We start from the raw sequence: 115,343 nt of genomic DNA on the forward strand, positions 1-115,343 counted from the left end.
GAAGCGCATCCGTCACCCCGAAAAGGCGCATCGGCCTGATACCGAGGTGATGCGCAAGCCCGAGTGGATCCGCGTCAAGGCGCCGGTCTCCAAGGGCTATCAGGAAACGCGTTCGATCGTGAAGGAGCACAAGCTCGTCACGGTCTGCGAAGAGGCGGGCTGTCCCAATATCGGCGAGTGCTGGGACAAGAAGCACGCCACCTTCATGATCATGGGCGAGATCTGCACCCGCGCCTGCGCCTTCTGCAACGTTGCGACGGGCAAGCCTAACGCGCTCGACCTGGCCGAGCCCGAGAACGTCGCCCGCGCGGTGAAGGAAATGGGCTTGCAGCACGTCGTCATCACGTCGGTGGACCGTGACGATCTGGCCGATGGCGGGGCCGAACATTTCGAGAAGGTGATCTGGGCGATCCGTGCCGCTTCGCCGCTGACGACGATCGAGATCCTGACGCCGGACTTTTTGAAGAAGCCTGGCGCGCTGGAGCGCGTCGTTGCTGCCAAGCCGGATGTGTTCAACCACAATATGGAAACCGTGCCGGGCAATTACCTCACGGTGCGCCCCGGTGCGCGCTATTTCCACTCGATCCGTCTCTTGCAGCGGGTCAAGGAACTCGATCCGACCATGTTCACCAAGTCCGGCATCATGGTCGGTCTTGGCGAGGAACGGAATGAAGTGTTGCAGCTGATGGACGATCTGAGAACCGCTGACGTGGATTTCCTCACCATCGGCCAGTATCTGCAGCCGACGCGCAAGCATCACAAGGTGGAGAAATTCGTAACGCCCGAGGAGTTCAAGTCCTACGAGACCGTTGCCTATACCAAGGGGTTCCTGATGGTAGCATCAAGCCCGCTGACGCGTTCTTCGCATCATGCCGGCGATGATTTTGCCCGTCTGAAAGCCGCTCGTGAGCGCAGGGTCCTGGTGGCCGCCGAATAGTCGCTTAGCCGACGGCGCTCTTGCCGGCCATCAGCACGCCACGCTTCTTGTCGCGCAGTTCGAAACGGTTGGCCCGCGCTTCGGCCTTGGCGACCTCGATGAGGTAGACAAGAAGGGGTAACTGGTTCATGTCGGCCAGCTGCCGGGCGGATTCCAGCATTTTCATCATCTGCGTAAAGTCGTCCATCGTCTTCTTCTTCCGGATTCATTCCGGCACTTGTGTTTTCGATGCTCTTTTTACGCGAGATTGCCGCGCTGGATCAGTCCCGGGGCGTGTTCGCTCCGTATATTTACGGCGCGATGGTTAATATCTGAGCATTTGTTGAAATACGCTATCGATGGACTGGCCGGCCTGCGAGGCGTGCGTCGTTCAAAAAACGCGCGCTTTCCAGGGGGCTGCGCTTGATCTTGTCAAAGGCGGCGATTAACTCCTGCTCATGCCCAAGTTCGAAAATCACCGCCCCGTTCGCCATACGCCCGAAAAAATGTACGCGCTCGTGGCGGATATTGAGAAATATCCCGAATTTTTGCCGCTGTGTGAAGCGTTGACCGTCCGCACCCGTAAGGAGCGCGACGGCAAGGAACTGCTCGTTGCCGACATGACCGTTGGCTACAAGGCGATCAAGGAAACCTTTACGACACAGGTTCTTCTCAATCCGGCTGAGCAGGCGATCGACGTGAAATATGTCGAGGGGCCGTTCAAATATCTGGATAATCGATGGCGGTTCGAAGCGGATGGTTCGGGCGGATGCATCGTGCACTTCTTCATTGATTATGAATTCAAGAGCATGATCCTCGGGGCCGTGATGGGGTCGATGTTCGACCGCGCCTTCCGCATGTTTGCTGAAGCCTTCGAGGCAAGAGCCGACAAGATCTATGCCTGAGGCTTACCTTCGGCGATTTCAAGCAGCATTTCAAAGGCCGTGCGCAGGGTAGCAAGGCGCACATCGCTGCGTCCGATATCGCCATAGCGCATTTCGCGATGCATGGTCTTGCCGCCCCGCGCGCTGGCCGCCAGATGCACGAGACCGACCGGCTTTGGTGCCGAGCCGCCGCCTGGGCCAGCGATGCCGGTGACGGCGATCGAGACCGATGCGGGGGAGCACGCGAGTGCCCCGGTCGCCATTTCCAGCGCCGTCTCGCGCGAGACGGCGCCAAACGCGTCCAGCGTCTGTTGGGCGACGCCGAGAATCTCGACCTTGGCCCTGTTGGTATATGTGACGAGGCCGCGCTCGACGACTGTCGACGATCCTGCGATTTCCGTCAGGGCGCCGGCAATCAGGCCGCCTGTGCAGGACTCCGCCGTAACCAGCATAAGGCTTTTGACCCTGAACTCTGCCACGATGCGGGCAGCAGCACTTTCGATGTCCGGCGGGAAGAGTGCCACGATCAGTCCTCCCGGTAGACAACCGTGGCAGTTGCGATAGCGGCAATGCCTTCGCGACGGCCGACGAAGCCAATGGTTTCGTTCGTGGTGGCCTTCACCGAACAGCGTTCCATGTCGATCCCCAGAAAATCCGAAAGATTGCGGCGCATCATTTCTCGATGCGGGCCGACCTTCGGGGCTTCCGCGATCAGCGACACATCGGCATTCATGATCGTGCCGCCGTGTTCCCTCACGATCCTTGCCGCGTGTTCGAGAAAGATCCGCGAGGGGGCGCCCTTCCACTGCATGTCGGATGGGGGAAAATGATCGCCGATATCGCCCGCACCGCAGGTCGCGAGCAAGGCGTCGGTCAGCGCGTGCAGGGCGACATCCGCGTCCGAATGACCGCTGAGTTTCTGATCGTGCGGGATGAATACGCCGCACAGTGTGACGCCGTCGCCTGCCACCAGCTGGTGGACATCGTAGCCATTGCCGGTCCGCACGTCGGGCAGCAGGTCGCGCTGTTGCCGTTTGGAGAGCCGCTCGTTCGCCATATCGATATCCCGTCCCACTGTCAGCTTGATATTGTCGGTCGACCCTTCCACCAGCATCACCGGCAGGCCTGCCCATTCCGCGATCGAGGCATCGTCGGTGAAGTCGTCACGGCGAAGCGCCGCTGCCTTGTCGTGCGCGGCGCGGATTTCGTTAAACGTGAAGCTCTGCGGTGTCTGGGCGGCATAAAGCGCGGTGCGAGACACGGTTTCGTGCACCAGGCCATCGGCGCCGCCGCGTTTCAGCGTGTCGACGACCGGTATCGCCGGCAAGACGCCATCATGCCCAGTATCCAACATCGCCGCTATGCGGTCGAGCAGGGCGAGGTCGATGAAGGGCCGGGCGGCATCATGGATCATCACATGGGTCGCACCGCTGCCGGCAAGGGCTCGAAGCCCCTCGTGTACGGACCGCTGACGCGTATCGCCGCCGAATGTCACCATCACGTCCCCGGCGCGCGGCAGGCCCGCGATTGCCGAGGCGTAAAGGTCCTCGTCGTCGGGGTGAATGACGACCACGATCGGCCCGCTGCGGTGCCAGGCGAGAAACGTCTCCAGCGTATGCGCAATAACCGGACGGCCGCCGATGGGTCGGTACTGCTTCGGCCCGTCCTGCGGCGATCCCGCGCGCTCGCCGCGTCCAGCAGCTACGATAACAATGCCGATATTCATGGATCTGTCGTCCCCGGACGGTCGCGCGAATTGGAATTGACAGGGGAGCACTATAGACTCAAAACACGCATTTCCAGCAGGCCGCTTAAAAATACCGCACACCTGTAATTGCTCTTGGCAAACGCGCAAAGCCTGAGTAAAAATAATGCAGATCACCTATTTGCCCGAAAGATCACCATTTGAATTGTCGCGATCTTGCAGAGCCCTTTCATATCGGGCCTGTGACCATACGCAACCGCGTTGTTCTTGCGCCCATGTCGGGCGTGACCGACCTGCCGTTTCGGCGGCTCGCCTGGGCGCATGGAGCCGGACTGGTGGTCACCGAGATGATCGCAAGCCGGGAGCTTGTTCATAATCGCGGCGAATCGTGGGAGCGCCTGAAAAGTACCGGCATCGAACCGCATATGGTCCAGCTCGCCGGACGCGAGGCGCAGTTCATGGCGGAGGCCGCGCGGATCGTCGAAGGCGAGGGAGCCGATATCGTCGATATCAACATGGGCTGTCCCGCGAAAAAGGTGATCGGCGGCTATTCCGGTTCGGCTCTGATGCGCGATCCCGACCATGCTCTTTCGCTTATCGAAGCAACGGTCAGGGCGGTTAAGGTGCCCGTGACGCTGAAGATGCGTCTCGGCTGGGACGAAAACTCCATCAATGCACCGGAAATCGCCCGCCGCGCGCAGGAGGCAGGCGTACAACTGATTACCATTCACGGCCGCACCCGCATGCAGTTTTATGAAGGTAAGGCCGATTGGGATGCCATCCGCGCCGTGCGGGACGTCCTGACCATTCCGCTTATCGCCAATGGTGATGTTAAGAGTGTTGAGGATGCGCAGGAAATCTTGCGTCGTTCCGGCGCCGACGCCGTCATGGTTGGCCGCGGCGCGCAGGGACGCCCATGGCACGTCGGTGTACTTGCCGGCGCGAATGTTCCCGAGCGTGCCGCGATTGTCGATATCGCATGCCGGCACTACGAAATGATGCTCGATTTTCATGGGCGCGAAGCCGGTCTTCGGCATGCGCGCAAACATCTCGGCTGGTATCTCGACTGCAATGCGCCGCAGACGGCTGCGGCCGACAGGTCAGCGCTGATGATCGAGCGTGATCCTGCCGTCGTGGTTTCCCGGCTGCGGGAATTGCTGTCGCACCCGCCCTCAGATGAACGGAAGGCTGCCGCATGACGTCGAAACCGACGCCGCAGGAGATCGCGAGCGGCAATGCGCTTGCCATGGCCGTGCTGAATTCGGTCCAGAATCCCGTCATTCTGGTCGACGAAGAAGGCAAGGTGGCCTTCGCCAACTGGGAGGCAGAATCGTTCTTCGGCTCAAGCGCCGCCTATCTGGCCAAGAACAGGATCTCCACCTTCATACCGTTCGGCAGTCCGCTTCTGGCGCTGATCGATCAGGTGCGCGAACGCAAGGCCCCGGTCAACGAATATCGCGTCGATCTGTCCTCGCCACGGCTGGGACAGGAAAAGCTGGTCGACCTCTATGTCGCGCCGGTGACCAGCGAACCGGGTTCGGTGGTCGTTGTTTTTCAGGAACGATCGATGGCGGACAAGATCGATCGCCAGTTGACCCATCGCGCGGCCGCGCGTTCCGTGACCGGGCTTGCCTCCATGCTCGCTCACGAAATCAAGAACCCGCTCTCAGGCATTCGCGGCGCAGCCCAGCTGCTGGAAACATCGGTCCCCGACGAGGATAGGGCGCTGACGCGGCTGATCTGCGATGAGACCGACCGCATCGTGTCCCTGGTTGATCGCATGGAAGTGTTTTCCGACGAGCGTCCCGTCGATCGCAGCGCCCTCAACATTCACTCTGTTCTCGACCACGTGAAGGCCGTGGCCAAAGCCGGCTTCGCACGCGATATCCGCTTCGTGGAAATGTACGATCCGTCCTTGCCGGCGGTTTTTGCCAATCGCGATCAACTGGTCCAGGTTTTCCTCAATCTCATCAAGAATGCGTCGGAGGCCATTGGCGGCCAGCCGGACGGCGAGATTACGCTGACGACGGCCTATCGCCCTGGGATCCGGCTGTCGGTGGCCGGCACACGCGAGAAGATTTCGTTGCCGCTGGAATTCTGCGTCTTCGACAACGGTCCTGGCGTGCCGGCGGACATACTACCACATCTCTTCGATCCTTTCATCACCACCAAGACCAACGGTTCCGGGCTCGGTCTCGCGCTGGTTGCCAAAATCATCGGCGCGCATGGCGGCATCATCGAATGCGACAGCCAGCCGCGCCGCACCGTATTCCGTGTCTTGATGCCCATGCACAAGGATGACGGCGCCTTTGAGGATGCCGGTAGCTTGAACTCCACAGGAAGCGTAAAATGACCGCCACGATCCTTGTCGCCGACGATGATGCGGCCATCCGTACCGTCTTGAACCAGGCGCTGACCCGCGCCGGTTACGATGTTCGCATCACGTCGAATGCCGCGACCCTGTGGCGCTGGATCTCCGCGGGCGAGGGGGATCTGGTGGTGACCGACGTGGTCATGCCGGACGAAAACGCCTTCGATCTGCTGCCGCGCATCAAGAAGGCGCGACCGGATCTGCCGGTGCTGGTGATGAGTGCGCAAAACACGTTCATGACCGCGATCAAAGCCTCGGAAAAGGGCGCTTACGACTATCTGCCGAAGCCGTTCGACCTGACCGAACTGATCGCCATCATCGGCCGGGCTCTGGCTGAACCGAAGAAAAAGCCGGCCAAGCTGGACGACGATGCCCAGGATGGCATGCCGCTGGTTGGGCGTTCGGCGGCCATGCAGGAAATCTACCGGGTTCTCGCCCGCTTGATGCAGACCGACCTGACGCTGATGATCACCGGCGAATCGGGTACCGGCAAGGAACTCGTGGCGCGCGCGCTGCATGACTACGGCAAGCGCCGCAACGGGCCGTTCGTCGCCATCAACATGGCGGCCATCCCGCGCGACCTGATCGAATCGGAATTGTTCGGCCACGAGAAGGGCGCCTTTACCGGTGCCCAGAACCGCTCGACGGGACGTTTCGAACAGGCCGAGGGCGGCACGCTCTTCCTTGATGAAATCGGCGACATGCCGATGGACGCACAGACGCGTCTTCTGCGCGTGCTGCAGCAGGGCGAATACACGACCGTCGGCGGCCGCACGCCGATCCGCACCGATGTGCGCATCGTCGCGGCCACCAACAAGGACCTGAAGCAACTGATCAATCAGGGCTTGTTCCGCGAGGATCTCTATTACCGGCTGAACGTGGTGCCGCTGCGCCTACCGCCGCTACGTGATCGCGCCGAGGACATCCCGGATCTCGTTCGCCACTTCATGCAGACGGGTGAGAAAGAAGGCCTCGACACCAAGCGCTTCGATACCGAAGCGCTGGAGGTGATGAAGGCATATGCGTGGCCCGGCAATGTGCGTGAGCTCGAAAACCTCATCCGTCGTCTGATGGCACTTTATCCACAGGATGTTATCACCCGCGAAATCGTCGATACCGAACTGCGATCCGACGTGCCGGACAGCCCGATCGACAAGATGGGTGCACGTAGCGGTTCGCTGACCATTTCCCAAGCCGTCGAGGAAAACATGCGCAGTTATTTCGCAAGTTTCGGCGACAATCTGCCGCCGCCCGGCCTCTATGACCGCGTTTTGACCGAGATGGAATATCCTCTCATCCTGGCAGCGCTGACCGCCACCCGCGGTAACCAGATCAAGGCGGCCGACCTGCTGGGCCTCAACCGCAATACGTTGCGCAAGAAAATTCGCGAATTGGGCGTTTCGGTCTATCGAAGCTCGCGGGCGAACTGAGCCCGTAAACGGTTGACACACGCGACCCGTTCGTTGCATTTTCGCCACAATGCGTTGCTTAAAGGTCACGCATGCTCAGGTTTTACGAGGTCGGGCGATTCTTGCAACACTGCTGCGGGATGAGACCATTCTCCTGAGCTTTCTCATCGTCTCAAGGGCTCCCGGCTAACGGAGCCGGGAGTGGCTTATGACAGATGGCGTGGTGACGCCTTCGACCGGTGCGGATACGCTCGCCGTCGTGCAGGACCGGCGCGCGTCCTTTGCATTGCCGGGCCTGCTTCTGGCCGGCGGCGCGCTGGTCTGCGCCATTGTCAGCCTGCTTGTCCTGCTCGGCGCGACGCCGATTGCACCCACGACCAATGTGGTCATCGCGTCGGCGATCATCAACTCCGTCTTCGTGCTGGGCCTAATTTCGCTGATCGTCCGCGAGGTTTTCCGGCTCGTCAAGGCGCGCAACCGTGGTCGCGCGGCCGCCCGGCTGCATGTACGCATCGTCGCGCTATTTTCCATCGTGGCGATAACCCCGGCCATCCTCGTGGCGATTTTTGCCAGTCTGACGCTCAATGTCGGTCTTGATCGCTGGTTCTCCCTGCGCACGCAGTCCATCGTCCAGTCCTCTCTCGATGTCGCCAAGGCCTATATGCTGGAAAATGCCAGCTATCTGCAGGGCCAGACGGTCTCGATGGCAAACGATCTCGAGCGCAACCGCGCGATGTTCTACCTTGACCGGACCGGTTTCGTGGACCTGATGAGCCGGCAGGCCAAGGGCCGCGGCCTGCTCGGAGCCTTTCTCGTGCGCGATGACGGCGATGCGATTGCGCAGGCCGAGATCAAGACCGAACGTCCCTTGCCGGCCATTCCATCCGATGCGCTTACGACCGCGGCCGCAGGCCAGCCGACGCTCATACCGCCGGGCGTTACCAATCTGGTCGGCGCCGTCATCAAGTTCGACGCCATCCCGGGTTCCTTCCTTTACACGGTGCGCGCTGTCGATCCCAAGGTGATGATGGCGATGCGGCTGATGGAGGAAAACCGCGACGAGTACAAGTCGATGGAAGCCGGGCGCACCTCGCTGCAACTGGCTTTCGCGGTGCTTTACATCGGCTTTGCGCTGATTGTTCTTTTGGCGGCCATATGGACGGCAATTGCCGTCGCCGACAGGATCGTGCGCCCGATCCGCCTGCTGATCAGCGCGGCGGACAGCGTCGGCGCCGGCGATCTCAATGTCGTCGTGCCGGTGCGCGCGGCCGATGGAGACGTCGGCAGCCTGTCACGCACCTTCAACAAGATGATTTCCGAAATCCGCAGCCAGCGCGACGAAATCCTCGAAGCCAAGGACGAGGTCGATGATCGGCGGCGGTTCATCGAAGCAGTTCTGTCGGGTGTGTCTGCGGCCGTCATCGGCGTAGAGGACGATCATCAGGTCACCATCGTCAATCCCACCGCCGAACATTTTCTCGGCGTCAGCGCCGAGCAACTGATCGGTCAGCGGCTCTTCGATGTTGCGCCCGAGATCGACCAGGTGTTGAAGGAGGCGGCGTTTCGCGCCCGTAGCGATTTCCGCAAGCAGATCAATCTGATGCGCGGTGGCAAGGAGCGTACGCTGTCGGTGCAGGTTACACGCGAGGAGCAGCGCTCCAGTCGCGAATCCTACGTCATCACGCTCGACGACATTACCGATCTCGTCATCGCCCAGCGCTCGACCGCCTGGGCCGACGTGGCCCGACGCATTGCACATGAGATCAAGAACCCGTTGACGCCGATCCAGCTGTCGGCCGAACGCCTGAAGCGGCGCTACGGGAAGCAGATCAATGAGGACGATCGGGCGGTTTTCGATCAGTGCACCGACACGATCGTCCGCCAGGTCGGCGATATCGGCCGGATGGTCGACGAATTCTCTTCCTTCGCCCGTATGCCGAAACCCGCCAAGGAGCCCGCCGATCTGCGCGACATCCTGCGCGATGCGGTGTTCCTGCGGGAGATGGGGGCAAGTCACGTCGATTTCGTGCGCGAACTGGGCGATCAGCCTCTGATCGGCATGTTCGATGCCCGCATGCTGGGTCAGGCCTTCGGCAATCTCGTCAAGAACGCCGTCGAGGCGATCGAAGCCGTGCCGGGCGATCAGGAACGCGACGGTCGCAAGGTCTGGGTCAGGGCGTCCCAGGACACCGGACGTGGCCTGTTCCGCGTCGACATCATCGACAATGGCAGCGGCCTGCCGACGGAGAACCGTCACCGGATATTGGAACCTTACATGACGATGCGCGAGAAGGGCACAGGCCTCGGACTCGCCATCGTCAAGAAGATCATCGAAGAACACGGGGGTCAGCTCGAACTGCACGACGCACCAAGCGAATTCGATCACGGCCGGGGCGCCATGATCAGGGTGCTGCTGCCGCATCAGGATGCGGCTGTGTTGCAGGGCGCTGACGCCGAGGTGGATAAGAGCAAGGAAACAGCTTATGGCGTCTGATATTCTGGTCGTGGATGATGAAGCGGATATCCGCGATATCGTGTCCGGCATCCTGTCCGACGAAGGCCACGAAACCCGCACGGCCCACGATGCCGACAGCGCGCTCGCGGCGATTTCCGATCGCGTGCCCCGGCTGGTTTTCCTCGATATCTGGATGCAAGGCTCGCGTCTTGACGGTCTGGCCCTGCTGGACGAGATCAAGACCCGTCATCCGGACCTGCCGGTAGTGATGATCTCCGGCCACGGCAATGTCGAAACCGCAGTCTCGGCCATCAAGCGGGGCGCCTTCGATTTCATCGAAAAGCCGTTCAAGGCCGACCGCCTGATCCTGATCGCCGAACGCGCGCTGGAAAACTCGAAACTCAAGCGCGAGGTGACCGAACTCAAGAAGCGCACCGGCGATGCGCTGGAACTGGTCGGAACGTCGGTCGCTGTCTCGCAGCTTCGCCAGACGATAGACAAGGTCGCGCCCACCAATAGCCGCATCATGATCCTTGGCCCGTCCGGTTCCGGCAAGGAACTGGTGGCGCGCATGATCCATAAGAAGTCGGCACGCGCCGCGGGGCCCTTCGTGGCGCTGAATGCGGCGACCATCACCCCCGACCGCATGGAAATCGCGCTTTTCGGTACCGAGGGAACGCCGGGACAACCGCGCAAGATCGGCGCTCTGGAAGAGGCGCATCGCGGTATCCTCTATCTCGACGAGGTCGGGGAAATGCCGCGCGAAACGCAGAACAAGATCCTGCGCGTGCTCGTCGACCAGCAGTTCGAACGCGTCGGCGGATCAAAGCGCGTCAAGGTCGATGTCCGCATCATTTCCTCGACCGCGTATAATCTCGAGAACCTGATTGCCGAAGGGATTTTCCGGGAAGATCTCTATCACCGTTTGGCCGTCGTGCCGGTCAAGGTTCCCGCACTCGCCGAGCGCCGTGAGGACATTCCCTTTCTGGTCGACAATTTCATGCGGCAGGTTTCCGAACAGGCGGGTATCCGCAACCGCCGCATTGGCGATGACGCCATGGCGGTGCTTCAGGCCAATGACTGGCCCGGCAACAACCGCCAACTGCGCAACAATATCGAGCGGCTGATGATTCTGGCGCGTGGTGACAGTCCCGACGCGCCGATCACCGCCGACATGCTGCCGCAGGATCTGGGCGATATGCTGCCGAAGGTGACGGGTAGCGGTGACCACCACATTATGACGCTGCCGTTGCGCGAAGCGCGCGAAATGTTCGAGCGTGATTATCTGATTGCACAGATCAACCGGTTCGGAGGCAATATTTCGCGCACGGCGGAATTTGTCGGCATGGAGCGTTCGGCGCTGCACCGGAAGTTGAAATCGCTCGGCGTGTAAGGGGCAATCTGTCCTGGGGGGGTGAAAGGTGAAGCCCGAATGCGGCGGCCTGCCCCGCTTGTTTTGCCGATTGCGGAGTGCATCCCGATTTGCTAACCAATAACGGGGGATAGGGAGTTGCAGACATGCAGCTCCCGCTCGCTTTGTGTATTCCCAGGCAGCGTCTATGCTCGCTTGCGGTGGAAAATGCGCAATCGTGTGGTGGCGGCCGATTCCGGGTTGGGCGGCGCATATCTCAGGGTATAAACAATAATTCCGGCGACAGTCCGGCAAGAATGAAAGAAGCGACGCCATGGCGGAACGTTCTCAAAATCTTCAGGATCTTTTCCTCAATACCGTTCGCAAGCAAAAGATTTCGCTCACCATCTTTTTGATCAACGGCGTGAAGCTGACAGGCGTCGTCACCTCGTTCGACAATTTCTGCGTGCTGCTGCGGCGCGACGGACATTCGCAGTTGGTGTATAAGCACGCGATCTCGACCATCATGCCGGGCCAGCCGATGCAGATGTTCGAGACCGAAGAAAACGCCGCCTGACAGGACCTATAACATCACAATACGCGATACCTCGAACGAATCCCTCGTCCCGGAAGCCGAAAGGCACCGGGATGACATGCGCGCTCTCGTGCTCGTGCCCGTCCTCAAGCCGACGCGGCCACGCGGCGCACAGGCGGACGCGCCCATCGTCGCGCAGCCGACACGCTCAAACGAGGCGCGCCTCGAAGAAGCGACGGGCCTTGCGCGCGCCATCGATCTGACGATCGCCAAGGGCCTGATCGTCGCTGTCAACCAGCCCCGGCCCGCCACCCTGATCGGCACCGGCAAGATCGAGGAAATCAAGGCGCTTCTCGACGAGAACGACGCCGGTCTCGTCATCGTCGATCACCCATTGACCCCAGTGCAGCAGCGCAATCTTGAAAAGGCCTGGGGCGCCAAGGTCATCGATCGCACCGGCCTCATCCTTGAAATCTTCGGTCGCCGCGCTTCCACGAAGGAAGGCACGCTGCAGGTCGATCTGGCCCACCTGAATTATCAGAAGGGCCGTCTGGTAAGGTCATGGACCCACCTTGAACGCCAGCGCGGCGGCGCGGGCTTCATGGGCGGTCCCGGCGAAACCCAGATCGAAGCCGACCGGCGCATGCTGCAGGACCGTATCGTTAAACTCGAGCGCGAGCTTGAGCAGGTCGTGCGTACCCGCCAGCTCCACCGCGCCAAGCGCCGCAAGGTGCCGCATCCGATCGTCGCTCTGGTCGGCTATACCAATGCCGGCAAGTCGACGCTTTTCAACCGCATCACCGGTGCCGGCGTTCTGGCCGAAGACATGCTTTTTGCGACGCTCGACCCGACGCTGCGTCGCACGAAGCTGCCGCACGGTCGAACCGTCATCCTGTCCGATACGGTCGGCTTCATTTCCGACCTGCCGACACATCTGGTCGCAGCCTTCCGCGCCACGCTCGAAGAGGTGCTGGAAGCTGATCTGATCCTGCATGTGCGCGACATGTCCGACCCGGACAATGCAGCGCAGTCCGCGGACGTTCTGCGTATCCTTGCCGATCTCGGGATTGGCGAAAAGGAGGGCGAGGAACGCATTATCGAGGTCTGGAACAAGATCGATCGTCTCGATCCCGAAAGCCATGCCGCACTGGCGGCACGCGCGGAGGGCCGCAACAACATCATGGCGCTTTCCGCCGTGACCGGCGAGGGTGTCGATCCGCTGATGGACGAGATTTCCCGTCGTCTTTCGGGCGTCCTGATGGAGGCGTCTGTCAGCATCCCGCCTGAAAAGCTGGCAATCGTCTCCTGGGTTTACGCAAACGCCATCGTTGACGAACGCAAGGACAACGAGGATGGGTCCGTCACGCTCGATATACGCATGCCCGAGGCGCAGGCAGCCGAACTGGAACGCAAACTCGGCAATAGCCCGAAGGCGGAAAAGGAAGACTGGGAACGCTGAGCCAGCGTCATGACGCAAGGGCAGCCTTCGCGCTCAAAGGCCGATCCTTTTTATCGGGTCGAGAAACTCTCCCGTCACAAGCCGGCTGACCAGCAGACGCACCAGGGACAGTTGCGTCGCTGGCGCAATCGCCAGGTCGCGCACGACCGGCAGCAGGCCGCTATCGGACTGATAGAACGGCGTCATCACCCGACTGAGCGTCTGGTAGAGGCGGATATGCCATTGCCGCTGGCGAAGATGCAGCTTCAGCGCCTGATCGATCCCGTCGGAGCGTTCTAGCGCCAGAACCAGGGAGGCGGCGTCGAGCAACGCCATGTTCGCGCCCTGTCCAAGCTGCGGGCTCGTCGCGTGCCAGGCGTCGCCGATGCGAAGCACCCGCCGCCCGGCAATCGGCCTGCGGGTGTGATGCCGGTAGCGGGCATGCACCGGTTCGGCGATGGCCGCAAAGGGCACCGTTTCGGGCCACATCGCGGCAACCTCGGTCAGCCAGGCTTCGCGGCCTGCGGATCGCCAGGTGTCGATGTCGCGGTTTCGCAGGCTCCAGAAGAAGGTCGCCATGGCTGGCGCACCGTCGGCGGCGGTGCCGACCGGCAGAACGCCAGCCATGCGGCTGGCACGATGGTATCGCTGCTCCAGTTCATGCGGATGAAACGGACCGTCTTGCGGCCAGGGAACCGTGGCCCAGAGCGCACCGTAGCCCAATTCCTTTGCAGCGATATGCCCAAGCGGCGAGCCCGCACCCATGGCGTCGACAACGAGGTCTGCGGATGGTGCCGTGCGCGACCCGCCCAGAACGATCGTTGGCCGCTCGCCGCCGTTCATGTCGATGACCCGGGAAGACGTTTCGAAGGTGACGCCGGCGGCGATCGCCGCATCGAGGAGGATGTCGAACAGGGCGACCCGCTGGATGGCGATGCCATGGCGGGAAGCCCCGTAGCCGATTTCCAAAACCGTCTTGTTGGTGCCCGCAAGCTTGCCATGCATGCGATGGATGACGGCGCCGCGTGCTGCCGCCCTGTCGAGGAGACCCAGATGCGAAAGGACGGCGGCCCCGGTCGGCTGCAGCACGAAGCCCGATCCGACCGGTCGCGGCGCGACCATCTGGTCGTAGACGACAACCCGCGCGCCGCGCATCGCGAGCATCAGAGCAAGCGACAGGCCGCCGATCCCGGCACCCGCCACAGCAATGTCCAGCTTTTCAAATCTCATCAATGCGGCCCGTCAGCTCCGATCCGCTGACGTTCGTTGTCGCTCGAGAGCCTTTGCCGCCTGCCAGAGCGCCTCCATTTCATCCAGCGAGGCCGCTTCCAGCGTCTGATTCCGCATCTCAAGAGACGTCTCGATATGACTGAATCGACGGCGGAATTTCGTGTTGGTGCCGCGCAACGCATTTTCCGGATCGGCGCCAACATGCCGGCCGATATTGACCAGCGCGAACAGAAGGTCGCCCAGCTCGTCGGCCACGGCATGCGGCTCGCCGGCCTTCATTGCTTGTCGCAATTCACCGATTTCCTCCTCGATCTTGTCGAGGATGGGCTCGGCCTGCGACCAATCGAAGCCGACCCTGGCCGCCTGTTCCTGCAGTTTCAACGCCTCGGTCAGGGCCGGCTGGCTGCGTTGTACCGCGCCGAGGTGACCGGCCTTGAAATCCTCGGTGACGCCGGCCGCAAGCCGCCGTGCGGCGCGCTCGCGCTTTTCTTCCGCCTTGATTGCATCCCACTGACGCTTGACCGTTTCTGGCGTGTCGGCGGCAGACCGTGCAAAGACGTGCGGATGGCGGCGGATCATCTTGCGCGTCACGGCCTCAACCACGTCGCCGAACGTGAATTCGCCGGCCTCTTCAGCGATACGGGCGTGGAACACGACCTGCAGAAGGAGGTCTCCCAGCTCCTCGCAAAGGTCGTCCATATCCCGGCGCTCGATCGCATCCGCCACTTCATAGGCTTCCTCGATCGTGTAGGGCTTGATCGTCTCATAGGTTTGGACGATGTCCCACGGGCAGCCGGTTTGAGGATCGCGCAACGCCGCCATGATCTCGATCAGCCGCGAAATGTCCTGGGATGGTTGCATGCGAAAAAGTCCTTGAGGCAAGTGGAATGCTGTTGCCGGCCTTTGCCGGATTGGTACAGGGCGAGGGGGCGTTATTGGTCGATTTGGGTAGAGCCGAAGGTGCCGTCAATCGCAGCCACGACTTTTGCGGATGGCGACAAAATGTTATTCCCGATCGTATCGAGCAGACGCAGCGCGGATGTTGCTGTTGCCATGGTGCGGGCTCCGGTTTCCAGCGTATCCTAGATCATCTCGCCCGCGCATGTGCAGGAGAAACGTCGCTTCGACCGCCATAACAACAGGAAATGGCGCGACAGCATGAATTCGCAGGTCACGCCTGTCGAATCTGGACCTGTGGCATTGCCCGGGATGCTTCGGCACTTTAATCGACACGATCGCGACCGAACCTCCGAGAGCCTTCGTGCAGAAGATAATGCGGTTGCTTTTGCTCATCCCGCATGGATGTGGAGTAGGAAAATGCAGGCATTCAGGTTTCTTCGCACCACCTTTTCTTCTCGGCGTGGGCGCGACCGCGCTAGTCTGCATGACGGAATAGATGAGTTGGCAATGAGCAGCGAAAACACACGTCTGAACGTTTTTCCCGCCTTCTTCCGGGTGTCGGGCAAGGTCGTCGCCGTTTTCGGCAGCGGCGAGGAGGCATTTGCCAAGGTTCGGCTGCTGGCGAACACCGACGCGACCATTGTAGCCTATGCAGACACGCCCGAGCATGATTATGCCGCGTATCTGCGCGAACACCGGATTGCTACCCACGCGCTGACCTTTGCGCCCGATCTACTGGACGACGCTACTCTGGTATTTGCAGCCACCGGCGACGCGGCGCTTGATCGCTGCATTGTAGCAGCCGCACGCGAGCGCCGTGTTCCTGCCAATGCCGTGGACCAGCCCGACTACTGCGATTTCTACACGCCGGCTTTGGTCAGCCGCGCACCGGTCGCCGTGGCAATCGGCACCGAAGGGGCGGGGCCGGTTCTGGCGCAGATGATCCGCGCTCGTATCGACCAGATGCTGTCGCCTTCGCTTGGACGGCTCGCCTCTTTAGCCTTCGATTATCGCGATGCTGCCGAAAAGCTCGTACCACGCGGTGTCGCCAGAAGGATTTTCTGGCGGCGTTTCTTCTCGCAGACAGTTGCCGAAGCGGTGGAGGCTGGCGACATCGCAAAGGCGCGGCGCACCGCCAATGCGCTTCTTTCCGCCGATAATGGCGTGTCCGGCCATGTCTGGCTGGTGGGGGCCGGGCCCGGCGCCGAAGATCTTTTAACGTTGCGCGCACAGCGCGTGCTGATGGAAGCCGATGTGATCGTGCATGACGCACTGGTGCCGCAGGCGATCGTCGACATGGGCCGGCGCGACGCCGAGCGCATCTCGGTCGGCAAGCGCAAGAATGCCCATTCGAAAACGCAGGGCGAGATCAACGCGCTGCTGGTCGAACTTGGAAAGGCCGGGCAGCGCGTCGCACGGCTGAAATCGGGCGATCCGCTGGTTTACGGGCGTGCGGCAGAAGAGATGGATGCCCTTCGCACGGCCGGCGTTTCCTACGAGATCGTGCCCGGCATCACCTCCGCCTTTGCCGCTGCCGCCGATTTCGATCTGCCCCTGACCCTGCGCGGCGTCGCGTCCTCGCTGATCTTCACCACCGGCCATGACCTTGCCGGCGACACTCTGCCGGACTGGTCAAGCCTTGCCGTTTCGGGCGCGACGGTCGCCGTCTACATGGGGCGTACGGTTGCCGCTTCGGTGACGGACCGTCTGATTGCGGCCGGCCTGCCCGCCGACACGCATGTCGCGGCCATCGAAAATGCCAGTCGCCGGGATCGTCGCCTGTTTCATGGCCGCCTTGCCGATCTGCCCGATCTGGAGCTGCGTGACGAACTGACCGGACCTGTCATGGTGATTATCGGAAACGCCGTTGCCGGCGCGAATCTTGAGAAATCCGAACCGCTGGCGATGACGGTCGTCACGGTGCGGGAAGGAACGGGATCAACACAATGAGTGACAAGGTTCTGACTGCCAATCGCCTGTCCGATGGTATTGCCGTTTGGCTGGATGCCACCGGCCAGTGGAACGAGCGCCTTCAGGACGCGCTGGTGGCGCGCCATGCCGAAGCCGTTTCCTCGCTCGAAGCGATCGGCAAACGCGATTTTGCCGATAACCGCGTGGTCGATGTGGCGGTGATCGAGGTGCAGGAGATCAATGGCCAACTCTGGCCGCTGCGCCTACGCGAGCGCATTCGCGCCCAGGGGCCGACCATGCCCTATGCCGCCGGTTACGGCACGGCCGATCCGGCCTTCATCGCAGTTTGATTTTGATCCGAGATCCTCATGTATCGTTACGATGAATTCGACCACGCCTTCGTTGCCGACCGTGTGGAACAGTTTCGCGATCAGGTATCGCGCCGTCTTTCCGGTGAACTGGCCGAGGACGCCTTTAAACCACTGCGCCTGATGAACGGCGTCTATCTGCAGCTGCACGCCTATATGCTGCGCGTCGCCATTCCCTATGGCACCCTGAATGCGAAGCAGATGCGGATGCTGGCGCATATTGCCCGCAAATATGACCGCGGTTACGGGCATTTTACCACGCGCCAGAACATCCAGTACAACTGGCCCAGGCTCTCGGATACGCCGGATATTCTCTCTGAACTGGCCAGCGTGGAAATGCATGCCCTGCAGACCTCTGGCAATTGCATCCGCAATGTCACCGCCGACCATTTTGCCGGCGCTGCCGCCGATGAGGTGGCGGATCCGCGGCCTTATGCGGAAATCCTTCGCCAATGGTCGTCCGTGCACCCGGAATTCTCGTTCCTGCCGCGCAAGTTCAAGATCGCCGTGACCGGCGCAGAGCGCGACCGCGCGGCCATTCAGGTGCATGATATCGGCCTGCATCTGAAAAAGAACGAGGCTGGCGAGATCGGTTTTGCCGTTTATGTCGGTGGCGGGCAGGGCCGCACGCCGATGATCGCCAAGAAGATCAGGGATTTTCTCCCAGAGGCCGATCTTCTGACCTACATCACCGCCATCATGCGCGTGTACAATCTGCATGGCCGCCGCGACAACAAGTATAAGGCGCGGATCAAGATACTGGTGCATGAAACCGGCACGGAAGAACTGACCCGACAGGTGGACGCGGAGTTCGCCCAGCTTGCCGGCACGGAACTCACGCTGCCGGCGGCCGATATCGATGCGATCAGCGCCTATTTTGCGCCGCCGCCGCTGCCGGACCGGGCCGATGGCTGGGCGCAGCTGGCAGCCTGGAAAAAGACCGATGCGGGTTTTGCCCGCTGGGTCGATCAGAATGTCTGTCCGCACAAGCACCCTGATTACGGCATGGTGACGATTTCGCTCAAGCCGATCGGCGGCATTCCGGGCGATGCCTCCGACGTCCAGATGGATGCGATCGCGGATCTTGCCGAGGAGTTTGCGCAGGACGAGATCCGCATCAGCCACGAGCAGAACGTGATTCTGCCGCATGTGGCGCTGGCCGATCTGGAACCGCTCTATCGCGGCCTGCTGGCGCACGGGCTGGAAACGGCAAATGCCGGGCTGATTACCGATATCATTGCCTGCCCGGGGCTGGATTACTGCGCGCTCGCCAACGCCCGCTCGATCCCGGTGGCACAGGAGATCTCCGCCCGCTTTGGCGCGCCGGAGCGGCAGGCGGAGATCGGTGAGCTGAAGATCAAGATTTCCGGCTGCATCAATGCCTGCGGCCATCACCATGTCGGCCATATCGGCCTGCTCGGCGTGGAAAAGAAGGGTGCTGAACTCTACCAGATCACGCTCGGTGGTTCGGGGGACGAGCACACATCCATCGGCGAAATCATCGGCCGCGGTTTCGAACCGTCCAAGGTGACCGATGCGATCGAAACGATCGTCAATACCTATCTGGGACTCCGGCTCTCGAAAGACGAGATCTTTCTGGATGCCTATCGCCGCGTCGGGCCGCAGCCGTTCAAGGACGCGCTCTATGGCGATGCCAACGCAGAGGCGGCATGACCATGGCGGATGACGCAAAGATCTGGCGCGAAAGCGGTTTCGTCGAAAACGATCCATGGGTGATCGAAACCGATGAGGCGAAGGCGGGCGAGGGGCAGAAGGCTCTGCTGCCGCTCGACGCGCTCATCGCGCGGGCCGACGAAAGCAACGATATCGGTCTCGGCGTGGTCCTGCATCCTGCCGATGATGTAGCAAGGCTCGAGCCCTATCTTTACCGGCTCGAAATCGTGGCCGTAAGCTTTCCGGCGTTCAACGACGGGCGTGCGTTTTCGCAGGCGACGCTGCTGCGCCAGCGGTTCGCCTACAGCAACGAACTGCGCGCCGTCGGTGACGTGCTGATCGACCAGGTGCCGTTGATGCTTCGCGTGGGGATCGACAGTTTTTTGGTCACCAATGCAACGGCGATCCGGCGGCTGTCGGAAGGCCGTCTGCCCGGCATTTCCGAGCATTACCAGCCGGCCGCGAAGGCGGCTGCCGGCGGGCAGGGCTATAGCTGGCGGCGCCGTGCGCTCACTGCGGATCAGGCTTGATCGCGAACGGCTTTGAAACCTGACGGTTTTGGTATAATTCCAGCAGGCATGAACGGGCCTCGCGGATGTGCGGGGTTTTGATGCGGCATCAGCCGCGAAACGATGACGAACGAGACCGGCAAAATGAACGCTCCCACCAAGCCCGAAGAATTCGCGCCCAAAATCCCGGACGGTGTTTTTGCCGAGACCGTCCTGTCGGTCGAGCACTACACCGACCACCTTTTCCGTTTTCGCATGACGCGCCCGGCCGGCTACCGTTTTCGCTCCGGCGAGTTCGCGATGATCGGCCTTATGGTTGGCGACAAGCCGGTCTACCGCGCCTATTCGATCGCCAGCCCCGCCTGGGACGAGGAGCTGGAATTCTTCTCGATCAAGGTGCCGGACGGTCCGCTCACCTCGCATCTGCAGAAGATCAAGCCGGGCGACACGGTGCTGATGCGCAAGAAGCCGACCGGCACGCTGGTTCTCGACGCGCTGACGCCGGGCAAGCGGCTCTATATGTTCTCGACCGGCACCGGCATTGCGCCTTTCGCCTCGCTGATCCGCGATCCCGAAACGTTCGAGAAATTCGAGGAAGTCATCCTCACCCATACCTGCCGCGAAGTGGCGGAGCTGAAATACGGCTTCGATCTCGTCGAGGAAATCCGCAACCACGAATTCTTGTCCGAGCTGGTCGGCGACAAGCTGAAACTCTATTCGACCGTGACCCGCGAGGATTACCCCTTCCAGGGCCGCATCACCGACCTGATCGACAATGGCAAGCTGTTTGCCGATCTCGGCGTGCCGGCTCTCGATCCGGCCGTCGACCGGGGCATGATCTGCGGCTCGGCGGCGATGCTGAAGGACACCAAGGAACGGCTGGAGCGCGCCGGGCTGACCGAGGGTGCAAACAACAAGCCGAGCGAATTCGTCATCGAAAGGGCTTTTGTGGGGTGACGAGCGGTCGGGCCTTTGGCCCGAGCAATCGATCCAGTGAATCGATTGCAGCGAGAAACGCCGCGAGCGAAACCGAGCGACCGGGCAGACCGCGACGGGCCTACGGCCCGGCAAAACGCTCCAGTGAAGCGTTTTGCGCGGCGGACGCCTTGAGCCCTAGCGAAGGTCAGACCGCGACGGGCGCAGCCCGGCAAAATGTGTCGGTGGAGCGTTTTGAGTGGCGAACGCCCTGAGCCTTAACGAAGGGCCGGGCGCGGCGGCAGGCTCTGAGCCTAAGGCAGAGCTACCCACCCCCGCTAAATCACCCTATCGCGACACGCACACAAAAGGCCGCCGGACAGATCCCGCGGCCTTTCGCATCTCTATGCCATCGTCCCTCAGCGCGACGGCGCGGATACCGGCATTCCGGACAGCTTGGAAGAGACAAGCTCGACGCTGCCGCGCACATGGATCGTCAAAGGCTTGCCGCCGGTTCCGGCTACGGCGAGCGCGATGACCGAGACGTCTTCCTCGAAGGGCATGACGTAGAGGACCTGGGCGCGGTTCACGTAGACGGGCTGGTTATGGGTGTTCTTGAAGCCGATCATCGTGGCGGGGTACTCCTTCCTTGTTCGTGGAAGGCGATATGACATGTGTTGGGTTTATGGGAGGTTAGCGGCTTTCGCCCAAAGCCGAGAGAAGGGCGCAGGAAACTGCCCGCGCCTTCCCGACCGGCATGACGTTTCGGCCAAAGGTCAGCTATAGCCGCCGCCCGCCCGCTGTTCGGCGGCATCGCGCTGCGCCTGCACCAGATCGTCGCGTTCCCCCTCATTGGCCTGCGCTGACTCCTGTCCGGAAATCTGCACGCGTCCGGTCTGCTCGCCGCCCTTGCTGTGTACCGCCGGCAGCTTGCGGGTGTCGAAATAGGTGCGGAAGGCGGTGATCCTGTCGCCATCGCTTTCCAGCACGCTGACGCCGCCATATTCGAACGGTTTTCCGTCCATCGCGCCCTTGCTGGTCCATTCCAGGAAGGCCATGCCCTCGACCTCCTTCACGGCGCGGAATTCTGAACGGATCTCGCCGAAGGCGGCGCGATACTGCGACCAGAAGGTTTTGGCCGCTTGGCGGCCACCGTCGCGGTGCTGCACCAGCGGGTTGGAGATCTCGGCGTCGTCGGCAAAGAGGTTGGCGATCGCGTCGACGTCGCGCTCGGCTTCGAGGCGGGCGAGGGCGTCGATGAAGGTTTGGGCGATGGTGGGCATGGGGTTCTCCTCGTAGGTGGGGGTATGAGGAGAACTGTGGGGGTGGGGGAGTGTTCCTGGGGCCGACGAGGAAATCATGGCCCACTTGCTAACCGCTTACAATACGTCTTAAAATTGTGAAATACGATTCCTCTGGCTATTCGAGATTTATATGAACCCGGTTATTCAGGCCCAACTGCGAGAGTTTTCAAAGGCGAGCGTCCTGCTGGCTGAAAGACAGGAAACCCAGTTTGAGATATACTCGATTTTTTGCATATTGATGGGTCTTTTAGGTGAAAATCTAGAGCCTTACGACGTTCACCTTGCCGGAGACGAATTCGGGCTGGACGGTATTGCTATCGTAGTTCAGGGTGAGTTGGTTAGGGATCGGCAAGATGCACTAGATAAGCTTGAGAAGATCAACAATCCCAGCATTGAGTTTATTTTTTTTCAATCTAAGACGAGCACTTCATACGACTACGGCGACATCTCGAAGTTCTTTGATGCAGTCAGCGGATTTTTCAACGGAGACTTGAAAGGAGAGAGTCCGGTAATCGACGATCTGATCGCTGCAATGGAGGCGATTTACGAGAATGGGGTCGGAAAGCGCAATCCTCGGCTTAGTTGCTATTATGTAGCCACAGGAAACTACGAAAAGCCAGCAAGGATTGAGAAGCTTAGGACTAGCTTTAAGTTGCAGCTGCAGGAGACGAATATCTTCGATAATGGCTCGTTGACCGTCGATTTTGTCGGAGCCAGTGATCTGCAACAGTATTATCGAGCAGCGACAAGCGCTGTTGAAGTAGACATTGATTTTGCGCGTAACGTAGTGATGCCGAGCAACAACCATGTCGAAGAAGCGTACGTCGGGTACATCGATGCTGGTAATTTGCTCAAGCTCTACACTCTGAGGGATGCCTTAGGTAGTGTAATAGGAGTAAATCGCTCTGTATTTTTCGACAATATTAGAGATTATGACGCACGATCAAAGATAAACGCGTCCATTAAAGATGGAGTTCGCTCAAGCGGCGGCATGGAATTTGTCTTTCGAAACAATGGTATTACCGTAGTGTCGAAAAACATCGACCGAACAGGAGATAAATTCAAGTTAGAAGACTTCCAGATTGTGAATGGCTGCCAGACAAGTAACATCATTTTCGACCTGGTCTACGGGGAAGAGGACAAGCCAGGAGCGGCAGAACTCGCTAGTCAGATTCAAGTGCCATTTCGTTTGATCGGTTCGCGAGACGACGATTTCGTCTCATCGATCATCGTAGGCACCAACAGACAGAATCCTGTTCGCGACGAGCAGTTCTGGGCTCTTCGCCCGTTCATGAAAAGCTTTGAGGAATACTGCCGGAACTTGGAAACTGAAGAAGTTATCTATTTCGAAAGGCGCGACAACCAGTATCGCAAGATGGACGTGGAGAGAACCCGTGTGATGCAACCTGCCTTAGTTATGAAGGCAGTTGCGGCGGCGCTGCTTTATCAGCCTCACCGAGCAGCCCGAGATTATCGCGGGATCATTTCAGAGTACGAAGATTCCATTTTTCTAGATGATCATGATGTCAGGATATATCATGCGGTCGCCTACCTATACTATAGGATCGAATTCCTCTGGCGAAATCAGCGCATCCCCAACGATTATAAGACCTTCAGGTACTACATACTGGCTGCGATAGGCTTGTCAGCTTTAGATGGGGCGCCTGTGTTTTCGCAGAAGAAGAATAAAATTGCGTCAGCTGCTCAAAAGATCATTGACGTGAGTAAAGATGAAGACGCTTTAAAGGTCTTGGTCGAAAAAGCTGTCGGGGTTGTTCAGGCCAGGTTGAGCGAGATGGGGGTATCCACGCAGGAACGTGTTCGTGATACAATAAGGTCAGAGAATTTTGCGAGCGCTTTCAGGGAGAGGTTTCTGGCATCCACGTGAGGTCATTTGACGGATTTATAGTCATCTAACTACGATCTGGGCCCACAACCGTCAAACGCGTCCGCCTCGTCCAGTTAGTTGACCAGGTGGCGCCCAGAGCAAAGCCTAAGCTAGTTTAAGGTTAGCTATGACGGTAGTCATTCAACGGTAGGCGAGCATGTATTTCGTACCATTGTAGGTCCCTGCGTTTGGGTTTGGCCATTCGCTTTCAGAGAAAGGCACAACCGTCAGGGACCCAGCTGCCGCCAGCTTTGCCTCGGATGTAGGTAGAATGGACCAGTAATCATCGCCCGGACGCCGCCTACCGCCCCGGACGCCCCGTCTTGCCCTTCGTCCGCCCCTTGCGCTTTGCCTCCCCCGGATCCTCATAGCTCCCCACGCCCACCTTGCCGCGCGCGATCGGGCGCACGTCGTCCTTGTCGGCGCGTTCCGGCTGGCCTTCGAGAAGCGGCGAGAAGCGGCGGTTCGGGTCGCGGGAGGGTTTAGGTGGCAGGGCGCCGGGAACCGGCTTTTCGGTGCGGCCCACCGTCATCTCGTCCAGCGTGTTGCGGCGGAACAGGGGCGTTGCCGTGTCGGTGCCCGGACCCATGTCGTCGAGCGAGGGCTTTTGGAACAGCGAGGTGGCAGCGGGTTCGGATGCGGCGGCGCCCTTGCGGCCGGGCTTGTTGCCGCCCTCCACCGCCTTTGCCTCGTCGCGGGCGATCGGATCGTCCATGACCTGCAGCTCGGCGGCCTTGAGGCGCTTGATCTCGTCGCGCAGGCGGGCGGCCTTTTCGAAGTCGAGATCGGCGGCGGCGTTGCGCATGTCTTTTTCCAGCGCGTTAAGATGGGCCTGCAGGTTGTTGCCGACCAGATGACCGCCATCCGCAAAACCCTTGCCCGAGGCGCCGGAAATGTCGGCGCGGACGTGGTCGCGCTCGTAGACCGAGTCGAGAATGTCGGAAATGCGCGCCTTCACCGATTCCGGCGTAATGCCGTGTTCGGCATTGTAGGCCATCTGCTTTTCGCGGCGGCGGGCGGTCTCGTCCATGGCGCGCTGCATCGAGCCGGTAATGTTGTCGGCATAGAGGATGACTTTTCCGTCGACATTACGGGCGGCGCGGCCAATGGTCTGGATCAATGAGGTTTCGGAACGCAGAAAACCTTCCTTATCGGCATCGAGAATGGCGACGAAGCCGCATTCGGGAATGTCGAGGCCCTCGCGCAGAAGGTTGATGCCGACCAACACGTCGAAGGCACCCAGACGAAGATCGCGGATGATCTCGATGCGTTCCAGCGTATCGATGTCCGAGTGCATGTAGCGGACGCGGACACCCTGTTCGTGCAGGTATTCGGTAAGGTCCTCGGCCATGCGTTTGGTGAGCACGGTGCAGAGCGTGCGGTAGCCCCTGGCGCTGGTCTCGCGGATTTCGCCAAGCACGTCGTCGACCTGCGAGCGGGCCGAGCGCACTTCCACCGGCGGATCGATCAGGCCGGTTGGGCGGATGACCTGTTCGGCAAACACGCCACCGGACTGTTCCATTTCCCAATTGCCGGGCGTGGCCGACACGGCGACGGTCAGCGGGCGCATCGCGTCCCATTCCTCGAAGCGCAGCGGACGGTTGTCCATGCAGGAGGGCAGGCGAAAACCGTATTCGGCGAGCGTCGCCTTGCGGCGGAAGTCGCCCCGGTACATGCCGCCGATCTGGCTGACGGAGACGTGGCTTTCGTCGATAAACAGAAGGGCGTTGTCGGGAATGTATTCGAACAGGGTCGGCGGCGGCTCACCGGGATTACGGCCGGTGAGATAGCGCGAATAGTTTTCGATACCGGCGCAGGAACCGGTGGCCTCGAGCATTTCTATATCGTAGCGCGTGCGCTGTTCCAGCCGCTGCGCTTCCAGAAGGCGGCCGCCCTTTTCCAGCTCGGCAAGGCGGATCTTCAGCTCTTCCTTGATGGATTTGATGGCGCCATTGAGGGTGGGGCGCGGCGTGACATAGTGAGAATTGGCGTAGATCTTGACGCTTTTCAGGTCGCCGGTCTTCTGGCCGGTGAGCGGGTCGAACTCGGTGATACTGTCGATCTCGTCGCCGAACATCGAGATGCGCCAGGCGGCATCCTCAAGGTGGGCCGGGAAAATCTCGATCGTATCACCGCGGACGCGAAAAGAACCGCGGGTAAAATCGATATCCTTGCGCTTGTATTGCTGGGCAACAAGGTCGGCGAGCAACTGGCGCTGGTCGAGGCGGTCGCCGACCTGCATCTGGAAGGTCATCGCCGTATAGGTCTCGACCGAGCCGATACCGTAGATGCAGGACACCGAGGCGACGATGATGCAGTCATCGCGCTCCAGCAGCGAACGGGTGGCGGAGTGGCGCATGCGGTCGATCTGTTCGTTGATCGACGATTCCTTCTCGATGAACGTGTCGGAGCGCGGCACATAGGCTTCCGGCTGGTAGTAGTCGTAATAGGAGACGAAATATTCCACCGCGTTGTCGGGAAAGAAATTCTTGAACTCGGAATAGAGCTGCGCCGCCAGCGTCTTGTTGGGCGCGAGGATGACGGCGGGGCGCTGGGTCTCCTCGATCACCTTGGCCATGGTGAAGGTTTTCCCCGAACCGGTGACGCCGAGCAGGACCTGGGAGCGTTCGTTGTTGTTGATGCCCTCGACCAGATCGGCGATCGCGGTTGGCTGGTCGCCAGCGGGCTTGTAGTCCGACGCCATGCGGATGGTCACGCCGCCTTCGGATTTCTCCGGCCGATGCGGCCGGTGCGGGGTCCACAACTTGCCGTCCTTGAACAGCGGATTGCCGCTTTCGATCAGTTTCGACAGGGCCTCGACCGTGGCGGTGACGGCGCCCGGCGCCAGGTTTTCGGCCTCTTCCAGCGACACGTCCATGCCGGCGACCGGATTGAGGCCGGCGGCGGCGCGGGTCTTCGGATCGGACGAGGCGCCGATGGAGACGCCACGCGCCGTTTTCGAGGCGGTGGTGTTCTTTGCCGTCTTCTGGGCGGCTTTCTGCTTGTCCTTGGCGGCGGCCTTTATCGCTTCCTCGCGGGCGGCGATCTCGATCTTCTTACGATGCTTGCCGGCCTTTGAAGCGATCTCGCGCTGGGTCTCCATGCCCGAGGCTTCGGCCTCGGCTTCCAGCTGCCTGACCCAGTCCGACACCGAGCCTTCGAGCGGCGCGCCTTCGAACGAAGCCTGAGGAGCCTCCTCAAAACCGTTGGGTTGGGAGGACGGAGATTTTTTCGGGGTTCTGGCCATGCCGCGAATATGGAGAGACTTGCCGGCAAAGTGAAGGGGCCAGGTCCGCAAAACCGGTACAAAAGGGAAACGGCGACGTCATTGGCCCGTCTCAGGCGCGCTTAGCCCATGGCGCCGGCAATGCGTCTGGCATCAACCGTCGGAGCGCTGGACGCGTGCTCAGCAATCCAGCCGTCCAGCCGTTCCGGTGGCATCGGGCGGGCGAAGAAATAGCCCTGCGCGGTATGGCATCCCAGATCCTGGAGGGCAGCAGCGTCTTCCGGCGTCTCGACACCTTCGACGAGAACGTCGATCGACAGCGACTGACCGAGGCCCACCAGTGCCGAGACGATATTCTGGCTCTGGCGGCTGGAGGTAACGCCGGCAGCGATGCCACGATCGATTTTCAGGCGATCGACCTTGAGGCCGGTGAGATAGGTCAGCGACGAATGGCCGGCGCCGAAATCGTCGACTGCGAGCTTGTACCCGGACGAGGCGATGCGGGCAAGCTGATCGCCGATCGTTGCCGTGTCGAGCAGGGCTTCCTCGGTGATCTCGATTTCCAGCCGTGCGGGATCGATCTTGTGGCGGCTGACGATGGCGTCGACGAGATCGACGACGGAATAGAGTGACAGTTCGCGCGGCGAGACGTTGATCGACACGGTCGCATGCGGCAGGCCGAGATCCGGCAATCGTTTCAGCAGGCGGCATGCGGCTTCGGCGATCGTGCCGGTGAGCTTGTCGGACTGATGCGTGGCGAGCGCCGCCAGCACGATATCGGGCGGGGCAATGGCGCCGAGTTGCGGATGGTGCCAGCGCACCAGCGCCTCGAAGCCGATAATGCCGCTCCGGTCGAGCATGACCTGTGGTTGGAACCAGGCTTCCACCGCGCCGCTGGCGATGGCGGCGCCAAGATCCTGCTCGATCTGGTGACGGCGGGTGGCGGCGATGCGGAAACTCGGGTCGAATTCGCACCACCGGCTGCGGCCGCCGTCCTTGGCGCGGTAAAGCGCCATGTCCGCGCAGATAAACAATTCCTCGGCGTTGGCAGCGTGATCGGGATAGATCGACAGGCCGATGGACGTGCCCACGAGGCAGCTATGGTCTGCAATGAGGATCGGATCATGGCTGCGCTCGAGCGTTTTCTCGCATTGCCGACGGGCCCGCTCGACGGCATGCGGGCCGGTATAGACGATCGCGAATTCGTCGCCGCCGAGACGGGCAAGCACGTCGGCGCAGTGAATGGACTGGCGCATCCGCCTGGAAATATGGACCAGAAGCGAATCGCCGACGCTGTGGCCGAGCGTGTCGTTGATGAGCTTGAATCCGTCCAGGTCGGCCACCAGCAGGGCCATTTGATCGCCCTTGTCGGTTTGGCAATTGGCGATGCCGGCAGCCAGCGCCTCGTTGAAGGCGGTGCGGTTGGCAAGGCCAGTCAGCGGGTCGCATTTGGCCAGATGTTCCAGCTGCGCATTGGTGGTGAGGATTTCGCTGTTTGCGCGCGACAGCGATTCCGCCAGCGCCTGCGCCTGCACCGTGCTACGCGTATTGCTGGCAAACGTGACTTCCGATTGCTTGCTGCCGCGGTAGAGCAGCAGCGTCAGGGCCGTCACGCAGAGCGCCAGCATCAGGCCGTGTGTCCCTTGCGGCAGAAGCGAGACGATGACGGAAAGATGCACGGGCAGGGCGAAGGCCAGCGGCGCAAAACTGTTACCGGCGCCCATCAGAACGGTTGCGGCGGCAATGCCGAGCATCATCAGATAGACACCGCCATCGATACTGGTCGCGTCGAAATCCGTGAACAGAAAGGGGAGTGCCGCCCAGGTGCATCCGGTGATAAATTTGCCGATGGCAAGGTGGCGCAGCGTCTTCTCGGGCTGCCGGTTTGCGAGGTCGCGGCGCATCATCGCCGCCGTCAGGCCGCCGCGCACGACCAATGTAAGCAACAGCAGCAGGAGCCAGTAGGGGGCAAGCGTTACCGTCCCGTGGCCGACCGTCGAAACCGCATAGGCGCAGCCGGCAATGACGGCATTGGTCGCCAGCATGTAATACATCCGGTCTATGACCGAAGCCGCCTGCGCTTTCGCGATCTCCGACTTGATGCGCGTCTCGTTCTCGTCCGTCAGGAAGCGGCCTGGCATCCCAATGCCTCATATGGTTTCAGCTGGGCTCGATATGCGCATGCCTCAATGAAAAATACATTAATAGTGCCAATGGCTTAAAGGTGATTTTGTGTCTGATATCGGCGCCTCTGGGAGGCGTTGAAATCTCGACCCACGGTGTAAGCGAGCCAATCCTGACGACGCATCACGCTGCGGATTACAAAGAGTTCATGTTGCAAAACCGCCTTATTCTGTTGCCGTTTGTCATGCAGTGCTACATCCACCTTGTAGAGGTTCGAAGCGAGGCGCCCGATGACAGTTTCCATCCCCACCATGGCGGCCATCCGATACGGGTATGGTCTGAAGCCGGGTGAAGAAAACGCGCCCGCCAACGCCGCCGATCTGATGAAACAGGTCACAAGGGGAGCGACGGCCAAGCCCCGTTTTCCAAGGGAAGGGTTCGAGGGACGGCGCGAAACGGCGTTGCGGCTGTTGTCGGTGCGCGCCGCCGAAGCCAAGACAGCGCAGGCCGGGAAGCCCAATGCCGAACTGCGACGCAATACACTACGCGAAGCCGACCGTATGCTGCGCCGCGATTCGTTTGCCCGCATCATGCAGGCGGTCTATTCCCAGAACGGTTTCTTCGAGCGGCTGGCGAGTTTCTGGGTCGATCATTTTTCCGTCAACGCCCGCAAGACCTATGCGATGCGCATGATCGTGCCGCTGTTCGAGGGCGAAGCGATCCGGCCCCATATCGGAGGCCCCTTCGTGAACCTCCTGCATGCCGCGGTGCTTCATCCGGCCATGTTGTTCTATCTCGACCAGAACCGCTCGGTCGGGCCTGAATCGCAGGCAGGGCTGCGCAACGGCACCGGGCTAAACGAAAATCTTGGGCGCGAACTGCTGGAACTGCACACGATGGGTGCTGGTTCCGGCTATACGCAGGATGATGTGCGCGGCGCCTCGCTTGTCCTGACCGGCGTGAGCGTGGACGCGCGCACGCTGGAGGTCGCCTATCGCCGGGCGCGGGCCGAACCCGGCCGGCTGTCGCTGCTGGGCAAGGCTTATGGCGAGGAGGGCCGTAGCGAGGCCGATCACGTCGCCATGCTCGACGATCTGGCGCGGCGGCCGGAAACGGCGCGGCACCTCTGCGCCAAGCTGGTACGCCATTTCATCGCCGACGAACCGCCGGTCGAGGTGATCGACGCTATGGTAGCGGCATGGACAGGCAGCGACGGCAATCTTACCGCCGTTTATCAGGCGATGCTCGACCATCCGCGTGCCTGGCAGGGTGAGGGCCAGAAATTCAAGCAGCCTTTCGATTTCGTGGTGTCGGGCCTGCGTGCTCTCGATGTCAAGGAAATGGAAATGACGGCCCTGGCCAAGGTGCTGGACGACGAGGATGCGGAAGTGCCTTTACGGCCCGACGAGGCCGAGGACGGCGACGACATGGCCCAGGCGGAAAGGCCGGGTCCGCGCGGCGCCGACATGGGGCGGCCGGATGCCGCAAGCGATCTCCAGGACGGCGCGTCGAGCGATATCAAGAAATCCGCGACCAAGGCGGCCGCGCCCAAGCCGGGTTTCGCCCGGGCCCTGACGTTCGGAGCGCTGCGGCGGATGGGCCAGCCGGTGTGGCAGCCACCAAGCCCGGCGGGCTTTGGCGACGATGCCGGAGCTTGGCTTTCGGCAAGCCAGCTCAGCGAGCGGATCGCCTGGGCCAGGCTGGCCGTGCGCGGGCTCGGCAGAGATCTCGATCCGCCCACCTTCCTTACAACGGCACTGGCGGATGCGGCACGGCCGGAAACGGTGCAGATCGTGGCGCAGGCACCCAACAAGGTGCACGGGCTGACCATGGTTCTGGTTTCGCCGGAATTCAACAGGAGATGACGATGGACGCATCGCAGGATTTTCGACTGTCGCGCCGCGGCTTTCTTGCTTCGGCCTGCTGCCTCGCGGCCGCGCCGCTGATGACGCCCGTCAGCTTTGCCGCAGCACCGGGCGATGCCCGTTTCGTGACCATCCTCCTTCGTGGCGCGATGGACGGGCTCGATCTCATCCAGCCCTATGGCGACCCGGCCTTTGCAGGTCTGCGTCCGAGACTTGCGCTGACGCCGGATACCGGACTGGCCGATCTCGACGGCCGCTTCGGGCTGCATCCGGCAGCCAACGCGCTGATGCCGCTGTGGCAGGCGCGCGAGCTCGCCTTCGTGCACGCCGTTTCGACGCCCTACCGCAACGCGCGCAGCCATTTCGATGGGCAGGATATCCTCGAAACCGGCGGTGCCCAGATGCGTGAGCGCAATGGCTGGCTCAACCGCACGCTGGCGACCATTCCGCGCACGGCAAGCCGTCGGGCGATCGACATCAACACTTCGATGGAACTGATCCTGTCCGGGCCCAACGATGTCGACGTGTGGTCGGCGCAGTCCGACATGGCTCTTGCGGCGGACGAAGTGCGGTTTCTCGAGCGGCTCTATGCCGGCGACGCCGGATTTGCCAAGGCCTTCGATGATGCGGTGCGCAGCGACCAGTCGACAGACCCGCTTTATGCCAGTGGCAAGCGCGGCGCCGGCGTTGCCGACCTTGCCAGACTGGCCGGCCATCTTCTGGCCCGCGACTACCGGATCGGCAGCTTTTCGATCAACGGTTGGGACACCCATGTGAACCAGAGAGCGCAGTTCGCACAGGTGGCGGGCACGCTTGCGCTTGCGATCACGACACTCAAGGACGCCATGGGGACGGACGCCTGGGCGAAAACCGTGGTTCTGGCAATGACGGAATTCGGCCGCACCGCCCGCCAGAACGGCAGCGGCGGCACCGATCACGGTACGGGCGGCGTCGCGGTGATGGCCGGCGGCGCGGTCGATGGCGGCAAGGTTTTCGGTGAGTGGCCGGGGCTGAGCGAAGACAAGCTTTACGAGAGCCGCGACCTGATGCCGACCGGCGATCTGCGCGAACTGGCGGCGGCGATGATCCACAAGCAGTACGGCGTTTCACCCGGTGATCTGACCAGCAAGGTGTTTCCAGGATTGAGTTTCGATACCGGCTCGATCTATCTGCGTGGATGAGGAATGGTCGGCACAGCCGACGAAACGATCCTGTCGATCGTTTCGAATGACGAACGCCGTGAGCCGAAGCAAAGAGCCGGGACAGGGTGCGGAATAGACCCTTCTCCCCCAAGACGGGGAGAAGAGACAGGCAGTCACACTCTGTTTCCTACTTCAGTCTCGCCACCACGAGATGGCCCGGGCTTGGCTGGCCATCCTGCATGCGCACATTGATTTCGGACATTTCGATCAATTCGAACCCGGTCTCTTTCAGGCGGTCGAGAATGTAGCTTTCGGCGTGGACGAAACGCTGATGCGGGCCGACGATATAGGGGCGGCCGTCGGCTTCCGGCAGCGTCTCGGAGGAGAACACGAAAATGCCGCCCTTGACCATGTTTTCGGCCGCGCCGAAGAAGATCGGCTCAAGCGCGCCGAGATAGGGCAGGACGTCGGTTGCGGTGATAAGGTCGAAGGGCTCGTCGTCATTGTCTTCGAGAAAATCCTCGACCTCGCCGACGTAAAGCGTTTCGTACAAATCCTTTTCATGAGCGATCTGCACCATGTTTTCGGAAATATCGAGGCCAGTAATGTCGTCCGCCATGTCGCGCAGGGCGCCGCCGGTCAGGCCCGTGCCGCAACCGAGATCCAGCATGCGCTTGAAGGGTCCGAGATCGAGCGACTGCAGGTGCTGGCGCACCATCATAGGGACCGTATAGCCAAGCTGCTCGACGAGAATGTCCTCGAAGCTTTCAGCATGCTGGTCGAACAGGGTTTCAACATAGGCGTCCGGCGCGCGCGGTGGGGTTTCGCCACGGCCCATCGAAGCGAGGCGCACTGCGGCGCCGCCGTGATCTTCGGGGTCGAGTTCCAGCACTTCGGCATAGGCTTTCGCTGCGCCATCGAGATCGCCGGATTTTTCGAGATCCAGGGCGCGGTTATAGGCTTCGGCCAGGGCTTCCTCATCGATCTTGGTCATGCTGCGTCCTTTCCGTTGCCCGTTGATGTGGCCGCGCTTGTAGCGGGAATACGTGTTTTTGCAATGGCGGAGAGCGATGGGCGCCTCAGCTTTGCCTGAATGGCGCGTTCAGGTGGAGTTCAGGCCGTCAGCAGCACGCTTGGGAACAATTTTAATGGGTGGTCGTTGAGGCCTGCCCGTACAGGGCCAGGCTCCCGCAAGAGGAGTTTCGCTCACAAGGTCTGCAGGGATGCGAGATCATCAAGGAGGTCCCATGTCGAAGAAACATCGTCTTATGACCGCGCGGTTCAGGGCCGGCGTTGCCATGCCCGTTCTAACGCTGTCGCTGCTGTGGCAGCCGGCGCTGGCCGCACCGGTCGCGCCGGGCGCGCTTGCCGTTCCGTCTCGTGGTCATGTCACCGCGCCCGACAACGTGATCCGAGTTCAGGAGCAACCCGCTGCCGAACAACCGATCCTGCCGCCGGACGCCGCGCCCGCTCAGGAAGAGGCGCCGGCCCAGGCAGAGCGCCCGCGCCGCGAACAGGCACCCGAGGCGCCCGCCGAAGCTGAGCCGCAGGCCGAGCAGCCGTCGGCGCGCGAACCGCAACGCCGAGAAGCGCCGGCCGCTTCCGACGCGACATCCGGTACATCTTCCGAGGCCGCACCTTCCGAGGCGCCGGCCGAACGCCCGCAACGACCCGCGCGCAGCCAGAATGGCGGCGCGGACGCATCCGAAAGTCAGTCCGGCACCGAGAGACCGCGCGGCGAACGTCCACGTGGCGAAGGGCAGCCCGGCGAGGGCCGTCCGCAGGGCGAGCGCCCACGCCGTGATCGGCCGACCGAAGGGTCGCAGCCTGATGCGCAGCAGCCCGGGACGCAACAGCGTGGCAACCGCTCCGCAGAGCAGCCGGCTGCCGAAGACACCGCTCCGGCAGGCCGTCCGGCCCGATCGGGCGAGGGGCGTGCGCCTGCAGCCGGAGAAGCGCCTGCGGCGCGGCCGGGCAGGCCAGCCGCACCGTCGGATGCTGCTCCGGGCACTGCCGCACCGAACACGGTGACGCCTGACGCAGCAACGCCCCCGGATGCCGCGGCTCCAGCTGCACCCGGTCGGCCTGCCGCGCCACCAGCGTCCCAGAGAGCTCCGGCTGACCCGTCGCAGACACTGGCGCCGGCACCATCCGATCCGTCCTCCGCTTCCGGCCAGCCCGGCGCAGCACCCGTTGCGCCCGGTACGCCGGCATCAGGTACGCCAGCATCAGGTACGCCGGCACCGGGCACGCCCGCAGCAGCGGCTGCAGGTGCGGAGACCGCAGCGCCACCGGCCGGTCCACGCACGCCCGAAGAGATCGAGCGCGCCAAGGCCGTCGCCAAGGACCCGTCCTCGGCCACCGGGCCTGTGGTGCTGCCGGTGGAGAACGGCGCCGCCGTGCTGGACAGTGCCAAGGAATATCCGTCGGCTCCGGCCGCCGCTCCAAATGCTGCGCCGGGAGCCCCGGCGTCCGCCGGCCGCCCGCGTGGGCCGCGTGAGGGCGGACAGCCTGCCGCTGCGGCCCCCGCAGGCCCGCCGCCGACTTCCGACGCCGAAGCGCAGGCGCTGGCACCGGGCGAGCGTCCGCGCGCACCCATCAGGATGGAAGCGGCCACTGCCGAGCGTGGCGAACGTCTGGACGGGCGTCCGCGTTTCGAGCGGCCGGAAGGGTTCCGCGAACGTGGCGGCGAGCGGGATGGCAGCCGCGTCATCCTGCAGTTCGACAACCGCACTATCGTGCGCCATGACGACAGCCGTCGTTTCTACGATGAAGGCTATGAGCCGGAATACGAGCGTCTGCGCGGCGGCCGCACGCGTGAGATCATCGAACGTGACAACGGTGTGCGGATCGTCACCATCCGCAATCGCTACGGCGATGTGGTGCAGCGTTCGCGCATCGGCGACGACGGCCGCGAATACGTGCTCTACTATGCGCCGGAACTGATTGAGGAGCGTGAGCAGCCCCGGCGCTGGCGCGATCCGGGTCTGGACCTGCCGCCCATGCGCCTGACGGTGCCGCTGGACGACTATATCATCGACACGTCCTCCGAGCCGGACCGGGATTATTACGAATTCCTGGAACAGCCGCCAGTGGAACGCGTCGAACGGGTCTACTCGCTCGACGAGGTGCGCTATTCGGCCCGTATCCGCGACAAGGTACGCCGTATTGATCTGGATACGGTCACCTTTGCAACCGGCAGCGCCGAGATCCCAATGAACCAGGCCTCGTCGCTGCGTAAGGTAGCGCAGGCGATCAAGGACGTGCTCGATCGCGATCCGGCCGAAACGTTCCTGATCGAGGGCCATACCGATGCCGTCGGCTCCGATGACAGCAATCTCGTTCTTTCCGACGAGCGCGCCGAATCCGTCGCACGCGTGCTGACTGACGCCTTCGACATTCCGCCGGAAAACCTGGCCACGCAGGGCTATGGCGAACGGTACCTGAAGGTGCGTACCGATGGCCCGTCGCAGGAAAACCGCCGCGTCACCATTCGCCGCATCACACCGCTGGTAAAGCCGGTGGCGCAGAAGTGACGTCATACCGCGCCTGAACAAAGGAAAGCCGCCGGCGCATGTCCGGCGGCTTTTTCGTTTACAGGGTTTTGTCAAAATCCACCGAAGTATCCATGCCGCCGGAGGGCGAGGGATAGGAGAACCGGCCGAACTGCCGGTAGCCGCGACGTTCCCAGAAGGCGAGCGTGGCGGATGTCTGCGCATCGGCATGCAGATAGGCAAGCCGGTAACCGCGACTTCGGGCCTCGACCTCCAGTGCCGCCACGATGCGGCTGCCCAGCCCTTTGCCGCGGCAGGCCGGCGCAAGATAGACGCGAGCAATCTGGCAAGTGTTCTGCCCAGCGTAACGGCCGGCGAGACGAGCGGCGGTGGCGGGTTTGCGCTGAAGATCGTAGAAACCGCCAGTGCCGATGATGGAACCACTCTCGTTCCGGACGACGCGAAAACCGCCGCCGTATTGCGGCAGATACCAGCCGCATCCGACAGCCTCCGTCAGGCTGTCGAGATCGGCGTGCCATTCGCGATGATAGTCGATGCCATAGAAATCCCGGATGATGCCCAAGCAGAACGCCCGTGCGGCCTGAGCACTATCCGGGATTTTCAGCGCTTCGATCGTGTAGGGAGAGGGCATGGTTGGCACCCTTTAAGATTCGCAGCGCAGGCCGCTCGCGACAGATCATGACTCCGCTGCGCCTGCCTGCGTCCTTGCGATGGTGACGGTTTTTAAGCGCTCGCCAGCGCAAAGATCTCGGCGATGCGCTCGATCCCGGCCTGATCCTTTGCGTCGAACCGGGCAAGGTTTGGGCTGTCGAGGTCGATAACGCCGATAAGTTCACCCTCGCGTAGGATCGGTACGACCAATTCCGACCGCGACGCGGCATCGCAGGCGATATGGCCGGGAAAGGCGTGGACGTCTTCGACCAGAACGGAGTGGCGTTGCTGCGCCGCCGCACCGCAGACCCCACGGCCGAGCGGAATGCGCACGCAGGCCGTCTTGCCCTGGAAGGGGCCGAGGACAAGTTCGCCATGCTTCAGGAGGTAGAAACCGGCCCAATTGAGATCGGGCATCGTCTGATAAAGCAGCGCAGCGGTATTGGCCGCATTGGCAATGAAGTCGCGCTCGCCTTCGAGAAGCGCCTGCAATTGGCCGGCAAGCTGACGATAAAACTCGGTCTTGTCGTCGGTGACGATGGCCGTGGTCTGAAACATGGCTGTTCCTTCGAGTAGGGTGAAGGATCGTTTACGGCCTGGCATCTGCCAAGGCAAGGTAAGGGATTCCCGCGGCTTTACACGTCTACCGTGACCGCACCACGTCACATCGCGTTCACTTTGCCGTGGCCGAGCGCAGATCACGCCCGGTTTGGAGTCCCAGACCATCTTGGTACGGTGGGGTGCGCTTGACCTTCGTGGACGGGTCCGCTCTAAATGATTGCGCTCCCGTTCATTTCCGCGCCCAGTCGAAGTCAGGATACCGCTTGCCCAATCGTGCACTGAGATGGCTTATGCCACCAGACGGAGAAAGCTGGGTCGGTTTTTACGACGGACTGGAGGTTGCCTTCGTCTGGCCAGAGGGCACGCGTGGCAATCACATCGCCTCTTGGCAGTGGAAACTGGCGGAGTGCGAAGAAGCAGGCCGGGTCGACGGCACGGACGATGAAACGCGGGATCGGCTGTCGGCGCAGAAGGTCGCGGAACAGGCCTATTTCGGGCGTTCCTGAGATCCTGCCCGGAAGACGGGTAGGGATTGCGAGGGTCGATCCGGTTAGGCGGAGCGGATCGGAGGGTCGCATGGAACTTCTTCTGGTAGGCGCTAGCGGGCTTGTCGGTGGCGAAGTGCTGAAACAGGCGCTCGCGGATCCGCGTGTTGCCCATGTCGTGGCACCTGGCCGCCGGCCTTTGCCTGTGCATCCCAGGCTCGAAGCACCGATCTTTGATTTCGACAGTCTGACCGGTGACGAACCGTTCTGGCGGGGCAATGCGGTGATCTGCACGCTGGGGACAACAATCAAGACAGCCGGTTCGCGCGAAGCCTTCGCACGCGTGGATCATGACTATCCGCTGGCGGTCGCTAAGGCCATGCATGCGCGCGGAACGAAAATCTTTGTGCTCAATTCCGCGATAGGCGCCGATGCCCGCTCGCCTTTCTTCTACAGCCGGGTCAAAGGTCGGCTCGAAGCGGATCTGACGGCCATCGGCTTTTCGTCACTGTCGCTCGTGCGACCCGGCCTGATCGGTGGCGAACGCGTCGAGCGTCGGCGCGGCGAGGCGGTAGCCGGAAGGATCCTCGAAGCGGTCGGGCCGATCCTGCCGCGGCGCTGGCGCGTCAATCCCGCACCGGTCATTGCGAGGGTTCTCCTGCGATGCGCGCTTTCGGCCGCGGCGGGTGTTCACATCATCGGTTCGGAAGAACTGACGGCTTGAGCTACAGGCGGTTGCCCTGCGGCGCTGGGTCGGCCTCGTCCTTGACCGTTTCGGACGCGGGCTTATGCTTTCGCATGAACCGATCCCGCATGATGGCTGCTGCCGTGCCTCCCGTGAGGATGCGGAGGCCCGGCTGGCGACGAGCGTCGACATGCGGATTGTCATTGCGCAAGGAGAGGGTTTGCCGATGAAACCGCGTATTACCGTGCTGACGCTTGGCGTCGCCGATCTCGAACAGTCGCTGGTCTTTTATCGGGACGGGCTCGGCCTGCCGACCGAGGGCATTGTCGGGCGTGAGTTCGAACATGGCGCCGTTGCCTTTTTCGATCTCTCCGGGGGCTTGAAGCTCGCGCTGTGGGCGCAGGCCGACATTGCTCACGATACGGGCCTATCCGACCCGCCGCCGGGTTCGGTGTCGTTTACAATCGGCCATAACGTGCGCGAACGCAGCGAGGTGGACGCGGTAATGGCCAAGGCCGAACGCGCCGGCGCGCGTATCATCAAGCCAGCGCAGGATACGTTCTATGGCGGCTATGCCGGATATTTCAGCGATCCGAACGGCCATATCTGGGAAGTGGTATGGGCTTCCCAGTTCCTGCCGGAGGACTGATCCGCTACCTGCCTACTGGAATTCGGGCGGACGTGGGCGCGGCAGTGGCACGTCGGCGACGTTCTCCGTGGCCCAGGTGGTGATGGCGTGATTGACGGCTGGAATATCGTCTTTCAGGAAACTTTCATGGCCAGGAAGGCCCATCGGGTAGAGCGCATTGCGCTCCGCCTCATAGGCAGCGCTGGCATCCGTGCACAGTTTCGCCCGCATGTCGGGAGGCGTCGCATCTGTACGGTTGGTCAGAGCCTCGACGCGACCGGCAGTGGGAAGGCGGTTGTCGAAAGCTTCCGTCATGAATTGCGCGGCACGTTCGTTCCGCTCGCGCTCGGTCGTGGCGCCCATCATGACGATCATGACGCTGCGGCCGTTGCGGCTGGCAAGGCCGACGTAATTGCGCCCGGAGGCGCACAGGAACCCGGTTTTCATGCCGATCGTGCCGGCATAGCGGGTCAGCAACTGGTTGTTGGACTTGATTTCCTTGCCGTCGATCGTGACGGCGGCGGCTTCGAAGAAGCGACGATATTCGGGAAAGCGCTTCTCGATGTCGAGGCCGAGGATCGCGAGATCGCGCGCGGTCGTATAATTGTCCTTGTCGAAAAGGCCGTTGGGGCTGGCGAAATGGGTGCCGTTCATGCCCAGTCGCTCTGCCTGCGCATTCATGCGGCGAATGAAGGCGGGCAGGTCGCCGCCGACCTTTTCGGCAAGCGCGACGGCTACGTCATTAGCCGATGCCACCAGCGCCGCAAACAGAGCGTCCTCCAGCGTCATCGTGCGGCCGAAGGTGAGGCCGGATTCGAGAAAGGCCTGTCTTGCGGCATTGCGGGTGATCATTACCGGCGTGTCCAACGTGACCTCGCCGGCGCGCAGCGCCTCGAAAGTCACAAGGGCTGTCATCAGCTTGGTGGTGGAGGCAGGATACCACGGCGCGCCCGCGTCTTCCTGATAAAGGACCGCATGGCTGGCGGCATCCACCACCAGTACGGGCGTGGCCTGCGCCGCTGTGGTGGACAAAAGTCCGCTCAGCGCGACGAGGATCTTCAGCGGGCGTCCGATAATACGGGTGGTGATCATGCGCAGTCTCCGAAAGGAACCTTGTCCTAGGGAAAATCGGCGCTTCTGGCAACGGTCACCGCGACGGCTCGCCCGATTGACTGCGTCGTCTTGCTGCCGCCGGGCACCGCAACGAACGGGGATGCCCGAGAAACATACCCCGGATGAAGAGCGTCCAAGCATGCCGTAACGTGACCTATCGCTGCGGCAGGCGCCGGCCGGTCCACGTGCATATTGGCTGCGGCCCTTGGCGGGAATGCCGGCAGGCAACCTTTGTCGGGCCAAAGCGTTGCTCGAGCGGAGCGGCCGTCACTCGCATCAGGCCGATGTGAAAGGGGAGGCGTCATGGATCGGATCACCGGCGGATGCCGTTGCGGCAAGGTCAGGATCGTCGCAACGGGGGTGCCTTACCGCGTCGGCCTGTGTCACTGCCTCGACTGCCGAAAGGCGCACGGGGCGCTCTTTTATGCTGCCGCGATATTTCCCGAAACGGCAGTGACGATTAACGGCGATACCCGCGATTATCGCAACCGGCATTTCTGTGCCGATTGCGGTTCGCAATTGTTCGGGCGCTATGCGGGCGAGATCGAGATCCATCTTGGCACGTTCGACGAGATCGACCGGTTCCAACCCACCTACGAGTGCTGGACGATCCGCCGGGAAAGCTGGCTGCCGGAATTTCCGTTGAAGCGACGGTATGAGAAGAACCGTGAGGGGCAGGGGCGCCGCGAGGACCTGGGTGCTTGACGTCCAACGACGACAGGCGGCCACAGCGGGCTTCTCGACGCAGGAACGACTAATGAAGGGCACGATTCCGATGAGGACGCGCCAATGCTCCTGAGACCACCGGAAGATACGCAGTTTCCCCTTGTTAAATCCAGAATGGCTGAACCGCGGCGCCCCGATCGTACGGGCGCCTACGCCCTATGCGTCAGCGGGGACGCGCCGGATATGCAACGAGCCGACCCCGCTCGAGTCAACGGAGCTTCTTCCGTTTGATAATGAACGACCCTAACCGCGCACTGCAGCCTCGATGGCGGTCACGTCGATTTTCTTCATCGTCATCATGGCGTCGAAGGCGCGCTTGGCGGTTGCACCGCCCTGCCGCAGGGCGTCCATGAGGGTGCCCGGCGTGACCTGCCACGACAGGCGCCACCTGTCCTTGCGCCAGCCGCATTCGCTTCGCCCCCGCCATTACCCTGATGGTGTCCCTATACGGTCAGTTTCCGCCTGGTCGCCGGTCAGGACATGGAAGGAAAAGGCTTCCGAGTGTTTGAACTGCGGTCCGCCATTAAGGCCCATGCGAGGGGTCCCGAGCACCGTGAACTCCACCACCAGCATATCGCCCGGGGCGCGAATGACCTTGCCGACCGAGCTGTCTGAAAAGGTTTCGGCGTAGAAGCGGGCGGCGTTCTCGGCCTCTCTGTCGTACCAGAGGGCAGCCTGTTCCCGTCCAAGACGGCGCGCTCCCGTTATTGGCATCATTTACGAGAATGATCAGTTTCGCTGTGGGAAAGCCGAAATCGCCAATGACAGCGCCCCAAGTTCGCATTAACCAAGGTTTTTGCGAGCCGATAGATGCGAGCGACGATCGAGGCCGGTCGCCTATCCGCAAAGCGCAACTTACAAGAGCCACGCCTCCGATCGTAATGCAATACTGGTACGTTGTGAAAACGCGTGCCCGGTCGTCTGGCGAAACCAACAGACGGGCACTATGATGAGGGAACGGGCATGAGCGAAACGGGCGGTTATTTTCCGCGCTGGCGGCTGAAGACGGAAGGGCGCATCCTGCCCGACGAACGGCTGCCGGGCGGACAGACGGTTGTGCTGGGCTTCCAGCATGTGGTGGCGATGTTCGGCTCGACCGTGCTTGCGCCGATGATCATGGGGTTTGATCCGAACGTATCGATCCTGTTTTCGGGCATTGCGACGCTCATCTTCTTCATCGCAGTCGGCGGCCGCGTGCCGAGCTATCTCGGTTCATCTTTTGCCTTTATCGGCCCGGTTCTGGTGGCCACGACTGCCGCGGCCGGCGCGCCCAATCCGAATATCGGCCTTGCCTTGGGTGGCATCATCGCCGCCGGTGCGCTTTACACGATGATCGGCATCATCGTGATGATGGCCGGCCATCGCTGGATCGAACTGCTGATGCCGCCGGTCCTGACCGGCGCGATCGTTGCCGCCATCGGCCTCGTGCTTGCGCCGATCGCGATCGCCAGCGCATCCGGCACCGGCACGGCCAGCCCCGAAGGCAGCCAGCTGTCGCGCTGGGTAGCGATCGCCACGGTTGCCGCCGTCGGCCTCGTTGCGGTCTATGCCCCCGGCCTCACACGCCGCCTGCCGATCCTGATCGGCGGCGCCTTCGCCTATCTCCTCTATCTCGTCCTTGCCAACGGCATGGGATACGGCACGCCAATCGATTTTTCCGGTGTGGCCGCCGCCGCATGGTTCGGCCTGCCGAAATTCACGGCGCCTGTATTTTCCGCCTCCGCGGTGACGCTGATCGCCCCGGTCGTGGTCATCCTCGTTGCCGAAAACCTTGGGCACATCAAGGCGATCGGAGCAATGACTGGCCGCAACCTCGACCCTTATCTCGGTCGCGCCTTCATCGGTGACGGCGTCGCCACGATGTTTTCCGGCTTCTTCGGCGGCACCGGCATGACCACCTATGCGGAAAACATGGGCGTGATGGCCGTGACCCGGATCTTTTCGACCCTGGTCTTCCTTGTGGCGGCGGGCGTCGCTATCCTGCTCGGCTTCTCGCCGAAATTCGGCGCGCTGATCCAGACCATTCCCGGCCCGGTTCTCGGCGGTCTTTCGATTGTCGTCTTCGGCTTGATTGCTGCCACCGCCGGCCGGATCTGGGTTGAAAACAAGGTCGACTTCTCGGAGCCGCGCAACCTGATCACCGTCGGTGTGGCGCTTGTTCTGGGCGCCGGCAATTTCAAGCTCGATATTGCCGGCTTCACGCTCGATGGGATCGGCACCGCGACGATTGGCGCGATCGTGCTCTATCACGCGCTCGGCTGGGCAAGCCCTCGCAGGGATGCCGACACCGTCTGAGCGGTCGAACAGTTCGAAACCTAAATGGGCCGCGTCAGCGGCCCATTCCTGTTTGTGAAGACCACCTATTCGCCGCCGATCAGTTCCTTGACGCGGCGGCCAAGCGCGTCGGCCACGAAGGGTTTGGTCATCACCTGCATGCCGCGCTCCAGGTGACCATGGTTGAGCACGGCGTTTTCCGCATAACCGGTCACGAACAGGACATTGAGATCCGGGCGCTCGACCCGGGCAGCATCGGCCAACTGCCGTCCGTTCATGCCGTTCGGCATGCCGACATCGGTGATCAGGAGGTCGATATCCGGCCGCGTGTTGAGGATCTTCAGCGCGGAAGGGCCGTCTTCGGCCTCCAGCACGGAATAACCCAGATCCTGCAGGATTTCGACAGCCACCATGCGTACCAGGGGTTCGTCATCGACCACGAGAATGAGGTTCTGGCCGTTGGCCACCGGTGCCGGCGTGTCGTCGATCGGCAGTTCCTCGGCCTCTCCTTCGGCCGCATGGCGGGGGAGGTAGATGCAGATCATCGTCCCCTTGTCGATTTCGGAATAAATGCGCGCCGCACCGCCGGACTGGCCGGCAAAGCCGTAGACCATCGACAGGCCGAGCCCGGTCCCCTGACCGATCGGCTTGGTGGTGAAGAAGGGGTCGAAGGCGCGCTCGACGATATCGGCCGGCATGCCCGTGCCGGTGTCGCTGACGCAAAGCGAGATATATTGGCCGGGCGGCAGGCCCCGTTGCGCCGCAGCGCGCTCGTCGAGCCAGCGATTGCCGGTCTCGATGGTCAGCTTGCCGCCGTCGGGCATGGCGTCGCGCGCGTTGATACACAGGTTGAGCAGCGCATTCTCCAGCTGGCCGACATCCACGAAGGCGGTCCATAGACCACCGGCCGCGACGGTTTCGATGGCGATGCCCGGGCCAACGCTGCGAGTGATCAATTCCTGCATGCCGGCAACGACGCGATTGACGTCGGAAGGCTTGGGATCGAGCGTCTGGCGGCGGGAAAAGGCAAGCAGGCGCTGGGTGAGGGCGGCGGCCCGTTTGACGGCGGATTGCGCCCCGGTGAGATACCGGTCGATATCGCCGATGCGGCCCTGCGCAAGCCGCGTCTTCATCAGCTCCAGACTGCCTCCGATTCCGGCAAGAATATTATTGAAGTCATGGGCGAGACCACCGGTCAACTGGCCCACGGCTTCCATTTTCTGGGCCTGTCGCAGCGCTTCCTCCGCGGCCAGGAGCGCGGTCGTGCGTTGCTCGACGCGTTGTTCCAGTGTGTCGTTCAGACTACGCAGTGCCGCAAGGGCACGGTCGCGCTCGGCCTCGACGGCGCGGCGGTTTTCGATGTCGATGAGAACGCCCGGAAAGTTGAGCGGCGTGCCATCGGCAGACAGTTCGACCCGTCCATTGGCCTCTAGCCAGTAATATTTGCCATCCCGGCGCCGGGTCCGGTATTGATGCGCATAGGCCCCGCCGCGGGCGAGCGCCTCGGACATGGCCTTCGCCAAACCGTCACGATCGTCGGGATGGACGGTCTCCACCAAATTCTCGAGCTTCAAGCCGACACGACCGAGCGCCGGATCGAGCCCGAAAGCCATGGAGAACGCATCGTCGACCGTAAAGGAATCGGCCTGAACGTCCCATAGCCACGTCCCGATAATGGCACCGGCTCCCAAAGCAAGCTGGACGCGCTCGACAGCGTCGCGGGCGCGCGCCTCGCTGTCGCGCAGCGCGGATTCGGCGCGTTTGCGCTCGGTGATATCGCGAAAGAGTACGGAGACCTGTCGCAGGCTTTGAGGTTCGACCCGTGTCGCGGACACCTCGATATGGCGGCCGATGGCAACGAATTCCTGCTCGAAACGAATGACCATGCCGGTTTCCAGCACGCCGCCAATGACCTTGAGCCAGACATCGGCATTGTCGGGCTCGATTTCGCGCAGTCGTTTGCCGACGATGCCGGCGATCCCGGTCTGGCGCTCATAGCCCGAATTGGATTCGATATGGACGTAATCGCTCAAGGGGCCGTGCGGCCCGTCGATGAACTCGATGATGCAAAAGCCGTCATCGATGGCCTCGAACAATGCGCGACGGCGTGCCTCGCTTTCTTCGAACTGCGCCTGAACGGTGGAACCATCCGCCAGGGCCCGCAAGCGGCTCACCTCGTCCTCGAGTTCCTGTCGCGTTAGCGACGCGATGTTTGAAGTCCCACCTGAATGCACTGGCCAACCTTTCGAACGCGCGTTCTGCTTAGCATATAAGTCTGAGGAATGAAGTGGGTTGCACGCCAGGATGTTTCAGGCGCGCTTTTGCCGTGCGCAACTGCCACTTGCCACAAGCCGGTGACGAGGCGAACCGAAGCCCGGACCGCTCGAAATGTCCATATCGAACATTTCTAATATTAGGAGTTATTACTAATTAAGAGAATACTGAAATATTGACGTCATTCTTTTTACGGGCGTTTTCAGCATGCGGCAGTTTCGACGTAAAATCCGTGATCTTCTTGTCGAGCGGGAGGGCAATTTCGGCGTCATGACGGCGCTGATACTGCCTGTGCTGCTCGGTACGGCCGGCATCGCGATAGATGCCACCAACCTGTTCTTGTCGAAGGCGCAGTTGCAAGATGCCACGGATGCCGCGGCCCTTGCGGTCTCCTCGCGCCTTGCCGACAAGAAGATCGACAGCACCGCCGGCTCCGAATACGGCAAAAATTTCGTCGCGGGGCGGTTTTCGACGACCGCCGATGCCGCGACCCTGGCGGCGCTCAAGACTGGAACGACAGTGTCGATCACGACGAAGGCGCAGGGCACGTCGGGGAAGTCCTTCGAAGTTGCCGTCAATGCGCGGCTCGCCGTGCCTTTGACACCACTGACCCGGCTCGTGTTCGGCCAGGAGGTCAATGTTGCAACGGTCAGCAAGACTGTCAGCGGTTACGGCGGCCCTCGGGGCCTGTCGATGGAAGTGCTGCTCGATACATCCGGTTCAATGGCGTTTGCCACGACGACGCAGCGCACCCGGTGCAAAGTACCGCTTTTGAATATCTGCCTTCTCTACGAGACCTATTTCGTCACCAAGCTCGATGCCGTCAAGGAGGCGGCAACGGCGCTTTTCGACGGTCTCGACAATGTCGATCCCACGCCGAAATTTATCCGAACCGGTGTCATCAACTATGCCAATGGGCTGGTCGGCCAGTCCGCCATGGCCTGGGGCACGACGAAATCGCGCAGCCAGCTTGCAAGCATTACCAGGGCCGAGGGCGGTACGGACGCGACGAACTCCGTCGATACGGCCACCGTCAATATCAAGGTCAACGCGACCAAGACCGACACCGAAAGCCTCGAGCAGAAGAAGAACGGGAACGACCCTGTCGACCGTGCGATCGTGCTGATGACCGATGGGGAAATGACCGGCGCCGGCGCGACCTGGGATCCGACCATAGACAATAACGTGCGCCAGAAATGCACTTCTGCCAAAGCGGCCGGCATCCAGGTCTATACCGTTGCCTTCATGGCGCCGGCCAAGGGCCACGAACTGCTGAAATTCTGTGCCACGACGCCGGCCAATTACTACGAATCGAACACCGTCGACGCGCTGATCGCCGCGTTTGCGGAAATCGCCCAGAAGGCGACCGCCCAGCCCAGCCGGCTGACCAATTGAGGCGGGCTCTCACTTCGCGGGCAGGCCGACTTTCGCTGCGATGAAGTCGGCGATCGCCATTGTGTCGTCGAGATCGAAAACCGGGATGATACTGCCGTCCACGGCATGATCGGCGGCGATGGCGACGATATGGGGGTCGCCCGGTGCCAGCGGTTCGCGATTGGCCGATTGAAGCCGCCGCGCTTCGATCTTCGGCACGGCTTCGCGCTTGTAGCCTTCGATGAGGACAAGATCGCAAGGCGCTATGCGGGCCAGAATATCCTCGAAACTCGGTTCCGGCGCACCGCGCAGTTCGTGCATGATCGCGAAACGTGTCCCCGAAACGATGGTCACTTCATGCGCGCCGGCCTCCCGATGGCGGAAACTGTCGGCGCCGACCTTGTCGATATCGAAATCGTGGTGGGCATGCTTGATCGTCGAGATCCGGTAGCCGCGACGGGTGAATTCAGCAACAAGGCGGACGGCCAGCCCGGTCTTGCCCGAGTTTTTCCAGCCCGAAATGCCGAAAATACGCTGGTTCATGGCTGCTCCAGATAGGTTTGTGCCCGGCCGAAATCCTCGGGCGTATTGACGTTGAAGAAAGGATCGCGCGGACCGGCCGGCGTGTCCTCCGCTTCGAATGCGACGGTCACATGGGGGTGACGGGCAACGAACGCCTTGACGCGGCGATTGTCGGGCTGTTCCAGCCATGCTTCGAGGTCGTCCAGAACATCGAGAGGCCACAGCGCATAGACCGGATGCAGATGGCCACTCGATTCGGCAAGGGCAATTGTCGCGTCGTCCGCACAGGCAGAGGCCAGGCGCGCGACCAGATCGCGCGGCATAAACGGACCGTCGGCAGCCACGCTTGCCATATGGGTGTAGATACCCGCAGACGAGAAATGGCGAAGCCCGGCGGCGATGCCAGCAAGCGGGCCCTGATGGTCTTCAAGCCTGTCTTCGACGAGCGGCAGGCCGTCCGGCGTTACAAAGCCACGCACGGCGTTGACGGCGAGCGATGCCACTTGGGGGCCAAGACGCCTGATGACATGGGCGATCATCGGCTGTCCGGCGAGCGTCATGGACGTCTTGTCACGGCCCATGCGGCGCGAGCGGCCGCCGGCGAGAACGAGGCCGGCGATGGTGTCCGGGGTGGGGGCGGGCATGATGGTTTTCCTCACGCAGGTGGGGCCGGTTCGGTCTCGGCGGCCGTTGCATGACGGCGGCGGCTCTCTCGGTAAAAGGTGTAAAGGCCGGACGCGACAACGAGCGACACGCCGAGGATCATCCCATTGTCGGGCGTTTCGCCGAAGAACAGCAGGCCTATGCCAAGTGCCCAGACGAGACTGGTATAGCGAAACGGCGCCACGAAGGAAATTTCGCCGCTGCGCATGGCAAGGATGATCGACTGGTAGCCCGCAAGCACGAGGAGGGCGGCCAGTGCCAGAAGGCCGAACGTGCCGGCATCGAGCGGACGCCAGCCGCCCATGGGAACGATCAGGCAGCCGCCGATCAAGGTGACGACCGTGCTGGTCAGGACGCTGACGGAAATCGACGGGATGGAAGGATCGACCCGTTTGGTAACGAGATCACGCCCGGCCGTGAAGAACACCGCAGCGACGGCGAAAAGGGCATCCGGCACGAAACCTGCCGGTCCGGGCCTCAAAATGATGAGAACGCCCGCAAAGCCGACGCCAATCGCGGCCCAGCGGCGCCAGCCGACCTTCTCGCCGAGAAACAGCGCCGCACCAAGCGTGACGGCAAGCGGCAGCGATTGCAGGATAGACGAGGCATTGGCGAAGGGAATGCGGCTGAGAGCGGTCAGGTAAGTCAGCGTCGCACCGATTTCGAAAAATACCCGCAGAAGCATCATCGGATCGGTGAGCATACGGCGGTCGGGAAGTGCCTTCAGATGGCGGGCGACCATGAGAACAAGCCCAACGGTCATGGCACCGCGCACAAACATGATCTGCGCCACCGACACCTGCGCTGACGCCGCCTTGACCAGAGCATCGTTGCAGATGAACACGGCCATGGCGAGCACCATGTAAAGCGCGCCCCTGGAATTTGGCGATCCCTTCATTTCTTTCCCCCGGCCATGTGACGCATCATCGATCGAAAGCGGGAAGCCGCTTGCTGATCGATAGCGTCAGGACGTGCCCTCATTAATCCGCTTCGGCGGAAATGAAAACGGCGGAAGCGGTCGGCCGGTGCAATCGTCGCACCGCAGAAGAAAATGAAGCTTTTCCGTGTATCGTTAACGGATGTTCAATCCAAATTTCCGACTGTGGCTGCAATTTCGCATGAGGCGAGAATGGTGGCCGTGCCATGCCGATGGGAGGCGGGCGCACGAGCACATTGGCGGGGGAACCGCATGTCCTTCATAGATCGGCTTTTGCAGAGCCGCAGGATTGTCACCAAAGTTCTGCTCTTCGTCGTGCCGCTTGTGCTTTTGATCGCCGGCGTCGGACTGGCGGGATATTACACTTCGACGACGCTTAACGGCCACATGACCGTGACGCGAGCAACGATCGAGAATATTGGCGATTTCGAACGGCTGCAGACCAGCCTGCAGGATTTTGCAAGTGCCGCCAACGACAAGACGCTGGCCGCGCTGAAGGCGGATATCGATGCCCAGGAAAAAGGCGTGGGAGCGCTTCAAAGCCTGCTGGTGTCGGAAGGCGACCGGGAGCGGATCGCCCCTGTGATCGCGCTTGCGTCTGCCATGCGTGCCCATGTCGATGCGCTCTGGGCCATCAAAGGCAGGCGTGACCAGAATAGCCGCGAAATGGATCTCGGCATGTCCAAGGTGCGCGCTCTTGGGACCGGCGTGCTCGGGCAGGTCGGAACGCTTCGCAAGCAGACGGAAGGCAAGGAGAAATTCGCCAAGGGTCTGCTCCTGGAAGCTTATGCCTATAACGCGATCGCCGGGCGGATCGGCGACCTGAGGGAAGCGATGCGCCGGGCCGAAAGCGACGATGCTTCGGTCAGTACGGCAAGGCTCTATCTCGGCACGCTGAATGCTGAATTCGACAAGGTCATCGGTCTGGTGGCCGAGCGGGCGCAGAAGAATTTCCAGCCGGCACGGCAGGCTGCCGACGATCTGGGCAAGGTTCTGGCCAGCGACGCGCCGCTGGCGGAAAAGGGCCAGGCGGCCCGCGTCGGCACCAGCGCCTTCATGCGGATCCAGTCCGAACTTGCCAGCCAGGCGACCAGCAAGGCGGTGACCGCCGCCGAACGTTTCGTCGGGCTGGAAGCGGATGTCGTGGTACAGCGCGATCTTCTGACGCAAAGCGAGGAATCCTTGCGTCGGATCGACGAATTGCAACTGCTCGTCGAACGCCTGCGGATGACTGCGGCGGACGATTCGCGCAAGGCGGTGCTTGCCGGCATGGCGACATTGCGCAAGACGAGCGGTCGGGTCTCCGAACTGGCGACCACCAACAAGACGCTCGCGGACTTCGCCGCTAAGACCGATGCGCAGCTTCAGGCGCTCGACAAGTCGGCTTCGCGCCTGCTGGATATTGCAGGCGACTGGCAGAAGCAGAAGGCGGCGGCGGCCGCCACGCTGTCGGGCGGCATGGCGGGCCTGAAGGCCTTCGTGGCTCAGGCTCAGGAGATCGGCAAGCAGGACAGCGAGCGTTCGGCAACCCTTTCGGTCGTCGCCATGGTCATCGGCACGGTGCTGGCGATCGCAGGCGGGCTGATGCTGGTCGAGACCCTGCGCGGGCCTCTGCGTCGCGTCACCGACGTGATGAAGCGGCTCGCCGATGGCGATCTCGATGTGTCGATCGAAGGCCGCGAGCGCGGAGACGAAATCGGCGACATGGTCCGCTCGGTCACCGTGTTTCGCGATGCCGCCCTTGAAAACGTGCGGCTGGAACAGGAGGCGGCCTCCGCCCGCGAACTCTCGGCCGAAGAGGCGGGACGCCGCGACGCCGAGCGGGCGCAGGTGGCATCCGAACAGCGCCGCGCGCTCAATGCCTTGTCCCATGTGCTCGGCAAGCTGGCCGAAGGCGATCTCGAAGAGGGCATGGCCGAAGACCTTGCGGATGATTTCGTGGAAATGGCCCGAACCTATAACCAGGCCGTCGAAGCCCTGCGCGTAACACTTGCCGATGTGCGCAGCACGGCAGAAGAGATCGAGGGCGGCACCGGCAATCTTGCCAGTTCCGCCGACGATCTGGCCCGTCGCACCGAACAGCAGGCGGCGGCGCTGGAGCAGAGCTCCCGGGCACTGCGCCATCTGAGCGAGATCGTCGTGGCCACGGCCGAGAACGCCAAGCGCACCTCCACCTCCGTCAGCGAAACGGAAGCGTTCGCGCTGCGTTCGGGACTGGTCGTGGAACGCGCGGTCGGCGCCATGGGCGAGATCAGCAAATCATCCGCCAAGATCGCCACGATCATCGGCGTGATCGACGAGATTGCCTTCCAGACCAACCTTCTGGCGCTGAATGCCGGAGTGGAGGCAGCCAGGGCCGGGGAAGCGGGGCGCGGCTTTGCCGTCGTCGCGCAGGAAGTGCGCGAGCTGGCGCAGCGCTGCGCCGGGGCCGCGCGCGAGATCAAGGACCTCATTTCGGCAAGCGCCACACAGGTCAAGAGCGGCGTGCATCTGGTCGAGGAGACCGGCGAGGCGTTGACGGCGATCATTGCCCATGTCGGTGAGGTGCGCAAACTCGTGTCGGATATTTCGTCGGCAACCGGTGCCCAGTCGACCGGCATCCGCGAAGTGACCCATGCGGTGCAGGAAGTCGAACTCATCACGCAGCGCAACGCCGCGATGGTGGAGGAAAACAACGCCGAGATCCACGGATTGAGGCGCCGTGTGGAAACCCTGTCGGAAAAGATCGAGCATTTCAAGACGCGCGATCCGCAGATGCAGGTCGAGCTTGGCGATTACGATCATCGTCCGGGCTGGGATCGCGACGTGGCGTAAGGCCGGTTGCAAGAAGACAAAAAAGCCGGGACATCATGCCCGGCTTTTTCGTTCGTCATGGGGGATCCCTCAGCCGCCAGTCACGCTCATGTGGCGCGGCACTGCCGGTCTGTTGTTGCGGTCGATGATGAAGTCGTGGCCCTTCGGCTTGCGGGCGATTGCCTCATCGATGGCAGCTGCCAGATGGGCGGGGTCGTCATTTTCGCGCAAGACCGCCCGCAGATCGGCGGCATCGTTCTGGCCCAGACACATGTAGAGCGTGCCGGTGCAGGTGAGGCGCACGCGGTTGCAGCCCTCGCAGAAATTATGGGTCATCGGCGTGATGAAGCCCAGGCGGCCGCCTGTTTCTGCCACTTCCACGTAGCGGGCAGGGCCCCCGGTCTTGAACGGGATATCTGTGAACGTGAATTGTTTTTCGAGGTTTTCGCGCAGCACGGAAAGCGGCAGGTAGCGGTCGGTGCGGTCTTCCTCGATCTCGCCCATCGGCATCGTCTCGATGACGGTCAGGTCCATGCCGCGGCCGTGGGCGAAACGCAGCATATCGGGAATTTCGGTCTCGTTGAAATCCTTGAGCGCCACGGCATTCAGCTTGATCTTCAGCCCCGCCTTCTGGGCGGCGTCGATGCCTTCCATGACCCTGGAAAAATCGCCCCAGCGGGTGATCTCCTTGAACTTCTGCGGATCGAGCGTATCGAGCGAGACATTGATGCGGCGCACGCCGCAATCGTAGAGTTCCTGCGCGTGGCGGGCAAGCTGCGAGCCGTTTGTCGTCAGCGTCAGCTCATCGAGCGTGCCGGCCTCTATATGACGGCCGACCGAGCGCACCAGATGCATGATATTCTTGCGCACCAACGGCTCACCGCCGGTCAGCCGGAGTTTCCTTACCCCCTTGGCGATGAAGGCGGAGCACAAGCGGTCGAGTTCCTCGAGCGTCAGCAGATCCTTCTTCGGCAGGAAGGTCATGTTTTCGGCCATGCAATAGGTGCAGCGGAAATCGCAACGATCGGTGACGGAGACGCGCAGATAGGTGACGGCGCGACCGAATTTATCGATCATCGGCGCGATGGCCGAAGCCGGCTGGGCAACACTTGGCGGGGTCACGAAAGAATTCACGTCATCTTACTCCTGCACGCCTGATCTGGTGATTGTCTTGATCGACGTCAAGCATGCGCAATGTCAGCGACATTGGATCATGATGCTGCCGTCAACGGACTTGCAGCGAATGGATGAAGTCCATAATCGTGGACGAGGCAAATTGGAAGCGTAGAGATGAGCGACCCCATCACAGAGAGTTGGCCGACCGAGCTTGTCGTGTCTAGGGACAGACGCATGCTGACCGTGGTTTTCGATGACGGCGCGCGTTATGCGCTGCCGGCGGAGATGTTGCGCGTGCTATCGCCTTCGGCGGAAGTGCAGGGGCACGGCCGCGGGCAGAAAGTGACGGTGCCGGGCAAACGCGAGGTGGCGATCCTCAACGTGGTGGCGACCGGCAATTATGCCGTGCGGATCGCGTTCGACGACGGTCATGACAGCGGCATCTATACCTGGCGATATTTGCGCGAATTGGGCCTGGACGGGGCATCGAAATTCGCCGAATACGAGGCGGAATTGGCGTCCAAGGGCCTTGGCCGCGATCCTGTCACGGGAATGCGATAAGGCTCGGAACGGAATACGAGGGGTTTACGGTGTCGGCAGAAACGAATGCAGGGGAACTGGTCCAGGTCGTGGCGCTTCTCGGCGCCGGCGTGATCGCCGCGCCCCTTTTCAAGCGAATCGGGCTCGGCTCGGTGCTCGGCTATCTGGCTGCGGGCCTGGCAGTGGGTCCCTTCGGCCTGAAACTCGTGTCCGACCCGCAGGCGATCCTGCATATCGCCGAACTTGGCGTGGTGATGTTCCTGTTCATCATCGGGCTTGAAATGCAGCCGTCGCGGCTGTGGAACATGCGCAAGGACATTTTCGGGCTCGGTGCGCTTCAGGTTCTCGCCTGCATCGCAGCGCTGATGACCATCGGGCTTGCTTTTGGTCAGTCGGCCCCTGTCGCCTTTGTCGCCGGCACCGGCTTCGTGCTGACCTCGACGGCGATCGTCATGCAGATGCTGCAGGAACGCAATCACCTGCATACGCCCAAGGGCCAGCATATCGTGGCGATCCTGCTGTTCGAGGATCTGGCCATCGTGCCGCTTCTGGCCATCGTCACGCTTGTGGCGCCGCATGGCGAAACCGCGACCTTTCTCGACCAGCTGCAATCGCTCGGAATCGGCCTTGCAGCGATTGCGGCCCTGGTTTTGGCCGGACGTTACCTGCTCAATCCGTTTTTCCGCCTGCTGGCCCAATCGGGTGCGCGGGAGGTGATGACGGCGGCAGCCCTTCTGGTCGTGCTCGGCTCGGCGCTGCTGATGGATTTTGCCGGTCTTTCGATGGCCATGGGCGCGTTTCTCGCGGGCGTGCTTCTGTCGGAATCCTCGTTTCGCCATCAGTTGGAAGCCGATATCGAGCCGTTTCGCGGTATCCTGCTCGGTCTGTTCTTTCTCGGCGTCGGCATGGCGGTTGACCTGGCGGTCATCCTCGACAACTGGCGCCACGTGCTGATCGCCGTCGTGGCCTACATGATCGTGAAGGGTGCGGTCATCTATGGCGTCGCGCGGCTGATGAACGCGCCGCATGCCGAAAGCCTTGGCCGGGCGATCCTGATGGCGCAGGGCGGCGAGTTCGCCTTCGTGCTTTACGCCGCCGCCGCATCCGCCGGCATCCTCGACGCGAATGCCAATGCGGTTCTGACCGCAACCATCGTCCTGTCCATGGCGGTGACGCCGCTCGTTGTGGCGATCTACGTGCGCATGGCACCCAAGCCGCAGGTCGATACAAGCGGTCTGGCCGAGCCCGAAAACATCGAAAATACCGTGCTCATCATCGGTTTCGGCCGTTTCGGCCAGATCGCCAGCCAGCCGCTTCTGGCGCGAGGGTATACGCTCTCGATGATCGACAAGGACGCCGAATTCGTCCGTGATGCGGGTGATTTCGGCTTCAAGGTCTACTACGGCGACGGCTCGCGGCCAGAGATCCTGCATGCGGCCGGAGCTGCGACGGCACGTGCCATCCTGATCTGCGTCGATGATCGCGAAGCGGCAATCAAGATCGCCGAGATCGTTAAGGAGGAATACCCAATGGTGCCGCTTCTGGCGCGCGCCTATGACCGCGGTCACGCAATCGACCTCCTGAAGGCCGGCGTCGATTACCAGATCCGCGAAACCTACGAATCGGCCCTCGATTTTTCCGGAGAGGTCATGCAGGTTCTTGGCGAAGAGGAAGATCTGGTCGCACGCGTGGTAGAGGAGTTCCGGGAGATCGACCGCCAGCGCTTCGCGATGGAGCAGGTGGGTGGCATTTACGCCGGCCGGTCCCTCATCAAGGGCAATGCCCAGCCTGCGGATATCATTTCGGCCAGAACGGCACGCGAGCGTGAACGCAAGGCGGCGGAAAAGGCCGCTATCAAGGAGGCCGCGACATGAGCGGGATCGGCAAGGAAGGCGTCATCACGTCGATCGAGGGACTGCGCGAGATTTATGGCGACAGCAGTGAAGCCTCGCTGGTCAAGGTGACGACATTCCTGACGCAGGAATATCGGCAGATGATCGAGGCTTCGCCTTTCCTGGCGTTTGCGACTGTCGGGCCGGACGGCATGGACTGTTCGCCACGCGGCGATCTCGGTGGCGTCGTGCGGATCGAGAACGAGCGCACCCTCATTCTTCCGGACTGGCGTGGCAACAACCGGATCGATTCGCTCGAAAACATCGTGCGTGACCCGCGTGTGGCCCTGATGTTTCTGGTGCCGGGATCGAACACGACGATGCGCGTCAACGGCCGGGCAGTTGTCTGCGCCGAACCGGCCCTGCTTGAAAGTTTCGTGATGGATGGAAAGCATCCGCGCACGGTGACCGTGGTGACGATAGAGGAAGTCTATTTCCAGTGTGCGCGCGCCCTGATGCGCTCGCAATTGTGGAACCCGGACCGGTTCGTCGATCCAAAAAACCTGCCGACGCCCGGCGCGCTGCTGAAGGCGGCGAAGACGGATTTCGACAAGGAAACCTATGACCGCGAATGGGGCGTCCGAGCAGCCGCCACCATGTGGTGATCGCGGTGCTGCTTGCCGGTCATTTCTTGTAGATCAGCCAGCCCTTGCCGACATAATCCTTGCGCATGCCCTCCTCGAACATCTGGGTACGGTTGCGGCCGTTGCTCTTGGCGAGATACAGCGCCACATCCGACTGTTCGTAGAGTTGGCCCGGGTCCTCCGCCTGGGCGGCCATGGAAAAGCCCAGCGAAATCGTCACCGGCCCGTAATCGACGCCGGTACGGGAATTGCGGAAAGGCCGGCTTTCGAGAGCGTGGCGAACGCGCTCGCACACGCCATGGACCTCTTCCGGCGTGTTGCCCTGGATGACCATGGCAAATTCCTCGCCACCGGTGCGCGCCACGAAAACATCCTTGCGCACATTGCTGCGAAGAACGGAGGCGACGGTGGCCAGAATCTTGTCGCCGACAGGGTGGCCGTAGGTGTCGTTGATACGCTTGAAATGATCGATATCGAGCAGCACGAGCGCCGTGACGCCGAGTGCCATGCGGTCGTCGAAAAGAGAAGCGAGGATTTCGTCAAAGGCGCGGCGGTTAGAAAGCCGCGTCAGCGAGTCGGTATTGGCGATCCGCTTGTACTCGTCGAGCTCCTTGCGGACATCATCCATTTCCTGCGATCGCTGGGCAACGTTCTCGACCGTCTTTTCGCCATGCGCCATCGTATCGCCCGTGGCCCTCGACAGAAGCTCGATGGCGCTGGACAGGAGATCGGTGGAGAAATTGGTCTTGGTGCTGATGCGCGATGCCGTTTCGCCAAGAAGGCGGTTGTAGCTCTCAAGCGAACTCTGTTCCTGACGGATCAGGCGCAAGATACCTTCCAGTTCGGTAGCAAGACGCGTATGGGCGCGCTCGATCACCACCGCCTGCGGGTGGCTGAGATATTCGTCGGCCAGATGGTCGAGCTCTTCCTGCGTCGCCCGGCTGCCAAGACCGACAAGATCACGCGACAGCTGAGCATTGCTGCCGATATACGCTTCATAGAAAAGCTGGTAATTGCGGGGAATGGGCGCCACGCCCATCGACCTCAATGCATAAACGATCTGCCCAGCTAAATCAGAAGCATGCGCTTTTTGCGCTGTCGCCGTGTTCATCGGCTACTCCCGTCGGTCCCACCCAGATTGAAACCTATGATTACGGCCAAAGTCTTGGTAAAAGATTAAGGATCATGTTTTCAATGTGGCTCGGTAGTATTTGTAGATGACTGAAAGCGCTGGTTTTTCCGGCAATTCGATCAGTTAATCCGTAGCCATTCGGAAAATATGACCAGAAAAAGTTTTTCTCGACATGGTTGCGCCGGATCGCGGGGCGATCCGGCGCTATGTTGTCAACGATGGGCGGTAGCCGCGCTTATTTCGGACCGATCATGTTTTCCGGACGAACATACTGGTCGAATTCTTCATTGGTCAGATAGCCGCCGCCGACGGCTTCTTCCCGCAGTGTCGTGCCGTTCCTGTGGGCGGTCTTGGCAATCTTGGCGCAGGCGTCGTAACCGAGCTTGGAATTGAGTGCCGTGACCAGCATCAGCGAGTTTTCCACGCCCTTGCGGATATTGTCTTCGCGCGCCTCGATGCCGACCACGCAATTGTCGGTGAAGGATACGGCGGCATCGCCGAGCAATTGAACCGACTGCAGGAAGTTGTAGGCCATCATCGGATTGTAGACGTTGAGCTCGAAATGACCCTGGCTGCCAGCGAAGGTGAGGGCTGCGTGGTTGCCGAAAATGTGGGCGCAGACCTGGGTGAGCGCTTCAGACTGGGTCGGGTTGACCTTGCCCGGCATGATCGACGAACCCGGCTCGTTTTCCGGCAGCGACAGTTCGCCAAGACCTGCGCGCGGGCCGGAGCCGAGAAAGCGGATGTCGTTGGCGATTTTGAACAGGGCTGCGGCCGCCGCGTTGATGGCGCCGTGCGAAAACACCATCGAATCGTGCGAGGCGAGCGCCTCGAATTTGTTCGGCGCGGTGACGAAGGGCAGGCCGGTGATCTTGGAGATCTCTTCGGCTACCTTTTCGGCAAAGCCGACGGGGGCGTTGAGGCCTGTGCCGACGGCGGTGCCGCCCTGCGCGAGCTTGGAAAGGGCGGGGATCGTCAGCTCGATATTGGCGATGGCGGACGCCACCTGCGCGGCGTAGCCGGAAAATTCCTGACCGAGTGTCAGCGGCGTTGCATCCTGCGTATGGGTGCGGCCGATCTTGATGATATGGGCAAACGCCTTGACCTTGGCTTCCAGCGCCTGATGCAGGTGCTTCAGCGACGGCAGAAGGTGATGGTGGATCTGCTCGACGCAGGCAATATGCATGGCCGTCGGATAGGTGTCGTTCGACGACTGGCTCATGTTGACGTGATCGTTCGGGTGCACCGGCTTCTTGGAGCCCATGACGCCGCCGAGTACTTCGATGGCGCGGTTGGAGATCACTTCATTGGCATTCATGTTCGACTGCGTGCCGGATCCGGTCTGCCAGACAACGAGCGGAAAGTGGTCGTTGAGCTTGCCGTCGATGACTTCCTGGGCGGCATCGACTATGGCCTTGCCGACGGTGGCATCGAGGCCGGAAAGTTCCATATTGGCGCGGGCGGCGGCCTGCTTGACGATGCCGAGCGCACGAACGACGGCCAGCGGCTGTTTTTCCCAGCCGATCTTGAAATTGCCGAGCGAACGCTGGGCCTGGGCGCCCCAATAGCGATCGTTCTGAACTTCGATCGGGCCAAATGTATCGGTTTCGGTGCGGTTCGTCGTCATGTGCCTCTGTCTCCCATCACCCGCGCCTGCGGGCTGAACGTACCGGCCTGAAGAATGAAGGTGGAATGCGCCTGAAGCCGGCGGCGCATTTCTATACCATTGTCAGGCGACTGCAAGCGCAAGCCCCCCGATTGCGAAAGTGCAGATCGGGCTTTTACCCTCCGCTGCGAAACGGCCGTGCCATTATTGCCACGATGCCGCGAATTGCAGGTTTGTGACGATCGCTCGCATTGCCGCGGAAAAGCCGATGTCAGTAAAAATTTAACGAATGTTTTCTTAAGGTTCTGGAAACGAATTGACGCGCGCTCCGTTCAACGCCGGTCGGTTGCGACGTTTTCGTTTTCTTTTCATGGCGGGCATGTTCGTCTAGAGACATGTCCGCATCAATACGACAACGATGATCGCGCGGGCCGCGATGATCGTGGAGCCATAACGGGGAATACCTTGCTGACACTGCGGAAGACCACCACCACGCTCGCGCTGCTTTCGGGGATTTCGATGCTGGGCGGCGCCATCCTGCCGGTCGAGGCGCATGCCTACACGCTGATGGACATGCTGAAAGGCAGGTCGCGCGAGCAAAGTGCCAGAGCCTTGCCCGGCGTGGTCATCGAAACACCCTCCGAACGCGCGATCCGTGATCCGGAACCGCTGCCGAAGGTCGCTCCGCCAAAATATTTCACCTACCGCGCGGACGCGATGCGACCGGTCAAGACCGCCGGTTTCGCCGCCGCTTCCGCGACCGACCAGACCCGTTTCCTGGTCGATGCACGCGTTTCGGTTCCGGCTGATATCGCAACAGCCATCGAGGCCTATTACGCCAAAAATGCTGCGCCGCTGTGGATTGAGAACGGTGACCTGACGGACAAGGCCCGCGCTGTTCTGGCGGCCATGAAGAATGCTGCCGATTATGGGCTTGATCCGGCCGACTATGCCGTCGACGAGCCGCTTCTGGCGACTGCAAGCGTTTCCGCGGATGCGGCTGGGCAGACGACGGCGCATGCGACGGATGCAGTGAAGACCTATTCCACGACGAGCGCAGCCGAAACGCCGGTCGAGGCAGGCGCGACGGACGCCGCGCCAGCCACGGTCACCGCGACCGCACCGACCGCCACGGCTGAAACGGTCCCGACTGTTGCCGCTACCAACAATGACGCTGGTGCAAACGCGGCCACCCAGACTGCGCCTGTCGTCCCGGCGGCCGAAACCGCTCCGGCCGGAACGTCCGAGGCCGCAACTGCCGCAACGAACGACCCGGCTGCCGCTCCGGCGCCCGCCGCTGCCGCGACGGCGCAAGCAGCGGCTGCTGGCGCTCAGCCAACGTCGGCGGGCACCACCGAGGCGCCGCTTGCAACAGAGACGGCTCCGTCCGGTCAGCCTGCCGTCACCGAGCCCGCGCCTCAGGCCGTCGTGCTGGATGACGACCGCGCCCGGGAGCTGATGCAGTTCGACGTGGCGCTTTCCGCCAAGGCGATGCTGTTTGCGCAGGACATGGTGCGTGGCCGTCTCGACCCCAATCGCATTTCGGAATTCCATGATTTCAAGCGGAAGTCTGTCGATCTCGCCGCCGTTCTGGACACAGCGAGGAGCGCACCCGATACCGCGGCCTATCTCGATGGCCTTGCGCCCGCCAATGCCGAGTTCAAAGCGCTTAAGGCGGAGCTCGCGCATCTGCGTGCCGCTTCCGAGCGGGAAGACGCCATCAAGCTGCCCGACGATCTGCTGCTGAAGCCGGGCATGAGCAGCCCGGACATGGCCAACGTGGTGGCCGTCATCCAGAAAAATGCGTCGGAAGCGTTCAAGACACGTCAGGCCGAGGTGATCGCTGCCTACCGCCAGACACCGGAATACACGCCGGAACTCGTTTCCTTCGTAAAGGACTATCAGAAGGAAGCCGGGCTGAACGCCGATGGTGTGGTCGGGCGTGGTACCGTGCGCGCGCTGATGGGCGACAGCAATGAGGATAAGGTTTCCAAGCTGATCGTGGCCATGGAGCAACTGCGCTGGCTGCCAGTCGATCTTGGCGATCGCCATGTGATGATCAACCAGCCGTCCTTCCGTGTTGCCTATTACGAACATGGCACCGAACAGTTCTCGATGCGGTCCGTGATCGGCTCCAAGGCCCACCAGACCTTCTTCTTCCAGGACAAGATCAAGACGGTCGAATTCAACCCGTCCTGGGGTGTGCCGCAGTCGATCATCGTCAACGAGATGGTGCCGAAATTGCGCAAGGATCCGAGCTATCTGGATCGTCTCGGTTACGAAGTGGCAGTGAATGGTCGCGCCGTGTCGTCGAGAAATGTCGACTGGTACGGTTCCACCACCAATATTTCCGTGCGCCAGCCGCCCTCGAGCGACAATGCGCTGGGCGATCTGAAAATCCTGTTCCCGAACGCCCACGCCATCTACATGCATGACACGCCGGCCAAAAGCTTCTTCAAGCGCGACATGCGTGCGCTCAGCCATGGCTGCGTGCGTTTGGCCGAACCGCGCAAGATGGCGGCGGCGCTCCTCGGCATCAGCGAGAAAGACGTGGATGCCCGCATCGCAACCGGCAAGAACATGCCGACGCCAGTCACTGCGGACATTCCGGTCTATGTCGCCTATTTTACGGCATGGCCGAACAAGGACGGCAAGGTCGAGTATTTTGGCGACGTCTACGACCGCGATGTCGCGACCATGAAGGCGCTGGAAGCGACCAGCAAGGCTCGGAACCCACAGGCCTGATCAGCGGGCCACGGCGCAACAGAAGGTCGCGACCTTCTGTTGCTTGCTGCGAGGGAGCGATCACCTGCTTTCGAGCGGTTTCCAGACCTCGCAGATGGTCTCGGAAGTGGCGCGACCGAGCAGTCTGATGAGAAGTATTGCCACCGCCGTAGCAACGAGCTGCGGCAGAGAAAAGGTACCGACCAGAGCAAGTGCCAGTGCGGCTGCCGCCTTCTTTGTAATAGCGCCAACGATTGCGTCGATGGCTGCGTTCGTGTCCGCGTCGTTATCGTCCCTTTGGCAGACCAGGCGATGGACGGCCTTTTCTAGATTCCGAAACGCCGCCTTACCGATTTCGATTAATTTGGTCCGTGTAGCCAGGAAATCGAACGACCGTTCCGCAGCAGCTTGGGCCGACTGCGTGCCGATAATGACATAGAGTTCGTCGTCGTCGACTTGCGCGGTTTCTACATTTGCTGCCGAGAATGTCACTGCTGGTTGGGACAGGAGATCTGTGAAAGCTGACATGTGGTTCCCCCGGGGTTGGTTGCCTAGCGCAAAGATTGCGTAGATACAATATCGCAACCCTGAGCTTTTCCAAGCAGCGGCTATTACCTCATGCGACGGATGGGGCGAGCAATTTGTTGACCAGATCGACCGTCAGTTCGTCAAAACCGTCGATCACGACGCTCGGGTTCAGCTCCGCGACCGGCACGTCGGAATAGCCGAAGCTGACACCGATCGAAGGGATGTTGGCATTGTGGGCGGCGAGAATATCGTTGACGCTGTCGCCGATCATGACGCTGCGGTCGGGGTCTCCGCCGGCCCTTTCGATCGTGCCAAAAATGTGGCGGGCGTCGGGCTTGCGAAAGGCGAACGTGTCGCCTCCGGTGATCGCGGCGAAGTGGTGGGTGAGGCCAAGGCCTTCCAGCAGGGGCAGCGCCAGTACTTCCTGCTTGTTGGTGCAGACAGCGATCGTCATGCCGGACGCCTTCAGCCGCTCGAAACAGGCGAGAAGTCCGGGATAGGGGCGGCTCTTGCCGGGAATGCCTTTACGATAATGGTCGATGAAGCGCTCAAACAACGGTTCGAGATCCGTCTCGGAAAGCGGCGTGTTTCTGAGATCGAAAGCGCGGCGGATCATCACCCGCGCGCCTTGTCCGACCAGATGGGTCAGATCGTCGTAGGTCACCGGCGTGAGACCTGCCGCCGTGATCGTGTAATTCAGGCTTTCTATCAGGTCGGCATGCGTGTCGATCATCGTACCATCGAGATCAAAGACAACCAGGGGAGCTTTCACGGCGGGTTACCTCGGGTTTTCAGTGGCCTTGCAGCGGCCTGCAAGCAGGGAGGATGGAATGGAAAGGTCGTTCCGGTTTATGCAAGGCGGCGGCCGAATGCAAATGCCGCGCAGGCATCCGCCGGCAGTCAATCAGATGAAAATCCTGTCGAAAAACGTAAACCGGGGGGCCTTTTGTTTGCGCCCCGAGGCGTGTAAACAGCAGCGGACAAAGACGACGGGATCACGAAGAGGGAGCTTCTCGCGCATGGACGCCCGGGAAATGAAGATCAAGGCGGCAGCCGCTGCGCTTGAGCATGTCGAAGACGGTATGCGGCTCGGCATCGGCACCGGCTCCACTGCGGAAGAATTCGTGCGGCTCCTGGCCGAAAAGGTGGCGAGCGGGCTCAAGGTCGAAGGCGTCCCCACATCCGAGCGCACGGCACGGCTGTGCGTCGAACTGGGCGTGCCGCTCAAATCGCTCGACGAACTGCCGGAACTCGACCTGACCATCGACGGCGCCGACGAACTCGATGGCGACCTTTCCCTCGTCAAGGGTGGCGGTGGCGCTCTGCTGCGCGAAAAGATCGTGGCCGCCGCGTCGCATCGGGTGATCGTCATTGCCGACGAGAGCAAGGTCGTGGATATGCTCGGGGCCTTTCCGCTGCCGATCGAGATCAATCCCTTCGGCGCGGTGGCCACACGAATCGCCATTGAAAAAAGCGCGTCCAAGCTCGGTCTTTCCGGTGAATTGAAGCTGCGGCGTCATGGCGACGACATCTTCACCACGGATGGTGGACATCATATTTTTGACGCATCTTTTGGCCGTATTCCTGATGCACAGGCGCTGGCAGGCGCCTTGAATTCCATTCCCGGCGTCGTGGAACACGGGCTTTTCATTCACATGGCGTCGCTCGCGATCATTGCCGGGCCGGCTGGTGCGCGCACGCTGAGGGCGAACAACACAGGAGCTAACCTTTCATGATCAGACTTACGGTTTTCGGCCGTGCTGCCGCCGTGGCAACGCTCGTTTCCGGCCTGGCGCTCGGCGCCGGTGCGCAGGCCCAGGAAATTTCCGCCTCGCACCTGCAGGCCGCCCGCGACACGATCAATGCGATCGAGGCAACACGCCAGTTCGACAACATTCTGCCGAACCTGGCCGAACGTCTGAAGGCCGAGTTCATCCTGTCCTCGCCCAATTTCCAGGACAAGATTTCCGAAACCGTCGATGCGGAAGCCATCGCCCTTGCGGCGCGTCGCTCCGATCTCGAAAAGGAAGCTGCGACGGCCTATGCCAAGGCCTTTACCGAGGACGAGCTGAAGGCGATTGCCGCCTTTCACAATTCGCCTGCGGGCAAGAAATTCCTGAGCACGCTGCCGCTGGTTCAGCGCGAACTCGGCCGTGCCGCCGAGATCTGGGCGAACGGTATCTCGCGCGACCTGACCAATCAGAGCACGGCCAAGCTGCGTGACGTTGTCGCCGTGGCTCCGAGCCAGCCTTCTGGCGCGGAAGCCGTCAATCCGGCACCGCAGCAGTAACGGATCCGCCAATCCTTGCCTTCGTTGAAAGCCCGGCTTCGGCCGGGCTTTCGCATTGGCCGGCCGGCACCTATATCGATGCCGTCTTTCTGATTCCTTCCTTCCTGATGTTCTGACTGGAGCCATCCATGACCGCCGCCGCCCTTTCCTACGACTACGACCTCTTTGTCATCGGCGGGGGCTCTGGTGGCGTGCGAGCAGCACGTGTCGCCGCCTCGCTCGGGAAGAAAGTCGCGATTGCCGAGGAATACCGTTTCGGCGGCACCTGCGTCATTCGCGGCTGCGTGCCGAAAAAGCTGTTCGTCTACGCCTCGCAGTTTCCCGAGCATTTCGAGGACGCCGCCGGTTACGGCTGGACCGTGGGTGAAAGCGCGTTCGACTGGGGCAAGCTGATTGCCGCCAAGGACAAGGAAATCGATCGTCTGGAAGGTCTCTACCGCCGTGGGCTCGAGAATGCCGGCGCCGAGATCCTCGCGACCCGTGCCGAACTGGTGGATGCGCATACGGTGCGTCTGGTTGCCACCGGCAAGACGGTGACGGCAGACCGTATCATCGTCGCCACCGGCGGTACGGCCAACCCGCATGAGGCGCTGCCGGGTCACGAGCTTTGCATCACTTCCAACGAGGCGTTCCACCTCGAAACCCTGCCGAAATCGATCCTGATCGCCGGCGGCGGTTATATCGCCGTGGAATTTGCCAACATCTTTCACGGTCTCGGAGTGGAGACGACGCTGATCTATCGCGGCAAGGAAATCCTGTCGCGCTTCGATCACGACATGCGGCGCGGTCTGCATGCGGCGATGGAGGCCAAGGGTATCCGCATCATCCTGACCGATGTGATCGAGGACGTGGCCAAGAACCCGGCCGGCGGACTGACGGCGCGCACCATGAACGGCGAGACGCTGCAGGTGGAGGCCGTGATGCTTGCGCTCGGCCGCGATCCCCACACCAAGGGTCTCGGTCTGGAGGCCGCCGGCGTCAAGACTAACGAGCGCGGCGCGATCATCGTCGACGACTATTCTCGCACCAGCGCGGACAACATCTATGCTCTGGGCGATGTAACCGACCGCGTACAGTTGACGCCAGTGGCGATCCATGAAGCGATGTGCTTCATCGAAACCGAATATCGGGGCAACCCGACCTCGCCGGATCACGACCTGATTGCGACCGCCGTCTTTTCGCAGCCGGAGATCGGCACGGTCGGCCTGTCGGAAGAGGAAGCGGGCAAGAAGTTTGCCGATGTTGAAGTCTACCGTGCCGAATTCCGTCCGATGAAGGCGACGCTGTCGGGGCGCACCGAGCGCACGATCATGAAGCTGATCGTCAATGCTGCGGACCGCAAGGTCGTGGGTGCGCACATTCTCGGTCACGAGGCGGGTGAGATGGCACAGCTTCTCGGCATCACGCTGAAGGCCGGCTGCACCAAGGACGATTTCGACCGCACCATGGCCGTACATCCGACTGCATCGGAAGAGCTGGTGACGATGTACAAGCCGAGCTATCTTTTGAAGAACGGCGAGCGCATCGACGGCTGATACGCCGCCTGGCTCTATATCCTCGATCCGTCGCTCTTGCAGCGGCTGATCGTACCGATCGGCATGGTTGCCGGTCTATGCAAGGACGGGGCAAAGCGTTATAAGCCCCGTCAATTTTCGAAGGGCACCATGGCCGGGACGGCCATAACGTGCAGATTGGGTTAGTATCATGGCACAGAACTGGACACCGAGCACCTGGAGGCAGAAGCCTATTCAGCAGGTTCCGGAATATCCGGACGCCAACAAGCTGCGCGAGACCGAGCAGCAACTGGCAACCTGGCCGCCGCTTGTCTTTGCAGGCGAAGCGCGCCGGCTGAAGAAGTCGCTTGCAAACGTGGCGGAAGGCAACGGCTTCCTGCTGCAGGGTGGCGACTGTGCCGAAAGCTTTGCCGAACACGGCGCCGATACCATCCGCGATTTCTTCCGTGCCTTCCTGCAGATGGCCGTTGTCCTGACCTATGGCGCCCAGCTGCCGGTGGTGAAGGTTGGCCGTATCGCCGGCCAGTTCGCCAAGCCGCGTTCTTCCGGCATCGAGACCCAGGGTGACGTGAGCCTGCCGAGCTACCGCGGCGACATCGTTAACGGCATCGAGTTCACCGAGGCTGCCCGTATTCCGGACCCGGAACGCCAGATCATGGCCTACCGCCAGTCTGCCGCGACGCTCAATCTTCTGCGCGCGTTTGCGATGGGCGGTTACGCCAATCTCGACAATGTGCAGCAGTGGATGCTGGGCTTCATCAAGGATTCACCGCAGGCGGACCGTTACCGCAAGCTGGCCGACCGCATTTCCGAAACCATGGATTTCATGCGGGCGATCGGCATCAACTCGGAAAACAATTCGAGCCTGCGCGAGACCGATTTCTTCACCAGCCACGAGGCCCTGCTTCTCGGCTATGAAGAAGCGCTGACCCGCGTCGATTCCACCTCGGGCGACTGGTACGCGACGTCGGGCCACATGATCTGGATCGGTGACCGCACGCGCCAGGCCGACCATGCGCACATGGAATTCTGCCGTGGCATCAAGAACCCGCTTGGCCTCAAGTGCGGCCCTTCGCTGCAGCCGGATGACCTGATCAAGCTGATCGACATTCTCAATCCGGCCAACGAAGCCGGCCGTCTGACGCTGATCTGCCGTTTCGGCCATGACAAGGTTGCCGATCATCTGCCGAAGCTGATCCGCGCTGTCGAAAAGGAAGGCCGCAAGGTCGTATGGTCCTGCGATCCGATGCATGGCAACACGATCACGCTCAACAACTACAAGACCCGCCCGTTCGAACGTGTCCTTTCGGAAGTCGAAAGCTTCTTCCAGATCCACCGCGCCGAAGGCACGCATCCGGGCGGTATCCATGTCGAGATGACCGGCAAGGATGTGACCGAATGCACGGGTGGCGCACGTGCGGTGACTGGCGCCGATCTGCAGGATCGTTACCACACCCATTGCGACCCGCGCCTCAACGCCGATCAGGCGCTGGAACTCGCCTTCCTTCTGGCCGAGCGCATGAAGACCGGTCGCGACGAGAAGCGCATGGCAGCGGTCGCCGTTTGATCACTCGTGATCTGAACTGAAAAAAGAGGCCGGCGTCGGGGGGAGACGCCGGCCTTTTCAGTCTGCCCGTTCGCGAAACGCTGAACAGAACGGGCGCGGGGTGGATGGGATGTCCCGCGATTGCAGTTCTCCGAATATGCCGCCTGAGCCTGGATTTGGGGGGGCGGGGTCCGGCAGTGGCTTTATATTCGAAGATGTTAATATAATGCCGGCATGCTGTTAACAAAACCTTTATTTAGAGATAACTAATTTGTGCCCGTGATTTTCATGGTCGGTCATCCCTTAAACCGTGGCTGAACGCCTGCGCAGACCGCAGCGATTTTCTGTGTTAAGCCGTGCTACACCGTGAAGGGAGTGACGCAGGTGCTGCGCAGTTCGATCGAGATCTTCAACATCCGCAACCGCTCGAGGCGGGTCGTCTGGCAGACGGAGCAGCTTTTCGAGGCGCCGAACTGGTCGCCGGACGGCCGCAGCCTGCTGCTCAACTGCGATGGCCGTCTGTATCGCCTGCCGCTGGACGGGGAAGTCACGCCGCAGGCCGTCGATACCGATTTTGCGATCCGCTGTAACAATGATCACGGCATTTCACCCGATGGCACGCTGATTGCCATTTCCGACAAATGCGAGTTCGATAAATCGGCCATTTATGTGCTGTCGGCGCAGGGCGGTATGCCGAGGCTGGTGACGCGCAACCTGCCGTCCTATTGGCATGGCTGGTCTCCGGATGGCCGGCGCTTCGCCTTTTGCGGCATCCGCGAGCAGGTTTTCGATATCTATTCGATTGCGATCGATGGCGGCGAGGAGCTACGCCTGACCTTCGGCGAGGGCCGAAATGACGGCCCGGACTATTCGGCGGACGGGCGCTGGATTTATTTCAATTCCAGCCGCAGCGGCCGCATGCAAATCTGGCGTGTGCCGGTGCAAGGCGGGTCTGCCGAGCGCATGACCGACAGCGACTACGGCGACTGGTTTCCGCATCCCTCTCCGAAAGGCGATAAGGTCGTGTTTCTTTCCTACGACGGCGATGTCTTCGACCATCCGCGTGATCTTGATGTCCGCGTGCGTCTGATGGATATGGATGGCGGCAATGTTGAAACGCTGTTCGAGCTTTTTGGCGGGCAGGGTACCATGAACTCTCCCAACTGGGCGCCGGATGGCGATGAATTTGCCTATGTCCGTTATTTCCCTCTGCCCTGAAGGCGTTTGGCCATGCTGACGCAACCGAAACCCGAGGACGCGCTGACCGCTGCGGAACCTTTCGCGACAAACGAACGTGCGGCCGTCTATCGCGCCATCCATACCAGACGCGACGTGCGCGACCAGTTCCTGCCCGACGCCTTGCCGGACGATCTGGTGATGCGTCTGCTGGACGCGGCACATGCAGCCCCTTCCGTAGGCTTCATGCAGCCATGGAGCTTCATTCTCGTGCGCGACGAGGCCACCCGCGCGCAGGCCTATCAAGCCTTCTCGCGCGCCAATGCCGAGGCTGAGAACCTGTTTTCCGGCGACCGGGCGCAAACCTATCGCGGCCTGAAGCTGGAAGGCATCCGCAAGGCGCCTCTGTCGATCTGCATCACCTGCGATCCAGATCGGGCGGGCCCGGTCGTGCTGGGACGCACCCACAATCCGCGCATGGACGCCTATTCGACCGTCTGTGCCGTGCAGAACCTATGGCTGGCGGCACGGGCGGAAGGTGTGGGCGTCGGCTGGGTCAGCATCTTTCATGATGCCGATATCAAGGCGCTGCTGGGCATTCCTGAACGTGTCGAAATCGTCGCCTGGCTCTGTCTGGGATTTGTCGATCAGCTTTACAGCGAGCCGGAACTGGCGGTGAAGGGCTGGCGCGAGCGGCTGGCGCTGGCGGACCTTGTCCACGAAGGTCGCTGGCCGCAGGACGAAGCCTGATCCCCCTATGGCCGCAAGCGCGCGTGTCCGCGGGTGCTATTGTCGCAGTTGTGCGCCGCCGGCTGGATTGGCGAGATCGATCGTGCTCGGGTTCGGGAAAAACTGTGGTCCGACGATGCGAACCTTTTTCGACGGATCATAGTCGCGCTCCGGCACCGGTGGCAGGTCCGCTGCCTTGGCTTTCTCGACGACCGGAGGCGGATCGCTGAAGGTAATGATCGAAGATTGTTTGGGTGCCGCCAGCGTGACGACCGAGGATGAACTGCCGGCATCGGTACCGCCCTCGGTATCAGCCACGCCAGGCACGAATTCGGAATCGGGGGCGGCGCAGTTATTGGCTGCGATTTCGGAACGGATCAGCCTGGTCTCGTGACCGGTGATGACGAGGCTGCGAGCCTGATTGCGGGCTGCCAGGATATCCCTGCGGTTCTGCTCCATCTGCGCCAGCGTCTGCCGCAAGGCACGGCAGGCGTCGTCGTTGGGGCCGCCGAGCGGCGTGACGCTGATCGAGCCACATTCATGGCGGCGCATGTCGAGCCTCAGCTTGCGGATCTCGACATTCTGCCGGGTCACTGCCTGCGCATGAGCGCGCACATCGCCGGTACTGCCGATGATCTGCGGCGCGTTGGCAAGGCGCCGGAAAAGGTTTTGGCAAAGCGCGGCCTGATCCTGCGCGATAGCGGACAGTGGGCTGAAACAGATGACCAGCGACAGCAATCTGTGAGGTCGCATCCTTGCCTCCCTACGGCCCCGCCTGTTGTGGGACCGTCATCGTCTCGTTGTCGAATGCCGAAGGCGAATGGTTCCGCCTTCGGAGCGACAGTATCACAAACCCTTAGGCCAGGATGGCCGGCAGGGTCGGTTGCGAGGCCTCGGCAACGGCGATCGCCGTCATGTTGACGACACCGCGCGACGTCACCGACTGGCCGAGAATATGGGCGGGAAGCGCCGCACCTACCAGGATCGGTCCGACATGCAGCGCATCGGTCATGTTGCGGGCGATGCCGAGCGAAATGCTGGCGGCATCGAGGTTCGGGAAGATCAAAAGGTTGGCCTCGCCGGTCAGCGTACTGTTCGGCATGGCGCGCTTGCGCACCACTTCGGACAGGGCGGCACCCCCCTGCATTTCGCCGTCGATTTCCAGATGCGGCGCCTTTTCGCGAACCAGCGTCAGCGCCTCGCGCATCTTGCGTGCACTTTCCGAATCACGCGAACCGAAATTCGAATGGCAGATCAATGCCGCCTTCGGCACGATGCCAAAACGCTGAACTTCCTGCGCGGCAAGAACGGTGATCTCGGCGATCTCGGCGGCCGACGGGCTGTAGTTCACGAATGTATCGGTGAAGAACATCGCACCGCGCTGGGAAATCAGCAGGCTGAGGCCTGACAGCGTGCAGGCGCCGGGACGCATGCCGATGATCTGGCGGATGTGGCGCAGGTGGCTGTCATAGCGACCTTCGAGACCGCAGATCAGCGCATCGGCCTCGCCGCGCTTGACCGACAGGGCGCCAATGATGGTGTTGTTGGTGCGCACCAGCGTGCGGGCCGCCTCCGGGTTGATGCCGGCGCGGCCGACGAGGGCGAAATAATCATCGACATAATCGCGGTAACGCGGATCGTCTTCCGGGTTGACGACGGCGAAATCCTCGTTTGGGCGCAGCCGGATGCCGAAACGCTTGAGTCTCGCCTCGATGACCGACGGGCGACCGATCAGCGTCGGCACCGCGATCTGCTCGTCGAGCAGGACCTGTACGGCGCGCAGCACCCGCTCGTTTTCGCCCTCAGCGAAGATGACGCGCTTCTTTTCCGTAGCCTTGGCCGTGGCGAAGATCGGCTTCATCACGAAACCGGACCGCCAGACGAACCGGTTCAACTGGTCCAGATAGGCGTCGAAATCCTGGATCGGGCGGGCGGCGACACCGCTTTCGGCGGCAGCTCTGGCGACGGCCGGCGCGATGCGCAGGATGAGGCGCGGGTCGAAGGGCGAGGGGATCAGGTAGTCCGAACCGAAAATCGGCGTTTCGCCCGAATAGGCCCGGGCAACGACGTCGGAGACTTCCTCGCGGGCAAGGGCCGCGATCGCCTTGACCGCCGCCATCTTCATTTCCTCATTGATCGTGGTCGCGCCGCAATCGAGCGCACCTCGGAAAATATAGGGAAAGCAGAGGACGTTGTTGACCTGATTGGGGAAATCCGAACGGCCGGTGCAGATCATCGCATCCGGGCGGGCGGCGCGGGCGAGTTCCGGCATGATTTCCGGTGTCGGGTTCGCAAGCGCCATGATCAGCGGCTTGTCCGCCATCTGGGCCAGCAGTTCCGGCTTCAGGACGCCGGCGGCCGAAAGGCCGAGGAACACGTCGGCGCCAGCGATATTGTCGGCCAGAACCCGGTTGTCGCTCTTCTGGGCATAGACGGCTTTCCACTCGTCCATCAGCTCGGTGCGGCCTTCATAGACCAGACCTTCGATATCGTGGACCCAGATGTTTTCCTTCCTGGCGCCGAGCGAAACCAGCAGGTTGAGGCAGGCAAGGGCGGCAGCACCGGCGCCCGAGGCAACGATCTTGACGTCGGCGATGTTCTTGCCGGCCAGTTCCAGACCGTTTAGGATACCGGCGGCGACGATGATGGCAGTGCCGTGCTGGTCGTCGTGGAAGACCGGGATGTTCATCTTGTCGCGCAACTGGCGCTCGACCTCGAAACATTCCGGCGCCTTGATGTCCTCAAGATTGATGCCGCCAAAAGTCGGCTCGAGAGCCGCAATGGTCGAGACCATTTCCTCGACCTTCGGCGCGTCGATCTCGATGTCGAAAACGTCGATGCCGGCAAATTTCTTGAAGAGAACGGCCTTGCCTTCCATGACAGGCTTGGAAGCGAGCGGACCGATATTGCCCAGCCCCAGAACCGCCGTGCCGTTGGAAATGACGGCGACAAGATTGGCGCGTGCGGTGTAGTCCGCCGCGGTTTCCGGATTGTCGCGGATGGCAAGGCAGGGAGCGGCAACGCCCGGCGAATAGGCGAGCGCGAGGTCGCGCTGGTTGCCGAGCGGCTTGGTGGCCTGGATTTCCAGCTTGCCCGGGCGGGGATACTGATGGAAGAACAATGCCTGTTCTTCAAGTTCGCCATTGCTGGAGGGATTGGCAGGCGTATCGGACATGTTCGATGTCATTGCGACCTCGGTCAAATTTCTTTTTCGAGGTCCCTCAATACAACAAATGGCCGAAGGGTCCAGCCGCATATTGAGCCGTGCCGTCTTCCAAGGGCGATGTTGCGTGCGGGTGACGTGCGGTGGCAACGGATACAAAAGCCGGCGCCTGTCATGTTCGTGAAACACGAGTCTGTTTTTCAGAAGTCAGGACGACGCGACGAGAGGGCGGTTTCGTGACTGGGCAAATGCAAACTGGGCAAATCGAAACGAAGCATTTCAGAACCCTGTTCATTTCCGACGTGCATCTCGGCTCCAAGGCGGCACGCACGGATTTCCTTCTGGATTTCCTGCGCTACCACGAGGCCGAGACGATCGTGCTGGTCGGCGACATCGTCGACGGCTGGCGGCTGAAACGCAGCTGGTACTGGCCCCAGGACTGCAATGACGTGGTGCAGAAACTGCTGCGCAAGGCGCGCAAGGGCACCCGCATCATCTATATCCCAGGCAATCACGACGAATTCCTGCGATCCTTCCCGGGTGTGCATTTCGGCGGCATCGAAGTCGCCGACCGGATCATTCACGAAACAGCGGATGGCCGTAAATATCTCGTTTTACATGGAGACCAGTTCGACGTCGTGGTGCGCAACATCCGTCTGCTCGCCTATCTCGGCGATTGGGCCTATGACGCTGCCATCGTCATTAATATCGGTCTTGCCGCCATCCGCCGCAAGCTTGGCCTGCCTTACTGGTCGTTCTCGGCCTGGGCGAAACTGCAGGTCAAGCAGGCGGTCAATTTCATCGGCGAATTTCAGAACGTGGTGGCCGATGAAGCGCGGCGCGCCGAGGTCGATGGGGTCATTTGCGGCCACATTCACCACGCGGTTATGGAAGACATCGATGGCATTCACTACGTCAATACCGGCGACTGGGTGGAAAGCTGTACGGCGATCGCCGAGCATGCCGACGGCTCGTTCGAGCTGATCACCTGGCGCCATGTAGCGGCAACGGCGCAAGTGCATGCGCTGCCGGCGCCGGAAAAGCGCGACGTCGTAGCGACGCAGGCTGCCTAATCCTTGAACGACCTTATGCTTGACCTGTCGCGAGCCATCGACCGAATCGTCTGTTGGATGCGTCGTCGGATGCTCGGGGCAGGCCAGAAGGCGACGGAGAGCGGGGCTCAGCCCCACAATTCCGGCTGCGGCGCACTCACCAGCGATCCGTCATAACGCAGGCCCGGAACGCGATCCCGAGCAAGCAGCAGCGGGCCGTCGAGATCGGCGTAATCGCAGCCCTGTGCAAGCAGTACCGCCGGCGCCATGGCAAGTGATGTGCCCACCATGCAGCCGACCATGATTTTAAACCCCAGCCGTTTCGCTTCCGCCTTCATGAGCAGTCCCTCGGTCAGGCCGCCGCTCTTGTCGAGCTTGATGTTGACGGCATCGTAGCGATCACGAAGCGCCAAAAGATCGTCCGTCGAATGCACGCTCTCGTCTGCGCAGATCGAAACCTTCCGGGATATGCCGTTCAAGATCGAATCCTTGCCAACCGGCAGCGGTTGCTCGATCAGTTCGATATTCGCCTGTGCCGCGACCGCTAGGTGATGTTCGATATTGGCCGGTGTCCAGCCTTCGTTGGCATCAACGACAATCCGTGCATTGGGAGCGGCCGCGCGCACGGCGCGAATACGATCTGCGTCGTTTTCCGTGCCAAGCTTGATTTTGAGAAGCGGACGATGGGCATTGGCGGCAACCTGTGTCGCCATGGTGGCCGGGTCGGCGAGCGAGATGGTGTAGCAGGTGACGACCGGCGCGGGATCGGCCATGCCGAGAAGCGTTGCGACACGTGCACCGCCCGATTTGGCCTCAAGATCGAACAGGGCGCAATCGATCGCATTGCGCGCCGCGCCCGACTTCATTTCGCGCCGCAGAGACAGGCGGTCCATTCCCTGTTCGATGGCAGGCGCCATCGCGCGAATCGCCTCGAATACGCCGTCGATGGTTTCCCCGTAACGGCGATAGGGCACGCATTCACCGCGGCCGGTAAAGCCGTTTTCGCCGATTGTGCAGGTCACAACCTCGGCTTCAGTCTTCGAGCCGCGGGAAATCGTGAAGCTTCCGGCGATCGGAAAGGATTCTGTTGTGGCTTCGAGGTGACGCCGCATGGATTTAGCTTCCCGCGCATGGCATTTCGTTAACAGGTGTTTATATTGCCGTTTCCCGATGCGCTATCAACGGGCGTTGAGCAGAAGAAGATTTATGCAGGCACAGCCGAACCCCGCCGAGATGTCGGACGCGGACATCAGGATCGAAGAGATCGACAATGGGGGACAGCGTCTGGTCCTGACCGGGAACTGGCGCAGCCATGGCATTTCGGCCGTGCTCCCAAAACTGTCGAAGATCGAATCCGGCAAGGCCAATGGCCGGCTGGAGGTGGATGTCAGCGAAATTGAGGGGATCGACACGGCTGGCGCCTGGCTGTTGCGCCGCCTGATGACCCGCCAGAGGGATGCGGGCGGCGAGATCGAGCTGGCTGGCGCCGATGCCAAGCTGCGCGAACTGTTGGATGTGCTGCCCGAAAAGACGCCTGAGCCGGAAAAGATTGCCGATAACAGCACACTGTTCCAGCGTATCTTTTCCCCGACGGGCGAGGTCATGGTTGCGCTCGGTCGGGATCTCGTTTCGGCCATGAACATTCTGGGCTCTGCCGTGCGGGGCGCGCAGATGAAGCTTGGCCACGGCGCGGGCGTGTCGCCGGCTTCTGTGGTAACCCATATCGATCGCATGGGTGTGCGCGCGACACCGATCATCTTGCTGATGTCGTTTCTGATCGGCGCGATCATTGCCCAGCAGGGCGCCTTCCAGCTGCGCTATTTCGGCGCCGAACTGTTCGTCGTCGATCTGGTGGGCATTTTGCAGTTGCGCGAAATCGGCGTCCTCTTGACCGCAATCATGATCGCTGGCCGTTCCGGCAGCGCGATTACCGCGGAAATCGGATCGATGAAGATGCGCGAGGAAATCGATGCTCTGACCGTGATCGGTCTCAACCCGATCGGCGTTCTGGTTTTTCCGCGGCTGGTGGCGCTGACGATTGCGCTGCCGCTACTGTCCATCATAGCCAATTTCGCGGCGCTGACCGGTGCCGCGGTCATAACCTGGGCCTATTCCGGCATCACGTTCGAGACCTTTCTCGGGCGCCTGAATGAAGCGATCGACTATTCCTCCGTGGCATCCGGCATGATCAAGGCGCCGTTCATGGCGCTTGCTATCGGCATCGTTTCGGCAGTGGAAGGCCTGAAGGTCGGAGGCAGCGCCGAATCGCTCGGCCAGCACGTGACCGCTTCCGTGGTGAAGTCGATCTTTGCGGTCATCCTGATGGATGCGCTGTTTGCGATCTTCTATTCCGCGATCGATTTTTAAGGCGACGACGAATGGCCGCAAGCGAAACACTGGAGCGCCAGACCCTGGAGAAAGAGATACCGGCAAACGGTGATCGCGACATCATTCTTGAGGTCCGCGATCTGACCGTCGGTTTCGGCTCCAAGATCGTGCTCGATAACCTGAACCTCGATATCTATCGCGGTGAAATTCTGGGATTCGTCGGCGCGTCCGGCACCGGCAAGTCGGTGCTCATGCGCACCGTGTTGCGGCTCCTGCCGCATCGGTCGGGCACGATCAAGATCTTGGGCGTGGATTACGATACGGCCGACGAGCAGAAGCGCATTTCGCTCGATACGCGGCTTGGCGTTCTTTTCCAGCATGGCGCGCTGTTTTCGGCACTGACGGTGAAGGAAAACATCCAGCTGCCGATGCGCGAATATCTGCGGCTACCGCAGTCGCTGATGGATGAGCTGGCCTATCTGAAGCTGGAGCTTGTCGGACTGCCGGCCGATGCGGCCGACAAATATCCTTCGGAACTGTCTGGCGGCATGATCAAGCGCGCAGCCCTTGCGCGTGCGCTGGCGCTCGATCCGGACCTGGTGTTTCTCGACGAACCGACTTCCGGCCTCGACCCGATCGGAGCCGCCGACTTCGATGCGCTGATCGCCAAGCTGCGCGATACGCTGGGACTTACCGTCTACATGGTGACGCACGATCTCGACAGCCTGTTCTCGGTCTGCGACCGTATTGCCGTGCTCGGCCAGAAGAAGGTATTGGTGGAAGGAACGCTGGACGACATGTTTGCCTGCGACGACCCTTGGGTTCAGTCTTATTTCCGCGGCAAACGCGCACGTTCGGTGGTGACCGAGCCGATCGACCGAGCCGCCGAATACCCAGAAAAGTGACCGGAATTCATGGAAACCAAAGCCAACTACGCCCTTGTGGGATTTTTCACCCTTCTGGTGGTCGCCGCCGCCTTCGGCTTCGTCTACTGGATGGCGCAATATGGCCGCGGCGGGCCGACGGGCGAATTGGCGATCCGCATTCCGGGCTCCGCCAACGGCCTGTCTGTCGGTTCGGCGGTGCGCTTTAACGGCATTCCCGTCGGGACCGTGCGCAATCTGGCCATCGATCCGGACGATCCGCGCTATTCGATCGCCTTCACCGAGGTTCAGCTGGAGGCGCCGATCTACCAGTCGACCAAGGCGGTTCTTGAAGTGCAGGGCCTGACCGGCGCCGCCTATATCGAACTGTCGGGCGGTCGCGTCGGGGAGGAAAATATCGTCAAGAAAGCGCAGGATGCAGGCCGCCCGGCCGTGCTGATCGCCGACCAGTCGAGCGTGACCAACCTTCTGGCCACGGCCGACCAGATCCTCAAGCGCGCCGATTCCGCCATCGGCGATATCCAAGGCTTTGTCGCCGATGCTCGCGGGCCGTTGACGGAAACGATCAAGCACGCCGAGACGTTTACGGCTTCGTTGAGCGACAATGCCGGCGCCATCGACGAATTCTTGCAAAGCCTGTCGGCGCTTTCAGGAACATTCAACACGGTATCGCAACGCATCGATTCGACACTCGAGGCGGCCGAACAGCTGGTGCGTGCTGTCGATGCCAACAAAATCAACAACATCCTCAGCAATGCGGAAAAGGTTTCCGGCGATATTGCCGCTTCCTCGACGGAACTGCCGGGCATTGTCGCCGAGGTCAAGCAGACCGCGGCGAGCTTCCGTCAGGTCGGTCTCGATACCCAGAATGTGCTGCGGCGCGCCGAACAGGTCATGGCCTCGGTCGATCCGAAACAGGTCGGCGCCGCGGTGGAGAATTTTGCGCAGGTTTCCGCCGATGCGCGCGGCGCGGTCGCTTCGGCGCGTGACGTGGTCGATGGTGTCGCTGCCCGCCGTGACGAGATCGATCGCGCAATCGGCGACTTTTCCGAACTGGCCAAGAAGCTGAACGAGGCATCCAGCCGCGTCGACGGCATTCTTGCGAAGGTCGATACGATGGTGAGCGGCGACAGTTCCGAAGGCATGTTCGCCGAGGCGCAGAAGACCTTGCAGTCGATCCGCGCCGCGGCCGACAATCTCAATGGCCGCATTGGCCCGATCGCAGACAATATCAATCGCTTCTCGTCTTCCGGCCTGCAGAACGTGCAAAGCCTGGTGGGCGACATGCGGCGCACGGTGGACAATCTCAATCGCGCGATCACCAATTTCGACAACGATCCCCAGCGCCTCATCTTCGGCGGGGACGAGGTCAAGACTTATGACGGCAGGACCCGGCGTTGATGGCGTATGTTGCGTTCAAGAACAGGGCTTATGGGAGCGTGAAAATGGGTTCGAAGTCTGTTGGGCTCGGTCGAGGCGCGATGCTGGCCTTGCCGCTGATGGCAGTGCTGTTGTCCGGCTGTGGCGGAAAGGCCAATAACGACACATTCGACCTGTCGCTGACGCCGATGGCCAGCAATTCGGGTTCGGCGAAAGGCCGTCAGATCCTGGTTCCCGAGCCCACGGCTTTGAAATCGCTCGACAGCGAACAGGTCGTGGTGCGTGTATCGCCGTCCGAAATCCGCTATCTCGCCAATTCGCAGTGGGGAGACCGTCTGCCGCGCATCGTTCAGTCTAAACTGGTGGAGGCGTTCGAGAACACCGGCAGGCTTGGGGGCGTCGGCAAGCCCGGGCAGGGGCTGGCGATCGATTACCAGGTCGTGACCGATATCCGTGCTTTCGAAGTCAATGCTGCGAGCCCGAAAGTGGCGGCGGTCGAGATTTCGGTCAAGATTCTCAATGACCGCAATGGCTCGGTGCGGGCGCAGAACGTCTTCCGTGCGACCGTGCCCGTGTCAGGTGAAGACAATGCGACCTTCATTGCCGGGATCAACCGTGCCTTCGCCAAGGTCGGTGCCGATATTGTCGACTGGACCCTGAAGTCCATCTGAGGCCACGGGAAAGCCGCGACAGCTGTTGAGAAGCGCAGTCGAAGGCCGTGTTCGGTGTCCTCAATCTCAATCTCGACAAAGGCCGAGGCCGAAAGCGTGCGCGCGACGGCTCTCTCAGATCGCGTTCAAAAGTGCGGCGATCGAACCGCCGCTTCTTTCCGCGCGGCCAGGAGGTACATCCCTCCCGGCACGGTTCGTCCCGTTTCGACAGCAGCGTTTCCGGCGGAGCCGGCTTTCGAACTTGCAGCCCTGAAACGAAGAGAGTTCCGTTCTCCGCCGAGACTGCAGCCTGAACATTCCTGTAGTCCGGCTGAGCACGCCGCTCACCCATCCGCGCTGTAAACGGAACCACGCCCTCCCGACCGTTCCACCCTGACATCCTCGCAAGTACCCGTCGTGGAGCGGCGCCGTCGCGACCAGACTGTATATGAGAACGCAGCCAATGGGCCCTATGCGCTCAGCCCAAGTGAGACGCTCGCTACATAGGTACTATCAGGCCCAAACGGCGGGTGTCGGGCACCTGAGCCCGAGCCTCAAGGGCGGCGGAATGGTGTTGGCGTCCTTATAGAACGTCGCGACGGGAATATCCGTGCCGCTCAATAGCGGTCGCCTCCGCCGCCTCCGCTCGGTGTCTGCCATCACCCCAATCGCGGCATGCAACCGTTCGGATCAGGACTGCAGCAATGATTTATCCGCGAGCGTGGTGTCTTCGCTGCGCGCATAGATCAGGGCATGCAACGCGTCCTGCACGCATAACAGCAGGCGGAAGGCTTCGCTCTCGCTGCGCAATGGCAAGGCCGACCGCCGCATGTCGCGCAGATGACTGAGCTTGAGGGCGATATCGATATCGTCTGAATACAGGTGCGCCACAGAGACCTCCTGGTTCCTGTGGCGCAGTCTATCAGAAACTGACGGTGTATCAACTATCGATCAACAACCAACGCGATTATTGTTTAGTTGAAGCGACCGGCGGCGTGGGCCAGCATTGTATAGACCTTGCCAGTGTCCGATGTCAGGTAGCTCTGCGTGACCGTCTTGTCGCGGTCGGTGCGGGCCACATCGGCAAGCAGCTTTTCGAAATCGGCGATGTAGCGGTCGACAGCGGTCCGGAATTCTGGCTCGCGATCGTACTTGCTCTTGATATCGTCGAAGGTCTGCTGACCCTTGAGCGTATAGAGGCGACGAGTGAAGACATCGCGCTCGCCACGCTGGTAGCGCCGCCACAGGTCGACCGAGGCGTTGTGGTCGATTGCCCGCGCGATGTCGACCGACAGCGAATTGAGCGATTCCACCATGTGGCGCGGATTGCGGGTGTCGCCGCCGTGACGCGTCGAGGTTTCCGGCGCGCTGCGCACGGGCTGGCGCGGCGCAGTTTCCGCCTGCTCGTCACGCGAAGCGCCGCGCAGGAGATCGCTGATCCAGCCGCCATTATCGTCACGACGCGGTGCCGGTTCAGAGGCTCGCGATGGCTGCGTCGACATGCCTTGATCGGCCGGCAGGCTGCCACGCAGAAGGCCGCCGGGCACGCTGCCCGACAGTGCACCGCCGAGACCGCCCGACAAGATGTCACGCGCAGGCTGCGGCGCGGCCGCGGGCTGCTGTGCCACCCGCTGTTGCAGGTTCGGCTGCGGGGAGACGGGCTGCTGAGAAGCCGGCTGCTGCAATACGGGTTGCTGCAGCACGGACTGGTGAAGCGCCGGGGCCGGCTGTTCGGGTGCGACGGATGCCGGTTGATAGGTCTGCTGCGGAGCCACCGGGGCGGCGGCCGGAGCAGGGCGGGGTGCAGGCGCGGGGGCGGAGCGAACCGGTTCGGCCACTTCCAGCTGCTGCGTGGAACGCCCGACCAGCGTCGAAATGTCCTGCAAGGCCTTGATCTGTTCGGAGACCGCGCGTCGCATCGCGGCAGCGCTTTCCTTGGCCTCTTCCGGCAGATCGAAAGCGCCGCGCTTCAGTTCCGAACGGGTCGCGTCAAGTTCCTTGCGGATGTCGACGGCCGAGCGACGGATCTCGTCGGTGGCGCCGGCAAAGCGGCCGATCGCGTCATCGACGGACTGGCGCAGGGTTTCACGCAATTGGTCGGCCGCCATGTCGGATTTGCCGGTGGCATCGGCCAGCATGCGCTCGACATCGGAAAGCGAGCCGGCAATGCCGTCCTGCATGCGCGCCGCGACATCGCGCGAACGACGCTCGGCTTCGCTGAGCGTACCCTCGATGGCGCGGGTTGCTTCCTGGCCGGCGTTGAAGAAGGCATTGCGCATGTTTTCGGCGGTGATTTCGGCGCGCTGCTGGGTTTCCCCGAGCGAGCGACCGATATCGGCAAACGAGGCCTGGAGGCCTTCGCGAAGCCGCGAAGATACCTGCGAGGAACGGTCTTCGGCGCGGTCGAAAGCGCCTTCGACGAGGTTCGTCAGGTTCCGCATCGTCACTTCGATCTCTTCCGAACGCTTTACGAGGCCGACCGACAGGTCGCGCAGCGCCGCCTGGCGCTCATCGAGCGTGCCGACGAGATTGGACTGGGCCGCACCCAGCAGTTCCGATGCCTGACCAAGCACGCGCGAGTGTTCGTCGAAGCGTCCAACGATATTGCCGACCTGCGACAGCGTCGCCGACGAGACGTTCTGCAGCCGATCGACATTGTTTTCCAAAAGCCGGCTGGCACTGGAGACAACATCCGCAGACTGGCTCGCGGACTGGGAGAACCGCTCGGCGGTTGCACCGAGGCGCTCGTCTGCGGCGCCGAGCTGTTCGGCAGCGCGTTCGATCGTGCCACCCAGTTCCGCAGCCGTGCGCTGCACCAGCGAGGCGATGCCGGTATTGCTGTCTTCCAGACGCGAGATCAGGCTCTGAACGCTGGCCGCCAGACCCTGTTCGACGCCCTGCATGCGGCCGGCAACTTCCTCGCCGCGCTGGCTGATCGCCGACAGCGTATCATTGGTGCGGGCCGCGAGGGCATCCACCAGCGCGTTGTTTTCGTCGCGCAGACGCTGGCTGGTTTCCTCCGCGACCGCGGAAAGACGACCGGCAGTCTGCTCGGCCGTCGAGGCCAGCTGCTCGGCAGCGAGGCGGCCGGCTTCGGCATACTGTTCGAGAGCCGGACGCGCCTTTTCGTCGACCAGCCGCGAGAATTCGGCAGACCGGCTCGCAAGCATTGAGTTGAGATCGCGCGAGCGGTTGTCGAGCGACGAGCGGATCGCTTCGCCGCGGGCTTCCAGCGCCTTGTCGACCTGATCGATTGCGGCGTTGATTTCGCCGGCGGTCTGCGAAAGGGCATCGCGCACGCTGTCGCCGCGGGCACCAAGGGAGCGTTCCGCATCGCCGAGCGCATCCGAGATGGCGGCGACCTGACCCTTTACCAGTGCATCGGCTTCGGCAACCTTGTTGACGATCGAATTGCCGGCTTCCGAGAAGGCCTGCGCGACGGCTGCGGCCTGGCCGGACAGGCGGCCCTGGGTTTCGGAAATGCGGCTGACGATCTCGTTGGAACGTTCCTCGATAGACTGCGTGAATTCGGCGTTGCGCGCGCTGAGTTCCTCGGAGAACTGGCTGCCGGCGCGCGATAGCGACTCGACCGCGCGCATGGCTTCGCTATCCATGCCTTCGGCCGCCGTGGTCACGGCTTCGCGCATGGCGGAGGCTAGGGTGGCAGCCTTCCCCTCGATCGTGCGGCTGACGGCATCAAGGCCGACATTGAGCGCGCGGTCCATGGTGCCGAGCCGCTCTTCGAGCCGCTCATTGCCGGCTTCGAACGTGCTATCGATACGCGCTGCCGCGGTTTCGCTGGCGGCTTCAAGGCGGCTGCTGCCACCTTCGAGGCTGGCTTCGATGCGCTCGGCGGCTTCGCCGGCGACGCGCCGAAGATCGGCGGTACGTTCGGCGAGCGTCTCGCCAAGATTGCGGCCGACGCCATCGACCAGTTCGGAAACCGAACCGAGCTGTTCGCGCATGCGACCCTCAAGGCCGGTCAATGTGCCATCGACACGCTCGCTGGTTTCGTTGAGCGCGGTGGAGACGCCGCCGACGGTCTTTTCAATCCGGCTAGAGAACTGGTCGGCCGAACGGTTGATCTCGGCTGCCGCCGTGCTCAGCTTGGCGGCGATTTCGCCGGCGCTGGAGGTGAGGCGGCCTTCGAGGTCGTTACCGACGCCGTCGACAATGCCGCGCAGACCTTCCTGCTGCAGTTCCAGCGTCATTTCCAGCATGCTGGCGCTTGTGGCGATCGAGGTGCCGATCGACGTTGCCTGATCGGCAAGCATCTCGCTGAACTGGCCTTCGGCTTCGGTGAGAGTGGCCGAGATCATGTCTCGACGCTCGTCCAGCGTCGAACGCATGCGCTCGTAGCTGTTGTCCATCGTTTCCGACAGGCGGTCGTTGCCGGCGTCCATGGTTTCGGCGACACGCTCGTGGCCGGTGCTGATCATGGTTTCCATGCGCAGCAGGCCGTCGGTGATCGTATCCTCGAAACGTTCGGCATTCTGGCCAAGCGCCATCTCGATGCGGCCGGCGCCGCCGCCAACCGTGCGGTCGATCTGTTCGGCACCGTGTCCGAGCGCGCGGGCAATCTCGGCGCCGCGGTCCTGAAGCGTGTTTTCGAGACGCTGCTGGTTGTCGGCATAGACGCCCTGCAGGTTTTCGGTGCGCGCCGCAAAAGCGGCGGCGACGCGCTCGTCGGCACTGTTGATGCTGTCGAGCAGCGCGTTCGCCTTGTCCTCGATCGCGCCCGTCAGGCGGTCTTCCCCAAGGGCAAGCGAGGTCGCCATTTCCATCGACTTGTCGTCGAGGATATCGCCGAAGCGCTCGGTGGTGCGCGATACCATCTCGCCCATTTCGGTCATGCGGCGACCGAGATCCTGCTCGATGCGTTCGTGGCCCGAAGACAGGACGGTTTCCATGGCCGAAACGCGGGTATCGAGCACGCCGGCAATCCGCTCCGGCGCGCCGGAAACGGCGTCTTCGAGGCGGCTCGTGCGTTCGTCGAGAACCTCGGCAAGGCGTTCGTGGCTGCCGCTGACGGCGTTGACGATGGCCGCCGAATGACCGGCAAGCGTGTCGTCGAAACGGGTCTGGCTATCGGTCAGGGCGTTGAAAAGCGCGCCGCTGCGTTCCGCCATGACCGCGTCGATGCGCTCGTGCGCGCCGCCGAAACTGTCGGTGATCTCCGCTGCTCGGGCATTGAGCGTCTCGGTGAATTCCTGGGCGCGGCCTTCGAGCGCCCCGGACAGGGCGCGGCTCTTCTCATCGAAATCGGTGGAGAAGGCGGCGGCCGACGCCGCCAGGCTCTCGTTGAGTGCCCGGCCGGAATTCTCCAGGTTTTCGCTAAGATCGCGGCCGGAGGTTTCGAGCGTTTCAGCGAGCGCCCGGCTGCGCTGGTCGATGGCCTGCTGGAATTCGCTGGTGCTGGCGTCGAGCCCCTCCGTGAGGGCGGCCGCCGAGGTTGCGAGGCCGACGGTCAGCGCCAGGCTCTTGTCTTCGATCGCCTCCTGCAGCTCGGCGCTGCGGGCATCGAAGGCCTCGGTAAAGGCACGGCTGCGGGCGTCAAGCGCTTCGCCGATCCGGCTCGCACCGGTCTCAAGCGTGCTTTCGAGCATTTCCTGATTGGCGCCGAGAGTCGTTGCAAGCGCAAGCGACTGGTCCGTAAAGGCCGAGCCGATGCGTTCGATACTGGTCGACAGAATCCCTTCCACCGCCTCGGAATTGTTCTCGACGCTCTGCTTGATGCGCAGCAGGCTTTCGTTGAGCTTGGTGTCCAGCGAGCCGGAGCGCTGGTCGAAAGCGGTGGTGAACTCGTTGAGGCCGCTGTCGAACGTCGTGCTGAGCTGGCCGATCGTGGTCTGCAGCCGTTCCTCGAAGAGGCCGGTGCGCAGGTCGAGATCCATGACGGCATCGTCGGCCGCGGTCTGCAGGCTCTGACGGAAGGTCGAGCCCCGCTCGTCGAGGGCGGTGTTGAGCGAATTCAGGACGCCGTCGAGCGTGCCGGTGATGGCGCGTTCGCCCGAGGTCAGGCCCTCGGTGATTTCGCGGGTGCGCGCAACCAGTGTCTCGTTGAGCTGGCGCGTGCGGTCGGACAGGGCGGCATTGAGCTTTTCGGTGTTGGCGTCGAGTGTCGATGCACGCGTCTCGAACTGGCCGAGCAGGTCTTCGCCGCGTTCGCTGAGCGTCTTTGACAGGTCTTCGAGGCGAACATCGAATTCGCCGGCAAGCTGCTTGCCGGAGGCCTGCAGGGTCTGCACCATCGAATCGGTCTTGGCGGTGAGCAGCGAACCGAGTGCTTCGCCGGCCGCGTTCGAGCGTTCCATAAGCGTTGCGGCGCGCGTCTCGATCATCGAGGCAAACGCCTCGCCGGACGTGGCAAGGCGAACGGAAATCTCCTCGGTCGCGAGCGACAGGTCCTCCTTGAGCTGATCATGCGCGCCGACGATCGAAGCGCGAATGCGGTCGGCATGGTTGACGATGGCGTCGCGCTCGGAACCCAGTTCATGCACGAGGCCGCGCACGCGCAGTTCGTTGTCGGCATAGCTGCGCTCGAGCGCGTTCACTTCCGAATGGACAAGCGTTTCCAGCTCGGTCGCCCGGGCAATGGTGCGCTCAATGCCTTCGTTCATCGCCATGACTTCGCGGCGCACGGCCTGGCCGACCGACATGATGCGGTCCGTGGCGATGGTTTCCGGTTCGGACAGGCGCAGGGCCACCTCAGCCATCGAGCGGGCGGCGAGGCGCAGTTCGTGCGCACGCGCCATCATGATCGAGAAGGCGTAAAACAGCATGACCGGTACGAAGATACCGACGCCGATGGCGACGACGCCGGGCGTTTCGAGGACCTGTTCTACCGAGTTGAACTGCCAGATCTGCGACCCGTAGATCAACTGGCCAAGACCGAGGCCGCCGATCGTCCACAGCGTCGACAGAATGGTGGAGTTACGAAGGGCCGCCCGCATCGCTCCGCCATCGAGCGTGCGCAGCAGTGCGGCAGTCGGGCGACGGCTGGCATCATTGGCGGGCGAAAAGGTTGGCGACTTCGGGCCACCGGTCTCGCCGGCTGCCGGGCGCGCCTGTTCGGCGGCGGCCTTGCGTACTTCCGCCTGGCGGGCAACGGCCTGCTTTTCGCGCGCGGTGGGCTGCGGGCTTGCCGGCTTGCCGGAGGGAGCCCGGTCGGGCGCGGCCTGCTCCCGGGGCTGGGAGGCGGGACCAGAGCGAGGCTTCAGCTCTTCTTCGAAATCGTTGTTCAGCGCATCTTCCAGCGCCTGAAACGCGGTTTCGTCGATCGCATCGCTGTTGTTGTTCTTCACCATGCGGTTACGCCTCGTTACTAACACCGGTCATACCATCCGACCCGCTGCCGCATGCAAATGGCTCGGGTGACACGCCTGTCGGTTGAAGCCGTCGCCGACGGATATCGGCGATCGGATCGTCCTTATCTTATTCCAGTCCGGAACGCTTTCATTTCAAAGGGATGATAAGGAATGCTTACCGACCCGCCTTCCGGTGCGCGAAAATTTGGCCGAAACCGAGGCACACGCCGCGCCCAAGCGTATTGTAGTGGCACATTCCTCGGTGTGTTACAATTCGGGTCGGGGTCGCGGGGCCTTGCCCGGCAGGCCGTTAACAGAAAATACATCATATCGGCACACCAAACCCCTTCAAAATGCGAGGCTTCGTCAAAATTAACCATGACCGAAGAAAAGCCTGAACGAGCGATCCGGATTTAAGCGCAATACGCATTTTCGCCCTTCATTGTCTGGATCGTCTGCCTTTCTTCAACAGGACGAATGCTGATGGCCGCCGTTTCTCATGCTCTTGAACTGCCCGACAATGCGACAGTCGAGGATGCCTTCATCGAGGCGCCGTCGGCATCCCGCCCAATCGATCTCGTGCATCTTGCGCGCCAGACGATGGGTGACAAGGACCTTGAAATCGAAATCCTGTCGCTGTTTGCCCGGCAGGCGAGGGCGGCACTGGTGGAGATGACGGCTGGTGCCGTGCCCAAGGCCACGACCGCGCATCGGATCCGCGGTTCGGCAAACGCCGTAGGCGCCTTTCGGGTGGCGGCCATCGCAGGACAGATCGAGGCCGGGCACACCGATGCGGCATCGCTCGCGCGGTTCGGCGCCTGCGTGCTCGAGGCCGAACATTTTATCGGCACGCTTTGCCGCTGACATTCCGCTGATCGATTGCGGGCAGAGGGTGCCGCGAGCGAGGCCGCGCCGCCTTTTGCCTCGCCCGGCCCTTGTTGACTGCCAAGGCGTTTTATCGGAAGAGATGCGTTTCGCAACCGCTTCTCACAAAACAGTTCGGATACGCAGATCATGACCAAGCTTACCATCGTTGCCTTCGACGGCACCCGTTTCGAACTCGATGCGGCAGACGGATCGACGGTGATGGAAAATGCCGTGCGCCATTCGGTGCCCGGGATCGATGCCGAATGCGGTGGGGCCTGCGCCTGTGCCACCTGTCACGTCTATGTGGATGATGCCTGGTCTGAAACCGTCGGCGGACCGGCGCCGATGGAGGAAGACATGCTCGACTTCGCCTTCGATCTGCGCCCGACGTCCCGCCTTTCCTGTCAGATCAAGATGACCCCGGCACTGGATGGGCTGGTGGTTAGCGTGCCTGAACGCCAGGGCTGACGCGTCGTATCGTGCCACAAAAAAAGCCTCGCTGCGCCGAAGCGAGCGAGGCTTGAGGTAGGCACGTCACTGCAGGTGAGGGAGGGAACAGCTGCAGCAATGGGACGCACCGGGAGAACACCGTACAGAGCCCGTCAAGGCTGAAAGACTGGCGCACGATCCGGGGCCGACTGTCAGCCGCCAGGATCGGCGCACCTGCTGCACGTTCGCACCGCCTTGCTTGGTGCCGCAGGATTTGAAACCCGATCAACTGAAAATAATAATATAAGAAATTATTGAAATACGCCAGCCGAAGAATTACCTCTGATTGTCTGTAGGGTCGGATAGGCTCGCGTAAGTTTCAAGCGGCATCAGAACTTGTTCTCGCAGCGCGGCGGCGGTGAAACCCGGTCATGGGTCGGCAAGAGATCAGCCGATGGCGGTACGCAGTGCATGTGTATTGCGGAAACTGGCGAAAAGCCGGCGGACAGCGCCGCAGCCTTCGTTGCCAAGGTCGAACGTCTGGCCGCCCAGCAACCAGTCCCAGCAGATGCCCTTGATCATCCATTTCACGGCGTTGCAGGCGGAAGCTGGTGTCCAGCCGGACGCAAGGCGACCAGTGGCCTGCGCCCGTTGAAGGGTCTGTTCCAACTGCCTGTTATGCAGTTCCTCGAGTTCCTTCATCGCCTGATGAACCGGCGCAAATTCCTCGGTGAAGTTGGTGCGCAGCAGAATCGTCAGCATTCGCTGGCGCTGTTGATCGGTCGCCATGACCCGCATCCATTCGCAGGCCGAATCCTCGATCATGGTGAGCGCGTCCATACCGCAGCAGGAGGGATCCCGCAGTTCAAGCATATTTATAAGCGGTAGACGGAACGTGTTGTAGAGTTCCAGGAAAATATCGGTCTTGCTTGAAAAATGCCAATAGACGGCACCGCGTGTCACGCCGGCCGCAGCGGCGATATCGTCGAGCGTGCAGGCGGCGACGCCCTTTTCAAAAAACATTCTTTCGGCCGATTCCAGGATGGCCGCGCGGGTTTCCGCAGCTTCCGCCTTGGTTCGTCTCATATCTCCTCCTTTTCCCGTTGCTCGGGGCGCTTTGAAAAGCGCCCCGAGCAACGGTCCGGCGTCTTCGCGTAGGCGGCCGCTAAGGCCCGCTGTCGCGTCAATGGGCCGGGCGGGCCTCCTCGTCCGCGGTCTTGTCGTTGTCCTTGCGGCGGGCTTCCAGCGGCTCCTTGCGAGCATCCTTGGAGAACAGTCGCATGACGAAGACGAAGAAGGCCGGCACGAAGAAGATCGCGAGCAGGGTCGCCGAGATCATGCCGCCGAGGACCCCTGTACCGATGGCGTTCTGGCTTGCGGCGCTGGCGCCGGTGGCAATCGCCATCGGCACGACGCCGAGCGTGAAGGCAAGCGACGTCATCAGGATCGGGCGGAAGCGCAGATGCGCTGCTTCCACGGTCGCGTCGAAGACGCTCATGCCCTCGGCCCGCAGATCCTTGGCGAACTCGATGATCAGGATGGCGTTCTTCGCCGACAGGCCGATGATCGTGATCAGGCCGACCAGGAAGTAGACGTCATTCGGCATGCCGCGCAACGTTACGGCCGCAACCGAGCCGATGACGCCGAGCGGCACGACGAGCATGACGGACAGCGGGATCGACCAGCTTTCGTAAAGCGCCGACAGAAGCAGGAAGACGAACAGGATGGACAGCGCGATCAGAGCGGGTGCCTGGCTGCCGGACTGGATTTCCTGCAGCGACTGGCCTGTCCATTCGTAGCCGAAGCCGGACGGCAGCTGGTCGGCAAGGCGTTCCATCTCCGCAATCGCGTCGCCGGAAGAATAGCCGGGGCCGGCCTGGCCGGCGATACGGATCGACGGATAGCCGTTATAGCCGATGACCTGCGAGGGACCGCGCACCCATTCCGCCGTGGCAAACGAGGACATGGGCACCATCCCCCCGCTGGCATTGCGGACGTTGAGCTTCAGCAGGTCTTCCGTCTGCATGCGCTGGTTGCCTTCCGCCTGAACGGTGACGCGCTGCATGCGGCCGTTATTGGGGAAGTCGTTGACATAGGAGGACCCGAGGTTGGCGGTGATGGTCGAGTTGATGTCGGAGAAGGTGACCCCGAACGTGTTGGCCTTTTCGCGGTCGATCAACAGGTTGACCTGGGCCGCATCCGGCATGCCTTCGATACGCAGGCCGGCCAGCATCGGGCTCTTGGCGGCCTCCGCCATCAACTGGTCACGTGCCGCGCCGAGCGCCGCCTGACCCTGACCGGAACGGTCCTGCAGACGGAAGGTGAAGCCCGACGAATTGCCGAGGCCCTGGATGGGCGGCGGCGACAGCGAGAAGGCGATGGCGTCACGCAGACCGAAGATTTGACCATTGATACGGCCGGCAAGCGCATCGGCGGAATCTTCCGGGCCGCGCTCCTCCCAGTTCTTCAGGGTGATGAAGGCGAGACCGGCATTCTGGCCGGAACCCGAGAAGGAGAAACCATTGATGGCAATGATGCGATCGACAGCATTTTCCTTGAGCGCGATCTTCTCGATCTGTGAGATGACCTCGGTCGTGCGGTCCGTGCTGGCCTCAGCCGGCGCCTGAACGTCCACGATCAGAAAGCCCTGGTCTTCATTGGGCAGGAACGAGCTCGGAAGCTGCAGATAGGCCCAGCCGAGACCGATGAGCAGCGCCACATAGATGAGCATGAAGCGGCCGGATCGCTTGATGATCCGGGCAACGCCACCCGAATAACCGTGCGACGCCTTGTCGAAGCCACGGTTGAACATGCCGAACAGACCCTTCTTCTCATGATGGTCATGAGCGACGGGTTTGAGGAACGAGGCGCAGAGCGCCGGCGTCAGCGACAGGGCGAGGAAGCCCGAAAACAGGATCGACACGACCATGGTCAGCGAGAACTGCTGGTAGATGATGCCGACCGCGCCCGGGAAGAATGCCATTGGAATGAACACGGCCGACAGCACCATGGTGATGCCGATGATGGCGCCGGAAATCTGGCCCATCGCCTTCTTCGTCGCCTCTTTCGGCGACAGCTTTTCCTCGGCCATGATGCGTTCGACGTTCTCGACCACGACGATCGCGTCGTCGACGAGAATGCCGATGGCAAGGACCATGGCGAACATGGTCAGAACGTTGATCGAGAACCCGGCGACGAACATGACCGCACAGGTGCCGAGCAGCGCCACCGGCACGACAAGCGCCGGAATGACCGTGTAGCGGAAATTCTGCAGGAAGATGAACATCACCACGAAGACGAGGATCATCGCCTCGATCAGCGTGTGGATGACCTTCTCGATCGAGACTTCGACGAAGGGGCTGGTGTCATACGGTACTTCGTACTGGACGCCGGCCGGGAAATATTCCTTCAGCTCCTCCATCACCTTCTTGACGCCTTCCGAAGCCGCAAGCGCGTTGCCGACGGGGGAGAGCTGGAGACCGATGGCAGCGCTGGGCTGGCCGTTCAGGCGCGAGGAGAAGTTGTAGCTCTCGGCGCCGACTTCGATCCGCGCAACGTCGCGCAGACGCACGGAGGAACCGTCCGGATTGGCGCGCAGCACGATCGCCCCGAACTCTTCCGGATCGGTGAGCTGGCCGCGAACGTTGATCGTCGCCGAAATCTGCTGGCCGATCGGGTTCGGGGTCGCGCCGATACGACCGGCGGCGACCTGGGCGTTCTGTGCCTGAATGGCGGCAGTGACGTCGGCAGCGGTGAGGCTCAGGCCGACCATCTTGTCCGGGTCCATCCAGATACGCATGGAGCGCTGGCTGGCGAACAGCTGTGCCGAACCGATGCCTGGCACGCGGCGCAGTTCGCCGATGACGTTGCGCTGCAGATAGTCGCCAAGGCCGATCGCGTCCGTCTGACCGTCGGTCGAGGTCAGCGATACGACCATGAGGAAGGATGTGCCGGCCTGTTCGACGCGCAAGCCTTGCGAGGTGACAGCACTCGGCAGGCGTGGTTCGGCGCGGGCGATGCGGTTCTGCACCTCGACCTGGGCCTCGCCGATATTCGTGCCCGGTGCGAAAGTGACGTTGATCGACACGCGGCCGGAGGATTCAGACTGCGATTCGAAATAGATGAGGCCCGGAACGCCGTTCAGTTCCTCCTCGATCGGGCGCGTCACGCCCTGATAGATATCCTCCGGCGAAGCGCCGGGATAATTGGTGGAAACGGTGATCTGCGGCGGTGCGACATTCGGATACTGCGCAATCGGCAGCATCGGAATGGCGATCACGCCGGCCAGCATGATGAAGATTGCGACGACCCACGCAAAGATGGGCCGGTCGATGAAGAAACGTGCCATGAAACCGGGTCCTTACTGCTTTGCGGGCTCTGCCGGCTTTTCGGCTTCCGTCGGCTTTTCGGCGGGGCTTTCCTGCGCGGCCGCTTCGGTTGCCGGCTTGTCGGGTGACCAGGGCTGCGGCTTGACGGTGGCGCCGGGGCCGGTCTTCTGGAAACCGTCGACGATCACACGGTCGCCAGCCTTAAGGCCTTCCGAAATGACCCAGCGTTCCCCAAGCGCACGACCAACGGTCACGGCGCGCTGCTCGACCTTGTCCTCGGCACCCACCACCATGAGGCTGGCCTTGCCGCCCGCATCGCGCTGGACGGCCTGCTGCGGAACCGCAAACGTGTCACGCTCAAGACCCTGTTCGATCTGCACGCGGACATACATGCCCGGCAGAAGGTCGCCGTTGGAGTTCGGAAATTCACCGCGCAGGGTGACCTGACCGGTGGTCTCGTCAACGGCTGCTTCGGAAAACAGCAGGCGGCCCTCTTCAGCGTATTTCGTGCCGTCGTCTAGCATCAGCTGTGCCTTGGCCTCATTGGGGCCGGTCATCAGCTTGCCGTCCTGCAGCGCACGGCGCAGGCGCACGAGATCGGCGGCCGGCTGGGTGAAGTCGGCATAGATCGGATCGAGCTGCTGGATGGTGGCAAGGTTTTCCGAACCGGAAGAGCTGACCAGTGCACCTTCGGTGATCAGCGCGCGGCCGATACGGCCGGAGATCGGAGCCGTCACGTTGGCATATTGCAGGCTCAGCCTGGCGGATGCGACGCCGGCGCGGGCCACTTGGACCTGTGCATCGGCCTGGGCCAGCTGGGCAACGGCCGTGTCGAATTCGGCGCGGGACGCGACATTCGATCTGCTCAGCTGGGTCTGGCGGTCGGCGGTCTGTCGGGCCTGCAACTGCTGCGCTTCGGCGCTGCGCAGGGTCGCTTCGGCGCGGTCAAGTTCCACCTGGAACGGAGCCGGGTCGATGCGATAGAGAACGTCGCCTTCCTTGACCAGCGAACCCTGCTCGAACACGCGCTCGACGATGATGCCCGAAACGCGAGGACGCACTTCGGCAAGGCGGGTCGGCGCAATGCGGCCCGGCAGCTCGCTGTTGATCGGCAGCGTTTCCGGCTGAACCGTGATGATACCAACCGGGGATGGCGGACGGGCAGGGGGAGCGCCGGCTGCCTGGTCCTCCTTCTGGCAGGCAGCAAGAACGGAAAGGCTGGCAAGCAACAGACCAGCGGCGGGCAGTTTCATTCGCATAGAGAACCCCATGGACCCAAGGACGGCAATTTACATACGTGTTAGTCTGTATGTAAAATGGCTGCAAGCCAACATTTGCGTGAATGTGTTTCGGCGCGCCCGGTGACGCGGCAAATGACGTATGTGTGGCAGTGATCGTCACCTAGCAATATTGTGCAGGCGTTTTTGAACCTACTGCGACGATATGCGCAGCATGATGACCAGGCGATGCCCCGGCGTTGCAGGATCAATCCGCGGAAGCCTGCCGATTTCTAAGGATGCGCATGATGCGGCTGTCGAAGTTTTTCGATTCGACGGCATCGAATTGCACCTGCTCGCGATCATGCGCCTCGATCGCCTCGCGGCTGATCTCGCCCACGCGTTTTTCAAGGATGTCGCAGTGGCTGGCCGGGCGGATGGCCAACAGCTTGGCTTCGAGCGCGCGGGCATGGGTACGGGCAATCTCGGCATGGCGCTCTTCGTGTCGCTTGATATCCGCCGACAGCGCGTCCCAGATACGTGCCAGATTGCCGTTGGCAGACGTCCGATTGCGCCAGCGGGGCAGAATGATATGGGTGCGAAGCGTGACCCGTGCCGAGCCGATGGAGCAGCGTCCGCCGCGCTCCACATAGCTGACGTCGCCGCCGAACTTGATCTCGGTCGCCCCCGGATGGCGCGCGCCGGTGTGGCGGGTCAGGGGGCCGCGACGCTCCAGTTCGCTGTCGAGTTCCTCTGCGGTCTTGCCGCCGATGGAAAAGTAGGAATAGGTCTTGCTGACGGTTGGCTGTGCCGCGAGCGGCGTCACCATCGCCAACAGAGCTGCCAGTGTCGTGACCGTCTTGAGGGCCGGCACCCGGGGCATACGGCGAAAGCTGCGCATCAATGGTATTCTCGGGACTGGCAGATTGAACTGGAGCAAAGCTTGGGGCATAGGCCACCCAAGCGCAACAGACCCTGCGCAATTTCACGTGTAAAAGGCAAGGATTGGAGTGCTCGTGAGTCTCCCCGGCAACAACATTCCCAGTGATGGCGCCTGGCAGGTCGGTTCCGGCCATTCGCTGGACCTGACGGCCAGCGGGCACCTGATGGCGATTGTCAACGTCACGCCGGACAGTTTTTCCGATGGCGGCAGACACGATGATGTTGAGGCTGCGGTCGCCCACGCAAAGGCTTGCATTGCCGAGGGCGCGGCGATCATCGATATCGGCGGCGAATCGACCCGGCCCGGCGCCGAACCGGTTAGCGAGGCGGAAGAACAGCGCCGTGTGTTGCCGGTGATCGAGCGTCTGGCGGCGCAGACCGATGCGCTTCTCTCCATCGATACCTATCGCGGATCGACGGCGCGGGCGGCAGTGAAGGCCGGAGCGCATATCATCAACGACGTCTATGGTCTCACCCGCGACCCATCCGTCGCCCAGGTGGCGGCCGAAACCGGGGCTGGCCTGTGCATCATGCACACGGGACGTGGTCGCGAGGCGGTCAGGCTAGGCGATGTGATCGCCGACCAGTTCGTCTTTTTCGAAAAGGCATTGGCGGTGGCCGATGCCGCCGGCGTCGATCGCCGCGCCATCATGCTCGACCCAGGCTTCGGTTTCGCCAAGAGCCGGGAGGAGGAGGCGCAGCTGATGGCCCGCTTCACCGAGCTGCATGCGCTGCATTTGCCGTTCCTGATCGGTACCTCGCGCAAACGCTTCATCGGCGCGTTGACCGGCCGTGAACGTGCCGTAGAGCGCGATGTGGGGACGGCGGCCACCACCGCCCTTCTCAGGCTCGCCGGCGCGCATATCTTTAGGGTGCACAACGTGGCCGCCAACCGCGACGCGCTGGGCGTTGCCGACGCGGTGCGGGCGGCCCGCGCCACTGCAAATGCAAATGCCAGTGCCAGTGCCAATGCCAGCGCGGAGACCGGATCATGAAACTCTATACGATCTACCTGAAGAACTGCTCCTTCTTCGCCCGGCATGGCGTGCTTAGCGAGGAGGAAAGGCTGGGTCAGCGCTTCTTCGTCGATGCCGAACTGGAGGTCGAGGGCGGCAAGGCGCTGGATAGCGACGCGATCGAGGACACCGTGCATTATGGCATCGCCTTCGAGGTCATCGAAGAGGTGGTGACCGGACAGCGTCGTTATCTGATAGAGGCGCTGGCGCAGGATGTTGCCGCGGCTCTGTGTCAGCGCTTTCCGCAGATCAGGCGGGCGGTGATTGCCGTGCGCAAGCCGAGCGTACCGATCCCCGGCATTCTCGATTACGTGGAGGTGCGTGTTGACTACCGCCCCTGATATCGTCTGGCAGACGGCGACGCTCGGACTTGGCGGCAATATAGGCGATCCGAAGGCAGCGATGGCTGATGCCTTGCGCCTGCTGGACGGCCGCGAGGATTGCCGGGTGCTGGCCGTCTCCAAGCTCTATGTGACGCCACCCTGGGGCAAGACCGATCAGGCCGATTTCTTCAATTGCTGCGCACTGATCGAGACCACGCTTTCACCGGAGGATCTGCTGGCCGCCGGCCTTTCGATCGAAAAGGGCATGAAGCGTGAGCGTATCGAGCGTTGGGGGCCGCGCACGATAGATATCGACGTGCTGACCTATGGCGACATCGAACAGGACACCCAGCCGTTGCAGCTGCCACATCCGCGGATGACCGAGCGCGCCTTCGTGCTGATGCCGCTTGTCGATATCGCCCCAGATCTCATCATAAAGGGCAAGCCGGTGTCATCCTGGCTCGCCCTTGTCGATCATTCGGGAATCACGGTCTCCGAGGAAAGCCGCGACTGGTGGGTGTGATCATTTTTTGATCGAGCCGACGGCGATCTGGTCGAGATCGCGTGTCAGCGTCATGCCGATGACCGGAATCATCTGCTCTTCGACCTTCACCGAGATGGTGATGTTCATGTCATTATCACTCTTCATGCTGGCAACCATGGCGCCATTCAGCTTGGCGCGGTTGATGCCGAGAACGATCCGCTCGCCGTTGAGCGAGCCGGCTGTGATGTCGAGGCCCTTGCCCTCGGCGCCGTCGAGAAACTTGCCGGTATAGCCCTTCGCCGTCTTCACGATCGTAGCGTTCATCGGCTGCTTGAACACGCCGACCCGGCAGGTGCCGTCGAGCTTCAGGCCTGCATCGCCTTCCTGGGTGGCTTCACCGGTCAGGTTGCAGGTGAACTTGGTGCCCTTGTATTTGCCGGCGACGATTTCGCCCGGTCCCTTCCAGCTGCCGGCAGCGCTTTCGAAAAAGACCTGGTCGCGCGAGGCGGCGCGAGCTTCAGGAGCCATCGCGACCGTGGCGACGGAGATGGCGACGGCGAAGCCACCGAACAGCGAAAACATGCGCGAAACCATTCAACAAATCCCTGGCAAAGGCCAACTGCGAGAGCCCGTAAATTAGCTGAGGATGGTTAATGAGTGGTTTCTTTTCGACTTTGGGCACCGGATCAGGTGGGTTCTCTAGGGTTCGACGTTGCCACGATATCGGACAGAAAGTCGCCGATGCCCGGGCGTTTAAGCGCTCTGAACGGAAGCGGTCGGCACAAGTCCATCGCGGCAATGCCAATGCGGGCGCTGAGCAGTCCGTTGATGACGCCCTCGCCAAGACGGGTGGAGAGGCGGGCCGCGAGCCCATGGCCAAGAACCTGTTGGGCAAGGCTGTCGCCAACGGCGATCGACCCGGTGACGGCCAGATGGGCGATGACGTCCCGCAGCAGCCGCATCATGCCAAGCGTGCCCGGCCGACCGCCATAGAGTTCGGCCATGGCGCGCACCAGCCGGGCCACCTCGAAGAGGACATAGGCAAGGTCGACGATCGCCCGCGGGCTGATGGCAGTCACCACGGAGACGCGCTTGGATGCTGCGAGAATGAGTAGCCGAGCCTCGCGATCGAGCGGTGTCATCAGTTCCCGTTCCGCCAGGTCCAGATAATGCGGGCCGTCGATGATCTCGTCCCTCGTGGCTTCGAGCACTGCGCGGCCGCGCGCGGTTTCTGCCCGGTGCGAAAGGATGGTCGTGAGGCGTGTGACCAGCGCCCTTGCCGATCGCGCCCCTTCTGCCGAATCGCTGCCGGTCTCTATGGCAACGACATCCGCCTTCAGGGACTGGACGGCGCCGATGCGCATCAGGCCCAGCACTTCGCGCCCGACGACGACGGCAAGCGCTGCGAGCGCGACCGACAGGATGCCGATGGCCGTATAGCCCAGCCAGTCGGAACGACTGAAAAGATCGCGGATCACGCTGTCTGCCCACAGGCCGAAGGCGAAGGAAACGAAGATGCCGAAGGCGCTGGCAGCAAGCTTGCCGAAGGAAAAGCCGTGACGACGGGGCAGGGCAACCGGCACGGTGGCAAGATCGTCGGCGCCGGTGCCTAAGAACGGATCGTCGGCATCCGTCGTCGCGCTAAAGCCTTCATCGAAACTGCGCGGCGGCCGACTGACGGCGTGTTGGGATTCGTGGTCATTTTCGACCTTGAAGGCCGTGGGCGCCCGCCGAATAGGGCCTTCGCCTGCGGTCGTGGCGGGACGGTGCGTGCGGTCATCGGATGGGCTCATGCGAGACGGTCTCCGAACAGAAACTGCATGGCGCGGTCGAGCCGGATATGCGGTACCGACAAGGCAATGCCGCCCGTATTTTCCTCAACCGAAGGGGGCCGAAAACGCACAATATTCAAGTCCGGTAGGAGTGTTTCTTCATCCGTTTTGTCAATTTCGCGGAAGAACATCTCCGGATCCTCCGGCAGGTCGCCGGGGAAGATCGCCGTCCGCTTTTTGCCGTCGAAAATCTCGTCGCCGATCCGCTCTCCAGGCATTGGCGTGCCCGTGATGACCGGAAGCTCCTGGCCATTTTCACGCACGCTGCCTTCCCGCGTGGCCCGTACTGAGGCGAGCGCCATTACCTCTATCCCCGCACCGGTCATGCCGATGCGGTGAATGGCGCGATCGACGAGGCGGCGGGTGATCGCCTGCAAGCGATCGTGGCTTTCGTGATGCAGGTGGTCGGCTTTTGTCGCTGCAACGAGGACGCGGTCGATGCGGCGACCCAGGAGCGTGCTCAGGAAAGAATTGGTGCCCGGCCGGAAACAGGCAAGCACATCCGACAGTGCCCGTTCCAGGTCCTGTACCGCCTCGGGGCCGCGATTGACCGCCTGCAACGCATCGATCAGCACAATCTGGCGGTCGAGACGGGCGAAATGCTCGCGGAAGAAGGGTTTGACGACGACGCTCTTATAGGCTTCGAAACGGTGCTCCATCATCGCTCGCAGCGAGCCCTTTTTCGCACGGGTCGCCGGGACGTTCGGCATCGGCGCGAAGGTGAGCGCCGGCGAGCCTTCCAGTTCCCCAGGTAGCAGAAAGCGGCCGGGCGGAAGCGTCGAGAGCGAACGCTCGTCCGCCTTGCAGGCCTTCAGATAGGCCGCGAAACTTTCCGACAGGCGGCGGGCCGCCATTTCATCGGCCGGGCCTTCCATATCGATCGTGGCCGCAAGACCAAGCCATTCACGCGCGAGCTGCGCCCGGACGCCGTGGCGGGCAAGCGAAACGGCATTGTCGGAAAAGGTCTTGTAGTCCTGCGCCAGAAGCGGCAGATCGAGCAGCCATTCGCCGGGATAGTCGACGATGTCGATCGACAGCCGGCCCGGCGAGAACAGCCGGCTCCAGCCGCTGGCGCTCTGGTAATCGAGCGTGATGCGCAGTTCGGAAATGGCGCGGGTCGAATCAGGCCAGATGCGTTGGCGCACCAGCGCCTGGATGTGATCCTCGTACTGGAAGCGAGGGATGGCGTCGTCTGGCTGCGGCTCAAGGCGGATGGCGGAGACGCGGCCGGAACGCACGGGTTCGAAAAGCGGCAGTCGGCCGCCATTCAGCAGGTTGTGAACGAGGGAGGAGATGAAGACGGTCTTGCCGGCCCTTGACAGGCCTGTCACGCCAAGCCGCAGCGTCGGGTTGACGAGACCGGTGGCGCGATCGGTCAGCGTGTCGAACGCGATGCGGGCGTCGTCGGTGAAGCTGGTGAGCATGGGTGGCAAGGCGTGATCCCGGTTCGTATCGGCAGTCGAGGCGATGGTCGCCAAAAACAATGGCTGGCTTGCATATAGGAAGGGCATAAGCCGCAAGACAAGGACGCCACAACCTCGATGCCGCCGCGTTTGGCCCGGCCGACCTCAGGCGTGGATGAAATCGCGCATGATCCAGGCTTCGCCGTCGTGATCCAGGATGGCCAGACCCGCGGTCGGATAGCCACCCGGCACCGCACTGCGTGCCTGTTCATGGCCAACCAGACGTTCCAGTGTTTCCGCGATGCTGGGGTTGTGGCCGACCAGCATCACGGCCGGCGACGGCGCCTGACCTGCAAGGAGTGCCAGATAGGTCTCAACGGTGCCGTTATAGATCTCATCGACGGGCTGAAGAATGCATTCGCCAGCCATGGCGCGATGCATGGCATCCGCCGTCTGGCGGCAACGCGGCGCGGTCGATGACAGGATCAGGTCCGGACGGTAGCCTTTATCCACAGCCTTTTCGCAGACCAGTTCGGCCTCACCATAGCCGCGATCATCCAGTTCCCGATCAAAATCACGCTGGCCGGATTGCGCCTGCGCGGCATGGCCGTGACGCAGGAGAAAGATGCGGGAGGGTGGTGGTTGAATGGTTGTCATGGCTGCCTCTGCCGGTGAAAACACGGAAACATCAGGGGTAGCGCCATGTCGCAATGCGCGTCAACCGTCCGTTTAGCGCTATACGGTTGCGCCAAGCGGCGGCGCATATTTTCCGAATCGCTTCGGGAAACGCTGTAAAATTAGCCGTTTAGCTGAAATTCGTGTCAGTTTTAAAAATGCGTTAACGGCTGGCATCGGACTTGAAACGCTGTCACCCTAGGGATATAGAGCGCCGCATAAGTTCTGTTCTTCAGGAGAAATCGCGTTGAGTGAGAAGATCGATCTTAGCAGCTTCGTCCTTTCGGAAGAAGACGAGTTCATGAACGTGCGGCAAAAGGCCTATTTCCGGGCCAAACTGGTCGCTTGGAAGAATGACATCCTCAGAGAAGCGCGTGAAACTCTGGGCCATCTGGCCGAAGAAAGCGCGAACCACCCAGACCTTGCAGACAGAGCCTCTTCCGAAACCGATCGCGCTATCGAATTGCGTGCCCGTGACCGTCAGCGCAAGCTGATCTCTAAGATCGATTCCGCACTCCAGCGGATCGATGAGGGAACCTACGGCTATTGTGAGGAGACCGGCGAGCCGATTGGCCTCAAGCGTCTCGATGCCCGTCCCATCGCCACCTTGTCGATCGAGGCGCAGGAACGCCACGAGCGCCGCGAAAAGGTCTATCGCGACGAGTGACAGAAAGCCGAGGCGTGACGACAGGGCACGCTTCGTCAAACAGAATACAAAGGCGCGGATTTTTGTCCGCGCCTTTTGTGTTGCTGTCTCCTATCCAGCATCATCCCGCGTCTGTTTAAGCAGTGCCTGTAGTGTCAACGTCGAACATGTGTAGCAGCCGACGTTTACAGGCTGCGTTGCCGCGCTATCCGGTCTCTTTTAGGCGCCGAGCGTCGATCTGGTTCGTTGAACCCGACAAGGTTGTGGCTGCCTGCACCGTCGTCTTTCAGCAAGTGGGTGGGGCATATCGCAGAGACACCGATCCTTGATGGTCAAACGGCTACAGCGGGCGATGAAGGGCCTTGGCGCGCGTCGGTCCTGACAAGATCCGTTTTTACCGGTCGTCTTTCGTCACCGACATTTCCCCGAAAATGCGGGCGATTTCGTTTTGCATGGTCGGTTCCGGCGTGGCACCGGTGACGCGCGAGAAGCCGGGATCGCGGCGCGGCAGGGAGCTCGCTGGTGCGGGCGGCACAGCCGGACCGATGGGCGGAGCGACATTGCCAGCTGCCAGATTGCTTGCCATTTCCTCTTCGAGAATACGCTCGAAATCGGACCCGAGTGGTTTTTCCTGAGTGCTCTGCGCGGCTGCGGGGCGCGGGGCGGTGATAGGGGACGACGTCTGGACAGGCGGCGCTGAAGGGCGCTGGCCCGGCGTCGGAACGGGAAACGTCACCGGGGCCGGATCCACTGATACGACCGGCGCCGTTTCGGGTTGGGCCTGCTGGAAAACCCGTCCGCGTGCGGCCTCGAGCAGATCGACTGCGTTGTCGACAGAGGCCGGCTCAGACGTCCGGCGCTGCGCATTGAGCGAGACCTGCAGCGCCGGTCTCGCGGGTTCGTCAATGGAAATCGGCGGAGCCGGCATGCTCTTCGTGATAGGCGAGGGGGCCGCATCGGGTTCGCCGGCGTTCAGGGTGTCGACCGCCGTAAAGGCGGTTGCTATCGGCCTCGGCGTGGTCGAGGCCGCCATGCCGCTGCGTGGTTCCATGCGCGAAAGCTCGACGTCAGGTGCGGAGGCGGCCGCAGGTGCCACAGGTTCCATTTGGGTCGGCCGTGGCTCGGCCTGCGGCGTGATATTGACGGTCAGCGGCGCGACGGGGATGGAGAGCGGCTCCGATCGTCTTGGCACCGCAGCTTCGGCTGCGGCAGTCTGCGGCGGCCGCGTCCTTTCAATTTCGGCAATGACCGGTGAAGGCTTGGACGACGGATCTGCTGTGCCGACAGGCTTCCTGGAGGCGGTGGTCTCGGCCTGAACCCAGGCGAAAGTCTCGTTGCCGGCCGGCTGATCCTGCGCGCGCTGCCGGTCGCGGACGTCGACCTCTGCCTCCCGGGCCCGCTGGCCGCGTCCGTCCGCAAGCGGACGATCCTTGACGGGGCTTTGCTGGACCAGGCCTTCCTCGACCTGTGTTTCTTGGGCGTCAGCTGGTTCTTTGCGAACGCCGTCCTGCGGGGAGGGCGAGGAAAGGGCTGTGGGACGGGATGCCAGAGCCGGCGGCGCTTGGCTGTCGGCAACCGCCGCCGGTTCCGGCGCAGACACGGTTTTCATCAGCGTGTGATAGGGAGGGCTGCGGCCATCGACGATGCTGCTTTCGATGACGATATCGGTCGGGCCGCCGATCATGATCAGATGTTCGACATCGTCACGGCGCACCAGGACGAGGCGGCGGCGGGTATCGACGGCGGCGGCATCGAGAACCTGCAGACGCGGCTGGCGATTCTTGCCGCCGCGCAGGAAAGGCGAGGGGCCGCCGCGGCCGCGCATCAGCCAGAGCACCAGGATCAAGCAGAGCAGACCTGCGGCAACACCCGCCATGGCAATGGTCAGGTTGCTGCCATAGGCACCCAGCATCTCGTCTAGCATAAGCCCACTCCTCAAGCATATCGACGGCCGCCCATGAGGCCGGCCCGTGTCAGCATCGTGACGCGACACCTATCGCAGGCGGATGCGTCATCGTAGAACCATGGGACAGGAATATGGTTCGAATGCAATGATCGGCAATCGCATCCCTTCGATCTTCAACGGGTTTCTGCGCTTTGCGTGCTTTTTGCCGGTGCTGCAAATTGCTAAGAAGGACCATCGACCGATTCCGATCCGCGCCGGCTGTCCGGGCGCGGCCTTGTGGGCGACATGTGAGGGTGAATGACGAAGATGCAGCAGAGCGGCCTGAATGACGCGCCGCTGGTCGAACACGGAGCGCGCGGTGGAACCGTGATCCGGCTGCTCGTCCTTGCCGTGGTTCTGATCGCGGTGGCGATTTCCTTCGTTGTCTTCAAGGAAGCGCTCGACAGCGAGCTGGTGCTGGGAGTGCTCGGCATTCTTGCCATGGTCGGGATCTTCTTTCTCGTGTCTTCGGTGATCGGTCTCGTCGAAGTCATGCCGCAGTCGCGGTCCGACGATCTGGCCCGCGGTTTTCTTGGCGCGCATCCGGACGGTATTCTGATTACCGACGCGAAGGGCCGCATCATCTATGCCAATGCTGCCTATGGCCGGCTGACCGGGGCAACGAGCGCCGCCCAGGCGCAATCGCTTGAAACGCTTCTGTCCAAGAATCGCGAATCGACGGAGGCGCTCTATCGTTTGACGGCGGCCCTGCGCGAGGGCCGCGAGGGTCATGAGGAGTTCCGGCTGCTCAAGCCGCTCGGACGGGCGGGCAATAACGGGTCCGGCGCGCACTGGTATCGGCTCAAGGCGCGGCTTCTTGCCAATGGCGCCTCGCGAAAGCCGCTGGATATCTGGCAGATCACCGACATCACTTCGGAACGCGACGACCAGGAGCGTTTCTTCCGGGAATTGCAGAACGCCATCGATTATCTAGACCACGCGCCGGCGGGCTTTTTCTCGGCCGGCCGCAAGGGCGAAATTTTCTACCTCAACGCGACTCTGGCCGAATGGTTGGGCTACGACCTCACCAAGTTCGTGCCCCGCTCGCTGACCATGACCGATCTTGTGGCCGGCGAAGGCATGGCGCTGATTCAGTCCGTGCAGGCGACGCCGGGCCAGACGCGCACGGAAACGCTGGACCTCGATCTGCGCCGTGCCAATGGCCAGAGCTTGCCGGCCCGTCTCGTGCACAGCGTCACGACCACGCGTGACGGCGCGCCGGGCGAAAGCCGTACCATCGTGCTGGCGCGGCCCAAGGGCGAAGCGGCCGACTTGTCGTCGTCTGCCATGCGCTTTACCCGGTTCTTCAACAACACGCCGATGGCGATCGCCTCCGTCGACGGCAACGGCAAGATCCTGCGTGTCAACGCGCCGTTCCTCAAACTTTTTTCCGGCGTCGTCTCGCGCGACGAGGCCGAGGCGGGGGCACCGCTCGAAACCATCTTCAACGAGGCGGTACGGCCGCAGCTTGCCCATGCGCTGGCCGAGGCCAAGGACCGCCAGAGCGATATCGCGCCACTGGAAAGCCGCCATCCGGGCGACGAGAACCGTTATGTGCGCTTCTTCGTCAATGCCGTGATCGACGAGAGCGACGAGGCGCCGGAAGAGCTGGCGATCGTCTACGCCTTCGAGACGACCGAGCAGAAGGCGCTCGAAACGCAGATGGCGCAGACGCAGAAGATGAATGCCGTCGGTACGTTGGCGGGCGGTATTGCCCACGATTTCAACAACGTGCTGACCGCAATCCTTCTGTCCTCCGACCACCTGCTTCTGCAGGCACGCCCGGCCGATGCCAGCTTTGCGGACCTGATGGAAATCAAGCGCAATGCCAACCGCGCCGCCGTGCTGGTGCGCCAGTTGCTCGCCTTCTCGCGCAAGCAGACGATGCGGCCGAGCGTGCTCAACCTGACCGATGTCGTCGGCGACCTGCGCATGCTCGTGGACCGGCTGATTTCCGGCACCAATGTCAAGCTCGACGTCGATTACGGCCGCGATCTCTGGCCGGTCCGCACCGATCTTTCGCAGTTCGAACAGGTGCTGATCAATCTGTGCGTCAATGCCCGAGACGCCATGCCGGAAGGCGGCCGCATCACCATTCGTACCCGCAACGTCACCGCCGACGAAGGCCGCACCTATGCCGGCGCCGACCTGCCGGAAGAAGATATGGTCATGGTGGAAGTGGCCGATAACGGCACCGGCATTCCGCCTGAGATCATGGACAAGATTTTTGAACCCTTCTTCACCACCAAGGAAGTGGGCAAGGGAACCGGTCTCGGCCTGTCCATGGTTTATGGCATCGTCAAGCAGTCGGGCGGTTACATCCATCCCGAATCGGAAGTCGGCAAGGGGACGACCTTCCGAATCTTCCTGCCGCGCCATATTCCGGAGCCCGTCGTTGCACCCGCGGCTGGTGACCCCTCAGCCGCAGGCGAGGCGACCGTTGTCGTCGAAGCACCGAAGGCCGATGCGGTGTCCGCCAATGCGGATGTCGATCTGACCGGCAATTCCGCCGTCGTTCTTCTTGTGGAGGACGAGGAGGCGGTACGGCGGGGCGGCAAGCGCATGCTGGAAACCCGTGGCTATACCGTGCACGAGGCCGGCTCGGGCGTTGAGGCGCTCGACATCATGGAAGAGCTTGAAGGAAAGGTCGATGTGGTCGTTTCCGACGTCGTGATGCCGGAAATGGACGGCCCGACCCTGCTGCGCGAATTGCGCAAGAACTATCCGGATCTAAAATTCATCTTCGTGTCCGGCTATGCGGAAGACGCCTTCGCCAGGAACCTTCCGGCTGATGCGAAATTTGGTTTCCTGCCCAAACCGTTCTCGCTGAAGCAGTTGGCCGTAACAGTGCGCGAGATGCTGGACCGGCAGGACTGAGCAGCGCACGCGAATCATCTGTCGAATTGGCTGAGAGCGGGGGGGCGGGTGCCGCGCGGCCGGATCGATCTCGCGATGCACGCGACTCGCTATATGGTTGAGAACATTAACGGAACGCAGGACTGAAAGAGCATTTGAGGCAATTGCATCGTGCCTTCTTGTCAAATGAGAACAAAAAGAGTACGAATGAGCCCTCGGTTACAAGATTGATTGCGTGGCGGCGATAACCTAAAGGGTTGGTTCAAATGGCTCAGAATTCTTTGCGGTTGGTAGAGGAAAAATCGGTGGATAAAAGCAAGGCGCTGGAAGCGGCACTCTCCCAGATCGAGCGATCTTTCGGCAAGGGCTCGATCATGAAGCTCGGCTCGAACGACAGCATCGTCGAGATCGAGACCGTATCGACCGGTTCGCTCAGCCTCGACATCGCGCTCGGCATTGGCGGCCTGCCGAAGGGTCGTATCATTGAAATCTACGGACCGGAAAGCTCAGGTAAGACGACGCTGGCGCTGCAGACCATTGCCGAAGCCCAGAAGAAGGGCGGCATCTGCGCCTTCGTCGATGCCGAACACGCACTGGATCCGGTCTATGCCCGCAAGCTCGGCGTCGATCTGCAGAACCTGCTGATTTCGCAGCCGGATACCGGCGAACAGGCGCTCGAAATTACCGACACGCTGGTGCGCTCCGGCGCCGTCGACGTTCTTGTCGTCGACTCGGTCGCAGCTTTGACGCCGCGCGCCGAAATCGAAGGCGACATGGGCGACAGCCTGCCGGGTCTTCAGGCCCGTCTGATGAGCCAGGCGCTGCGCAAGCTGACCGCCTCGATCTCCAAGTCGAACTGCATGGTCATCTTCATCAACCAGATCCGCATGAAGATCGGCGTCATGTTCGGTTCGCCCGAAACCACGACCGGCGGTAACGCGCTGAAATTCTACGCCTCCGTCCGTCTCGACATCCGGCGTATCGGCCAGGTCAAGGAGCGCGAGGAAGTCGTCGGCAACCAGACGCGCGTCAAGGTCGTCAAGAACAAGATGGCGCCGCCCTTCAAGCAGGTGGAATTTGACATCATGTATGGCGAAGGCGTCTCGAAGACCGGCGAGCTGATCGATCTCGGCGTCAAAGCCGGCATTGTCGAGAAATCCGGTGCCTGGTTCTCCTATAACAGCCAGCGTCTGGGGCAGGGCCGTGAGAACGCCAAAACCTTCCTGCGTGATAACCCGGAGCTTGCCAACGAGATCGAACTGTCGCTGCGGCAGAATGCCGGCCTGATCGCCGACCGCTTCCTGCAGAATGGCGGTCCGGATGCCAATGACGGCGATGATGCCGGCGATGCGTGACGGAGCGTGGCCCGTCCTGTGACGGGCTTGCCCTAAAGTTTGAGAAAACCGGCCGCCATCGCCCGATGCGCGGCCGGTTTGCTTTTGAGCGGCTGGACAGGGATGGGTGTGAGCGATAAAAGCCGGTGGTTTCTGGTGATATGAACCGCCTCGGGGGCGGAAACAAAGGGCGTAGCATGAGCGGCGTGAATGAAATCCGGTCGACCTTCCTCGACTATTTTGGAAAGAACGGCCACGAGATCGTATCGTCGAGCCCGCTGGTGCCGCGCAACGACCCGACCCTGATGTTCACCAATGCCGGCATGGTGCAGTTCAAGAACGTCTTTACCGGACTTGAGACACGTCCTTATTCTCGCGCGACCACGGCGCAGAAATGCGTGCGCGCCGGCGGAAAGCACAACGATCTCGACAATGTCGGCTACACCGCCCGTCACCACACCTTCTTCGAAATGCTCGGCAATTTTTCCTTTGGCGATTATTTCAAGGAAAACGCCATTGAGCTCGCCTGGAACCTGATCACACGGGAATTCGGAATCGATGCCAAGCGTCTGCTGGTTACTGTCTACCATACCGATGACGAGGCGTTCGATCTCTGGAAGAAGATCGCCGGCCTGACCGACGACCGGATCATCCGTATTCCGACCAGCGACAATTTCTGGGCGATGGGCGATACCGGCCCCTGCGGCCCGTGCTCTGAAATCTTCTATGATCACGGCGACCATATCTGGGGTGGCCCTCCCGGCTCGCCGGAAGAGGATGGCGACCGGTTCATCGAGATCTGGAACCTCGTCTTCATGCAGTATGAGCAGGTGACGAAGGAGCAGCGCATCGATCTGCCGCGTCCGTCGATCGACACGGGCATGGGCCTCGAGCGTGTGGCCGCCCTTCTGCAGGGCAAGCACGACAATTACGACATCGACCTGTTCCGCGCGCTGATCGCCGCTTCGGAAGAAGCAACCGGTGTGAAGGCCGAGGGCGAGCGTCGCGCCAGCCACCGCGTCATCGCGGACCATCTGCGGTCGGCATCGTTCCTGATTGCCGACGGCGTTCTGCCGTCGAACGAAGGTCGCGGCTACGTTCTGCGCCGCATCATGCGCCGCGCCATGCGCCATGCCGAACTCTTGGGCGCCCGCGAGCCGCTGATGTACAAGCTGCTGCCGGCTCTGGTCGCACAGATGGGTCGCGCCTATCCGGAACTGGTGCGCGCCGAAGCTCTGATCTCCGAAACGCTCAAGCTGGAAGAAAACCGCTTCCGCAAGACGCTGGAGCGCGGCCTCAACCTGCTGTCCGATGCCACCAATACGATGGGCAAGGGTGACATGCTGGACGGCGAAACCGCCTTCAAGCTTTATGATACCTATGGTTTCCCGCTCGACCTGACGCAGGATGCTTTGCGCGCGCGCGAAATCGGTGTGGATATTGCCGGCTTTACCGATGCGATGGAGCGCCAGAAGGCGGAAGCCCGTTCGCACTGGCAGGGTTCGGGTGACAAGGCCACTGAAACCATCTGGTTCGAACTCAAGGAAAAGCTCGGCGCCACCGAATTCCTCGGGTATGATACGGAAACCGCCGAAGGCGTCGTTCTGGCAATAGTGGCTGACGGCAAGACGGTCGAAACTGCCAAGGCTGGCGATACGGTGCAGGTCATCGTCAACCAGACGCCGTTCTACGGTGAATCCGGCGGTCAGATGGGCGATACCGGCATCATCCGCGGCGAAGGTTTTGCCATCGAGGTGAGCGACACCCAGAAGAAGGGTGCCGGCCTGTTCGCGCATGCCGCCGTCGTCACAGAAGGCGAGATCAAGGTCGGCGAGCCGGTAGCGCTCACCGTCGATCATGCCCGCCGTTCGCGCCTGCGCGCCAACCACTCGGCAACCCACCTTCTGCACGAAGCGCTGCGCGAAGTGCTCGGCACCCACGTCGCCCAAAAGGGCTCACTGGTCGCTCCCGAACGCCTGCGTTTCGACGTCTCGCATCCGAAGCCGATTTCCGCCGAAGAACTGCAGCGCGTCGAGGATATGGCCAATGCCATCATCCTGCAGACCGCGCCCGTCACCACCCGCCTGATGAGCGTCGATGACGCGATTGCCGAGGGCGCCATGGCTCTGTTCGGCGAAAAGTACGGCGATGAAGTGCGCGTTGTCTCCATGGGCACGGGCATCGAAGGTGCCAAGGCCGGCAAGCCGTATTCCGTCGAACTCTGCGGCGGTACGCATGTGGGCAATACCGGCGAGATCGGCCTCGTCCGCGTTCTCTCCGATAGCCCGGTCGGTGCCGGCGTCCGCCGTATCGAAGCCGTCACGGCGGAAGGTGCACGCGCCTATCTGGCCGAACAGGACGAGCGCATGAGGGCGCTGTCCGGCGTTCTGAAGGTTCAGCCGGCGGATGTCCTCTCTCGCGTCGAAACGCTGATGGACGAGCGCCGCAAGCTCGAAAAGGAACTGGCCGATGCCAAGCGCCGCCTCGCCATGGGCGGTGGCGGTTCAGGCGATGCTGCCACTGATGTCCGCGAAGTGTCGGGCGTAAAATTCATGGGCAAGACGCTCAACGGCATTGATGCCAAGGACCTGAAGGGCCTGGCCGACGAAGGCAAGGCAACGCTCGGTTCGGGCGTCGTCACGCTGATCGGCGTGTCGGAAGATGGCAAGGCAAGCGCCGTCGTCGCCGTCACCGAGGATCTGGTCGGCCGTTTCAGCGCTGTCGACCTGGTGCGCATCGCCTCAGCCGCGCTCGGCGGCAAGGGCGGCGGTGGGCGGCCGGACATGGCGCAAGCTGGTGGCCCGGACGGTGCCAGGGCCGAGGAGGCACTCGAGGCCGTGGCGGCAGCGCTCGGCGCCTGAGATCGAAGCGGGCCGCAAGGCCCGCTTTTTCGCTTCAAGAGGGTTTTTCGATGGGCGTGAACGCCGAGATTGCCGACGAACTGGAACAGTCGACGGAAGGGCTTGCTCCGGCACTCTTCAGGAATGCGCCCGACTCGGTGTCGTTCAACAAGATGCGCAAGCGTCTGCTGCGTCAGGTCCGACAGGCGCTGGCCGACTTTGACATGCTGAAAGGCCAGAAGCGTTGGCTGGTTGGCCTATCGGGCGGCAAGGACTCTTACTCGTTGCTGGCCATCCTGCTCGACCTGCAATGGCGTGGCCTTCTGCCGGTGGAACTGGTGGCCTGCAATCTCGATCAGGGCCAGCCGAATTTCCCCAAACATGTTCTGCCGGATTATCTCGCCGCGATTGGGGTCAGACACCGGATCGAATATCGCGACACCTATTCCGTCGTGAAGGAAAAGGTGCCGCAGGGTGCCACCTATTGTTCGCTCTGTTCACGCCTGCGCCGCGGCAATCTTTATCGCGTCGCGCGCGAGGAAGGCTGTGACGCGCTCGTGCTCGGACATCATCGCGACGACATTCTTGAAACCTTCTTCATGAATTTTTTCCACGGCGGCCGTCTCGCCGCCATGCCGGCAAAGCTTCTGAACGACGAAGGCGACGTGATGGTGCTGCGCCCGCTTGCCTATTGCGCCGAGGACGATCTTTCCAAGTTTGCCGCCGCCATGCAGTTCCCGATCATCCCCTGCGATCTCTGCGGCTCGCAGGACGGCCTTGAGCGCAATGCGATGAAGGCGATGCTGGCCGGCATCGAGCAGCGCATGCCGGGACGCAAGGATACGATGCTGCGGGCACTCTCGCACGTGAATCCGTCGCATCTTCTCGATACCGGACTTTTCGATTTCAGCAATCTGATGGCCGCCGAAAGGAAATGATCTTGTCCGAAATACCCGTCGATATCCCTGCTCTTGCCGATCTTCTGCGCCGTGCCGCCAAGAGCGAAATCCTGCCGCGCTTCCGCCGTCTGGGCGGAGACGACGTGCGCGCGAAAAGCGAGCCGACGGATCTGGTGACGGAGGCGGACGAGGCCGCTGAACGGATGATGAAGCGCGAGATGGCGCAGCTTGCCCCGAACGCCTTGTTCATCGGCGAGGAGTCGGTGGCTGCCGACCTGGCGCTTCTCGGCAAGTTGAAGGACGCCGAACTCTCCGTGATCGTCGATCCGGTCGATGGCACCTTCAATTTCGCCTCAGGCATTCCAGCCTTCGGCGTGATGGCTTCGGTCGTATGGAAAGGCGAGACCGTCGCCGGCATTATCTACGACCCCATGGGCGACGATTGGGTGATGGCGGAAAAAGGAGCGGGGGCTTTCCTGCGCCGCGCGGATGGTGACGCCGTTCGCCTCCATGTCTCTGAGCCGAAACCGATCGACGCGATGATCGGCATGGCCTCTGCCGGTTATTTCTTCGGTGAACAGCGGGAGCAGGTTCTGGCCAATCTCGCCAAGGTTCGCTTCTTCGCAAATTACCGTTGCGCCGCCCATGAATACCGCACCTTTGCCGGCGGTCATGTGCAGTTCATGATCTACAACAAGCTTATGCCCTGGGATCATCTTGCCGGCGCGCTGATCGCCACCGAAGCCGGCGGCCATGTTCGGCGGCTGGACGGCTCGCTTTACGAGCCGCACCAGTTCGATGGCGGCCTTCTGGTGGCGACCGATCCCGACAGCTGGCAGACCCTGCACGACGAGATTTTTGGCGCAGCGATCTGATTGCCGAAGTTTTTTGCTGTTAGCGAACCGGGCTTCCCACATGCGGGAGGCCCGGTTTTTCATTGCCGGCACCGGAAAACCGCTGGCCATATCAGGTCCGTATCTCGATGGTTGGGCTGGTCAGACTGCGCCGTAGGTCAGGCAGGTGCTAGCTCCGCGGTGACATAGTCCACCAGCGGCACGGACCGAATCGGGTGAAGCTATGCGAAAGCCCTTTATGTCAGGAGAAGTCGATGCAGAATATCGAGGCAATCCTTGTCGATCCTATCTTTACGGCAAGGGTCGACCGGGAATGGGAAAAGATCAACAACGACTTTGCCGCCGCTTATGAAGCCATGCCGGTCAAGCATATGGCACGTACGGAATTGTCGTTTCATGCCCATATCAAGCTGCTCGCCTATCTCTGCCTTGCTGCCAATGACGTCAAAGGCGATGTGGTCGAAATCGGCGTCTGGAAGGGTAAGTCGCTGGCGCTGATGCAGCGGGTGTCCAACCAGTCGACAAAGATGATCGGCATCGACCCGTTCGAACTGCGCGGCCAAGTGCAGGAAGTCAAGTATTTCCATGAGGTTCTTTATCCGACCTGCTTCCTGATCCAGGGCTATTCACAGAATGCCGTGGCGCGCACCGTGCAGATCTCGAAAAGCTTCAAGCTACTCCACATCGATGGCGGCCATTTGACCCAGCACGTCTGGGCGGATTTTCTGCTGTACGAGCGTTTCGTCGTGCCCGGCGGTTATATCGTTTTCGACGATTACGGCGATGTCACCCATTCCCCGGAGGTCGGGCCGGCCGTCGACCAGTTGCGTGAACACGGCCTGTTTGCCGGATATGACGTGATCGGCGTGCTGCCTGGTTACGCCAACAGTTATGTTCTGAGGAAAAAGGAAACTGCCTGAGGAGACGACCCTTTGGCAAAAAAAAGCCGGCCCGCCGATGAGGCGGGCCGGCTTTTCATAAGTGGAACATCTCCCGTGCTGTGGGGATCACACCCGCGGATTATGCGGTTGGAACAGCTTTCCGCGCTCCGCAATCAACACGAAGACGAGGCCGATGAGCGACACGGTGAAGAAACCGGCGACCATCGGCAGGGCCGTGCCGTTGAAGGATTGCCCGATCACCGCGCCGATCAAGGCGCCACCGATCGTGCCCATGAACCCGAGCACCGACGAGGCGGTACCCGCGACATGGCCAAGCTGCTCCATGGCAAGCGAGTTGAAGTTCGAGCCGATCCACCCGAACTGGAACATCGAAAGCGCGAACAGCGTCAGGAACAGCGCAAACGGCATGGGCTGCGGGCCGAATATCTGTATCAGCAGCCAGACGAAGGTGACCGCAATGAAGCCGAGCAGCGAGCCATGGGAGAGCTTGCGCATGCCGAACCGGCCGACCAGACGGGCATTGAGAAAAGACGACAGCGACATGAAGACGGCGACGGCCGCGAACGCGACCGGGAACCACACGCCCAGGCCATAGATCTGGTTATAAACCTGTTCGGCCGAATTGATGAAACCGAACAGAGCGCCAAAGATGAACGTGCTGGCGATTGTGTAGCAAAGCGAAACGCGGTTGGTCAGAACGATGCGGAAGCCGGTAAGAACGGATGATACCGTGAAGGGGCGAACATCCTGCGCATGCAGGGTTTCCGGCAGGCGCTTGTACATCCAGAAAACCACGGCAAGGGCGCTGAGCGCCATGAACACAAAGATCAGGTGCCAGTCACCGAACAGCAGGATGATCTGACCCGTGCCCGGCGCAATGACCGGCACGACCATGAAGACCATCATGATCAGCGACATCACCTCGGCCATGGCGCGACCGCCGTAGACGTCGCGGACGATCGAGATGGTGATGACGCGGGTTGCTGCCGAGCCAATCCCCTGAATGAAGCGCAGCACCAGAAGGGCCGCGAAGGAAGGCACCGCAATAAGGCCGACGACCGCCAGCGACGACAGGATATAGATTGTCAGCCCGACAATGATGGGCTTGCGCCGGCCGAAGCGGTCGGAAATCGGTCCGTAGATCAGCTGTGCCAGACCGAATCCGAAAAGGTAGGCAGAGACGACATACTGGCGATGGTTCTCGTTGAGAACATCCAGAGACGCGCCGATCTGCTGCAGGCCGGGAAGCATGATGTCGATGGCGAGGGCATTAAGCGCCATCAGCATGGCCATCAGGGCGATGAATTCGGCCTTGCTCATGCCCTGAAGGCGTTCGGGCGTGGAGGGGGAAGGTTGGGTCACAGCTTTTCCTAAACAACGTGAAAGGCGCCGTGGATGCGGCGCCTTCGATAAAAGCGATTGCAAAGCCCGGTCGGGCGCGCCCTGCAAGATCAGGCGGCGCGCACCGCGATCCCTTGTTCCTGCAACTGCGTCTGCAGTTCGCCGGACTGAAACATTTCACGCACGATGTCGCAGCCGCCGAGGAACTCGCCCTTCACATAGAGCTGCGGAATGGTCGGCCAGTTGGAATAATCCTTGATCCCCTGACGCAGGTCGCCATCGGCCAGAACATCAATCCCCTTATAGTCGAGACCAAGGTAGTCCAATATCTGCACGACCTGACCCGAGAACCCACATTGCGGGAACTGCGGGGTGCCCTTCATGAAGAGGACCACATCGTTGGTCTTCACTTCATTGTCGATGAAATCGTTGATTCCGCTCATAGTTCATATCCTTTCACACGCGGGTTCAAGGGCCGCGGCGCCTATAGTTAGCCCTAGATAGCAAGCTCATCGCCGGATTTCCAGCGAGAAGCATGTAGGTGCATGTAATTTGCAGGCCGATGCCGGTTGAACCCCCGCGTTGCATGCTGCGTCTCGCTGTGGTGCAGCGGCGACCGATCTGCTTGCGGGCTTGGCAGGCTTGCTGGTCTTCCGGCAGTGGAAACGCCCGGTAGTGGCCGAACGTGCAGCAGCCCCGGCCTGCCGCTTCCGGCGCATGGACGCCGTGCGGCCATGCGATCTGCCCGGCAGGTCCTCGATGACACTTTCGACCACACCCGATACGAGTTCCCCGATCAGGTTGGCCATGAGATCACTTCGGTGCCGAGGTTTGTAAGGCCAGCGCATGCAGCACGCCGCCCATGTTGCCCTTCAGCGCCTCATAGACCATCTGGTGTTGCTGAACGCGCGACTTGCCGCGAAACGCTTCCGCCACCACTTCGGCAGCGTAATGGTCGCCATCGCCGGCAAGATCACGGATGGTGACGGTTGAACCGGGAATTCCGGCTTTGATCATGTCCTCGATATCGCCTGGGCGCATGGGCATGCAGTTCAATCCTTTCGTCTGGCGGCAAGCACGCCGCGATTGCCACAGATTGCCTTAAAGGAACGCTGTGGTCAAAGCGTCAGCATTGCTTTCCTCAGGCAAGGATCGCTTCAACGATGACGGTTCGAGAATGTCCAAAAGCGCTGCAGCAGCCTGCCCGGCCAGCCGCTGAGACCATCCCAGACCCGCATGTGAAAGCTGCTCTTGAGCATCCATGCGCTGCTGAGCAGAAGGCCCATATAGGCAACCAGCTCGGAAATCTCCTCCAACGACCGGAAATAAAATCCCTCGAAGACTTCGCCGGCAACCATCAGCGCAGCGACGAAGGCGAGGGGCCATGAGAAGGCCGGATGGACCATCCTCATCAGGGCTGTCCTGCCGGTACGATAGAGAATCGCAAGATGGATCGCCAGCAGCGCCACGCAAATAAGCGGCACCAGCCGATGTGCGACGCGAGGGACACAGCCCAACGCGATCTCGGGACGGCAGGTCGGAATTTCCCGGACGAAGAAGGCGAGACACAGGATTGCGGTCGTTGCCGCAACGAACCGGCCGGCCGGCCGAAGCCGGACGGCTGCAAGCGCGGCCAAGAGCGTGGCGACGCACAGGGCCGCAACCTGCATTGATTCGAGCAGGCCGTTTTCGCCAGACACCGCGTCTTCGCTGGCGCCAAGGGCGCGGAGTGTGATGATACCGACAACGGCAAGCGTCAGTCCCGTTACAAAGGTGTCGAGGATAATGCGGGGATAGGGCCAGACCTGTTCGGGATGCCAAACGAAAAGCGAGATCTGCTTCAAAACGTCTTTGAACATAGTGGCTGCCGCAGGTTTCAGACCGGCAAGGGCCAAGGGCCGGCCGTCGTCAAACGGTAATCTTGCACAAATGAAAAAGACGCCGCGACAGGCATGCCGCAGCGTCGTCTCATTCGTCTTAGGCTCGGATCAGGGCGACCGCAAGCATTGTGACAATATTATGAAGGCTCGTGCCTTCGTCACTTCATGAACTGCGGGAACCAGGCTTCATGCGCTGAATGGAGAGCGCTGACGCCGACGTCGATAATATCGTCGATCACGACCGCATCGCCGCCGACCGTGCCGAGCGCCCGGAAGGGAACGCGCGCGCCTTCGGCATTGGCCTGCAGGAAGTCCGCAAGATCTGCAGGAACGGCCAGAACGTAACGGGCCTGATCCTCACCGAACAGAAGCGCATGAGCGGGGCCCTTGCCATCCTTCAGGCTAACGGTCAGACCGAGGCCGGAAGCCATTGCCATTTCTGCCAGGGCCAGCGCGAGCCCACCCGACGAGATATCGTGGCAGGCGCTGACCTGACCGTTGCGGATGGCAGAGCGAACGAAATCACCGTGTCGGCGCTCTGCATCGAGATCGACCTCCGGCGCCGGGCCTTCGGTCGAGCCGAGGATATCGCGAAGATAGATGGACGAGCCTAGGTGGCTGCCGTCAAGGCCGATCATGACCAGCTTGTCACCGTCTTTCGCACCGCCGATCCTGGCCATCTTCGACCAGTCGGGCAGGAGACCGACACCGGCAATCGTCGGGGTCGGCAGGATGGCGACGCCGTTGGTCTCGTTATAGAGCGACACGTTGCCGGAAACGATCGGGAAATCCAGCGCCTTGCAGGCTTCGCCGATGCCCTTGATGGCGCCGACCAGCTGGCCCATGATTTCGGGCTTTTCCGGGTTGC

The 115,343-nt window shown here is 61.8% G+C and carries 95 protein-coding genes and 1 pseudogene (2 of these 96 only partly in view); 53 read left to right on the forward strand and 43 right to left on the reverse strand.

Features of this window, described 5'->3' with window-relative positions:
- Positions 1-937: the 3' portion of a lipoyl synthase gene (gene lipA, locus ACQKKX_RS09555; RefSeq protein ID WP_427570407.1), read on the forward strand. 38 nt of this gene lie to the left of the window's left edge; the window shows 937 of its 975 coding nt (coding positions 39-975); its start codon lies beyond the left edge, outside the window; its stop codon occupies positions 935-937.
- A 4-nt stretch (positions 938-941) separates the two neighbouring features.
- Here lipA and ACQKKX_RS09560 read toward each other — a convergent pair whose 3' ends face one another.
- Positions 942-1,124, reverse strand: coding sequence for a hypothetical protein (locus ACQKKX_RS09560; protein WP_427570408.1), 183 nt, complete (start codon positions 1,122-1,124; stop codon positions 942-944).
- A 250-nt stretch (positions 1,125-1,374) separates the two neighbouring features.
- Between ACQKKX_RS09560 and ACQKKX_RS09565 the strand changes: the two genes are divergently transcribed.
- Positions 1,375-1,821, forward strand: coding sequence for a type II toxin-antitoxin system RatA family toxin (locus ACQKKX_RS09565; protein WP_427570410.1), 447 nt, complete (start codon positions 1,375-1,377; stop codon positions 1,819-1,821).
- Here the strand turns inward: ACQKKX_RS09565 and ACQKKX_RS09570 are convergent.
- Both ACQKKX_RS09570 and ACQKKX_RS09575 read right to left on the reverse strand, forming a co-directional pair.
- Entirely contained in the window at positions 1,812-2,324 is a 513-nt protein-coding gene (locus tag ACQKKX_RS09570) for a CinA family protein (protein ID WP_427570411.1), read from the reverse strand. The two genes, ACQKKX_RS09565 and ACQKKX_RS09570, sit on opposite strands and share 10 nt — an antisense overlap.
- A 2-nt stretch (positions 2,325-2,326) precedes the next feature.
- Positions 2,327-3,526, reverse strand: a complete 1,200-nt coding sequence (locus ACQKKX_RS09575) for a bifunctional 2-C-methyl-D-erythritol 4-phosphate cytidylyltransferase/2-C-methyl-D-erythritol 2,4-cyclodiphosphate synthase (protein WP_427570412.1) — start codon at positions 3,524-3,526, stop codon at positions 2,327-2,329.
- A 158-nt stretch (positions 3,527-3,684) separates the two neighbouring features.
- Here ACQKKX_RS09575 and dusB point away from each other — a divergent pair, with 158 nt between their 5' ends.
- The 7 genes from dusB (at position 3,685) to hflX (ending at position 13,085) form a co-directional block, all read left to right on the forward strand.
- Positions 3,685-4,704 carry a tRNA dihydrouridine synthase DusB gene (gene dusB / locus ACQKKX_RS09580; RefSeq protein ID WP_427570617.1) on the forward strand — a complete coding sequence of 340 codons (1,020 nt, stop codon included), beginning with the start codon at positions 3,685-3,687 and terminating at the stop codon, positions 4,702-4,704.
- On the forward strand, positions 4,701-5,858 hold the full coding sequence (locus ACQKKX_RS09585; protein ID WP_427570413.1) for a two-component system sensor histidine kinase NtrB: 1,158 nt from the start codon (positions 4,701-4,703) through the stop codon (positions 5,856-5,858). The genes dusB and ACQKKX_RS09585 overlap by 4 nt, the downstream gene beginning before the upstream one ends.
- A complete protein-coding gene (ntrC, locus tag ACQKKX_RS09590) occupies positions 5,855-7,306 on the forward strand; it encodes a nitrogen regulation protein NR(I) (RefSeq protein ID WP_427570414.1) in 1,452 nt (483 codons plus the stop codon). Before ACQKKX_RS09585 ends, ntrC begins: the two co-directional genes overlap by 4 nt.
- A 187-nt stretch (positions 7,307-7,493) precedes the next feature.
- A complete protein-coding gene (locus tag ACQKKX_RS09595) occupies positions 7,494-9,779 on the forward strand; it encodes an ATP-binding protein (protein ID WP_427570415.1) in 2,286 nt (761 codons plus the stop codon).
- The gene (locus ACQKKX_RS09600; RefSeq protein WP_427570416.1) at positions 9,769-11,133 is read left to right on the forward strand and encodes a sigma-54-dependent transcriptional regulator; all 1,365 of its coding nucleotides are present in this window, start codon (positions 9,769-9,771) and stop codon (positions 11,131-11,133) included. Before ACQKKX_RS09595 ends, ACQKKX_RS09600 begins: the two co-directional genes overlap by 11 nt.
- Before the next feature lie 292 nt (positions 11,134-11,425).
- Positions 11,426-11,668 carry an RNA chaperone Hfq gene (hfq, locus tag ACQKKX_RS09605; RefSeq protein WP_007757453.1) on the forward strand — a complete coding sequence of 81 codons (243 nt, stop codon included), beginning with the start codon at positions 11,426-11,428 and terminating at the stop codon, positions 11,666-11,668.
- Between the two features lie 76 nt (positions 11,669-11,744).
- On the forward strand, positions 11,745-13,085 hold the full coding sequence (gene hflX, locus ACQKKX_RS09610) for a GTPase HflX (RefSeq protein ID WP_427570417.1): 1,341 nt from the start codon (positions 11,745-11,747) through the stop codon (positions 13,083-13,085).
- A 33-nt stretch (positions 13,086-13,118) separates the two neighbouring features.
- Here hflX and ACQKKX_RS09615 read toward each other — a convergent pair whose 3' ends face one another.
- The 3 genes from ACQKKX_RS09615 to ACQKKX_RS09625 form a co-directional block, all read right to left on the reverse strand.
- Complete coding sequence (locus ACQKKX_RS09615) at positions 13,119-14,294, reverse strand: FAD-dependent oxidoreductase (protein ID WP_427570419.1); 1,176 nt, start codon at positions 14,292-14,294, stop codon at positions 13,119-13,121.
- A gap of 12 nt (positions 14,295-14,306) precedes the next feature.
- Positions 14,307-15,155 (reverse strand): nucleoside triphosphate pyrophosphohydrolase, encoded by an 849-nt coding sequence (mazG, locus tag ACQKKX_RS09620; RefSeq protein WP_427570421.1) that lies wholly within the window; start codon positions 15,153-15,155, stop codon positions 14,307-14,309.
- A gap of 71 nt (positions 15,156-15,226) precedes the next feature.
- The gene (locus tag ACQKKX_RS09625) at positions 15,227-15,349 is read right to left on the reverse strand and encodes a hypothetical protein (protein WP_427570423.1); all 123 of its coding nucleotides are present in this window, start codon (positions 15,347-15,349) and stop codon (positions 15,227-15,229) included.
- Between the two features lie 352 nt (positions 15,350-15,701).
- Here ACQKKX_RS09625 and cysG point away from each other — a divergent pair, with 352 nt between their 5' ends.
- From cysG to ACQKKX_RS09650, 5 genes are all read left to right on the forward strand, one after another.
- Positions 15,702-17,144 (forward strand): siroheme synthase CysG, encoded by a 1,443-nt coding sequence (cysG, locus tag ACQKKX_RS09630; protein ID WP_427570424.1) that lies wholly within the window; start codon positions 15,702-15,704, stop codon positions 17,142-17,144.
- Positions 17,141-17,455 (forward strand): DUF2849 domain-containing protein, encoded by a 315-nt coding sequence (locus tag ACQKKX_RS09635; protein WP_427570425.1) that lies wholly within the window; start codon positions 17,141-17,143, stop codon positions 17,453-17,455. Before cysG ends, ACQKKX_RS09635 begins: the two co-directional genes overlap by 4 nt.
- 18 nt (positions 17,456-17,473) lie before the next feature.
- Positions 17,474-19,147, forward strand: coding sequence for a nitrite/sulfite reductase (locus ACQKKX_RS09640; RefSeq protein WP_427570427.1), 1,674 nt, complete (start codon positions 17,474-17,476; stop codon positions 19,145-19,147).
- Between the two features lie 2 nt (positions 19,148-19,149).
- Positions 19,150-19,677: a DUF934 domain-containing protein gene (locus tag ACQKKX_RS09645; protein WP_427570429.1), complete on the forward strand. Its 528-nt coding sequence runs from the start codon at positions 19,150-19,152 to the stop codon at positions 19,675-19,677.
- 123 nt (positions 19,678-19,800) lie between these two features.
- Entirely contained in the window at positions 19,801-20,613 is an 813-nt protein-coding gene (locus ACQKKX_RS09650; protein WP_427570430.1) for a ferredoxin--NADP reductase, read from the forward strand.
- Positions 20,614-20,990: 377 nt separating this feature from the next.
- Here ACQKKX_RS09650 and ACQKKX_RS09655 read toward each other — a convergent pair whose 3' ends face one another.
- Positions 20,991-21,200, reverse strand: coding sequence for a hypothetical protein (locus ACQKKX_RS09655; protein WP_427570431.1), 210 nt, complete (start codon positions 21,198-21,200; stop codon positions 20,991-20,993).
- Positions 21,201-21,347: 147 nt separating this feature from the next.
- Positions 21,348-21,854, reverse strand: a complete 507-nt coding sequence (locus ACQKKX_RS09660) for a nuclear transport factor 2 family protein (RefSeq protein ID WP_427570432.1) — start codon at positions 21,852-21,854, stop codon at positions 21,348-21,350.
- Between the two features lie 151 nt (positions 21,855-22,005).
- Here ACQKKX_RS09660 and ACQKKX_RS09665 point away from each other — a divergent pair, with 151 nt between their 5' ends.
- Positions 22,006-23,763: an AIPR family protein gene (locus ACQKKX_RS09665; RefSeq protein ID WP_427570433.1), complete on the forward strand. Its 1,758-nt coding sequence runs from the start codon at positions 22,006-22,008 to the stop codon at positions 23,761-23,763.
- Positions 23,764-24,064: 301 nt separating this feature from the next.
- On the opposite strand, the gene uvrB is transcribed toward ACQKKX_RS09665, so the two are convergent.
- Together uvrB and ACQKKX_RS09675 are read right to left on the reverse strand one after the other, a co-directional pair.
- The gene (uvrB, locus tag ACQKKX_RS09670) at positions 24,065-27,010 is read right to left on the reverse strand and encodes an excinuclease ABC subunit UvrB (protein WP_427570434.1); all 2,946 of its coding nucleotides are present in this window, start codon (positions 27,008-27,010) and stop codon (positions 24,065-24,067) included.
- A 101-nt stretch (positions 27,011-27,111) separates the two neighbouring features.
- Positions 27,112-29,130: a putative bifunctional diguanylate cyclase/phosphodiesterase gene (locus tag ACQKKX_RS09675; protein WP_427570435.1), complete on the reverse strand. Its 2,019-nt coding sequence runs from the start codon at positions 29,128-29,130 to the stop codon at positions 27,112-27,114.
- 273 nt (positions 29,131-29,403) lie between these two features.
- Between ACQKKX_RS09675 and ACQKKX_RS09680 the strand changes: the two genes are divergently transcribed.
- Complete coding sequence (locus ACQKKX_RS09680; RefSeq protein ID WP_427570436.1) at positions 29,404-30,978, forward strand: DUF1800 domain-containing protein; 1,575 nt, start codon at positions 29,404-29,406, stop codon at positions 30,976-30,978.
- A 2-nt stretch (positions 30,979-30,980) separates the two neighbouring features.
- Entirely contained in the window at positions 30,981-32,159 is a 1,179-nt protein-coding gene (locus tag ACQKKX_RS09685) for a DUF1501 domain-containing protein (RefSeq protein WP_427570437.1), read from the forward strand.
- A gap of 148 nt (positions 32,160-32,307) precedes the next feature.
- Here the strand turns inward: ACQKKX_RS09685 and ACQKKX_RS09690 are convergent, their stop codons facing one another.
- The gene (locus tag ACQKKX_RS09690; protein WP_427570438.1) at positions 32,308-33,114 is read right to left on the reverse strand and encodes a methyltransferase domain-containing protein; all 807 of its coding nucleotides are present in this window, start codon (positions 33,112-33,114) and stop codon (positions 32,308-32,310) included.
- A gap of 253 nt (positions 33,115-33,367) precedes the next feature.
- Between ACQKKX_RS09690 and ACQKKX_RS09695 the strand changes: the two genes are divergently transcribed.
- On the forward strand, positions 33,368-35,656 hold the full coding sequence (locus ACQKKX_RS09695; protein ID WP_427570439.1) for an OmpA family protein: 2,289 nt from the start codon (positions 33,368-33,370) through the stop codon (positions 35,654-35,656).
- Between the two features lie 58 nt (positions 35,657-35,714).
- Here ACQKKX_RS09695 and ACQKKX_RS09700 read toward each other — a convergent pair whose 3' ends face one another.
- Both ACQKKX_RS09700 and ACQKKX_RS09705 read right to left on the reverse strand, forming a co-directional pair.
- The gene (locus ACQKKX_RS09700; RefSeq protein ID WP_427570440.1) at positions 35,715-36,266 is read right to left on the reverse strand and encodes a GNAT family N-acetyltransferase; all 552 of its coding nucleotides are present in this window, start codon (positions 36,264-36,266) and stop codon (positions 35,715-35,717) included.
- 92 nt (positions 36,267-36,358) lie between these two features.
- Positions 36,359-36,844 (reverse strand): GAF domain-containing protein, encoded by a 486-nt coding sequence (locus ACQKKX_RS09705; RefSeq protein ID WP_427570441.1) that lies wholly within the window; start codon positions 36,842-36,844, stop codon positions 36,359-36,361.
- A gap of 293 nt (positions 36,845-37,137) precedes the next feature.
- Between ACQKKX_RS09705 and ACQKKX_RS09710 the strand changes: the two genes are divergently transcribed.
- From ACQKKX_RS09710 to ACQKKX_RS09720, 3 genes are all read left to right on the forward strand, one after another.
- The gene (locus tag ACQKKX_RS09710; protein WP_427570442.1) at positions 37,138-37,353 is read left to right on the forward strand and encodes a hypothetical protein; all 216 of its coding nucleotides are present in this window, start codon (positions 37,138-37,140) and stop codon (positions 37,351-37,353) included.
- Between the two features lie 70 nt (positions 37,354-37,423).
- A complete protein-coding gene (locus ACQKKX_RS09715; RefSeq protein WP_427570443.1) occupies positions 37,424-38,056 on the forward strand; it encodes an NAD-dependent dehydratase in 633 nt (210 codons plus the stop codon).
- Positions 38,057-38,243: 187 nt separating this feature from the next.
- Complete coding sequence (locus tag ACQKKX_RS09720) at positions 38,244-38,666, forward strand: VOC family protein (RefSeq protein ID WP_427570445.1); 423 nt, start codon at positions 38,244-38,246, stop codon at positions 38,664-38,666.
- A gap of 12 nt (positions 38,667-38,678) precedes the next feature.
- Here ACQKKX_RS09720 and ACQKKX_RS09725 read toward each other — a convergent pair whose 3' ends face one another.
- A complete protein-coding gene (locus ACQKKX_RS09725) occupies positions 38,679-39,737 on the reverse strand; it encodes a D-alanyl-D-alanine carboxypeptidase family protein (RefSeq protein WP_427570446.1) in 1,059 nt (352 codons plus the stop codon).
- A gap of 324 nt (positions 39,738-40,061) precedes the next feature.
- On the opposite strand from ACQKKX_RS09725, the gene ACQKKX_RS09730 reads away from it, so the two are divergent.
- Positions 40,062-40,463, forward strand: coding sequence for a GFA family protein (locus ACQKKX_RS09730; RefSeq protein ID WP_427570447.1), 402 nt, complete (start codon positions 40,062-40,064; stop codon positions 40,461-40,463).
- 264 nt (positions 40,464-40,727) lie between these two features.
- On the opposite strand, the pseudogene ACQKKX_RS09735 reads toward ACQKKX_RS09730, so the two are convergent.
- Positions 40,728-41,198 (reverse strand): annotated as a pseudogene (locus ACQKKX_RS09735) (VOC family protein).
- 249 nt (positions 41,199-41,447) lie between these two features.
- Between ACQKKX_RS09735 and ACQKKX_RS09740 the strand changes: the two are divergent.
- A complete protein-coding gene (locus tag ACQKKX_RS09740; RefSeq protein WP_427570448.1) occupies positions 41,448-42,779 on the forward strand; it encodes a solute carrier family 23 protein in 1,332 nt (443 codons plus the stop codon).
- A 65-nt stretch (positions 42,780-42,844) separates the two neighbouring features.
- Here ACQKKX_RS09740 and ACQKKX_RS09745 read toward each other — a convergent pair whose 3' ends face one another.
- Positions 42,845-44,932 (reverse strand): response regulator, encoded by a 2,088-nt coding sequence (locus ACQKKX_RS09745; RefSeq protein ID WP_427570449.1) that lies wholly within the window; start codon positions 44,930-44,932, stop codon positions 42,845-42,847.
- Positions 44,933-45,239: 307 nt separating this feature from the next.
- Between ACQKKX_RS09745 and ACQKKX_RS09750 the strand changes: the two genes are divergently transcribed.
- Positions 45,240-46,427 (forward strand): vWA domain-containing protein, encoded by a 1,188-nt coding sequence (locus tag ACQKKX_RS09750; RefSeq protein ID WP_427570451.1) that lies wholly within the window; start codon positions 45,240-45,242, stop codon positions 46,425-46,427.
- A 9-nt stretch (positions 46,428-46,436) separates the two neighbouring features.
- On the opposite strand, the gene mobB is transcribed toward ACQKKX_RS09750, so the two are convergent.
- Genes mobB through ACQKKX_RS09765 form a run of 3 tightly spaced genes read right to left on the reverse strand, consistent with a single transcriptional unit; the run spans position 46,437 to position 48,489 of the window.
- Positions 46,437-46,949 carry a molybdopterin-guanine dinucleotide biosynthesis protein B gene (gene mobB, locus ACQKKX_RS09755; protein ID WP_427570452.1) on the reverse strand — a complete coding sequence of 171 codons (513 nt, stop codon included), beginning with the start codon at positions 46,947-46,949 and terminating at the stop codon, positions 46,437-46,439.
- Positions 46,946-47,572 carry a molybdenum cofactor guanylyltransferase MobA gene (mobA, locus tag ACQKKX_RS09760; protein WP_427570453.1) on the reverse strand — a complete coding sequence of 209 codons (627 nt, stop codon included), beginning with the start codon at positions 47,570-47,572 and terminating at the stop codon, positions 46,946-46,948. Before mobA ends, mobB begins: the two co-directional genes overlap by 4 nt.
- Before the next feature lie 11 nt (positions 47,573-47,583).
- Positions 47,584-48,489 carry a DMT family transporter gene (locus ACQKKX_RS09765; RefSeq protein WP_427570454.1) on the reverse strand — a complete coding sequence of 302 codons (906 nt, stop codon included), beginning with the start codon at positions 48,487-48,489 and terminating at the stop codon, positions 47,584-47,586.
- A 291-nt stretch (positions 48,490-48,780) separates the two neighbouring features.
- Between ACQKKX_RS09765 and ACQKKX_RS09770 the strand changes: the two genes are divergently transcribed.
- Positions 48,781-51,342, forward strand: a complete 2,562-nt coding sequence (locus ACQKKX_RS09770; RefSeq protein ID WP_427570455.1) for a methyl-accepting chemotaxis protein — start codon at positions 48,781-48,783, stop codon at positions 51,340-51,342.
- A gap of 69 nt (positions 51,343-51,411) precedes the next feature.
- Here the strand turns inward: ACQKKX_RS09770 and moaA are convergent, their stop codons facing one another.
- Positions 51,412-52,398 carry a GTP 3',8-cyclase MoaA gene (moaA, locus tag ACQKKX_RS09775; protein ID WP_427570618.1) on the reverse strand — a complete coding sequence of 329 codons (987 nt, stop codon included), beginning with the start codon at positions 52,396-52,398 and terminating at the stop codon, positions 51,412-51,414.
- Positions 52,399-52,623: 225 nt separating this feature from the next.
- On the opposite strand from moaA, the gene ACQKKX_RS09780 reads away from it, so the two are divergent.
- Genes ACQKKX_RS09780 through ACQKKX_RS09790 form a run of 3 tightly spaced genes read left to right on the forward strand, consistent with a single transcriptional unit; the run spans position 52,624 to position 55,474 of the window.
- Positions 52,624-52,998 (forward strand): gamma-butyrobetaine hydroxylase-like domain-containing protein, encoded by a 375-nt coding sequence (locus tag ACQKKX_RS09780; RefSeq protein WP_427570619.1) that lies wholly within the window; start codon positions 52,624-52,626, stop codon positions 52,996-52,998.
- A gap of 29 nt (positions 52,999-53,027) precedes the next feature.
- Complete coding sequence (locus ACQKKX_RS09785; protein ID WP_427570457.1) at positions 53,028-54,851, forward strand: monovalent cation:proton antiporter-2 (CPA2) family protein; 1,824 nt, start codon at positions 53,028-53,030, stop codon at positions 54,849-54,851.
- A complete protein-coding gene (locus ACQKKX_RS09790; protein ID WP_427570458.1) occupies positions 54,848-55,474 on the forward strand; it encodes a pyridoxamine 5'-phosphate oxidase family protein in 627 nt (208 codons plus the stop codon). The genes ACQKKX_RS09785 and ACQKKX_RS09790 overlap by 4 nt, the downstream gene beginning before the upstream one ends.
- Before the next feature lie 19 nt (positions 55,475-55,493).
- Here ACQKKX_RS09790 and ACQKKX_RS09795 read toward each other — a convergent pair whose 3' ends face one another.
- Both ACQKKX_RS09795 and fumC read right to left on the reverse strand, forming a co-directional pair.
- Positions 55,494-56,564, reverse strand: a complete 1,071-nt coding sequence (locus tag ACQKKX_RS09795; RefSeq protein WP_427570460.1) for a GGDEF domain-containing protein — start codon at positions 56,562-56,564, stop codon at positions 55,494-55,496.
- A gap of 256 nt (positions 56,565-56,820) precedes the next feature.
- Positions 56,821-58,212 carry a class II fumarate hydratase gene (fumC, locus tag ACQKKX_RS09800; protein ID WP_427570461.1) on the reverse strand — a complete coding sequence of 464 codons (1,392 nt, stop codon included), beginning with the start codon at positions 58,210-58,212 and terminating at the stop codon, positions 56,821-56,823.
- 444 nt (positions 58,213-58,656) lie between these two features.
- Between fumC and ACQKKX_RS09805 the strand changes: the two genes are divergently transcribed.
- Positions 58,657-60,936: a L,D-transpeptidase family protein gene (locus ACQKKX_RS09805; RefSeq protein WP_427570462.1), complete on the forward strand. Its 2,280-nt coding sequence runs from the start codon at positions 58,657-58,659 to the stop codon at positions 60,934-60,936.
- Positions 60,937-60,996: 60 nt separating this feature from the next.
- On the opposite strand, the gene ACQKKX_RS09810 is transcribed toward ACQKKX_RS09805, so the two are convergent.
- Both ACQKKX_RS09810 and ACQKKX_RS09815 read right to left on the reverse strand, forming a co-directional pair.
- Positions 60,997-61,443 (reverse strand): hypothetical protein, encoded by a 447-nt coding sequence (locus tag ACQKKX_RS09810; protein ID WP_427570463.1) that lies wholly within the window; start codon positions 61,441-61,443, stop codon positions 60,997-60,999.
- A gap of 88 nt (positions 61,444-61,531) precedes the next feature.
- Complete coding sequence (locus ACQKKX_RS09815; protein ID WP_427570464.1) at positions 61,532-62,176, reverse strand: HAD family hydrolase; 645 nt, start codon at positions 62,174-62,176, stop codon at positions 61,532-61,534.
- Positions 62,177-62,462: 286 nt separating this feature from the next.
- Here ACQKKX_RS09815 and rpiA point away from each other — a divergent pair, with 286 nt between their 5' ends.
- From rpiA to bluB, 6 genes are all read left to right on the forward strand, one after another.
- Positions 62,463-63,179 carry a ribose-5-phosphate isomerase RpiA gene (gene rpiA / locus ACQKKX_RS09820; protein WP_427570620.1) on the forward strand — a complete coding sequence of 239 codons (717 nt, stop codon included), beginning with the start codon at positions 62,463-62,465 and terminating at the stop codon, positions 63,177-63,179.
- Positions 63,176-63,733, forward strand: coding sequence for a DUF2059 domain-containing protein (locus ACQKKX_RS09825; RefSeq protein ID WP_427570465.1), 558 nt, complete (start codon positions 63,176-63,178; stop codon positions 63,731-63,733). Before rpiA ends, ACQKKX_RS09825 begins: the two co-directional genes overlap by 4 nt.
- Positions 63,734-63,861: 128 nt before the next feature.
- Entirely contained in the window at positions 63,862-65,268 is a 1,407-nt protein-coding gene (gene gor / locus ACQKKX_RS09830) for a glutathione-disulfide reductase (RefSeq protein WP_427570466.1), read from the forward strand.
- Positions 65,269-65,437: 169 nt separating this feature from the next.
- Positions 65,438-66,814: a class II 3-deoxy-7-phosphoheptulonate synthase gene (locus ACQKKX_RS09835; RefSeq protein WP_427570468.1), complete on the forward strand. Its 1,377-nt coding sequence runs from the start codon at positions 65,438-65,440 to the stop codon at positions 66,812-66,814.
- A 366-nt stretch (positions 66,815-67,180) separates the two neighbouring features.
- Positions 67,181-68,011 (forward strand): TolB family protein, encoded by an 831-nt coding sequence (locus ACQKKX_RS09840; protein WP_427570621.1) that lies wholly within the window; start codon positions 67,181-67,183, stop codon positions 68,009-68,011.
- A gap of 12 nt (positions 68,012-68,023) precedes the next feature.
- Positions 68,024-68,719 carry a 5,6-dimethylbenzimidazole synthase gene (bluB, locus tag ACQKKX_RS09845; protein WP_427570469.1) on the forward strand — a complete coding sequence of 232 codons (696 nt, stop codon included), beginning with the start codon at positions 68,024-68,026 and terminating at the stop codon, positions 68,717-68,719.
- 36 nt (positions 68,720-68,755) lie between these two features.
- Here the strand turns inward: bluB and ACQKKX_RS09850 are convergent, their stop codons facing one another.
- Both ACQKKX_RS09850 and ACQKKX_RS09855 read right to left on the reverse strand, forming a co-directional pair.
- Positions 68,756-69,451: a hypothetical protein gene (locus ACQKKX_RS09850; RefSeq protein WP_427570470.1), complete on the reverse strand. Its 696-nt coding sequence runs from the start codon at positions 69,449-69,451 to the stop codon at positions 68,756-68,758.
- A gap of 103 nt (positions 69,452-69,554) precedes the next feature.
- A complete protein-coding gene (locus ACQKKX_RS09855; RefSeq protein ID WP_427570471.1) occupies positions 69,555-71,885 on the reverse strand; it encodes an NADP-dependent malic enzyme in 2,331 nt (776 codons plus the stop codon).
- A 224-nt stretch (positions 71,886-72,109) separates the two neighbouring features.
- On the opposite strand from ACQKKX_RS09855, the gene ACQKKX_RS09860 reads away from it, so the two are divergent.
- Positions 72,110-72,934, forward strand: coding sequence for a UDP-2,3-diacylglucosamine diphosphatase (locus ACQKKX_RS09860; protein WP_427570472.1), 825 nt, complete (start codon positions 72,110-72,112; stop codon positions 72,932-72,934).
- Positions 72,935-73,041: 107 nt separating this feature from the next.
- On the opposite strand, the gene dgcA is transcribed toward ACQKKX_RS09860, so the two are convergent.
- The gene (gene dgcA / locus ACQKKX_RS09865; protein WP_427570473.1) at positions 73,042-74,025 is read right to left on the reverse strand and encodes an N-acetyl-D-Glu racemase DgcA; all 984 of its coding nucleotides are present in this window, start codon (positions 74,023-74,025) and stop codon (positions 73,042-73,044) included.
- A 94-nt stretch (positions 74,026-74,119) separates the two neighbouring features.
- Between dgcA and ACQKKX_RS09870 the strand changes: the two genes are divergently transcribed.
- From ACQKKX_RS09870 to ACQKKX_RS09885, 4 genes are read left to right on the forward strand one after another with little or no spacing between them, the layout of a single operon-like run.
- Positions 74,120-75,280, forward strand: coding sequence for an ABC transporter permease (locus tag ACQKKX_RS09870; protein ID WP_427570474.1), 1,161 nt, complete (start codon positions 74,120-74,122; stop codon positions 75,278-75,280).
- An 11-nt stretch (positions 75,281-75,291) separates the two neighbouring features.
- Complete coding sequence (locus tag ACQKKX_RS09875) at positions 75,292-76,146, forward strand: ABC transporter ATP-binding protein (RefSeq protein WP_427570475.1); 855 nt, start codon at positions 75,292-75,294, stop codon at positions 76,144-76,146.
- Between the two features lie 9 nt (positions 76,147-76,155).
- Positions 76,156-77,526: an MlaD family protein gene (locus ACQKKX_RS09880; protein ID WP_427570476.1), complete on the forward strand. Its 1,371-nt coding sequence runs from the start codon at positions 76,156-76,158 to the stop codon at positions 77,524-77,526.
- 44 nt (positions 77,527-77,570) lie between these two features.
- On the forward strand, positions 77,571-78,176 hold the full coding sequence (locus ACQKKX_RS09885) for an ABC-type transport auxiliary lipoprotein family protein (protein WP_427570477.1): 606 nt from the start codon (positions 77,571-77,573) through the stop codon (positions 78,174-78,176).
- Positions 78,177-78,845: 669 nt separating this feature from the next.
- Here the strand turns inward: ACQKKX_RS09885 and ACQKKX_RS09890 are convergent.
- Complete coding sequence (locus ACQKKX_RS09890; protein ID WP_427570478.1) at positions 78,846-79,046, reverse strand: hypothetical protein; 201 nt, start codon at positions 79,044-79,046, stop codon at positions 78,846-78,848.
- 83 nt (positions 79,047-79,129) lie between these two features.
- Positions 79,130-85,462: a hypothetical protein gene (locus ACQKKX_RS09895; RefSeq protein ID WP_427570479.1), complete on the reverse strand. Its 6,333-nt coding sequence runs from the start codon at positions 85,460-85,462 to the stop codon at positions 79,130-79,132.
- 483 nt (positions 85,463-85,945) lie between these two features.
- Between ACQKKX_RS09895 and ACQKKX_RS09900 the strand changes: the two genes are divergently transcribed.
- Both ACQKKX_RS09900 and ACQKKX_RS09905 read left to right on the forward strand, forming a co-directional pair.
- On the forward strand, positions 85,946-86,326 hold the full coding sequence (locus tag ACQKKX_RS09900) for an Hpt domain-containing protein (protein ID WP_427570480.1): 381 nt from the start codon (positions 85,946-85,948) through the stop codon (positions 86,324-86,326).
- A gap of 150 nt (positions 86,327-86,476) precedes the next feature.
- The gene (locus ACQKKX_RS09905; RefSeq protein WP_427570481.1) at positions 86,477-86,797 is read left to right on the forward strand and encodes a 2Fe-2S iron-sulfur cluster-binding protein; all 321 of its coding nucleotides are present in this window, start codon (positions 86,477-86,479) and stop codon (positions 86,795-86,797) included.
- A 408-nt stretch (positions 86,798-87,205) separates the two neighbouring features.
- Here the strand turns inward: ACQKKX_RS09905 and ACQKKX_RS09910 are convergent, their stop codons facing one another.
- From ACQKKX_RS09910 to ACQKKX_RS09925, 4 genes are all read right to left on the reverse strand, one after another.
- Complete coding sequence (locus ACQKKX_RS09910; protein WP_427570482.1) at positions 87,206-87,844, reverse strand: TetR family transcriptional regulator; 639 nt, start codon at positions 87,842-87,844, stop codon at positions 87,206-87,208.
- Positions 87,845-87,941: 97 nt separating this feature from the next.
- Positions 87,942-91,106, reverse strand: a complete 3,165-nt coding sequence (locus ACQKKX_RS09915; protein ID WP_427570483.1) for a multidrug efflux RND transporter permease subunit — start codon at positions 91,104-91,106, stop codon at positions 87,942-87,944.
- A 12-nt stretch (positions 91,107-91,118) separates the two neighbouring features.
- Positions 91,119-92,357: an efflux RND transporter periplasmic adaptor subunit gene (locus tag ACQKKX_RS09920; RefSeq protein WP_427570484.1), complete on the reverse strand. Its 1,239-nt coding sequence runs from the start codon at positions 92,355-92,357 to the stop codon at positions 91,119-91,121.
- Positions 92,358-92,571: 214 nt separating this feature from the next.
- Positions 92,572-93,204 (reverse strand): DUF922 domain-containing Zn-dependent protease, encoded by a 633-nt coding sequence (locus ACQKKX_RS09925; protein WP_427570486.1) that lies wholly within the window; start codon positions 93,202-93,204, stop codon positions 92,572-92,574.
- A gap of 109 nt (positions 93,205-93,313) precedes the next feature.
- Between ACQKKX_RS09925 and folP the strand changes: the two genes are divergently transcribed.
- From folP to folK, 3 genes are read left to right on the forward strand one after another with little or no spacing between them, the layout of a single operon-like run.
- Positions 93,314-94,240, forward strand: coding sequence for a dihydropteroate synthase (gene folP, locus ACQKKX_RS09930; RefSeq protein ID WP_427570488.1), 927 nt, complete (start codon positions 93,314-93,316; stop codon positions 94,238-94,240).
- Positions 94,237-94,602 carry a dihydroneopterin aldolase gene (gene folB / locus ACQKKX_RS09935; protein ID WP_427570490.1) on the forward strand — a complete coding sequence of 122 codons (366 nt, stop codon included), beginning with the start codon at positions 94,237-94,239 and terminating at the stop codon, positions 94,600-94,602. Before folP ends, folB begins: the two co-directional genes overlap by 4 nt.
- Positions 94,586-95,107 carry a 2-amino-4-hydroxy-6-hydroxymethyldihydropteridine diphosphokinase gene (gene folK / locus ACQKKX_RS09940; protein WP_427570492.1) on the forward strand — a complete coding sequence of 174 codons (522 nt, stop codon included), beginning with the start codon at positions 94,586-94,588 and terminating at the stop codon, positions 95,105-95,107. Before folB ends, folK begins: the two co-directional genes overlap by 17 nt.
- Here folK and ACQKKX_RS09945 read toward each other — a convergent pair whose 3' ends face one another.
- The 4 genes from ACQKKX_RS09945 to ACQKKX_RS09960 form a co-directional block, all read right to left on the reverse strand.
- Positions 95,108-95,662 (reverse strand): hypothetical protein, encoded by a 555-nt coding sequence (locus ACQKKX_RS09945; protein ID WP_427570494.1) that lies wholly within the window; start codon positions 95,660-95,662, stop codon positions 95,108-95,110.
- Positions 95,663-95,754: 92 nt separating this feature from the next.
- Positions 95,755-96,861, reverse strand: coding sequence for a YcjF family protein (locus tag ACQKKX_RS09950; RefSeq protein WP_427570496.1), 1,107 nt, complete (start codon positions 96,859-96,861; stop codon positions 95,755-95,757).
- The gene (locus tag ACQKKX_RS09955) at positions 96,858-98,333 is read right to left on the reverse strand and encodes a YcjX family protein (RefSeq protein ID WP_427570498.1); all 1,476 of its coding nucleotides are present in this window, start codon (positions 98,331-98,333) and stop codon (positions 96,858-96,860) included. The genes ACQKKX_RS09950 and ACQKKX_RS09955 overlap by 4 nt, the downstream gene beginning before the upstream one ends.
- Positions 98,334-98,468: 135 nt before the next feature.
- The gene (locus ACQKKX_RS09960) at positions 98,469-98,960 is read right to left on the reverse strand and encodes a SixA phosphatase family protein (protein WP_427570500.1); all 492 of its coding nucleotides are present in this window, start codon (positions 98,958-98,960) and stop codon (positions 98,469-98,471) included.
- Positions 98,961-99,225: 265 nt separating this feature from the next.
- On the opposite strand from ACQKKX_RS09960, the gene dksA reads away from it, so the two are divergent.
- Positions 99,226-99,645 carry an RNA polymerase-binding protein DksA gene (gene dksA / locus ACQKKX_RS09965; protein ID WP_427570502.1) on the forward strand — a complete coding sequence of 140 codons (420 nt, stop codon included), beginning with the start codon at positions 99,226-99,228 and terminating at the stop codon, positions 99,643-99,645.
- Positions 99,646-100,018: 373 nt separating this feature from the next.
- Here dksA and ACQKKX_RS09970 read toward each other — a convergent pair whose 3' ends face one another.
- A complete protein-coding gene (locus ACQKKX_RS09970; RefSeq protein WP_427570504.1) occupies positions 100,019-101,548 on the reverse strand; it encodes a hypothetical protein in 1,530 nt (509 codons plus the stop codon).
- 127 nt (positions 101,549-101,675) lie between these two features.
- Between ACQKKX_RS09970 and ACQKKX_RS09975 the strand changes: the two genes are divergently transcribed.
- The 7 genes from ACQKKX_RS09975 to ACQKKX_RS10005 all read left to right on the forward strand — a co-directional run bounded on the left by ACQKKX_RS09975 (position 101,676) and on the right by ACQKKX_RS10005 (position 111,272).
- Positions 101,676-101,831: a hypothetical protein gene (locus ACQKKX_RS09975; protein WP_427570505.1), complete on the forward strand. Its 156-nt coding sequence runs from the start codon at positions 101,676-101,678 to the stop codon at positions 101,829-101,831.
- Positions 101,828-104,446: a cell cycle histidine kinase CckA gene (gene cckA, locus ACQKKX_RS09980; protein WP_427570506.1), complete on the forward strand. Its 2,619-nt coding sequence runs from the start codon at positions 101,828-101,830 to the stop codon at positions 104,444-104,446. Before ACQKKX_RS09975 ends, cckA begins: the two co-directional genes overlap by 4 nt.
- A 245-nt stretch (positions 104,447-104,691) precedes the next feature.
- A complete protein-coding gene (gene recA, locus ACQKKX_RS09985; protein WP_427570507.1) occupies positions 104,692-105,780 on the forward strand; it encodes a recombinase RecA in 1,089 nt (362 codons plus the stop codon).
- 176 nt (positions 105,781-105,956) lie between these two features.
- A complete protein-coding gene (alaS, locus tag ACQKKX_RS09990; protein WP_427570508.1) occupies positions 105,957-108,620 on the forward strand; it encodes an alanine--tRNA ligase in 2,664 nt (887 codons plus the stop codon).
- Positions 108,621-108,670: 50 nt separating this feature from the next.
- On the forward strand, positions 108,671-109,537 hold the full coding sequence (gene ttcA, locus ACQKKX_RS09995) for a tRNA 2-thiocytidine(32) synthetase TtcA (protein ID WP_427570509.1): 867 nt from the start codon (positions 108,671-108,673) through the stop codon (positions 109,535-109,537).
- A gap of 11 nt (positions 109,538-109,548) precedes the next feature.
- Positions 109,549-110,373 (forward strand): inositol monophosphatase family protein, encoded by an 825-nt coding sequence (locus ACQKKX_RS10000; RefSeq protein ID WP_427570622.1) that lies wholly within the window; start codon positions 109,549-109,551, stop codon positions 110,371-110,373.
- 233 nt (positions 110,374-110,606) lie between these two features.
- Entirely contained in the window at positions 110,607-111,272 is a 666-nt protein-coding gene (locus ACQKKX_RS10005; protein WP_427570511.1) for a class I SAM-dependent methyltransferase, read from the forward strand.
- 87 nt (positions 111,273-111,359) lie between these two features.
- On the opposite strand, the gene ACQKKX_RS10010 is transcribed toward ACQKKX_RS10005, so the two are convergent.
- The 5 genes from ACQKKX_RS10010 to purL form a co-directional block, all read right to left on the reverse strand.
- On the reverse strand, positions 111,360-112,574 hold the full coding sequence (locus tag ACQKKX_RS10010; RefSeq protein WP_427570623.1) for a multidrug effflux MFS transporter: 1,215 nt from the start codon (positions 112,572-112,574) through the stop codon (positions 111,360-111,362).
- A 131-nt stretch (positions 112,575-112,705) separates the two neighbouring features.
- Entirely contained in the window at positions 112,706-113,038 is a 333-nt protein-coding gene (gene grxD / locus ACQKKX_RS10015) for a Grx4 family monothiol glutaredoxin (RefSeq protein ID WP_427570512.1), read from the reverse strand.
- Between the two features lie 370 nt (positions 113,039-113,408).
- Positions 113,409-113,642: a BolA/IbaG family iron-sulfur metabolism protein gene (locus ACQKKX_RS10020; RefSeq protein WP_427570514.1), complete on the reverse strand. Its 234-nt coding sequence runs from the start codon at positions 113,640-113,642 to the stop codon at positions 113,409-113,411.
- 110 nt (positions 113,643-113,752) lie between these two features.
- Positions 113,753-114,454, reverse strand: coding sequence for a hypothetical protein (locus ACQKKX_RS10025; protein WP_427570515.1), 702 nt, complete (start codon positions 114,452-114,454; stop codon positions 113,753-113,755).
- A 179-nt stretch (positions 114,455-114,633) separates the two neighbouring features.
- Positions 114,634-115,343 carry the final stretch of a phosphoribosylformylglycinamidine synthase subunit PurL gene (purL, locus tag ACQKKX_RS10030; protein ID WP_427570516.1) on the reverse strand. It continues 1,498 nt past the right edge of the window, so only the last 710 of its 2,208 coding nucleotides appear in the window; its start codon lies off the right edge, out of view; its stop codon occupies positions 114,634-114,636.

It is taken from the genome of Neorhizobium sp. NPDC001467 (assembly GCF_050275975.1).
Classification (GTDB): Bacteria; Pseudomonadota; Alphaproteobacteria; order Rhizobiales; family Rhizobiaceae; genus Neorhizobium.

Excerpts from the sequence above, each read along its gene's own strand:
- ACQKKX_RS09560 (WP_427570408.1), bottom strand. The coding sequence starts at position 1,124 with ATGGACGACTTTACGCAGATGATGAAAATGCTGGAATCCGCCCGGCAG.
- ACQKKX_RS09565 (WP_427570410.1), top strand. The coding sequence starts at position 1,375 with ATGCCCAAGTTCGAAAATCACCGCCCCGTTCGCCATACGCCCGAAAAA.
- ACQKKX_RS09575 (WP_427570412.1), bottom strand. The coding sequence starts at position 3,526 with ATGAATATCGGCATTGTTATCGTAGCTGCTGGACGCGGCGAGCGCGCG.
- ACQKKX_RS09585 (WP_427570413.1), top strand. The coding sequence starts at position 4,701 with ATGACGTCGAAACCGACGCCGCAGGAGATCGCGAGCGGCAATGCGCTT.
- ntrC (WP_427570414.1), top strand. The coding sequence starts at position 5,855 with ATGACCGCCACGATCCTTGTCGCCGACGATGATGCGGCCATCCGTACC.
- ACQKKX_RS09595 (WP_427570415.1), top strand. The coding sequence starts at position 7,494 with ATGACAGATGGCGTGGTGACGCCTTCGACCGGTGCGGATACGCTCGCC.
- ACQKKX_RS09600 (WP_427570416.1), top strand. The coding sequence starts at position 9,769 with ATGGCGTCTGATATTCTGGTCGTGGATGATGAAGCGGATATCCGCGAT.
- hfq (WP_007757453.1), top strand. The coding sequence starts at position 11,426 with ATGGCGGAACGTTCTCAAAATCTTCAGGATCTTTTCCTCAATACCGTT.
- hflX (WP_427570417.1), top strand. The coding sequence starts at position 11,745 with ATGCGCGCTCTCGTGCTCGTGCCCGTCCTCAAGCCGACGCGGCCACGC.
- ACQKKX_RS09615 (WP_427570419.1), bottom strand. The coding sequence starts at position 14,294 with ATGAGATTTGAAAAGCTGGACATTGCTGTGGCGGGTGCCGGGATCGGC.
- mazG (WP_427570421.1), bottom strand. The coding sequence starts at position 15,155 with ATGCAACCATCCCAGGACATTTCGCGGCTGATCGAGATCATGGCGGCG.
- ACQKKX_RS09625 (WP_427570423.1), bottom strand. The coding sequence starts at position 15,349 with ATGGCAACAGCAACATCCGCGCTGCGTCTGCTCGATACGATCGGGAAT.
- cysG (WP_427570424.1), top strand. The coding sequence starts at position 15,702 with ATGAGCAGCGAAAACACACGTCTGAACGTTTTTCCCGCCTTCTTCCGG.
- ACQKKX_RS09635 (WP_427570425.1), top strand. The coding sequence starts at position 17,141 with ATGAGTGACAAGGTTCTGACTGCCAATCGCCTGTCCGATGGTATTGCC.
- ACQKKX_RS09640 (WP_427570427.1), top strand. The coding sequence starts at position 17,474 with ATGTATCGTTACGATGAATTCGACCACGCCTTCGTTGCCGACCGTGTG.
- ACQKKX_RS09645 (WP_427570429.1), top strand. The coding sequence starts at position 19,150 with ATGGCGGATGACGCAAAGATCTGGCGCGAAAGCGGTTTCGTCGAAAAC.
- ACQKKX_RS09650 (WP_427570430.1), top strand. The coding sequence starts at position 19,801 with ATGAACGCTCCCACCAAGCCCGAAGAATTCGCGCCCAAAATCCCGGAC.
- ACQKKX_RS09655 (WP_427570431.1), bottom strand. The coding sequence starts at position 21,200 with ATGATCGGCTTCAAGAACACCCATAACCAGCCCGTCTACGTGAACCGC.
- ACQKKX_RS09660 (WP_427570432.1), bottom strand. The coding sequence starts at position 21,854 with ATGCCCACCATCGCCCAAACCTTCATCGACGCCCTCGCCCGCCTCGAA.
- ACQKKX_RS09665 (WP_427570433.1), top strand. The coding sequence starts at position 22,006 with ATGAACCCGGTTATTCAGGCCCAACTGCGAGAGTTTTCAAAGGCGAGC.
- uvrB (WP_427570434.1), bottom strand. The coding sequence starts at position 27,010 with ATGGCCAGAACCCCGAAAAAATCTCCGTCCTCCCAACCCAACGGTTTT.
- ACQKKX_RS09675 (WP_427570435.1), bottom strand. The coding sequence starts at position 29,130 with ATGCCAGGCCGCTTCCTGACGGACGAGAACGAGACGCGCATCAAGTCG.
- ACQKKX_RS09680 (WP_427570436.1), top strand. The coding sequence starts at position 29,404 with ATGACAGTTTCCATCCCCACCATGGCGGCCATCCGATACGGGTATGGT.
- ACQKKX_RS09685 (WP_427570437.1), top strand. The coding sequence starts at position 30,981 with ATGGACGCATCGCAGGATTTTCGACTGTCGCGCCGCGGCTTTCTTGCT.
- ACQKKX_RS09690 (WP_427570438.1), bottom strand. The coding sequence starts at position 33,114 with ATGACCAAGATCGATGAGGAAGCCCTGGCCGAAGCCTATAACCGCGCC.
- ACQKKX_RS09695 (WP_427570439.1), top strand. The coding sequence starts at position 33,368 with ATGTCGAAGAAACATCGTCTTATGACCGCGCGGTTCAGGGCCGGCGTT.
- ACQKKX_RS09700 (WP_427570440.1), bottom strand. The coding sequence starts at position 36,266 with ATGCCCTCTCCCTACACGATCGAAGCGCTGAAAATCCCGGATAGTGCT.
- ACQKKX_RS09705 (WP_427570441.1), bottom strand. The coding sequence starts at position 36,844 with ATGTTTCAGACCACGGCCATCGTCACCGACGACAAGACCGAGTTTTAT.
- ACQKKX_RS09710 (WP_427570442.1), top strand. The coding sequence starts at position 37,138 with ATGCCACCAGACGGAGAAAGCTGGGTCGGTTTTTACGACGGACTGGAG.
- ACQKKX_RS09715 (WP_427570443.1), top strand. The coding sequence starts at position 37,424 with ATGGAACTTCTTCTGGTAGGCGCTAGCGGGCTTGTCGGTGGCGAAGTG.
- ACQKKX_RS09720 (WP_427570445.1), top strand. The coding sequence starts at position 38,244 with ATGAAACCGCGTATTACCGTGCTGACGCTTGGCGTCGCCGATCTCGAA.
- ACQKKX_RS09725 (WP_427570446.1), bottom strand. The coding sequence starts at position 39,737 with ATGATCACCACCCGTATTATCGGACGCCCGCTGAAGATCCTCGTCGCG.
- ACQKKX_RS09730 (WP_427570447.1), top strand. The coding sequence starts at position 40,062 with ATGGATCGGATCACCGGCGGATGCCGTTGCGGCAAGGTCAGGATCGTC.
- ACQKKX_RS09740 (WP_427570448.1), top strand. The coding sequence starts at position 41,448 with ATGAGCGAAACGGGCGGTTATTTTCCGCGCTGGCGGCTGAAGACGGAA.
- ACQKKX_RS09750 (WP_427570451.1), top strand. The coding sequence starts at position 45,240 with ATGCGGCAGTTTCGACGTAAAATCCGTGATCTTCTTGTCGAGCGGGAG.
- mobB (WP_427570452.1), bottom strand. The coding sequence starts at position 46,949 with ATGAACCAGCGTATTTTCGGCATTTCGGGCTGGAAAAACTCGGGCAAG.
- mobA (WP_427570453.1), bottom strand. The coding sequence starts at position 47,572 with ATGCCCGCCCCCACCCCGGACACCATCGCCGGCCTCGTTCTCGCCGGC.
- ACQKKX_RS09765 (WP_427570454.1), bottom strand. The coding sequence starts at position 48,489 with ATGAAGGGATCGCCAAATTCCAGGGGCGCGCTTTACATGGTGCTCGCC.
- ACQKKX_RS09770 (WP_427570455.1), top strand. The coding sequence starts at position 48,781 with ATGTCCTTCATAGATCGGCTTTTGCAGAGCCGCAGGATTGTCACCAAA.
- moaA (WP_427570618.1), bottom strand. The coding sequence starts at position 52,398 with ATGATCGATAAATTCGGTCGCGCCGTCACCTATCTGCGCGTCTCCGTC.
- ACQKKX_RS09790 (WP_427570458.1), top strand. The coding sequence starts at position 54,848 with ATGAGCGGGATCGGCAAGGAAGGCGTCATCACGTCGATCGAGGGACTG.
- ACQKKX_RS09795 (WP_427570460.1), bottom strand. The coding sequence starts at position 56,564 with ATGAACACGGCGACAGCGCAAAAAGCGCATGCTTCTGATTTAGCTGGG.
- fumC (WP_427570461.1), bottom strand. The coding sequence starts at position 58,212 with ATGACGACGAACCGCACCGAAACCGATACATTTGGCCCGATCGAAGTT.
- ACQKKX_RS09810 (WP_427570463.1), bottom strand. The coding sequence starts at position 61,443 with ATGTCAGCTTTCACAGATCTCCTGTCCCAACCAGCAGTGACATTCTCG.
- ACQKKX_RS09815 (WP_427570464.1), bottom strand. The coding sequence starts at position 62,176 with ATGATCGACACGCATGCCGACCTGATAGAAAGCCTGAATTACACGATC.
- rpiA (WP_427570620.1), top strand. The coding sequence starts at position 62,463 with ATGGACGCCCGGGAAATGAAGATCAAGGCGGCAGCCGCTGCGCTTGAG.
- ACQKKX_RS09825 (WP_427570465.1), top strand. The coding sequence starts at position 63,176 with ATGATCAGACTTACGGTTTTCGGCCGTGCTGCCGCCGTGGCAACGCTC.
- gor (WP_427570466.1), top strand. The coding sequence starts at position 63,862 with ATGACCGCCGCCGCCCTTTCCTACGACTACGACCTCTTTGTCATCGGC.
- ACQKKX_RS09835 (WP_427570468.1), top strand. The coding sequence starts at position 65,438 with ATGGCACAGAACTGGACACCGAGCACCTGGAGGCAGAAGCCTATTCAG.
- bluB (WP_427570469.1), top strand. The coding sequence starts at position 68,024 with ATGCTGACGCAACCGAAACCCGAGGACGCGCTGACCGCTGCGGAACCT.
- ACQKKX_RS09850 (WP_427570470.1), bottom strand. The coding sequence starts at position 69,451 with ATGCGACCTCACAGATTGCTGTCGCTGGTCATCTGTTTCAGCCCACTG.
- ACQKKX_RS09855 (WP_427570471.1), bottom strand. The coding sequence starts at position 71,885 with ATGACATCGAACATGTCCGATACGCCTGCCAATCCCTCCAGCAATGGC.
- ACQKKX_RS09860 (WP_427570472.1), top strand. The coding sequence starts at position 72,110 with ATGCAAACTGGGCAAATCGAAACGAAGCATTTCAGAACCCTGTTCATT.
- dgcA (WP_427570473.1), bottom strand. The coding sequence starts at position 74,025 with ATGCGGCGTCACCTCGAAGCCACAACAGAATCCTTTCCGATCGCCGGA.
- ACQKKX_RS09870 (WP_427570474.1), top strand. The coding sequence starts at position 74,120 with ATGCAGGCACAGCCGAACCCCGCCGAGATGTCGGACGCGGACATCAGG.
- ACQKKX_RS09875 (WP_427570475.1), top strand. The coding sequence starts at position 75,292 with ATGGCCGCAAGCGAAACACTGGAGCGCCAGACCCTGGAGAAAGAGATA.
- ACQKKX_RS09880 (WP_427570476.1), top strand. The coding sequence starts at position 76,156 with ATGGAAACCAAAGCCAACTACGCCCTTGTGGGATTTTTCACCCTTCTG.
- ACQKKX_RS09885 (WP_427570477.1), top strand. The coding sequence starts at position 77,571 with ATGGGTTCGAAGTCTGTTGGGCTCGGTCGAGGCGCGATGCTGGCCTTG.
- ACQKKX_RS09895 (WP_427570479.1), bottom strand. The coding sequence starts at position 85,462 with ATGGTGAAGAACAACAACAGCGATGCGATCGACGAAACCGCGTTTCAG.
- ACQKKX_RS09900 (WP_427570480.1), top strand. The coding sequence starts at position 85,946 with ATGGCCGCCGTTTCTCATGCTCTTGAACTGCCCGACAATGCGACAGTC.
- ACQKKX_RS09905 (WP_427570481.1), top strand. The coding sequence starts at position 86,477 with ATGACCAAGCTTACCATCGTTGCCTTCGACGGCACCCGTTTCGAACTC.
- ACQKKX_RS09910 (WP_427570482.1), bottom strand. The coding sequence starts at position 87,844 with ATGAGACGAACCAAGGCGGAAGCTGCGGAAACCCGCGCGGCCATCCTG.
- ACQKKX_RS09915 (WP_427570483.1), bottom strand. The coding sequence starts at position 91,106 with ATGGCACGTTTCTTCATCGACCGGCCCATCTTTGCGTGGGTCGTCGCA.
- ACQKKX_RS09920 (WP_427570484.1), bottom strand. The coding sequence starts at position 92,357 with ATGGGGTTCTCTATGCGAATGAAACTGCCCGCCGCTGGTCTGTTGCTT.
- ACQKKX_RS09925 (WP_427570486.1), bottom strand. The coding sequence starts at position 93,204 with ATGCGCAGCTTTCGCCGTATGCCCCGGGTGCCGGCCCTCAAGACGGTC.
- folB (WP_427570490.1), top strand. The coding sequence starts at position 94,237 with ATGAAACTCTATACGATCTACCTGAAGAACTGCTCCTTCTTCGCCCGG.
- ACQKKX_RS09945 (WP_427570494.1), bottom strand. The coding sequence starts at position 95,662 with ATGGTTTCGCGCATGTTTTCGCTGTTCGGTGGCTTCGCCGTCGCCATC.
- ACQKKX_RS09950 (WP_427570496.1), bottom strand. The coding sequence starts at position 96,861 with ATGAGCCCATCCGATGACCGCACGCACCGTCCCGCCACGACCGCAGGC.
- ACQKKX_RS09960 (WP_427570500.1), bottom strand. The coding sequence starts at position 98,960 with ATGACAACCATTCAACCACCACCCTCCCGCATCTTTCTCCTGCGTCAC.
- ACQKKX_RS09970 (WP_427570504.1), bottom strand. The coding sequence starts at position 101,548 with ATGCTAGACGAGATGCTGGGTGCCTATGGCAGCAACCTGACCATTGCC.
- ACQKKX_RS09975 (WP_427570505.1), top strand. The coding sequence starts at position 101,676 with ATGATCGGCAATCGCATCCCTTCGATCTTCAACGGGTTTCTGCGCTTT.
- cckA (WP_427570506.1), top strand. The coding sequence starts at position 101,828 with ATGACGAAGATGCAGCAGAGCGGCCTGAATGACGCGCCGCTGGTCGAA.
- recA (WP_427570507.1), top strand. The coding sequence starts at position 104,692 with ATGGCTCAGAATTCTTTGCGGTTGGTAGAGGAAAAATCGGTGGATAAA.
- alaS (WP_427570508.1), top strand. The coding sequence starts at position 105,957 with ATGAGCGGCGTGAATGAAATCCGGTCGACCTTCCTCGACTATTTTGGA.
- ttcA (WP_427570509.1), top strand. The coding sequence starts at position 108,671 with ATGGGCGTGAACGCCGAGATTGCCGACGAACTGGAACAGTCGACGGAA.
- ACQKKX_RS10005 (WP_427570511.1), top strand. The coding sequence starts at position 110,607 with ATGCAGAATATCGAGGCAATCCTTGTCGATCCTATCTTTACGGCAAGG.
- ACQKKX_RS10010 (WP_427570623.1), bottom strand. The coding sequence starts at position 112,574 with ATGAGCAAGGCCGAATTCATCGCCCTGATGGCCATGCTGATGGCGCTT.
- grxD (WP_427570512.1), bottom strand. The coding sequence starts at position 113,038 with ATGAGCGGAATCAACGATTTCATCGACAATGAAGTGAAGACCAACGAT.
- ACQKKX_RS10020 (WP_427570514.1), bottom strand. The coding sequence starts at position 113,642 with ATGCCCATGCGCCCAGGCGATATCGAGGACATGATCAAAGCCGGAATT.
- ACQKKX_RS10025 (WP_427570515.1), bottom strand. The coding sequence starts at position 114,454 with ATGTTCAAAGACGTTTTGAAGCAGATCTCGCTTTTCGTTTGGCATCCC.